Source organism: Undibacterium sp. KW1, assembly GCF_009937955.1.
Classification (GTDB): domain Bacteria; phylum Pseudomonadota; class Gammaproteobacteria; order Burkholderiales; family Burkholderiaceae_D; genus Undibacterium.
Genome location: NZ_AP018439.1, coordinates 5706731 through 5822073 on the forward strand (window position 1 = coordinate 5706731; position 115343 = coordinate 5822073).

The 115343-nt window shown below is 51.8% G+C and carries 114 protein-coding genes and 1 pseudogene (2 of these 115 running past the window's edge); 48 read left to right on the forward strand and 67 right to left on the reverse strand.

The window, feature by feature from the left end:
- Positions 1-745 carry the 5' portion of a CoA transferase gene (locus tag UNDKW_RS25745; RefSeq protein ID WP_162061080.1) on the reverse strand. It extends 647 nt beyond the left edge of the window, so 745 of the gene's 1392 nt are visible here — the first part of the coding sequence; it begins with the start codon at positions 743-745; its stop codon lies beyond the left edge, outside the window.
- A gap of 119 nt (positions 746-864) precedes the next feature.
- Between UNDKW_RS25745 and UNDKW_RS25750 the strand changes: the two genes are divergently transcribed.
- On the forward strand, positions 865-2082 hold the full coding sequence (locus UNDKW_RS25750; RefSeq protein ID WP_162061081.1) for a citrate synthase family protein: 1218 nt from the start codon (positions 865-867) through the stop codon (positions 2080-2082).
- Position 2083: 1 nt separating this feature from the next.
- Here UNDKW_RS25750 and UNDKW_RS25755 read toward each other — a convergent pair whose 3' ends face one another.
- The 9 genes from UNDKW_RS25755 to UNDKW_RS25795 all read right to left on the reverse strand — a co-directional run bounded on the left by UNDKW_RS25755 (position 2084) and on the right by UNDKW_RS25795 (position 11461).
- Positions 2084-2317, reverse strand: coding sequence for a helix-turn-helix transcriptional regulator (locus UNDKW_RS25755; protein ID WP_162043682.1), 234 nt, complete (start codon positions 2315-2317; stop codon positions 2084-2086).
- A gap of 7 nt (positions 2318-2324) precedes the next feature.
- Entirely contained in the window at positions 2325-2912 is a 588-nt protein-coding gene (locus UNDKW_RS25760) for a hypothetical protein (RefSeq protein ID WP_162061082.1), read from the reverse strand.
- 181 nt (positions 2913-3093) lie between these two features.
- On the reverse strand, positions 3094-5484 hold the full coding sequence (locus UNDKW_RS25765; RefSeq protein ID WP_162061083.1) for a TonB-dependent siderophore receptor: 2391 nt from the start codon (positions 5482-5484) through the stop codon (positions 3094-3096).
- 148 nt (positions 5485-5632) lie between these two features.
- Entirely contained in the window at positions 5633-6493 is an 861-nt protein-coding gene (locus tag UNDKW_RS25770; RefSeq protein WP_162061084.1) for an STM4011 family radical SAM protein, read from the reverse strand.
- Positions 6490-7830 carry an STM4012 family radical SAM protein gene (locus UNDKW_RS25775; protein WP_162061085.1) on the reverse strand — a complete coding sequence of 447 codons (1341 nt, stop codon included), beginning with the start codon at positions 7828-7830 and terminating at the stop codon, positions 6490-6492. Before UNDKW_RS25775 ends, UNDKW_RS25770 begins: the two co-directional genes overlap by 4 nt.
- Positions 7827-8633: an STM4013/SEN3800 family hydrolase gene (locus UNDKW_RS25780; protein WP_162061086.1), complete on the reverse strand. Its 807-nt coding sequence runs from the start codon at positions 8631-8633 to the stop codon at positions 7827-7829. The genes UNDKW_RS25775 and UNDKW_RS25780 overlap by 4 nt, the downstream gene beginning before the upstream one ends.
- Positions 8621-9286, reverse strand: a complete 666-nt coding sequence (locus tag UNDKW_RS25785; protein WP_162061087.1) for an HAD family hydrolase — start codon at positions 9284-9286, stop codon at positions 8621-8623. Before UNDKW_RS25785 ends, UNDKW_RS25780 begins: the two co-directional genes overlap by 13 nt.
- Positions 9279-10388 (reverse strand): STM4014 family protein, encoded by a 1110-nt coding sequence (locus UNDKW_RS25790; RefSeq protein WP_162061088.1) that lies wholly within the window; start codon positions 10386-10388, stop codon positions 9279-9281. The genes UNDKW_RS25785 and UNDKW_RS25790 overlap by 8 nt, the downstream gene beginning before the upstream one ends.
- A 5-nt stretch (positions 10389-10393) precedes the next feature.
- The gene (locus UNDKW_RS25795) at positions 10394-11461 is read right to left on the reverse strand and encodes an STM4015 family protein (RefSeq protein ID WP_162061089.1); all 1068 of its coding nucleotides are present in this window, start codon (positions 11459-11461) and stop codon (positions 10394-10396) included.
- A gap of 485 nt (positions 11462-11946) precedes the next feature.
- On the opposite strand from UNDKW_RS25795, the gene UNDKW_RS25800 reads away from it, so the two are divergent.
- A complete protein-coding gene (locus UNDKW_RS25800) occupies positions 11947-12159 on the forward strand; it encodes a cold-shock protein (protein WP_162043691.1) in 213 nt (70 codons plus the stop codon).
- 774 nt (positions 12160-12933) lie between these two features.
- Here the strand turns inward: UNDKW_RS25800 and UNDKW_RS25805 are convergent.
- From UNDKW_RS25805 to UNDKW_RS25850, 10 genes are all read right to left on the reverse strand, one after another.
- Positions 12934-13383 (reverse strand): TerB family tellurite resistance protein, encoded by a 450-nt coding sequence (locus UNDKW_RS25805; protein WP_162061090.1) that lies wholly within the window; start codon positions 13381-13383, stop codon positions 12934-12936.
- Positions 13384-13409: 26 nt separating this feature from the next.
- On the reverse strand, positions 13410-15239 hold the full coding sequence (locus UNDKW_RS25810; protein ID WP_162061091.1) for an ATP-binding protein: 1830 nt from the start codon (positions 15237-15239) through the stop codon (positions 13410-13412).
- Between the two features lie 73 nt (positions 15240-15312).
- Entirely contained in the window at positions 15313-16029 is a 717-nt protein-coding gene (locus UNDKW_RS25815) for a PspA/IM30 family protein (RefSeq protein ID WP_162061092.1), read from the reverse strand.
- Positions 16030-16095: 66 nt separating this feature from the next.
- Entirely contained in the window at positions 16096-16953 is an 858-nt protein-coding gene (locus UNDKW_RS25820; RefSeq protein ID WP_162061093.1) for a hypothetical protein, read from the reverse strand.
- A 20-nt stretch (positions 16954-16973) separates the two neighbouring features.
- A complete protein-coding gene (locus UNDKW_RS25825) occupies positions 16974-17864 on the reverse strand; it encodes a hypothetical protein (RefSeq protein ID WP_162061094.1) in 891 nt (296 codons plus the stop codon).
- A gap of 35 nt (positions 17865-17899) precedes the next feature.
- A complete protein-coding gene (locus UNDKW_RS25830) occupies positions 17900-18814 on the reverse strand; it encodes an ABC transporter ATP-binding protein (RefSeq protein ID WP_232063115.1) in 915 nt (304 codons plus the stop codon).
- Complete coding sequence (locus UNDKW_RS25835; protein ID WP_162061095.1) at positions 18796-19593, reverse strand: ABC transporter permease; 798 nt, start codon at positions 19591-19593, stop codon at positions 18796-18798. Before UNDKW_RS25835 ends, UNDKW_RS25830 begins: the two co-directional genes overlap by 19 nt.
- Positions 19594-19598: 5 nt before the next feature.
- Complete coding sequence (locus UNDKW_RS25840; protein WP_162061096.1) at positions 19599-21296, reverse strand: phosphate ABC transporter substrate-binding/OmpA family protein; 1698 nt, start codon at positions 21294-21296, stop codon at positions 19599-19601.
- Between the two features lie 70 nt (positions 21297-21366).
- A complete protein-coding gene (locus tag UNDKW_RS25845) occupies positions 21367-22101 on the reverse strand; it encodes a hypothetical protein (protein ID WP_162061097.1) in 735 nt (244 codons plus the stop codon).
- A gap of 239 nt (positions 22102-22340) precedes the next feature.
- Complete coding sequence (locus UNDKW_RS25850) at positions 22341-22883, reverse strand: GNAT family N-acetyltransferase (RefSeq protein ID WP_162061098.1); 543 nt, start codon at positions 22881-22883, stop codon at positions 22341-22343.
- Between the two features lie 99 nt (positions 22884-22982).
- Here UNDKW_RS25850 and UNDKW_RS25855 point away from each other — a divergent pair, with 99 nt between their 5' ends.
- From UNDKW_RS25855 to UNDKW_RS25865, 3 genes are read left to right on the forward strand one after another with little or no spacing between them, the layout of a single operon-like run.
- Positions 22983-23594 carry a GyrI-like domain-containing protein gene (locus tag UNDKW_RS25855; protein WP_162061099.1) on the forward strand — a complete coding sequence of 204 codons (612 nt, stop codon included), beginning with the start codon at positions 22983-22985 and terminating at the stop codon, positions 23592-23594.
- Positions 23595-23622: 28 nt separating this feature from the next.
- Entirely contained in the window at positions 23623-24105 is a 483-nt protein-coding gene (locus tag UNDKW_RS25860) for a GyrI-like domain-containing protein (protein ID WP_162061100.1), read from the forward strand.
- Positions 24106-24131: 26 nt separating this feature from the next.
- On the forward strand, positions 24132-25004 hold the full coding sequence (locus UNDKW_RS25865; protein WP_162061101.1) for a GyrI-like domain-containing protein: 873 nt from the start codon (positions 24132-24134) through the stop codon (positions 25002-25004).
- Here the strand turns inward: UNDKW_RS25865 and UNDKW_RS30700 are convergent.
- Both UNDKW_RS30700 and UNDKW_RS30705 read right to left on the reverse strand, forming a co-directional pair.
- Complete coding sequence (locus UNDKW_RS30700; protein WP_232063116.1) at positions 25001-25579, reverse strand: substrate binding domain-containing protein; 579 nt, start codon at positions 25577-25579, stop codon at positions 25001-25003. The genes UNDKW_RS25865 and UNDKW_RS30700 overlap by 4 nt on opposite strands.
- Positions 25576-25908 (reverse strand): LysR family transcriptional regulator, encoded by a 333-nt coding sequence (locus UNDKW_RS30705; RefSeq protein WP_232063117.1) that lies wholly within the window; start codon positions 25906-25908, stop codon positions 25576-25578. The genes UNDKW_RS30700 and UNDKW_RS30705 overlap by 4 nt, the downstream gene beginning before the upstream one ends.
- Before the next feature lie 120 nt (positions 25909-26028).
- On the opposite strand from UNDKW_RS30705, the gene UNDKW_RS25875 reads away from it, so the two are divergent.
- The 4 genes and pseudogenes from UNDKW_RS25875 (at position 26029) to UNDKW_RS25890 (ending at position 29773) form a co-directional block, all read left to right on the forward strand.
- Positions 26029-26685 (forward strand): hydrolase, encoded by a 657-nt coding sequence (locus tag UNDKW_RS25875; protein WP_162061102.1) that lies wholly within the window; start codon positions 26029-26031, stop codon positions 26683-26685.
- A 59-nt stretch (positions 26686-26744) separates the two neighbouring features.
- Positions 26745-28622, forward strand: a pseudogene (locus UNDKW_RS25880) (amidohydrolase).
- Complete coding sequence (locus tag UNDKW_RS25885) at positions 28619-29029, forward strand: hypothetical protein (RefSeq protein WP_162061103.1); 411 nt, start codon at positions 28619-28621, stop codon at positions 29027-29029. The pseudogene UNDKW_RS25880 and the gene UNDKW_RS25885 overlap by 4 nt, the downstream one beginning before the upstream one ends.
- 33 nt (positions 29030-29062) lie before the next feature.
- A complete protein-coding gene (locus UNDKW_RS25890; RefSeq protein WP_232063118.1) occupies positions 29063-29773 on the forward strand; it encodes a YoaK family protein in 711 nt (236 codons plus the stop codon).
- 50 nt (positions 29774-29823) lie between these two features.
- Here the strand turns inward: UNDKW_RS25890 and UNDKW_RS25895 are convergent, their stop codons facing one another.
- Both UNDKW_RS25895 and UNDKW_RS25900 read right to left on the reverse strand, forming a co-directional pair.
- Entirely contained in the window at positions 29824-30585 is a 762-nt protein-coding gene (locus tag UNDKW_RS25895) for a head GIN domain-containing protein (RefSeq protein ID WP_162061104.1), read from the reverse strand.
- Positions 30586-30651: 66 nt separating this feature from the next.
- The gene (locus UNDKW_RS25900) at positions 30652-30855 is read right to left on the reverse strand and encodes a DUF4124 domain-containing protein (protein ID WP_162061105.1); all 204 of its coding nucleotides are present in this window, start codon (positions 30853-30855) and stop codon (positions 30652-30654) included.
- Positions 30856-31041: 186 nt separating this feature from the next.
- On the opposite strand from UNDKW_RS25900, the gene UNDKW_RS25905 reads away from it, so the two are divergent.
- Together UNDKW_RS25905 and UNDKW_RS25910 are read left to right on the forward strand one after the other, a co-directional pair.
- The gene (locus UNDKW_RS25905; RefSeq protein ID WP_162061106.1) at positions 31042-31836 is read left to right on the forward strand and encodes a class I SAM-dependent methyltransferase; all 795 of its coding nucleotides are present in this window, start codon (positions 31042-31044) and stop codon (positions 31834-31836) included.
- Positions 31837-31916: 80 nt separating this feature from the next.
- The gene (locus tag UNDKW_RS25910) at positions 31917-32480 is read left to right on the forward strand and encodes a YceI family protein (protein ID WP_162061107.1); all 564 of its coding nucleotides are present in this window, start codon (positions 31917-31919) and stop codon (positions 32478-32480) included.
- 5 nt (positions 32481-32485) lie between these two features.
- Here UNDKW_RS25910 and UNDKW_RS25915 read toward each other — a convergent pair whose 3' ends face one another.
- Complete coding sequence (locus UNDKW_RS25915; RefSeq protein WP_162061108.1) at positions 32486-33337, reverse strand: DMT family transporter; 852 nt, start codon at positions 33335-33337, stop codon at positions 32486-32488.
- Between the two features lie 138 nt (positions 33338-33475).
- Positions 33476-34936 carry a hypothetical protein gene (locus tag UNDKW_RS25920; RefSeq protein WP_162061109.1) on the reverse strand — a complete coding sequence of 487 codons (1461 nt, stop codon included), beginning with the start codon at positions 34934-34936 and terminating at the stop codon, positions 33476-33478.
- Between the two features lie 217 nt (positions 34937-35153).
- Here UNDKW_RS25920 and UNDKW_RS25925 point away from each other — a divergent pair, with 217 nt between their 5' ends.
- The gene (locus tag UNDKW_RS25925; RefSeq protein WP_162061110.1) at positions 35154-35615 is read left to right on the forward strand and encodes a GNAT family N-acetyltransferase; all 462 of its coding nucleotides are present in this window, start codon (positions 35154-35156) and stop codon (positions 35613-35615) included.
- Positions 35616-35665: 50 nt separating this feature from the next.
- Here UNDKW_RS25925 and UNDKW_RS25930 read toward each other — a convergent pair whose 3' ends face one another.
- Positions 35666-37381 (reverse strand): alkaline phosphatase, encoded by a 1716-nt coding sequence (locus UNDKW_RS25930; RefSeq protein ID WP_162061111.1) that lies wholly within the window; start codon positions 37379-37381, stop codon positions 35666-35668.
- A gap of 181 nt (positions 37382-37562) precedes the next feature.
- On the opposite strand from UNDKW_RS25930, the gene UNDKW_RS25935 reads away from it, so the two are divergent.
- Positions 37563-38174 carry a glutathione S-transferase family protein gene (locus UNDKW_RS25935; protein WP_162061112.1) on the forward strand — a complete coding sequence of 204 codons (612 nt, stop codon included), beginning with the start codon at positions 37563-37565 and terminating at the stop codon, positions 38172-38174.
- Positions 38175-38428: 254 nt separating this feature from the next.
- Positions 38429-39772 (forward strand): reverse transcriptase family protein, encoded by a 1344-nt coding sequence (locus tag UNDKW_RS25940; protein WP_162061113.1) that lies wholly within the window; start codon positions 38429-38431, stop codon positions 39770-39772.
- A 7-nt stretch (positions 39773-39779) separates the two neighbouring features.
- Here UNDKW_RS25940 and UNDKW_RS25945 read toward each other — a convergent pair whose 3' ends face one another.
- The gene (locus UNDKW_RS25945; protein ID WP_162061114.1) at positions 39780-40151 is read right to left on the reverse strand and encodes a DUF423 domain-containing protein; all 372 of its coding nucleotides are present in this window, start codon (positions 40149-40151) and stop codon (positions 39780-39782) included.
- A 155-nt stretch (positions 40152-40306) separates the two neighbouring features.
- On the opposite strand from UNDKW_RS25945, the gene UNDKW_RS25950 reads away from it, so the two are divergent.
- A complete protein-coding gene (locus UNDKW_RS25950) occupies positions 40307-41677 on the forward strand; it encodes a hypothetical protein (RefSeq protein WP_162061115.1) in 1371 nt (456 codons plus the stop codon).
- A 4-nt stretch (positions 41678-41681) separates the two neighbouring features.
- Positions 41682-42329, forward strand: coding sequence for a peptidylprolyl isomerase (locus UNDKW_RS25955; RefSeq protein ID WP_162061116.1), 648 nt, complete (start codon positions 41682-41684; stop codon positions 42327-42329).
- A 122-nt stretch (positions 42330-42451) separates the two neighbouring features.
- Here UNDKW_RS25955 and UNDKW_RS25960 read toward each other — a convergent pair whose 3' ends face one another.
- Complete coding sequence (locus tag UNDKW_RS25960) at positions 42452-46036, reverse strand: indolepyruvate ferredoxin oxidoreductase family protein (RefSeq protein WP_162061117.1); 3585 nt, start codon at positions 46034-46036, stop codon at positions 42452-42454.
- A gap of 391 nt (positions 46037-46427) precedes the next feature.
- On the opposite strand from UNDKW_RS25960, the gene UNDKW_RS25965 reads away from it, so the two are divergent.
- The 4 genes from UNDKW_RS25965 to xerC are packed head-to-tail and all read left to right on the forward strand — an operon-like array spanning position 46428 to position 51271.
- A complete protein-coding gene (locus tag UNDKW_RS25965; RefSeq protein WP_162061118.1) occupies positions 46428-48758 on the forward strand; it encodes a methyl-accepting chemotaxis protein in 2331 nt (776 codons plus the stop codon).
- Positions 48759-48804: 46 nt separating this feature from the next.
- Entirely contained in the window at positions 48805-49665 is an 861-nt protein-coding gene (dapF, locus tag UNDKW_RS25970; protein WP_162061119.1) for a diaminopimelate epimerase, read from the forward strand.
- The gene (locus UNDKW_RS25975) at positions 49665-50324 is read left to right on the forward strand and encodes a DUF484 family protein (protein ID WP_162061120.1); all 660 of its coding nucleotides are present in this window, start codon (positions 49665-49667) and stop codon (positions 50322-50324) included. Before dapF ends, UNDKW_RS25975 begins: the two co-directional genes overlap by 1 nt.
- Positions 50325-50341: 17 nt before the next feature.
- A complete protein-coding gene (xerC, locus tag UNDKW_RS25980; RefSeq protein WP_162061121.1) occupies positions 50342-51271 on the forward strand; it encodes a tyrosine recombinase XerC in 930 nt (309 codons plus the stop codon).
- 12 nt (positions 51272-51283) lie between these two features.
- Here xerC and UNDKW_RS25985 read toward each other — a convergent pair whose 3' ends face one another.
- Both UNDKW_RS25985 and UNDKW_RS25990 read right to left on the reverse strand, forming a co-directional pair.
- Complete coding sequence (locus UNDKW_RS25985; RefSeq protein ID WP_162061122.1) at positions 51284-52345, reverse strand: OmpA family protein; 1062 nt, start codon at positions 52343-52345, stop codon at positions 51284-51286.
- A 176-nt stretch (positions 52346-52521) separates the two neighbouring features.
- Positions 52522-54498 (reverse strand): PhoX family phosphatase, encoded by a 1977-nt coding sequence (locus UNDKW_RS25990; RefSeq protein ID WP_162061123.1) that lies wholly within the window; start codon positions 54496-54498, stop codon positions 52522-52524.
- 420 nt (positions 54499-54918) lie between these two features.
- On the opposite strand from UNDKW_RS25990, the gene UNDKW_RS25995 reads away from it, so the two are divergent.
- The 12 genes from UNDKW_RS25995 to UNDKW_RS26050 all read left to right on the forward strand — a co-directional run bounded on the left by UNDKW_RS25995 (position 54919) and on the right by UNDKW_RS26050 (position 65013).
- A complete protein-coding gene (locus UNDKW_RS25995; RefSeq protein ID WP_370529056.1) occupies positions 54919-55419 on the forward strand; it encodes a Fur family transcriptional regulator in 501 nt (166 codons plus the stop codon).
- Positions 55420-55595: 176 nt separating this feature from the next.
- Positions 55596-56699 (forward strand): GTP-binding protein, encoded by a 1104-nt coding sequence (locus UNDKW_RS26000; RefSeq protein ID WP_162061125.1) that lies wholly within the window; start codon positions 55596-55598, stop codon positions 56697-56699.
- Between the two features lie 205 nt (positions 56700-56904).
- A complete protein-coding gene (gene dksA, locus UNDKW_RS26005; protein WP_110256573.1) occupies positions 56905-57309 on the forward strand; it encodes an RNA polymerase-binding protein DksA in 405 nt (134 codons plus the stop codon).
- A gap of 249 nt (positions 57310-57558) precedes the next feature.
- Positions 57559-57957: a hypothetical protein gene (locus UNDKW_RS26010; protein WP_162061126.1), complete on the forward strand. Its 399-nt coding sequence runs from the start codon at positions 57559-57561 to the stop codon at positions 57955-57957.
- A 110-nt stretch (positions 57958-58067) separates the two neighbouring features.
- Positions 58068-60107, forward strand: a complete 2040-nt coding sequence (locus UNDKW_RS26015) for a TonB-dependent receptor (RefSeq protein ID WP_162061127.1) — start codon at positions 58068-58070, stop codon at positions 60105-60107.
- Between the two features lie 296 nt (positions 60108-60403).
- Positions 60404-60706 (forward strand): hypothetical protein, encoded by a 303-nt coding sequence (locus UNDKW_RS26020; protein ID WP_162061128.1) that lies wholly within the window; start codon positions 60404-60406, stop codon positions 60704-60706.
- 26 nt (positions 60707-60732) lie between these two features.
- Entirely contained in the window at positions 60733-61794 is a 1062-nt protein-coding gene (locus UNDKW_RS26025) for an STAS domain-containing protein (RefSeq protein WP_162061129.1), read from the forward strand.
- A gap of 177 nt (positions 61795-61971) precedes the next feature.
- Entirely contained in the window at positions 61972-62508 is a 537-nt protein-coding gene (gene hslV / locus UNDKW_RS26030; protein ID WP_162043733.1) for an ATP-dependent protease subunit HslV, read from the forward strand.
- 13 nt (positions 62509-62521) lie between these two features.
- Entirely contained in the window at positions 62522-63859 is a 1338-nt protein-coding gene (gene hslU / locus UNDKW_RS26035) for an ATP-dependent protease ATPase subunit HslU (protein WP_162061130.1), read from the forward strand.
- A gap of 32 nt (positions 63860-63891) precedes the next feature.
- Positions 63892-64083, forward strand: a complete 192-nt coding sequence (locus UNDKW_RS26040; RefSeq protein ID WP_162057056.1) for a hypothetical protein — start codon at positions 63892-63894, stop codon at positions 64081-64083.
- Positions 64084-64102: 19 nt separating this feature from the next.
- On the forward strand, positions 64103-64612 hold the full coding sequence (locus UNDKW_RS26045; protein WP_162061131.1) for a GAF domain-containing protein: 510 nt from the start codon (positions 64103-64105) through the stop codon (positions 64610-64612).
- 221 nt (positions 64613-64833) lie between these two features.
- Complete coding sequence (locus tag UNDKW_RS26050; protein WP_162061132.1) at positions 64834-65013, forward strand: hypothetical protein; 180 nt, start codon at positions 64834-64836, stop codon at positions 65011-65013.
- Between the two features lie 30 nt (positions 65014-65043).
- Here the strand turns inward: UNDKW_RS26050 and UNDKW_RS26055 are convergent, their stop codons facing one another.
- The 5 genes from UNDKW_RS26055 to UNDKW_RS26075 form a co-directional block, all read right to left on the reverse strand.
- Positions 65044-66042 carry an NAD(P)H-dependent glycerol-3-phosphate dehydrogenase gene (locus tag UNDKW_RS26055; RefSeq protein ID WP_162061133.1) on the reverse strand — a complete coding sequence of 333 codons (999 nt, stop codon included), beginning with the start codon at positions 66040-66042 and terminating at the stop codon, positions 65044-65046.
- Between the two features lie 117 nt (positions 66043-66159).
- Positions 66160-66609: an SH3 domain-containing protein gene (locus UNDKW_RS26060; protein ID WP_162043738.1), complete on the reverse strand. Its 450-nt coding sequence runs from the start codon at positions 66607-66609 to the stop codon at positions 66160-66162.
- Between the two features lie 61 nt (positions 66610-66670).
- The gene (gene secB / locus UNDKW_RS26065; RefSeq protein ID WP_162043739.1) at positions 66671-67147 is read right to left on the reverse strand and encodes a protein-export chaperone SecB; all 477 of its coding nucleotides are present in this window, start codon (positions 67145-67147) and stop codon (positions 66671-66673) included.
- A 163-nt stretch (positions 67148-67310) separates the two neighbouring features.
- A complete protein-coding gene (gene grxC / locus UNDKW_RS26070) occupies positions 67311-67577 on the reverse strand; it encodes a glutaredoxin 3 (protein WP_162061134.1) in 267 nt (88 codons plus the stop codon).
- A 14-nt stretch (positions 67578-67591) separates the two neighbouring features.
- On the reverse strand, positions 67592-67999 hold the full coding sequence (locus UNDKW_RS26075) for a rhodanese-like domain-containing protein (RefSeq protein WP_162043741.1): 408 nt from the start codon (positions 67997-67999) through the stop codon (positions 67592-67594).
- 97 nt (positions 68000-68096) lie between these two features.
- Here UNDKW_RS26075 and gpmA point away from each other — a divergent pair, with 97 nt between their 5' ends.
- The 6 genes from gpmA to UNDKW_RS26105 all read left to right on the forward strand — a co-directional run bounded on the left by gpmA (position 68097) and on the right by UNDKW_RS26105 (position 74069).
- Complete coding sequence (gene gpmA / locus UNDKW_RS26080) at positions 68097-68843, forward strand: 2,3-diphosphoglycerate-dependent phosphoglycerate mutase (protein WP_162061135.1); 747 nt, start codon at positions 68097-68099, stop codon at positions 68841-68843.
- A gap of 10 nt (positions 68844-68853) precedes the next feature.
- Positions 68854-70197, forward strand: coding sequence for a murein hydrolase activator EnvC (locus UNDKW_RS26085; RefSeq protein WP_232063119.1), 1344 nt, complete (start codon positions 68854-68856; stop codon positions 70195-70197).
- Between the two features lie 14 nt (positions 70198-70211).
- The gene (locus UNDKW_RS26090) at positions 70212-71732 is read left to right on the forward strand and encodes a S41 family peptidase (protein ID WP_162043744.1); all 1521 of its coding nucleotides are present in this window, start codon (positions 70212-70214) and stop codon (positions 71730-71732) included.
- Positions 71733-71792: 60 nt separating this feature from the next.
- Positions 71793-72551: a HesA/MoeB/ThiF family protein gene (locus tag UNDKW_RS26095; protein ID WP_162061136.1), complete on the forward strand. Its 759-nt coding sequence runs from the start codon at positions 71793-71795 to the stop codon at positions 72549-72551.
- Between the two features lie 69 nt (positions 72552-72620).
- On the forward strand, positions 72621-73265 hold the full coding sequence (locus tag UNDKW_RS26100) for a glutathione S-transferase family protein (protein WP_162061137.1): 645 nt from the start codon (positions 72621-72623) through the stop codon (positions 73263-73265).
- Between the two features lie 9 nt (positions 73266-73274).
- The gene (locus tag UNDKW_RS26105) at positions 73275-74069 is read left to right on the forward strand and encodes a spermidine synthase (protein WP_370529057.1); all 795 of its coding nucleotides are present in this window, start codon (positions 73275-73277) and stop codon (positions 74067-74069) included.
- Here UNDKW_RS26105 and UNDKW_RS26110 read toward each other — a convergent pair.
- The 12 genes from UNDKW_RS26110 to pabB form a co-directional block, all read right to left on the reverse strand.
- On the reverse strand, positions 74066-75259 hold the full coding sequence (locus UNDKW_RS26110; RefSeq protein WP_162061138.1) for a VWA domain-containing protein: 1194 nt from the start codon (positions 75257-75259) through the stop codon (positions 74066-74068). The genes UNDKW_RS26105 and UNDKW_RS26110 overlap by 4 nt on opposite strands.
- Positions 75256-77535 carry a DUF5682 family protein gene (locus tag UNDKW_RS26115; protein WP_162061139.1) on the reverse strand — a complete coding sequence of 760 codons (2280 nt, stop codon included), beginning with the start codon at positions 77533-77535 and terminating at the stop codon, positions 75256-75258. The genes UNDKW_RS26110 and UNDKW_RS26115 overlap by 4 nt, the downstream gene beginning before the upstream one ends.
- A 54-nt stretch (positions 77536-77589) precedes the next feature.
- The gene (locus UNDKW_RS26120; RefSeq protein WP_162061140.1) at positions 77590-78681 is read right to left on the reverse strand and encodes an AAA family ATPase; all 1092 of its coding nucleotides are present in this window, start codon (positions 78679-78681) and stop codon (positions 77590-77592) included.
- Positions 78678-80285 carry a DUF5691 domain-containing protein gene (locus tag UNDKW_RS26125; RefSeq protein WP_162061141.1) on the reverse strand — a complete coding sequence of 536 codons (1608 nt, stop codon included), beginning with the start codon at positions 80283-80285 and terminating at the stop codon, positions 78678-78680. The genes UNDKW_RS26120 and UNDKW_RS26125 overlap by 4 nt, the downstream gene beginning before the upstream one ends.
- Positions 80282-81640 (reverse strand): SWIM zinc finger family protein, encoded by a 1359-nt coding sequence (locus UNDKW_RS26130; protein WP_162061142.1) that lies wholly within the window; start codon positions 81638-81640, stop codon positions 80282-80284. Before UNDKW_RS26130 ends, UNDKW_RS26125 begins: the two co-directional genes overlap by 4 nt.
- Positions 81641-81849: 209 nt before the next feature.
- Positions 81850-82254 carry a VOC family protein gene (locus tag UNDKW_RS26135; protein WP_162061143.1) on the reverse strand — a complete coding sequence of 135 codons (405 nt, stop codon included), beginning with the start codon at positions 82252-82254 and terminating at the stop codon, positions 81850-81852.
- A gap of 63 nt (positions 82255-82317) precedes the next feature.
- Positions 82318-82683 (reverse strand): SLOG family protein, encoded by a 366-nt coding sequence (locus UNDKW_RS26140; protein WP_162061144.1) that lies wholly within the window; start codon positions 82681-82683, stop codon positions 82318-82320.
- Between the two features lie 24 nt (positions 82684-82707).
- On the reverse strand, positions 82708-83511 hold the full coding sequence (locus UNDKW_RS26145) for an ABC transporter ATP-binding protein (RefSeq protein ID WP_162061145.1): 804 nt from the start codon (positions 83509-83511) through the stop codon (positions 82708-82710).
- Positions 83511-85340, reverse strand: a complete 1830-nt coding sequence (locus tag UNDKW_RS26150; protein WP_162061146.1) for an ATP-binding cassette domain-containing protein — start codon at positions 85338-85340, stop codon at positions 83511-83513. Before UNDKW_RS26150 ends, UNDKW_RS26145 begins: the two co-directional genes overlap by 1 nt.
- Positions 85340-86389 (reverse strand): branched-chain amino acid ABC transporter permease, encoded by a 1050-nt coding sequence (locus UNDKW_RS26155; RefSeq protein WP_162061147.1) that lies wholly within the window; start codon positions 86387-86389, stop codon positions 85340-85342. The genes UNDKW_RS26150 and UNDKW_RS26155 overlap by 1 nt, the downstream gene beginning before the upstream one ends.
- 264 nt (positions 86390-86653) lie before the next feature.
- Positions 86654-87817, reverse strand: a complete 1164-nt coding sequence (locus tag UNDKW_RS26160; RefSeq protein ID WP_162061148.1) for an ABC transporter substrate-binding protein — start codon at positions 87815-87817, stop codon at positions 86654-86656.
- A 247-nt stretch (positions 87818-88064) separates the two neighbouring features.
- Positions 88065-89945 (reverse strand): aminodeoxychorismate synthase component I, encoded by a 1881-nt coding sequence (gene pabB / locus UNDKW_RS26165; protein WP_232063120.1) that lies wholly within the window; start codon positions 89943-89945, stop codon positions 88065-88067.
- A 448-nt stretch (positions 89946-90393) separates the two neighbouring features.
- Here pabB and UNDKW_RS26170 point away from each other — a divergent pair, with 448 nt between their 5' ends.
- The gene (locus UNDKW_RS26170) at positions 90394-91677 is read left to right on the forward strand and encodes a sensor domain-containing diguanylate cyclase (RefSeq protein WP_162061149.1); all 1284 of its coding nucleotides are present in this window, start codon (positions 90394-90396) and stop codon (positions 91675-91677) included.
- A gap of 36 nt (positions 91678-91713) precedes the next feature.
- Here the strand turns inward: UNDKW_RS26170 and UNDKW_RS26175 are convergent, their stop codons facing one another.
- From UNDKW_RS26175 to argB, 5 genes are all read right to left on the reverse strand, one after another.
- Positions 91714-92157 (reverse strand): DUF962 domain-containing protein, encoded by a 444-nt coding sequence (locus tag UNDKW_RS26175; protein WP_162061150.1) that lies wholly within the window; start codon positions 92155-92157, stop codon positions 91714-91716.
- Positions 92158-92196: 39 nt separating this feature from the next.
- Positions 92197-92970 (reverse strand): helix-turn-helix transcriptional regulator, encoded by a 774-nt coding sequence (locus UNDKW_RS26180; protein WP_162061151.1) that lies wholly within the window; start codon positions 92968-92970, stop codon positions 92197-92199.
- Positions 92971-93051: 81 nt separating this feature from the next.
- Complete coding sequence (gene slmA, locus UNDKW_RS26185) at positions 93052-93627, reverse strand: nucleoid occlusion factor SlmA (RefSeq protein WP_162043761.1); 576 nt, start codon at positions 93625-93627, stop codon at positions 93052-93054.
- Between the two features lie 121 nt (positions 93628-93748).
- Entirely contained in the window at positions 93749-94447 is a 699-nt protein-coding gene (locus tag UNDKW_RS26190; RefSeq protein ID WP_162061152.1) for a pyrimidine 5'-nucleotidase, read from the reverse strand.
- 33 nt (positions 94448-94480) lie between these two features.
- Positions 94481-95413: an acetylglutamate kinase gene (gene argB / locus UNDKW_RS26195; protein WP_232063121.1), complete on the reverse strand. Its 933-nt coding sequence runs from the start codon at positions 95411-95413 to the stop codon at positions 94481-94483.
- Positions 95414-95513: 100 nt separating this feature from the next.
- Here argB and UNDKW_RS26200 point away from each other — a divergent pair, with 100 nt between their 5' ends.
- The 5 genes from UNDKW_RS26200 (at position 95514) to UNDKW_RS26220 (ending at position 97770) form a co-directional block, all read left to right on the forward strand.
- Positions 95514-96098, forward strand: a complete 585-nt coding sequence (locus UNDKW_RS26200; RefSeq protein ID WP_162061153.1) for a sigma-70 family RNA polymerase sigma factor — start codon at positions 95514-95516, stop codon at positions 96096-96098.
- Positions 96095-96325 (forward strand): zf-HC2 domain-containing protein, encoded by a 231-nt coding sequence (locus UNDKW_RS26205; protein WP_162061154.1) that lies wholly within the window; start codon positions 96095-96097, stop codon positions 96323-96325. The genes UNDKW_RS26200 and UNDKW_RS26205 overlap by 4 nt, the downstream gene beginning before the upstream one ends.
- Positions 96322-96543 (forward strand): cysteine-rich CWC family protein, encoded by a 222-nt coding sequence (locus tag UNDKW_RS26210; protein ID WP_162061155.1) that lies wholly within the window; start codon positions 96322-96324, stop codon positions 96541-96543. Before UNDKW_RS26205 ends, UNDKW_RS26210 begins: the two co-directional genes overlap by 4 nt.
- 81 nt (positions 96544-96624) lie before the next feature.
- On the forward strand, positions 96625-97332 hold the full coding sequence (gene folE / locus UNDKW_RS26215) for a GTP cyclohydrolase I (protein ID WP_162061156.1): 708 nt from the start codon (positions 96625-96627) through the stop codon (positions 97330-97332).
- 12 nt (positions 97333-97344) lie between these two features.
- Positions 97345-97770 (forward strand): BLUF domain-containing protein, encoded by a 426-nt coding sequence (locus UNDKW_RS26220; RefSeq protein WP_162061157.1) that lies wholly within the window; start codon positions 97345-97347, stop codon positions 97768-97770.
- 23 nt (positions 97771-97793) lie between these two features.
- Here UNDKW_RS26220 and UNDKW_RS30710 read toward each other — a convergent pair whose 3' ends face one another.
- The 6 genes from UNDKW_RS30710 to UNDKW_RS26245 all read right to left on the reverse strand — a co-directional run bounded on the left by UNDKW_RS30710 (position 97794) and on the right by UNDKW_RS26245 (position 100768).
- Complete coding sequence (locus UNDKW_RS30710; protein ID WP_232063123.1) at positions 97794-98072, reverse strand: DinB family protein; 279 nt, start codon at positions 98070-98072, stop codon at positions 97794-97796.
- 28 nt (positions 98073-98100) lie between these two features.
- Positions 98101-98310 carry a hypothetical protein gene (locus UNDKW_RS30715; protein WP_232063124.1) on the reverse strand — a complete coding sequence of 70 codons (210 nt, stop codon included), beginning with the start codon at positions 98308-98310 and terminating at the stop codon, positions 98101-98103.
- Between the two features lie 28 nt (positions 98311-98338).
- Positions 98339-98935, reverse strand: a complete 597-nt coding sequence (locus tag UNDKW_RS26230) for a LemA family protein (protein ID WP_162061158.1) — start codon at positions 98933-98935, stop codon at positions 98339-98341.
- Positions 98936-98987: 52 nt separating this feature from the next.
- Positions 98988-99647 (reverse strand): BON domain-containing protein, encoded by a 660-nt coding sequence (locus tag UNDKW_RS26235; RefSeq protein ID WP_370529058.1) that lies wholly within the window; start codon positions 99645-99647, stop codon positions 98988-98990.
- Entirely contained in the window at positions 99634-100230 is a 597-nt protein-coding gene (locus UNDKW_RS26240; RefSeq protein ID WP_162043771.1) for a phosphoheptose isomerase, read from the reverse strand. Before UNDKW_RS26240 ends, UNDKW_RS26235 begins: the two co-directional genes overlap by 14 nt.
- Positions 100231-100369: 139 nt before the next feature.
- Complete coding sequence (locus UNDKW_RS26245) at positions 100370-100768, reverse strand: YraN family protein (protein ID WP_162061160.1); 399 nt, start codon at positions 100766-100768, stop codon at positions 100370-100372.
- Between the two features lie 59 nt (positions 100769-100827).
- Between UNDKW_RS26245 and rsmI the strand changes: the two genes are divergently transcribed.
- Complete coding sequence (gene rsmI, locus UNDKW_RS26250) at positions 100828-101742, forward strand: 16S rRNA (cytidine(1402)-2'-O)-methyltransferase (RefSeq protein WP_162061161.1); 915 nt, start codon at positions 100828-100830, stop codon at positions 101740-101742.
- Positions 101743-101765: 23 nt separating this feature from the next.
- On the opposite strand, the gene UNDKW_RS26255 is transcribed toward rsmI, so the two are convergent.
- The 6 genes from UNDKW_RS26255 to UNDKW_RS26280 all read right to left on the reverse strand — a co-directional run bounded on the left by UNDKW_RS26255 (position 101766) and on the right by UNDKW_RS26280 (position 108916).
- Positions 101766-102938 carry a septal ring lytic transglycosylase RlpA family protein gene (locus tag UNDKW_RS26255; protein WP_232063125.1) on the reverse strand — a complete coding sequence of 391 codons (1173 nt, stop codon included), beginning with the start codon at positions 102936-102938 and terminating at the stop codon, positions 101766-101768.
- Positions 102935-104053 (reverse strand): rod shape-determining protein RodA, encoded by a 1119-nt coding sequence (rodA, locus tag UNDKW_RS26260; protein ID WP_162061162.1) that lies wholly within the window; start codon positions 104051-104053, stop codon positions 102935-102937. The genes UNDKW_RS26255 and rodA overlap by 4 nt, the downstream gene beginning before the upstream one ends.
- Positions 104050-106053 carry a penicillin-binding protein 2 gene (gene mrdA, locus UNDKW_RS26265; RefSeq protein ID WP_162061163.1) on the reverse strand — a complete coding sequence of 668 codons (2004 nt, stop codon included), beginning with the start codon at positions 106051-106053 and terminating at the stop codon, positions 104050-104052. Before mrdA ends, rodA begins: the two co-directional genes overlap by 4 nt.
- A 91-nt stretch (positions 106054-106144) precedes the next feature.
- Positions 106145-106663 (reverse strand): rod shape-determining protein MreD, encoded by a 519-nt coding sequence (gene mreD / locus UNDKW_RS26270; RefSeq protein WP_162061164.1) that lies wholly within the window; start codon positions 106661-106663, stop codon positions 106145-106147.
- Positions 106660-107706, reverse strand: a complete 1047-nt coding sequence (mreC, locus tag UNDKW_RS26275) for a rod shape-determining protein MreC (protein WP_162061165.1) — start codon at positions 107704-107706, stop codon at positions 106660-106662. Before mreC ends, mreD begins: the two co-directional genes overlap by 4 nt.
- A 166-nt stretch (positions 107707-107872) precedes the next feature.
- A complete protein-coding gene (locus tag UNDKW_RS26280) occupies positions 107873-108916 on the reverse strand; it encodes a rod shape-determining protein (RefSeq protein ID WP_162061166.1) in 1044 nt (347 codons plus the stop codon).
- A 280-nt stretch (positions 108917-109196) separates the two neighbouring features.
- Between UNDKW_RS26280 and gatC the strand changes: the two genes are divergently transcribed.
- The 3 genes from gatC (at position 109197) to gatB (ending at position 112533) form a co-directional block, all read left to right on the forward strand.
- The gene (gatC, locus tag UNDKW_RS26285; RefSeq protein WP_162061167.1) at positions 109197-109499 is read left to right on the forward strand and encodes an Asp-tRNA(Asn)/Glu-tRNA(Gln) amidotransferase subunit GatC; all 303 of its coding nucleotides are present in this window, start codon (positions 109197-109199) and stop codon (positions 109497-109499) included.
- Positions 109500-109513: 14 nt separating this feature from the next.
- Entirely contained in the window at positions 109514-110968 is a 1455-nt protein-coding gene (gene gatA, locus UNDKW_RS26290; protein ID WP_162061168.1) for an Asp-tRNA(Asn)/Glu-tRNA(Gln) amidotransferase subunit GatA, read from the forward strand.
- Between the two features lie 89 nt (positions 110969-111057).
- Positions 111058-112533, forward strand: a complete 1476-nt coding sequence (gene gatB / locus UNDKW_RS26295; RefSeq protein WP_255431557.1) for an Asp-tRNA(Asn)/Glu-tRNA(Gln) amidotransferase subunit GatB — start codon at positions 111058-111060, stop codon at positions 112531-112533.
- Positions 112534-112665: 132 nt separating this feature from the next.
- Here gatB and UNDKW_RS26300 read toward each other — a convergent pair whose 3' ends face one another.
- The gene (locus UNDKW_RS26300; RefSeq protein WP_162061170.1) at positions 112666-114033 is read right to left on the reverse strand and encodes a TolC family outer membrane protein; all 1368 of its coding nucleotides are present in this window, start codon (positions 114031-114033) and stop codon (positions 112666-112668) included.
- 2 nt (positions 114034-114035) lie between these two features.
- A protein-coding gene (locus UNDKW_RS26305; protein WP_162061171.1) for an HlyD family type I secretion periplasmic adaptor subunit crosses the window boundary here: on the reverse strand, positions 114036-115343 show its 3' portion. 48 nt of this gene lie beyond the right edge of the window; 1308 of the gene's 1356 nt are visible here — the last part of the coding sequence; the start codon falls outside the window, past its right edge — the gene reads right to left on this strand; the stop codon is at positions 114036-114038.

Sequence of the window (115343 nt, forward strand, 5' to 3'; positions counted from 1 at the left end):
CCAGCGGCATGATATTGGGCAGATGTGCGGCACTGATCGCCAATACATCAGCACCATGTTGTGCCAGTGTACGCGCACCTACGGGTGCTGCAATCACTCTCGACAAGTCCAGCACACGCACACCACCCAGAGGGCGCTGCCCGCCTTGCTGACCTATAGGTACGACGGGGCCATCAGCTATCTTCCTGACTTCAAATAACGGCAGTTCAGCGATAGCCTGCGCCTGCGGATGTGCCTGCCATGCCTGCTCTGTACGTATCATGGCGGCACACATGTCTGCATCAGCAAGTACCTGTTCCAGCTCAGCCGCTTTCCAGCCTGCAATGGCTTTGGCGACTGCGGCGCGGTCTTCGGCACATTCCAGGATCGCCAGTACACCATCACGATGATGCGGAAAATTGGTATGCAATTGTATCCAGTGGCCATCTCCGGCCTGGTAATAACCAGCAATCTTGCTCCATGGGTCATCAGCAGGTTTGCCATTGATGCTGAGATAACGGTCGCTCTTGAACATGGCCAGAGCGTGGCGTCTGTCAATCTCGATTTTCTGTGTAGCGCCACCGCGTGCCTGCCATAGTTGCGCAGCCATTAGCGCTTGTACGGCTATGCTGGCAGCGGACACATCACCGACCGGAAAAGTTGATGGCAGTTGCGCGCCATCACCGCTGAATGTTACCTGCTGCAAAGCCTCAGACTCACCACCGCCCATTTCCCACAAGGATGCCAATAATGCTGCTGCCGACATGATGCTCTCCCCAATAAATTCAAATTAGCGCACAATGCGATAAACCGTCCATGCAGGCAGTCTAGGATCTGTGTGTGGACATGGTCAATCTTGATTCTGCCTATCAATATAAATTAATCGTGGATAACACCCTCACTGCCAGACAAGCTGCCGAGTTGCTCGGCATCAGCCTGCCGACCTTGTATTCCTATGTCAGCCGCGGCTTGCTGCAATCGCACCAATCCCAGGGACAAAGAGCGAAACGTTATCTGAAGGAAGAAGTATTGCGTCTGCTGGCCCGCACCAGTGATAGCAAGCGCGCAGGCGGTGCAGCAGAATCAGCGATAGACTGGGGGGTGCCCGTCCTTGAATCCAAAATCACGCAGGTGACTCATGGCAAGCTGTATTACCGTGGTCACGCAGTTGATGCCCTGGCAAGCACACATACGCTGGAACAAGTCGCACTGATTTTGTGGGACAGCAACATCCGCCCCGATCTTCCTCAAACTTGTTTAAATGACCTGACTACGCTATGGCCAAAACTGCTGGACTTGACGTCGCACCTTCCCCCCTACGAAAGAGCCATCTGCATCTTACCCCTGCTGACTAAAACAGTAGAGGACATACCAGACATGCATACTCACCAAAAGGCCATGTTATGGATGCACCTGACCGCAGCAGCACTATTGGGTATCGCACCTGACTATCAGGCATTTCATCAAAAACTTGCGGCAGCATGGCAGTTGAATGAGGATCAAACAGAACTGGTACGCACAGCCCTGGTTGTCAGTGCTGATCATGAATTGAATGTATCGACGTTTACCGTGCGTTGCGTTGCCTCTGCGGGTGCAAACATGGGCATGGCATTAGTGGCAGGGCTGGCGGCGCTCTCGGGCCCAAAACACGGTGGTGAAAGCCTGCACGTCAGCCGCATGTTGCGTGCTGCACTGGCGACATCGCCAAGTGACATAAGCAGCTTCTTGTCAAAACGCCTGATTAAGCATGATGCGCATGAGCATTTCTCACCCAGGCTGCCGGGTTTTTCTCATCCGCTTTACCCTGATGGCGACCCGCGCGCTGCGCTGCTGATGAACATGCTGGACAGGACCAGGCATGCAGGCTTGTTTGCAGTTACAGACATGGCAGAAGACCTGACAGGGCAACAACTGAATATAGACTTTGGCCTGGTTGCAGTTGAAATTGCCTGCCAGTTACCACCAGGTACAGCGCAAATCCTGTTTGCGCTGGGTCGCACAGCGGGCTGGATAGCCCACGCGATGGAACAGGTAGAAACTGGCCAACTGATACGCCCGCGTGCCAGGTATGTGGGCAAGTTTCCTGACACTGGTGCCGTATAGATCAGGGTTCTGTAGCAGGTAGATTGGGCTCATCTGGCGTATAAGCCAGGATATCGCCAGGCTGGCATGCCAGCACTTCGCAAATTTTTTCCAGGGTATCAAAACGTATCGCCTTGGCCTTGCCGGTTTTTAAGACGGACAGATTTTGTGGCGTAATATCGACGAGTTCAGCCAGGGTATTCAAACGCATCTTGCGCTGGGCGAGGACGACATCCAGATTAACGGTAATAGGCATGGCGTCCTCAGATGGTCAGTTCAGCTTCTTCATTGAGATCGACACCTATTTCGAGTGACCAGAGCAAGAGCAGAAAAAATCCTATCCAAGTCAGTTGATCTAATATGCGACCAAGAAAATGGCCTATATCACCAGTACCACCAGCACTTGGATAGATATAACTAAAAATGATGGAGAGAAAATCTATGCCTAGTGCTGAAGCTACAAGTATCAAGTTGATATTGAACGCTCTTTTTGCATGAAAGATGGCCTTCTTGTTAAAAATTTCTCCGTCATGAAAGCAAGTCAGCAATTGATTGATATGGACGAGTACTCTCCCCACCACAGCGCACCAGGCGAGCCAGACAAGTCCTGCAACCACCTTTAACTGCAAGCTCAGGCCGTCTTTCAGCAGCGAGAAAAAGCCATCATCCACTGTTGCAGCTCGTGCCAGGTATCCGACCACAGTTAAATCGCCGGAAGATACCGTCATCAAGAAAATAGGGAAGCCAATGGCACCAATAGCAATGATGGCCATTAGAGCAACCGTCAGGAAAAGAAAATACCTGCTCAACTTGCGAATATTGGCAATCCTGGCATGTTTCTGAACTTGCATTTTGAACTCCCGATTGAATTGATGATGTGAATTTTACGCCATAAATTTCGAAATGCAATATTTATTTATCGTTTATCGGTAAATAAATGCCGAAATATAATAAACCACAAGAATCAGAGAGAAAAAAGAAAAAGGGCTGCATGAAGCAGCCCTTAACAAAAAACCAGTTCAAATCACATCATTACCAGGCGTAAGCAGCCTTCGCATAGTAGTAACGGCCATTGAAGCCATAAGGCGAGAACGTGGAGTAAGGCAGCGTTCCGCCAGAATTCAAATTACCTGCCGATGTCACCTGGTCTGGATATTTGTCAGTCAGGTTATCGACACCGGCACTGATAGTCCATTTACCCAGTTTGACGCTGGCAGCCAGGTCCAGCACAGTATTGGCACTGTAAGTCTGGTCCAGGCTCACATTGTTTTGCGGCGAGACAAAGCTGCCATAGCGGGTGGCCAGTCCATGGATATTCCAGTTGGCAAAGGCATAGTCAGCAGAGATGCTGAATTTGTCTTTTGGTGTTGCCTCGGTTGCGCGGTTGATGGTTTGCCTATCTATCAGCAAGAGATTGTTTTGCGTCAAAATTGCAGGGTTGGCGGCGACATTTTTGACTGTCGTGTCATTGTGATTGTAGGCCACGGTAAAGCCCAGCTTGTCCGTGCCAGACAGCGGGATCTGATAAGAACCAACCACATCAACACCACGGGTTTGGGTATCCAGCGCGTTGGTGAAATAACGTGCCGCACCAACCAATACGCCTTGCTGCGCCAGTACACTTTGTAAAGCTGCAGGCAAGACCAGATTACCTGAGTACAGGATGCGATTATCAATATCGATCTGGTAAGCATCTACGCTCAGGGTCGCATTCTTGCTTGGCTGCACGACTGCACCCAGGCTGTAATTGCGTGATTTTTCTGCTTGCAACGGTACAGCACCCAGGGCTTTGGCAGCAGCCGTGGCAACACCAAATGTACCGGTATCCACCAATTGCGATGTACCGTTGATGGTGATCAGGTTGGTCGTGGATATCGTGTAATTCTGTTGCGCCAGCGAAGGCGCACGGAAGCCATTTGACGCCGCAGCACGCAAGGCAAATTCTTTGGTGAATTCAAAACGACCAGACAATTTTCCAGAAGTGACACTGCCAAAATCGCTGTAGTTTTCATGACGCAAGGCCAGCGAAGCACTCAGTTGCTTGCTCAGTTCAGCTTCGATATTGGCATAGATGGATGCACTGTGGCGGCTAAAGCTGCCTGCATTCGAAGGCTGGAAACCAGAGAAACCCTGGGCACCACTACCGAAATAAGAATTCGCTTCACCCGCACCAATTTCATATTGGTCGCGACGGTATTCTGCACCAACGGCCAGCGTCAGCGGATTCGCCAGACCGGCAAATTCAAATTCTTTCGCTGCATCAAAGTTTGCCAGGGTCTGAGTATTTTTCAACTTGCCGGCATAAAATTTCGTCGGGCTGGTAGCCCCCAGGCTGAGGTTGACAGTATTGTTGACGTCAAGGCTAAATTCGCTGGAACCATAATTGACACTGGCATCCCAGCGCCAGCCATCGTTACGGCCCTTGATACCGCCGACGACAGACACATCAGTATTCGTACCAGCCTCATTCGGCAGGAAGCCATTTGGATACAGCGAGGTGCGCAAAGTCGTGCCTGTGGTATAGGCCGTGCGCCAGGTCGCAGCAGCATCGGTACTGCGGCGGCTGTAGTTGGCAAAGCCATACAATTCCAAGTCTGTCGCCAGTGCCAGCGAGGCATTGGCACCCAGATTGGTTTGTTGCAGTTTGGGGTCACCCTGTACCTGGTTGACCCTGCCATACAAAGGTTCTAGCGGATTACGGAAATCAGCACCGGCGCGGTTGGTTTCATTCTGGTTGCGCTGTTCTGCGGTAAAACGCGTCCAGCCCTTGTCGCCCAATGCCGTGCCAAAGTTGGCACTCAAACTGGCTTGTGTGCCATCTCGTTTGCTGTACTGACCGCCGCCAAACTGCACTTCGCCACCATTCGCCCCTTTTTTGAGGATGATGTTGATGACACCAGCAATCGCGTCTGAACCATATTGCGCCGCTGCACCATCACGCAAGACTTCTATCTTTTCAATCGAACTGATAGGGATAGTATTCAAATCTGCCGGTGAAGAACCTCGCCCCGCCGTGCCATTCACATTTACCACAGCCGAGGTATGCCAGCGCTTGCCATTCACCAGCACCAGAGTCTGGTCAGGCGACAAGCCGCGCAATTGCGCCGGGCGGCTAGCGGATGTACCGTCTGCCACTGCAGGACGAGGGAAATTCAAGGAAGGCAGCAAACGGCTCAATACCGCTGCCAGCTCACCAGAGCCTGTCGATTGCAAATCTTTGGAAGTTAATATATCAACCGGTGCTTCAGAGTCAGACACGGTACGCTTGATGCTGCGCGTGCCAGTCACAATCACAGTATCTGATTGTGGCGGGATAATTTCTTGTGCCTGTGCAGAAAAGGCAGCCAGCAAGGCTGTTACCAGTAAAGCATTACGCCTTTTTGGTAAAAGTGAAGATGGTGTGGAATATGATGCTGTACTCATGCGGTATCTCTTTCTATGCCAATGAACTTTAGGTTGAACCGATATTACTTCCTTGTGCATAGACGACAAACGATTGTTTTCAGCTTAAAACATGAAAAAATCATATAAGAGAAAAACCACTTATTTCTTTTCTTTCTCCTAAATGCCTTCAGGCAAAACGCACAGGTATCCTTTCCAGCAAACCATTGCCATATACTTCATGCGATTGCATGGCATCAAGATGAATATAGCCTATGTGGCAGTGGCAAGTCGCTTTGCTGCAAGCTTCTCGCTTGAGCATGCTGGCCAGCGGGTCTGTAAAGATATTGCCTTTGCGGGTTTTGATAAAGTGGCAGCGGAACAGGTCACCATTGCCTTCTATGGACACCACCTCACTGCCAGCCTTGCAGTCTTTGCCCATGCTTTCATACCAGGGCAGGTTCGATCTGAACAGGTAATCGATGTCTTCCAGGAAAGCGATTTCTTCTTCCGAGTAGTAATCCACTTCACGCTTATAGGCATTGATCCACATATACACATCGTGTGGCAGGCGCTGGCGCAGAGAAGTAATTTTCGGGAAGTGTTGCTTTAGTCCCACTACGCCTACGCTATGGCGTATCTGCAAGGCAGCCAGTTCATTACATTTCCCGATGAATTTTTCTTCGGTCACAAAATCAGGGTGATAGGTAGTCCATAAAGCCGTGGTCTTGGTATTGCAGCGCGACAGCCATTGCGTATTCCAAGCCAGATTGGTTTGCGCCGCCACCTTGTTCACATGCGGCAGATGCGACAGACGTATCACCGCTTCCTGATACCATTTGCGCACCAGTGCTTCACCGTAAGGCGTAATAAACACTTCCATGGCCTGGTCGGCGCTACTGTTTTGTTCTACCCAATCGACAAACCTGTCCAGGTCTTTTTTATCGAGAGCCTGCAATTCACGACTGTTTTTTTCTTTGGCAAAGGGGCAGTATTCGCAACTGTAATTGCAATCTGTCAGGTGGCCGCGATAAATAATTTTCAGGCTCATTTGCTGACATACTCCTGCATCTTTTGTTTGACTGCTGGCGAAATAAACCAGTGACCGATAAGATCAGAATAAGCCATGCCCTCACCATGCAACTGCATGCGCCCTGCACTCTCTTGCGCCAGCTTCATTTCCAGCAGGGTCTGTAGTTCAGGAAAATCCGCATACACATCCGTACCATAAATACCTTGGTAATGCGCAGCATCCAGCCCTTGCGCCTTCAATAAAGACTTGATCAGATAACGCCGTTTCCTGTCATCTTCTGAAAGACGTATACCATAATTTGCCGTCGTGAAGTCGGCACGTTCTTTGGCGACATAGTCATCGATGATCGCTGCAACATTGGGTTTGGATACGGCATATTCTGTCGAGTAATGCACATCTGTCGTGTAAGACCTCGCATTCGTACCCAAGCCTATCATGCCATCTTCCTGACATGAATATTCTGAACTCTCACGCAAACCGGCTACCTGCTTGCGGAACAGGCGCATAGAATCCTGCGCGTAACCGTTGGTCTGCAAAAAGTCACGCCCTATGCGATAAAGCATGCTGCGTATGTCTTCGTTTTGTATGCTGATATGCTTCTTGAATAGTGAAGTCAGCGGGCGCACATACAAGGGGTACAGGAAAATTTCAGTTGGTTGAAACTGTATTGCTTTTTGCAGCGATGCCAGCCAGGTTTCCGCCGTTTGCCCTGGTATGCCATAAATCAAATCCAGATTAAACACCGGGAATTGATAACTGCTTATTTTTTCGAGCAGCGGTTCCATCACAGTCTCTGGCTGCACCCGCCCTACTGAACGCGCTTCAGCTTCGATAAAACTTTGTATGCCTATGCTGAGTCTTTGCACACCATGTTGCGACAGAAAAGTCAGCTTTTCATCATTGATGGTATCAGGTGAAACCTCAAAGGAACCCGGCGTATTTTTCAAATCTACACCCAGGGTATTGGTATATATCGAGAATAATTGCTCAAGTTGGGTGATATCCAGATGACTGGGTGTACCACCACCGATGGCATAACCGGCAAAGTTGAAATCACCCAGGCTATCCCTTACGACTTCAGCTTCCAGCTGTATCTTTTTAAGGTATAGATTAACCAGATCTTCCTTGGGATGCGACACCGTAAACAAATTACAGAATGAGCATTTCATGCGGCAAAAAGGAATGTGCGTGTAGAGATACAGCGCATGTTTTTTCTCTGTTGCCCACAATTCTTTCAAATCCAGTTTTTCTTCAAACGTCCTGTACGCTGTCTTGTGCGGGTATGAATACAGATAACTTTGAAAACGATTGGTTTCTTCCAGATAACGACGAAATGTATGAGCTATCTCTGTCATGCCAGGCTCCCTCGCATCAAATGAAAATCTGCATAGGGGATAGTCCAGACCTTATCATGCCCCAGTCTATGGCCTGTATAACCATCTTCACCATAGGTAGTGCCGTGATCAGAACTGATAATCACGAAGGTATCACCCATAAGATTGAGCGCCTGGAACAAGGGAGGCAACTGGCTGTCTATATAACGCAATGCCGCAGCATGACTGGCCAGGCTATCGCCAACTGAACCGGGCAGGTAATGACAATTGGGTTGGTGTAGTGCAGATAAATTCATAAATAAAAAAACTTTTTGATCAGGTTTTTGTTCCAGCAACTCTATGGCAAATTCAACTTGATGCCTGGTTGATTCAGGATCGCTCACACCAAACTCTGGCTGCCAGTAACTTTCCTGGAACAGATTGGGCAGGACACAGGACAAGGGATTTTGCTTCTTGAAAAAGCCAACTCCGCCTATGCAGATAGTGCGGTAACCGATGCCCGCAAATCCACTGACAATGTCTGGCGTATCAAAACAATAACTGGATGTACCCGTGGTTTCACTGCCAGCGAACTTCAATGAAAATAAACGCTCATGCACGCCCGGCCTGGCAGGTGTGGGGAGAAAACCAGCAAAAAAAGCACAGTGCGATGCGTAGGTAAAAGAGCCGGGTGCATGGCGCTCTTCCCAGCCTGCAGGCAATACACTCGCAAGAAAAGGGGTGCGACCTGTCGCAAGCTCTTGTTCGGCAACGTCATAGCGCAGGGTATCAAGCGTAATGAAGAGGACATTGCTCTTGCCTACGATCTGGTTCATATCATGCATGCCAGGGCCTCCTCAAGGGCATGGATATTGGATAACTCATGATCTGGCCTGATAGCGAAGTTTTCATTTTCAGGGTTGATGAAAACCGTTGTTAATTTCATGGCCATGGCTGGCTGCATATCATTGATGTAGTCGTCCCCTATCATGACTATACTGGCATGGTCACAATGGTTTAAGGCATGTGAAAACAAGCGAGTATCAGGTTTGGCATAACCCACTTCAGCAGAAATGAAGATATGTTCAAAGTAAGCGGTAAGGCCAGCCTGATGCAGTTTTCGCCTTTGCATACTTGCTGAACCGTTGGAAATAATCATGAGCTGGTAATCGGCAGATAAACGCTCCAGCATCGCATTGAGCACGCTATCTGGCTTCACAAATTCTGGCAGTGACATGTGATCTTCCCACAAGCTTTCTGTGCTGTAAGGAAGGCCAGAGAAACGCTGCAATAATTCCTGACAAAAGAGTTTACGGTCTTTTCTGCCATGGCAGTCCAGTACCATCATTTCTGCATGCACCTGCGACATATCTTCTTCAGCTAATGCTGCCTGATTCCTGCTGATGAAATCCAGTAAGTAAGCGTGAAAAGCGGCATCCCTGTCTAGCAGAGTATTGTCGATATCAAAAAGCAGGCTGGCTTTTTTTGTCTTAAGCATGAGTCAGCCTCTGCCTTTCCAGCACTGCATTGATTTCTGCCAGATAAGTATTCTCACCTTTGTGCAACAAGTTAGGCAGCAAATCACCAAAGGCATTAGCTTCCAGCAGCACGGGTGATTTGTCATTTCTGGGCAAGAGGATATCCAGTCCCGCATACAGCGAGCGCGGAAAAGCCTGCATGGCTTTTTCTACCAGGATATCGATCTCTTGCCAGGTCGATGATGACAATTCCAGCTCATCAACCGCACAGCGCTGATTTCCCAGATGCAGATTGGTCATGGGGCCACGACTGAGTCTGGCAATTGCATGCCGCCGCTGACCGGCGATACCTACTACCCGCAAATCATAAGAGCTGTCTTCATGCCTGGCCTTGGGTATCCAGCTTTCTATCATGGCACCCTGTGCGAACAAGAAATCAAGAATGTTCTGTATCTTGTCTCGCGTAGTATATTTTTTTATTTTCAGTGAATTGTAATAACGGTTGCCATCAATACTGTGCACGATCTCTACGGTAGAGTAGGCTTGTTCTTTACCGTTTCTCTTATTGTATTCATAAGCGACGATGCCCGATGCAGAAGAGCTGGAATTGAGTTTGATAAAAAAGCGGCTGTATGCCTGCTTTTCTGCATAGGCAAAGAATTCATCGTAGCTGGAAAAAACCGGCAGGCCGGGTAGCGTATGGTCAGCCAATATTTGCTTGCATAAGGGCTTGTTAAACATGCTGACGATGTCGTCAGGGTGATTGAACCAGTTCAGCTTAGTCGTTTGCTGTGCTATTGACGCCATCAATTGAGAAAATCCCCGGAACCATAGTCGGGGATGATAAATCCTGCCGCGTTCATCTTCCAGTCCGTTGGCATTTTCCAGGCCACCAAGGGCGAGTATTTTCTTTTCCACGGAAAAATTCTCACCGGGAGACTCTATTCTTACCGTGTCACCGTCCCTGAGTAAATCAGACAGTTCGTACTCCCCGTTCAGGAGATTCAGGTAGGGGATGACCAGGGCAGCATCCTGCCCTGCTTGCTGCAATGCTTCCTGAAAAAAATGCACGCGGCGGTTTTCAGGATTGCCTATCAGTACAAAACGGGATTTCTGTTGCATCTGTCTTATTCTGTGACCGCTGGATAACGCCATTCATCTTCAGTGTCTTGCTGGTCAGTGACATCCACCAGAATAGACAATTTTTTGAATTCCTTGATCATGTCATTCGACAAATAATGGTAGTGCAAGTCCAGCTTTTTAAGCCCGGCTATCTTGCTGCTGTCCAGCAAGGCGCGACCACCGTCGTCGCTGAGTGTGCCCATGGAGAGGTCCAGGGTCTCCAGTTGCTCCAGCACGGATGCCTGGGCAATTTCAATCGCGATCTCATTGGCGATTTCACTATCCACCAGGCCTAGGTGTTTCAGTTTGGGGAACAGGCCTTTTTGCATGAAAGGACGCAGGTCATCTATCTTGCCATCAAAGCCGTATTCGTCGACACCGATATACAGTTGCAGGTATTCAAGATTGGGCAAGTGGGCAGTCGCAATTTTTTCTATGACCTCTTTGGGCAGGCCACCACATTCTATGGTCAGCGCTTTGAGATGCTCATGCTTTAACGGCTGGGAAGACAAAATCAGGTCTTTGGAACCCTTGATGTGCAAGCGTTCCAGTGCGGGGAAGGCTGCAAACAGTTGGGTGTAATCGGCCTGGGTGATCCAGGATATTTCGCACTCTTCAGAATCCATGTCACCAACGAACAATTCTTTCAATTGCGGTAGTTTGCCTGGATTGGCGATCAACAGGTCCAGGGATGCTTGCGGCCCTTCTTCATAAGCTTCTTCCCAGGCGGCGATCACCAGTGACTCAACTTCTGTTGCCTGACTACTGTCCAGAAAAACGGTGACTTTTTCCAGCAAGGTCTTGCCTTCTTCTGCCTCATCGTAACTGACGCCTATGCGCCGTGCGATTTTCTTGGCGCTGGCACCGGTTTTTTCTACATAGCCTTTCTTGGTTTTTTCACTGATCAGCTTTTCCATTTCTTTTTGTGCTTTTTCTGGTGTATCAAAGCTGCTGATTTTTTCCTGGCCTGCGGTGCCTATCTTGCCGTACTTCACATTCAAGGTATTCGCTTCAATTTCTATCTGCCAAAACTTGTAAGACTTGGAATCCTGGTATTCAAAATAATGCTTCATTGTCTGACGCCTTTAAAATGTGCGGTTGGTCTCACGAAAGAATGATCAGCAGCTCATTTTTTCGTTGGGGGAAACTGCAAAATATCTTGTCTTTCACACCAGATAATCGGGTTCACATTGCGCCTTGTCAAGCAAGAAAATCAATTGTTACATTGCATTTCTTGAGCATTTGTTTTCCTGTGAAGATGAGTCAATTTCTGAGACACAAGCGCCTGCAGAGCGCTGCTTTATTCAAGCTGTAGTGGCAAAGCAATTAGTTGCCGCTGTCCACTGCCCATCAAAAATATTTTTAAAAAAAATTAGGCACTTTTAAAGTAAACGTGTATATTCCGTCCTGTACTTGCATCAAGTCCTTAATTTGTTGGTCCCAATTCCGCATAGCTTTATCTCTCTGGCTGTTCTGTCTTTTTTCCACTGGTTTTATCACTTGCTTACAAGTCCATATCGGGCAATTTTGCCTATGGTTTTATCAAAAGGAAAAAAACATGAGTACTCAAACAGGTATAGTTAAATGGTTCAACGATGCCAAGGGCTTCGGCTTTATCGCTCCTGATGCAGGTGGTGCGGATTTGTTCGCCCACTTCCAGGACATACAGTCCAGCGGCTTCAAAAGCCTGAGCGAAAACCAGCGTGTGTCTTTCGAGCGCACAGCCGGTCCTAAAGGCGACAAAGCCAGCAACATCCAGGTTCTGTCCTAATATCAGACCAAGGTCTTTATTGACCTTGTCGGGTGAATTCAATTTGCCCGGTCGCAGCGCTTTTGACTAATTTAGTAATACCGGCCAGTGACACCACGCAGATAGCATGGGTTGCTGGGAATTAGTCAATCGCATGGCGACACCCTTCATCTGTCAGTGTTTATGTCTCGTACAAAATGCTGATGCGCAGAATGATACTTACCGGCTCTTGGTACCACGCAGATAGCATGGATTAAGAGAAAATGGTATTGTCGTTAAAGGATGCATAGTGCATCCTGTGAACAAGACCGCAGAGTAAGCTCAGCCTACTCCAAAGCGCCTTCATTCTCACCGGCTGGATTTGCATGTATATGTGTATATATATGCGAACCGGGAAATGGTGTAGTGAAGTGTTGAAGGATCTCATTCGTGGTACCTCCTGTCGTGGACCGAACTATAGCGGACCAGCAGGAACAGGCAAACACCCACACATTACACCGCGCAGATAGCACGGGTGATGCACCAAGCAATGACACCACGCAGATAGCATGGGTTGTTGTCAGTTTGCCGGAATGAATGGAATGCCCACCTTTGGTGGGCTTTTTGCGTTTACGTCTATGCGCTTACTTCGGAGATGAGCTCATACATCCAGCCCTCAGTTTTGTGCATCGAGATGGGCTTCGATCAATTGAAGGCAATGAAATTGCTACGAATATACCCATCACCATTCCTAGCTTTCACTGGAGGGACTTTAAGCGCAGAATGCAACAGCAGGCATGCGATATAGAAAAATAATCAGCCCAATTCTTTTGCCACTACAGCCACTGATCCGGCATCCGGCAAATGGGACAATTGTGCCAGCATGTGGTCTTTGATGGTTTCATTGATTTCATCAAAACGAGCGGGTGCAACATTCAAACTGGCAGCAATGGCTCGCACTGTCGCTGTTTCAGCATCACTGAATGTACCATCGGCGAAGCCTGTCATGACACTCAATGCCACGACCATTTCACGTTCTTGCTCATTGGAAAAATCTGTAGCTGCCAGTGTGTAATCTGCAGATGCAGCCAATACTTCATCGAAAGAAGGGTGGCTTGCCGCACTGATGCTGCCTTCATAAAAACTCTTGATCAGGGCAACTTCTGCTGGATGGATGCCATCTGTTTTTGCTACCTGCAACATGATTTTGCTGGCAGCAATAATGGCGCTATCACTCAGGGATTGCGGTGCGAAAAATGGAAACATGGTTTTCTCCTGGATATGGATAAAATTTAAATAGCGTTGCGCAGGACTTGCAATTGCTGCTGCACTTCTTGCGGTGTCATATTCTTGAAGCGGTCAGGCAACATGGAGCGGCGTGAAGTTTCAAACACGGCCAGCATTTCCATGAAGGCGATCATTTGTGTTTCTTGCGGTGGCATGAAGTCAGCCACGGCCATCTCGAAAATTGCTGACGTAATTTCACCGTCACCACGCTTGGCAAATTCCAGCGCCAGCAAGGCTACTGCTTCCAGATCGGCATTCGAATAACCGCGCAAGACATCAAATACTGGTAGCGTGTTGGCCCAGTCTATCGAACACTTGACGTCATAACGGCTGAGTATGGCCTTGACGATGTCAGCGCGTTCAGTGGCAGTGTCGGCATAAAAAAAAGGGATTTTCCTGTCGAGGCGGCCAGGGCGTTTGATGTCAGTATCGAGCTTGTCCGGTCGGTTGGTCATGAGGATGAACAAGACCTTGCCACGGTTCTCGGTATCAGACATGAACTCCTTGAGGCGGGCAATCACGCGTGAACTAGTACCGCCGTCAGAATCATCGCCCTGCTTGCCAAAGCTGCGGTCACCTTCATCGATCACCACGGCGATAGGCCCCATGGCTTTGACCGCAGTCAATACCCGCTCCAGATTTGCCTCGGTGGAGCCTACCCATTTCGAGCGGAAATTTTTCAGGCTCACACCAGATAATCCTGCCTCTTTCAAGAAAGCCTTGATGACAAAGGTTTTACCTGCACCCATTGCCCCAACTGCCAGCAAACCCATGGGTGATCTTGCCTTGTCGCCGGATTTGATGGCCTTGGCAATTTCCATCAATTCAGTCTTGATATGTTCGTTGCCACCGACCGCACTGAGATCATGCTTGGGTTCAATAAACTCGATGAGGCCAGCGCACTCTTTTTCTATCAGTTCGCGCTTGCGCTTGCGTACTATTTCCATCATTTCGGAATAGGGGTCGGCATTGACATCTACAGCCAGTGTCTTGCCCGGGTCTATCAGGTGGGCGATTTCTTCCGGTGTCATGCCAGCCGTGATGGCTGATAATTTTGCTGCGCGGTCTTCTGCATTGGCCTGGCCTTGCAAAAGGCTGGCGATAAGCTTGGTACGTTCTGCTTCACGCAAGCCTTGCGGGCCTTCTGCCGCGACGATGCTGCTCAGCTGTATCACGCGCAGGCCAGCAGTTTGCTTGGCCAGCAATTTGACTTGCTGCTCTTCCATCCTGGGGGCGTAATGCATGACTGCCGTTTCACGCTCAGTTTCTTGCGGTATCGGCACTTCTACTGCTGCCACCTTGGGATTGGACATGATGGCCTGATTGATCTCGGCCAGTGATTCACACAGCAGGATGACGACATTGTCTTTTTGCGCCAGCGCATCATCGAGTGACCAGCGATGCAGGGTGGTGAAGGCGATGCGGTCTTCCAGCGACATCATTTGCGGGTCGCCATTCGGGAAGATGGTGCCTGCATAAGGGAAGATCACGGCATTCGAAGCATGTTCACGCATGCGGCGTTCTACCGATTCAAAGATGCCCGGCAAACCCTTGTCAGCCAAATAGCCGTACAAGACTTCTTTCTCTTCTGTCGTTGCGCCTTGCAGGAAACGTACGCCGCGGTCAAGGCTGATTTCCATGATGCGGTTTTTGTTTTCCTTCAGCAGTACCTGGGACAGGAACTCAGTCATGCCATGGGCGACGCCATCGACGAGGTAGCGGTCAAATACATTGCCATACAAGACGAAGACCGAGGCTTCGCCTGCCAGATATTTCTGTCTAAGCTGTTCTGCCCAGACGGGCAGCGTGCGCTTGCTAGTGCCAGTTTCGCTCATGGATGTCGCTCTGTCTCTTCGCTTTAATGATTCACTGGTGATGCCGGATGTGGACAAGCCTTGCCAAAACCAATTACATGGTCTTGCCACCGCTGTTGGCTTCTGCCTGGCCAGCACGGGCTTTTTTCATGTCTTCCAGTTGCTGCTTGGCTGTTACTGCACCACTGCTCTGGCGGAGTTTGGCCAAACGTACGTCGAGGTCAGAGCTGCGCAATTCCTGACCCAGATTGGCTTCAGCCACGGTGTTCTTGATATGGTCACGCACATTGCTGAGCGCCTTGACTTCAGCATCCACAGACAGGCCTTCGAGCTGGTTCTGTATCGACACCCGTGCTTGTGCGCTGTGCATCTGCGCCAGCATGCGGTCTTTTTCTGCCTTCAGTTTGTCAATCTCACCTTTGACTTGCAACAGCGAATCTTTGGCATCGTCTGCATCGGTCTGGGCGATTTTCATGTCGTCCTGCAGGGCTGCCACGCTGGCATCCAGGGCATTTTTCTTTTGTATCAGCACGACTGCGAGATCATCCTGATTGGTGGCGATTGCACCTTCCAGATCGGCAGTGATGGATGCCAGTTCTGCCTGCTCCGCCTTCAGGCGCGCTTCTACATCCTGCCTGCGGCGTATGATGGCGGCAGTCGCTGCCTTGAGTTTGGTGTACTTGCTGATCATGGAATCGATGGAATTCTGGTAGGCGATTTCCGGGTGGCGTTTTTCCACATCGGTAATCCACAATGAAACGAAGCCTGACCAAAGATTGGATAAGCGGGCGATGAAATTACTGTCAGACATGTTGTTCCTCTTTTAGGTAAATAACTAACCGCGAATTGAGCGTGAATTGATCATGAGTTGATCGTGTTATCGAACTATCGCTTCGAAAAAAGTCTTATGATGCTTGGCAAAAGTCTGGAAGCCATGATCCAGGCTGGCACGCATGGCTGCATGTTCTTTTTTGGGGCTATAAGTAAATGCCAGTTCTGCACCCTTGGTAGCCCATTCAAAATGGTCAGCCTCGGCTGCGCCGCCATGACCACTATGTATCTGCAACCATTGATAACATGGATGGCTTTGACCGGCGATTTCCTGCTTGGCCTTTTTCAGGAATCGTGTCACTTCTTTTTGTTCCTTGCGCAGGTATTCATCTATCATCGAGAACTCGCGGTCCGCCAGAATTTCTGAACCCAGATGGTAGCCTATCGCTGCCATGATGGCGTCCCTGCTGTCTTCACTGCCGTTGCCATAACCCTGCGCAACCTTGGCATTCAGGGTCTTTAACCAGGCGGGCTCGTTGAGCATTTTATTCAGCTCTGCAGTGGAAGCGGCATAGCCTTGCTGACGTGCGTAACGCAGTAAACCAGCCAGGGTTGCCTGCGCGAGGCAGCGGTGGGTATCGCGATATTCGGTATCGCGGTCATCGAATTCATCACGGGCAGCATCAAAGAAAAAACTCGCCACAAAAACACTGCGGTCATTCAGCAGGCGTTCTGCGATGGTCTGGTCAACAAAAGTCGTGCGCGAACGGCCTATCTTGCCTGACAGCGAAGCCACGCCAGAACCAAAAAAACCATTCCAGCTGGTATAGCGGGCGAAGAAACGCAGCAAGCCCACCGCACCATCCTTGCCTGCATGGTTCAGCGCGTTTTTTACACGCAACTGTGCCAGCTCAAAGTCGGCCAATTTTTTCAAGTCGTCCTGCGTAATGATGCTGTATTCCATGTTGTTCGCTTTCCAGTTTACTATGTATTTTTCTGCGCCTGCGCTTGTACTCTTGCCCCGCTGGCGACGCGGCTTTGCCTACGATTTTCCAGCTCTTGCGAGATGACTGGTACGGTATCGCGCAATGCCCCTTCCAGCTCCGCTTCCAGATCTTCTTCCAGCCCCAGTTTGGCGATTGATTCTGCCAGCTTGGAATCAACATCAGAAGAAGTTGGCGCAGTCATGATGGTCTGGTAAATTTCATCCATCTGGTCTGGCATGGAAATGATCGCAGCTTCTATCGCTGCCTTGCGACTCAGCATGCGGCGCTGCCTGGTGATGAGGGACAAGTAATCATTGCGCGCCTTTTGCAATTGCAACTGATCCATGCCCGGTTTGATATCTGCCAGATCATGATCGATGCGCTCCAGACGCATTTCCACTTCTTTCATATTGACTGAATTTGCGCGCTCTTCTATGACCGTCAGGGCCAGCCACATGCTCAGATAATCTAACGTAGCATCATCCAGTTTTTCGACATCGTTCATGGACAGACTGGTGCGGCTGTCACTGGCATACTGGTAAAGGGAAGCGACATGCTGCAGCATGCGTTGATAGGCATCCATGGAACCAAATACCTTGAAGGCGATGCCTTCACGCTTGTGTATCTCTTCCAGGAAGTGTTGTCTGGAAGCGGCCCTCTCCTGCTCGCGGTATTTCTTATCGACAGTGGCACGGAAATTTTCTGAATACGGGATAAACATGGCGGCAATGGTTTCCCCGGCCACCAGGCCTATCAGGGGTATCAGCGCGGCATTGAAGCCGTAAGGTATGGATATCAAGACGCTGGCGGCGACCGTGCCCAGCACGGCAAAGATATTGCCCTGGCTGTACAGCATTTCCTTCACGTATGAAACTTGTTTGATCTGCACGTTTTTATTTCAATTCTTTATTTCAATTCGTTATTTCAAATGGTGACTCTGAGCGTTCCGCGTCCGGCGCTTAATTTGTGGAGTTGTGAGAGTACCCGTTCCTGCATAGTGACTGCCTCGGTAGAACGCTGCCATACGGCTGAACGCGGCCGAGTCTCGGTAATTTCAAAGTCGTCAGCTATCTTGGCAGGCTGGGTAGAAAGCACGATGACGCGATCACCCAGCAGCAAAGCCTCGGTCACGTCATGCGTGACAAATACGATGAGGCAGGGACTGGTTTTATGCAAGGTGATCAGCAAGCGCTGCATTTCTTCACGGGTTTGTGCATCCAGCGCGCCAAAGGGTTCATCCATGAGCAGGATACGGGGGCGCAATACCAGCGCCCGCGCCAGTGCCACACGCTGGTTTTGCCCGCCTGACAATTGCGCAGACGACAGATTTTTCTTATCTGCCAGCCCTACTGCTTCGAGCATGTCATCTACGCGTTTTTTCCACTCAGCTTCGGGGAATTTTTTCTTCCACAAACCCAGGCGAAATGGAAATGCCACGTTTTCATAGACGGTCAGATCAGGGCGGTTAGCATAGCGCTGAAATACCATGACAGCATCATCATGAGGACCATCACATGCTTCGCCATTGATGTGCACAGAACCGGAGGTGGGTGACTGCACGCCAAAAGGACGCACCCCACCCATCATGTGCAGCAAAGTACTTTTGCCACAGCCTGAGGGGCCCAGCAGCATATTGATGGTGGGCTTGTCAAAAGACAGGCTGATGCCATCAATCACGCGGGTCACAGGGCCATCTGCATTGGCATATTCCTGCACGATTTCATTGAGTTGCAGGCTGATGTCGGTGCTGGTCGTCATTGTGCTTGCCGGGCTGGTGTCTGCCATAGTATCCGTATTGGTATCCGTCTTGGTATCCATATTCACTGCGAGGTTTCCCATGGATAGAGTTTTCTTTTCAACAGGCGCATCAACTGGTAAGTCACCAGCGCCAGGGCAATGATGACGATGATTCCAGCAAATACCTGGTCCATGGCGCTGAAGCGGCGCGCATTCTGTATCAGTTGCCCCAGGCCTTCGCGGGCATTGACGTATTCAGCCACCGTAATATAAGTCCACATGACCGAGATACTGACCACCACCGCATCTGCAATACGCGGCATGGCCATGGGCAATACGGCTTTTGTGATGCATTCCCAAGGCGTGGCACCCAGGTCACGGGCGCTGATGTAATAGCTTTGCGGCACGGCCTGTATGGCATCGCGCACCATGGGCACCAGATACACCACCGCACCGATGAACAGGAAGGCGATCTTCATGACCTCACCTATACCCAGCCACATGACGAGAATAGGCAGCAAGGCAACCACTGGTGCAGAACGGAAAGGGTCAATCAGTGGCGATAGCAAGGCATTCAAACGCGGAGCCGCACCCATCATGACACCCACAGGGATGCCGATGGCGATGACCAGCAGGCCGGCGGCAAATACCCGGCCAGCCGACCACAGGGTGGCATTGAACAACATGCTGTTACCCTCATTCCATGACAGGTAGAGCATGGCCTGTGCCACTGCCCACGGCGATGGCAATCTTGTCGGACTAACCGCGCCTGATGCTGCGAGCACAGCCCACAACACCAGTACCGTGGCCACAGATGCGATGCCCAATTGGCGTCGCAAGCCAGGCGACATGACGGCGTAGGGATTCCAGAATGTCGTCATGATGCTTAACGTGCAAAAACGCCGATACGGGTAGTGCGGTTCAGGGCGCGGCAATCTTCCAGCGCCAGGCCATCCGCTGCCGGATTAGCTTCATTACACAAAGGTTTGTCAGGGCCATTACCAACGATTTTGAAACGTGCTTTAGGGAATTCCCATTGCTCATTCAGATACTTCACCACGGCCGCAGCACGGGCTTGCGACAGACGCAGGTTGGAATCACGTGCACCAACGCCATCGCTATTACCACTGACTTCAAAATAGGCGCTGCCATTGTTTTCTATGAAGGGCACCATCTCGGTATCAACGATGCGCTGGGCTTTCTTCGTCAGTTCAGCACTACCGGTAGCAAAACCGACGGTGACTGGCTTGGTGACGCTGGCTGCCTGTTGAGTAGCCACTTTTTGCGCAGTCTCTGTAAACTGGTATTGCGGTTTGGCTGCCGCTGTTTCCACTGCCGTGTTCTTGGCCAGCATGGCCTTGATGAAACGGTAGTCAAAGCTTTCTTGCGGATTGACGACTGGCGATTTTGGATTAGCCAATGCACCCGCCGCACGGTAGATCGCATCAAAACGGCGATATACGCGGTCATAGTGATTGGTGCCACCGACCAGACCAAGGATGCGGGCGTTGTCTTCAAGACCTGTCCATACCAGGTTATTGAACAGGGATTTGATGAAGGGCTTGCCTTCCTGCTTGGCCAGCAGTTTGAAGAATTCTTCTGTATTCACCAGGGCATCAACCGCATTGTCAGGTTTTGCTCTTGCCTGTGTCACGCCTTCCATCCAGCCTTCCACAAATTTCTGGATGACCGGGATGTTTTCTTCTTTGGCCAGTACGCGGCTGTCACACACCATGATGTCAAAAATCAGGTTGGTGGCGGTCTTGGTGGAATACACGACGTGGCCGCCTTTGACATTGCGCAGGGCCAGTGACAAATCAGGGTCCCACAGCGCGGCGGCATCGACGTTGCCGGATTCCAGTGCAGCGCGCACGCCAGCCGTACCTTCATCAGCATTGATGAAGACAAACTTGACGCTTTCTTTCTTGCGCGCAGTCATCGAAGAATTTTCTATCGCGTCAATCAGCATGCCATGCGAAGGGGTGAACTGCAGTACGGCGACCGAATGGCCAGCGAGGTCTTCCACTGTGCGTATGCTACCGTCTTTGGCGATGACAGCATCGGCACCCTGGGTATTATCAACCACCATCACGGCACGCGCATCCAGACCCGCATTGCGCAGATTAGGTTGTTCCTGCGCCCAGGAGTCAGACGTACGCCATGCACATTGCGCAGCGCCAGACTCAAACACGGTTGCCAGCGCCGGGATGTCATCCTGGATGACGAATTGCATATTCACGCCCTTTGCTGCATATACAGAATTGGGCTGGGTAGTCAGGCTATTGCCATTCGCAACCAGCGCAGGTGCATAGCCATGGAAGCTGACGATACTGACTTTCAATGGGTTACCGCTAGAACCGAGTGGCCCGCTGCCCGATACTGGCGCAGGAGCAGGCTTGCCAGAAGGCGACACACCATTTGCTTTGCCGTTTGCAGGTGCACTGGCGGAAATTGTCGCCCCGGATTTTGCATCAGCCCGGTTGGCCCACCAGTCCTTGAGTGCCAGATTCCAGGCAGCAGAGCCTGCGGCTCCGAGGATAATCACTGCAATAAGTCCTTTAGCAAGAGGGCTAGCTGTAGCCATGGTCATTCCTTGATGATGTGTTGTTAGTCAGTATGAGGTCGGTGTAAGTTCGGTCTGGATTGTTCAGAACTCAGTGTGAAAATTGCGCCGGGATTTCGCGCAATCTTTCTACTTCTGTCTGCAGGCGCTTCACTTCGCGCTCACAGTTTTCCTGCGCAGATTTTTGACCGCCTTCCAGATTGGTGATTTGTTCTGCGGTTTTTTGTATCTCGCGGGCCAGCAGTCTTTCCATTTCAGCGATCTGCTTGCGTATTTCTGTCACTGCTCTTTCTTCTGCCGCTTTCAAATCAGCGACTTCGGCAATCACTTGCTGTTGATTGGCGGTAAGCTGCGATTCCAGTGCTTTTTGATAGCCTTCCAGTGCGGCGATTTTTCTTTGGGCATCAATGATGGAATCGTCGATAGTCCAGTTATCGTCAGCCGCATCCATGGCATGCACTGCTGCCTTGCGGGTGGCTTCATCCATGGCGCGCAGGCCGTCAAGCAGCCTGAGCAGGCGTTCAGCCGGGAAAGGGGAATCGGGTATCTGGGCGCTTTTGAAGATATCTTCAAACGACTTGCCACCGGCGACATCAACTGCCGCGTAGGCGATGGGTGAATTGATGGGCGGAGCCAAGGAAGTGCCGGCATCACTGGTGTCTGGCAGGGGCGGCGGATTGGTGCCCGCAGTTTCATCGGCAAATTCGCTGGCAGCCTGGTTGATCAGGAGTTCGTCGCCCGGCGCCACACCATGCAATTTCAGTTTTTCTTCATCAGATAACTCGACCAGCTTGGCAGCAGCCAGAAACTTAAGGATACCTTTCACGCGAATTACCTCTTCAGAAAAATCTATGTGTGCAACAAGATACAACAGGCTGGCATAAATTGCCACTTTGATTGCATGTGCCGGACGCTTGAAAACCAGCTAATTGTCTCTGGGAGAACACAGTATTATCTGTCCATTGTGCGTGTAGTGCACCATGTATGGGATTGCACCGGAAATTCAATAGCTATTTCACAATATACTTTTCTACAGGCCATTTTCATTTCCCAATGGCAAGTAAGCTAAAACAGTTGCTTGCGCATGCGACTTAATGGTGCAACTACGCCACCTGGCAAACCCAGATCGAAGCGCTCAAATACCGTAAAACCACAAGCCAGGTAAAGCGGTTCACCCGGCATGGTGGCGGCAAGCTCCAATACCCTGAATCCCGCCGCCTGTGCCTGGGTGCTGCAATGTTCGAGCAAAAGGCTGCCCAGGCCACGGCGCGCGGCCTTGGGCTCGACAAAAAAAGCCCGTATGCGTGCCGCATCGATAGCCGGATCAAGCAAGTTATCCACACCCTGCTTGGCCTGGTCACCACCAAACAGGGTCTTGCGCTTGCTCCAGCCACCGCAAGCCAGCATGCTGCCCTGCTCTTCGATGACAAAATAAGTCTGGTCATCGATGAGCTGGGTATCGACACCAAACACGTGCGTCAACAAGGCCTGCGCCTGCTCAGGCGTATAAAAGGATGCGCTAAGCTGTATTGCCGACCTGGCGATCAGGGCCTGCATGGCGGTGATGTCGGCTTCCGTAGCACAGCGTATCTTCACATTGTCATTCATCACTCTTCCTTTTCCAGACCTGACAATGCAAGTCCGCAAGATTTGTCAAATCCCTTCATGTTAAGGTGAGCACCTCGCTGACTAGTGCATTTCTTAATCATGGATAAGCTGGATTTGAAGAAGCAATTTAAATCTGTATATCAGGCATCTGCCAATGCGGTGGCTGAAGTGGATGTGCCTGACTTTCATTTTCTCATGATAGATGGCCAGGGTGATCCAAATTCATCCAGTCATTATGCGGCAGCCGTGGAAGCCCTGTTCACGGTAGCTTACACCCTGAAGTTCATGGTCAGGAAGAGCAGCGCGGCAATTGATTATGCCGTCATGCCGCTGGAAGGCCTGTGGTGGGCCGAGGACATGGCAGCATTTGTTGCGGACCGCAAAAGCGAATGGCACTGGACCATGATGATCATGCAGCCCGAATTTATCAGCGCAGAGATGGTGGCAGCCGCCATCGTTGCAGCAGAAAAGAAAAAAACTCTGCCAGCATTGCAGGATTTACGTTTTGAAAGTTTCAATGAAGGGCATTGCGCACAAATCCTGCACAAAGGCCCTTTTAGCGAAGAAGGGCCGACTATAGACCGCCTGCATCAGTACATCAATACCCACGGCAAGCTGACAGGCAAGCATCATGAGATTTACCTGAGTGACATACGCAAGGCCGCACCGGCAAACTGGAAGACCATCATACGTCAACCGCTCAACAAATAAGACTCACTAACAAGGAACAGGAAAAGCCATGCAAAATAAAATCACCGACAAAGCTGTAGAAAAAGTTGTGGAAATAAGCGGCTTCCAGATCAGTGGCCTGCAAGTACGCACCCGCAATGCCGATGAAGCTGATAATGCCACCGGCAAGATAGCTCCTCTGTGGGGGCAATTCTTTGCCAGAAATTTGCCAGAGACCTTGCCAGCCAAAACTGGCGATGGAAAAATCTATGGCGTGTATTCAAATTATGAAAACGATGCGAATGGCTTGTTTAACGTGACTGCCGGTGTCGGCGTCATGGCAGCTTCGGCAGAACTGGCCAATGTCAGCATTGCTGCCGGGCGCTATATGGTGTTTGAATGTGAAGGAGAAATGCCTGCTGCCATCATAGAGGGCTGGGGCAAGGTCTGGTCATATTTTTCGGGTCAGACAGAATACCAGCGCAGCTATCTGACTGACTTTGAAGAGTATCAGGGGCCAACTCAAGCGGCGATCTACATCGGTATAAAATAAGCGCCACTTTATTACATGAGGCCAGCATGTCCGCATTGTCCACCAATCCAGCCCTGCAAGTCAGTTATGAACGCCGTCTTTCCCGCGTCACCAATTACCTGCATGCGCATCTGGATGAAGACCTGGATTTGAACAAGCTGGCCGACATCGCCTGCATGTCGCCCTACCACTGGCACCGCATCTACCGTGCCATCCATGGCGAGAGCGTGGTGGCAACGGTCAAGCGCCTGCGGCTGCAAAGAGCCGCCACCCTGCTGGCGCGCAGCGACATGGCGATAGACAAGATTGCCGAATTTTCTGGCTACCCCAACCTGCAATCTTTCACCCGTATTTTTGCGTCTGTGTATGGGCAACCACCGGCGCGTTACCGCAAGGAGGGCAGCCACCAGCAGTTCCCGCTGCCGGATGAACTCAGTGCTGACCTGCATTTCCCCGTCAGCATCACCAGCATAGCCCCGGTGCAAGTACTAAGCATAGACAATACCGGCAGCTATATGAGCATCAGCAAGACCTTTGATATCCTGAATGGCTGCGCAGCCTCACGACAACTGTTCAGGGAGGATACCCGCTGGATAGGCATTTACTACGATGATGCAATGACGGTGGATGAGGACAAGCTGCGCTCAAAAGCCTGCATCAGCGCGCCTCAGCCCTTACCAGAACAGGCATTGCAAGAACCCCTGTCTTTGACGGAGCTGCGCGGTGGCAAATATGCCGTGCTGACTTACAAAGGCCCCTACTCGGACATGCAACCAGTATATCGCTGGTTCTTTGGCGTCTGGCTACCTGCATCCGGTGAAGAGATAGACGATGCGCCGCCGTTTGAAGAATACCTGAACAACCCGCGCGATACTGCACCGGCAGATCTACTGACAAATATCTACATGCCCTTGCGTTAAGCGAATGGAGCCAGCGCTTCATCATTGAATTCCCTTACCAGGAAATCAATGAAAGCCCTGGCCGCCATGGGCAACCTGCTGGACGGCACGTACAGGGCATACAGGCTGATCAATGGAGCCTCTTGCCACTCACCGAGTATCTGGACCACCTCACCCCGCGCTACCCATTGTTGGGTGATGAAATCCGGCTGCAAGACGATGCCCAGACCATCGGCGGCAGCTTGCGCCAGCATCTCGCCATTATTCGAACACAGGACACCGCCTACGCGTACGCGTTTTTCACTACGGCCATCACTGAGCAGCCATTCAGCCCCGGTCAGGTTGTGTCCATAATTCAGGCACCTGTGCTGGGCCAGGTGTGCTGGCTCTTCGGGTATGCCATGCTGCTCCAGATAAGCTGGGCTGGCATAAAGCGAACGCTTGACGGCACAGATGCGGCGGGCTGCCAGGTTGGAATCACTCACATGCGCGATGCGCAGGCTCAGGTCAAAACCCATTTCTATGGGATTGAGCATGCGGTCGTTCAGGTCCATGCGTAACTCAACACGCGGATGCTGTTTCAAAAACTGACTCATGCGCGGTGCAGCATGATGGTGCCAAAACTCATGGGCGCATTCACCACCAGCTTGCCAACAGCCTGAGTACGTCTTTCAGTCAGGGCCAGGCTTACTTCATCTGACAGTGCCAGGATAGAGCGCACGTATTCATGCAGTTCGGCACCTGCGCTGGTCAATGACAAAGCGCGGCTGGTACGGTTCAGGAGCTTGACGTTATAAGTTGCCTCAAGCGAGGCCACCAGCTTGCTGGCCTGTGAGCGCGTCACATCCATTTCACGCGTAGCCGCAGCAAAACTGCCATGCTGCCAGGAGAGGGCAAAAGCGCGAAAGGCATCGAGTCTGTCCATGCAATGTTTCCAATATGGATGCTTAATGAAGACTATGGAAACAATCTACAGTACTCATGCCTGGACACAAACCACCAAGCCCCTAAAAACCCTGCATTTCAAATTAACGAAGTACACATCATGAGCAACCCAAAACTGGATTTACTGACAGCCTCCAACCACAGCCTGATCCTGATTGATCATCAGCCGCAAATGACCTTCGGCGTTGCCAGCGGCATAGACCGCCAGTCACTGAAAAACAATGTGATAGGCCTGGCCAAGTCTGCCAAGGTATTCCAGGTACCGACCGTGCTGACTTCAGTAGAGACTGCCGGTTTCTCCGGTGAAATCTGGCCTGAGCCGCTGGCCGAGCTGCCAGACAACAAGATTTTTGAACGTACCTCGATGAATACCTGGGATGATGAAGCCGTCAAAGTCAAGTTGAAAAAGTTTGGCCGCAAAAAACTGGTGTTTGCGGCATTGTGGACTGAAGTCTGCCTGACCTTCCCGGTACTGGAAGCCATGCGCGATGGCTATGAAGTGTATTTCGTTGAAGACGCCTCTGGCGGTACCTCAGCCGCTGCCCATAACATGGCCTTGCAACGCATGATACAGGCTGGTGCCGTGCCCATGACCTGGCAGCAGTACCTGCTGGAACTGCAACGCGACTGGGCCAGGAAAGATACCTACAAAGGCACTACAGGCGTGGTGGTTGAACATAGCGGCGCCTATGGTTCTGGCATAGATTATGCGATCACACATGTACGCAAAATGGCTGCACGCAAAGTTGCACATTGAGTGACAATGAGTAGCACCCGAAATGCAGCCTATGATCAATCTTAACGACAACTGACATCATGATCGCTATCGCCGACACACTGTACCTGAATGGCCGTTTCACTACCCTAGACAAGCAAAACCCACAGGCAAATGCGGTAGCGAATGCTGATGGCTAATTCATCGCCGTCGGCGATGCAGCAGAAGTGCGCCGTCACATGGGCGCACACACCAAAGTCATTGACCTCAAAGGCCGCGCCGCCATCCCCGGCTTGCATGACAGCCATACACATCTGATACGGGCAGGCTTGAACTACACCATGGAATTGCGCTGGGATGGCGTACCCTCCCTGGCAGACGCCATGCGTATGCTGAAAGAGCAGGTTGCCCGTACCCCGGCCCCACAATGGGTGCGGGTGGTTGGTGGCTTCACTGAGCATCAGTTCGCAGAAAAAAGGCTGCCAACGCTGGCAGAAATCAATGCTGCCGCACCTGACACACCGGTGTTCATCCTGCAACTGTATGACTGTGCGCTACTCAATGGCGCAGCCCTGCGTGCAGTTGGCTATACCAAGGACACACCGAACCCGCCAGGTGGTGAAATCGAGCGCGACAAACAGGGCAACCTGACCGGGCTGCTGCTGGCCAAACCAAACGCCATGATCCTGTATGCAACCCTTTCAAAGGGCCCCAAACTGGACGCGGATGCGCAAGAGATTTCTACCCGGCTGTTCATGCGCGAGTTGATCCGGCTCGGCATTACCTCAGTCATTGATGCGGGTGGCGGTTTTCAAAATTACCCGGATGACTAGCGCATCATAGAGAAACTGCAGAAGGCAGACGAGCTGACAGTGCGCATCGCCTACAACCTGTTTACCCAGAGACCGAAGCAGGAAGTAGAAGATTTCCAGACCTGGAGTGATTTGCTGCCGCCCCTTTCCGGCGATGCGATGTACCGCCATAATGGTGCGGGTGAAATGCTGGTATTTTCTGCGGCTGATTTTGAAGATTTTCGTGAGCCACGCCCAACGCCTGTCGATAGCATGGAAGATGAGCTGGAGCGCGTGGTGCGCCTGCTGGTAGAAAAACGCTGGCCTTTCCGCCTGCATGCGACCTATGACGAAAACATCAGCCGGGCACTGGATACCATTGAGCGTGTGAACCGCGATATTCCATTCAATAATCTGCACTGGTTTTTTGACCATGCAGAAACCATCAGCCCGCAAAACATTGACCGTGTCAGGGCTTTGGGCGGCGGTATCGCGATACAGCACCGCATGGCCTATCAGGGTGAATATTTCATAGAACGCTACGGCAGGCAGAAAGCTGCACATTCACCGCCGGTGCGGCGCATGCTTGATGCCGGTATTCCAGTCGGCGGTGGTACTGATGCCACCCGCGTCGCCAGCTACAACCCCTGGGTCAGCCTGGCATGGATGATCACTGGCAGGACCGTCGGTGGTACTAAGCTGTATCAGTCAGATAATCTGCTGGAGCGGGAAACCGCCTTGCGCCTGTGGACCACAGGCAGTGCCTGGTTTGCCAATGCAGATGGCAGACAGGGGCAGATCAAGGCCGGACAACTGGCGGACTTCATCGTGCCCTCAGCCGATCTGTTTGCCATTCCTGAAATGGACATCGCCAGCCTGGTGTCGCACCTGACCGTCGTGGGCGGCAAGGTAGTGCATGGTGACGACGTGTTTTCTGATCTCGCACCACCAATGCCGCGGGCAGCCAATGACTGGGCACCGACCAATGTCTTTGGTGGCTACTGGCGCGAACCGCTGGTGCAAAAAAACAAAACCGGTCATCTGCAAAAACCTGTACAGCATGCCAACTGCTGCGCGAAACCCTGCCAGGTTCATGGGCATGGCCATACGTCCAGCTGGCTCAATCCCGTGCCGGTATCGGATGAAAAAAGTTTTTGGGGCGCACTAGGTTGCGGGTGCTGGCTATGACACTGCCCTCTTCCATGCACACGCTGGCCCTGGCTATGCTGGCGAGTGTGTTCGCCTGGAGTGCCGCTGACAAACTGTTGCACTGGCAAGACGGGCTTGCTGAAGTCCGTGCACAACTGCCTTTTGCTCCTGTGATTTTATTATGCGGCACCGTGTTCCTGCAGGCTGCTGGCAGCTTGTGCTTGCTGGCAGCAGCCTTCTTTCCCGAGCAACCCTTGCTGCGTTATCTGGGCGGCTGGGCAGCGCTTGCCCTGGCTGGTTTCACCTGCATGGCAACGCTGCTGTTTCATGCTTTCTGGCGAGAAGCAAATGCCCGGGATAAGCGACGCACGCTGACCGTATTTCTGGAACACCTTGCTTTGGCCGGCGGCCTGTTGCTGGCAGTCACGCTTTTACTGACTACCTGATTCACTTACATTCACTGGATACGGACAGCCAATATGCCCGCCGACATTTCTTCTGCTACACCAGCAAGCAGCCCTGTACCGGTCTTTCATGCCTGGATGGCACCACTGCTGGCTCTGGTCGCCGCGTATATAGATACCCTGGGTTTCATTGCCCTGTTCGGGCTATTCACCGCCCATGTCACTGGCAACTTTGTCCTGATAGGTGCCGCCTTCGTACACGGTGGCAGTGGCATGACTTTAAAGTTCCTGGCTTTCCCGGCTTTCATCGCTGGTGTCTTGGCGGCCAAATGGACACACGGCTTTTTGAGCGCACGTGGCAGCACGAGGGTATTAAAAATCTTACTGGCGCTGGAAGCCCTGTTCCTGTTTGCCTTTGCCATGACAGGTATTTTGCTGCGGCCTGACCTGGATGCCAACCCCGGATACACTGCCATCGCCACCGGCATGCTGGGTGCGCTGGCGATGGGCTTGCAGAATGGCACCAGCCGCCTGAGTCTGTCCAGCCTGGTACCCACGACGGTCATGACCGGTAATGTGACACAGATCGTGATTGACCTCGTCGATGCCGCATCAGGTAACATTATTGCGCGCGAACGCATACGCCGCTTCATACCTGCGGTTGCAGGTTTTGTAGTAGGTGCGGTCGGCGGTGCCTTCGCTTACATCGGTCTGGGTTTTATGGCCGTCTTGCCCGTCATTGCAGTGTTGCTGGTGTTGATACGCCTTGCGGACCCGCGCCAGTAATCTGCGAGGATGATTTCCGGATGCTGATTGCAGACTACGGGCCACATTGCCTAGCCAGGCACGTCACCCTTGCGCGTCACTCTGCCAGAACCACCTATGGATTTGCTGATTTTTGGATCGCCGTAATAGCTGACATCACCAGAGCCGCCTATGCTGACATCCAGCCTGTCCCTGGCCCATACCTGGGCTGTGCCTGAACCACCTATCTTGATTTTGACGTTGCGCGCTTCCAGCCTGCCGGCTTTTATATCACCAGACCCACCAATCGTGCCAGCCACGTCATTAACATTGCCAGCAGCCACGAAATTGCCGCTGCCGCCTATGACCACACTCAGGCTGTCTGCCTGCAAGAGCTTGATCTGCACATCGCCTGAACCACCTATTTTGGTTTGCAATTCTTTGCTGGCCAATTTGTCAGTCCAGATCTTGCCTGAACCACTGACGGCGATCTTGTCCAGATTCTTGCAATACACCACGATATTCATGGTCCTGGTTTTAGGATAGGTGTTTTTGTCGGCATTGCGGATTTTCAGATGACCGCTTTCAACCACGGTTTCTACCAGCGACTGCAGATTGTCGTCAGTCTCTACCTGCACGCCTTCTTTATCGCCCTGGCGCAATTCCAGTCTGGCGGGCAAAGCCAGGTCTATGCCCGAGAAACCAGTGACGGCACGGTCTTGTTTCTGGATGTTGCCTGAACCTTCTACAGCCTTTCCTTTGAACCAGCCATCTGACCAGTCAGCGGCAGCAGGCAGGCTGGCCAATGCCAGCAAGGCGCCCAGGATGTAGCGGCGGGAAATCGGATTTTTCATCATAGTCTCCTTAATAATTGTTGCCTTGAGACTATCACTAATGAGCGAAGTTCCTGAAAAGGAAACTTATTTAGGCTGTGGCTTGGGTGCGCTATCGTTTTTTGCTGGCTGGGTTTTCAAGGGTTTGATGGTCACTACCTTGCCCTTGCTTTTGCATGGATTGTCTGACCAGACCACACGGCCATCAACTTCACAACGAAATACGGGTGTTTGTGCTAAAGCCAGGACAGGAAACAACAGGGGTAATACAAGGAGGAGAGATTTTTTCATGAACCGCTTAGTGAGGAAATACGACCATGATTATACCCTGCATTCTGTTTTCTTTTTTACATCTCCATGACATTTACCGCAGCTTCTTGAAAACCGCTTATGATGCGCTGCACGATGAACAATTACTCCGCCATGGAACGTTTGTCCGGCCTGGCGGTCTCAACTCTTTTTCTCAGGAGACTTTGTATGAAACAATTTCTGCTCGCCATGAGCCTGATCACAGGTTTGGCATCCAGCCAGGCAGTGCTGGCCGATGATGCCTTGAAGGCTGCCATTGCCGGACAACAACGCACGCCAGCCAATGCCGTACGCGACAGTGCGCGTCATCCGTATGAAACTCTGACTTTCTTTGGCATCAAACCAAATATGACAGTGGTTGAACTGTCGCCTGGCGGTGGCTGGTACACAGAAATTTTGGCGCCGTATCTGCGCGACAATGGCAAGATGATTGCTGCGCTGGGCGACCCCGCTGTCAGCAAAGGTGCTGCCAGCTTCAAGCAAAAACTGGATGCCAACCCGGCCATCTATGGCAAAGTACAGATGGGTGTGTTTGCCCCCCCTGCCAAACTGGAATACGCGGCCAAGGGCAGCGTCGATATGATACTGACTTTCAGGAATATCCATAACTGGATAGGCAATGGTGAACCAGCGATGAAAGCCCTGTTCCAGAATGCCTATGACAGCCTGAAACCAGGCGGTGTATTTGGTGTAGTTGAGCATCGTCTGCCAAGCAGCAAGACGCAGGATGAGAAAGCCAGCACTGGCTATGTGCATGAAAGCTATGTCATCAAACTGGCTGAGAGCGTGGGCTTCAAACTCGCGGGGAAATCTGAAGTCAATGCCAACCCTAAAGACAATGCCGAGCATGAAAATGGTGTCTGGGCTTTGCCACCAACCTTTGCCAACAAGGACAAGGACAAAGCCAAGTACGAAGCCATAGGCGAGAGTGACAGGATGACACTGAAGTTCGTCAAGTCTTAAATCTTAAATAAGCGCCAAGCTGGCAAGTCTGGCGGTAACAGTTTATGATGGCTGTTACCGCCTTTTTTCTGGGAACCGCCATGTTCAGAAAATGCCTGCTGCTGATATTGTGCTGTACTGGCATGAGCGGATATGCCGCAGACAAATACATCGTTGATCAGGAACACACATACAGCAATTTTGAATACAAGCACTGGGGCTTGTCCTTGCAGCGCGGCCGTTTCGACAGGAATAGCGGCAGCATAGAACTGGATATGGAGAACAAGACCGGTAGCCTGCAGATTGCCATAGAGGCAGACTCCATCAATAGCGGTTCAGATACATTCAATAATATCCTGCGCTCGGCCAGTTTTTTCAATGCAGAGAAATACCCAAAAATCTTTTTTCAATCGAACAAGCTGGTCTTTAATGAAGACAAACTGGTGCAGGTGGAGGGTGACCTGACCATCAAGGATGTCACCCGCAAGGTAACGGTAGATATCACCCAGTTTGAATGCCGTTTCATGATCCTGTATCTGAAGCGTGCCTGCGGCGCGAATGGCAATACCAAGATACTGCGCAGCGATTATGGTGTGGGCCGCTATGTACCGTTTGTCAGCGATGAAGTGACTTTGTCGTTCAGTGTTGAGGCGATCAAAGAGTAGGTCTGTCAGGTATAGCGGATGACGATGGCACCCGCTACCGCCAGCAAAATAGCCGTCAGCCGCCGGGCTGAGATTTTTTCATGCAGTACCCAGGCCGCAATCGCGGTGGCAAACAGTATCGAGGTTTCACGCAGGGCAGCAATGGCGGCCACAGGTGCCAGGGTCATGGCCCACAATGCCAGCCCATATGAAGCGACTGAAGCAGTACCACCAGCCACACCAAGAAAATATTTACCCCTGATGTAAGCAAAAAATACCTGCCTGTCCCTGAGCATGACGATGGCCAACAACACCAGTGCAGTCAGCAAAAAAATCCACATGGTATAGGCAGCAGGTGCACCAGACTTACGCACACCTATGCCATCAACAACGGTATATCCGGCAATGAAACAGGCATTCAGCAAGGCAAAACCACGGCTTGCCAATGCCTGGGATTTGTCACTTGCGCTGGTCTGACCAGACAGGCTTAAACCCAGTATGCCCAGCACCAGCATACCCAGTCCCAGCCAGCGCAAGGTGGGTACAGCTTCACCAATCACACTGCCACTGACCAGGGCCACCAGCAAAGGCGCGGTGCCACGCATCAGAGGATAAGCCTGGCTCATGTCACCATGCCGGTAGGCTGCTGCCAGCAAATAGAAATACACCACTTGCAAGGCTACCGAAGCCAGCATGAACATCCAGCTGTCCTCATCTGGCTGGCTTACAAAAGGCAACACTAACGCACAAACCAGGCCGGCACCAGAGGTCACCAATACTGTATTAAAGTATTTGTTTGTGCCAACCTTGATCGCTGCATTCCAGGCGGCATGCAGGAAGGCGGCGAACAAGACAATAGCGACAACTAGGCTTGACATGAAAATTCAAGCAAGCTGAGTAGTCGATAGCTTGGGTCAAAACACATACGCAAACATTTCATCTATATGGGATGAGGGGCATTGTAAACCAACATCGTTTGCGGTGAATTACTGAAGATGCGCTCTGCATTTAGAACTCTAACGCAGAACGACGATATTCAACTTGCCCCCGTCCAGATTACTATTGGCATTTTCATGACCAGTAAATTTCAATTGTCCGGCCTTTTCGTCCCACTCCATGGCAGAGCCATCATAAGGGTTACGCAATGCAGCTGGTGCACTGGCAAGGTATGCTGGTATGTCGGCATCAGGAATTTTTTTGCGCAAGATATCGGCTTGCAAACTGACCATGCGTAAATAGGCGTCGGTATCTCTGCTTCTATCAATATAGGTTCCAGCATAATCTGGCACACCTATTTGCATCAGCATTTTTCCTGCAGGGTTATAGGCATGATTGAGGTAATAAGTAATACCGCTACCGCTTAACTCTTGATTCAAGCTGATTAAACGATTTTTTGTGTTGCTCGCATCAGAAGATGGATTTTTTGCCGCAGCGATGATCAATGCCCAGTTCCTGGCAACCATATTGGATGTTGCATTGGGCTGGAAAGTGAGTTCACCCGGCAAATTCAAAGGCCAGGGAGGATTATCTGATTTATCTTTCGTCAACGCCAGGCTGGCACGCAAATGCTGGGAAAAATTCACCTGCACTCCAGCCTCATACAAGTACGGGCGCTCGAGACTTTTCTCCTCCTCAGTCATGGGTCGCACCAGACTGGTGATACGTTCTGCATATTGTTCCAGCAGCGCCGGATACAGCACCAACAGTTCACTTACTGTACGCGCCTGCTTGCGTATCGCCGCCTGCAGCACCATTTTAGAAATCAGGCTGGAACTGTTTTTCAACATCAACCTGAGATAAGAGTCATTGCTTTCCAGCAGTTGCAAACCGGCATCCAGTTTGCCGTCTGCGACATCAAAACTGGCTTGCGTCAATAACAAATCTATTGCATGGCTTAAGTTGATGTAGGCTGGTAATTTTGCATTGAAAGACGGTATGAGATGTTCTTCATAATTCCCCATTTTTCGCATCAATGCATAACGCTGTGCCAGCAACAGATTATTGGTTATTTGCGTAGTTAGTTCAGCGCGTTTCTCCAAATCCAGCTTGACGCAGTTTTGTATGGTTTTCCTGCAGCGATTATTGTTCCAGCTAAACTTTACATATTCCCCCCTGTGCTCGGGGTGGTGCTGGCTTTCATAAGCGGCTTTATCTTTTTGGTATAAGGCCTGTTCAGCCTTGATACTCTCTATGCCAGTTTTTAGTAGATCGCTACCCAAAGGAGCATTCATTGCCTCCATGATATAAAAACCATTCTGCGCATCGGGCACACGGTATTGCTGGTCATGCAGAAAAGCTTGCGCTTCTGGATTCAAGGCTTCGTCTTTCCAGTTGATGACGGCAAGTGCCGCCACCAACAATACAATAATCAATAGGATAGCCAGGAAAATTCTCAGCGCCCAGCGTCCCACCGTTTTCAGTTTTTGGAAATGAGCCGGATTGAATTGTCCGTTATTACCAGCAAGCGCGTTTGACATAGATGATTTTCGAGTGGGTTAATCAAGGCGCTTATCAAGACATTTATCAAGACATTTAGACGAATACCAGATTCTGAACAGAGCTAAGCATATACAAACCACGTGCGGATTATCTTTATCTCATTGCACTTCGTCCACGGTTAAATTGTAAAATAAATACCGTTTAATTGAGCATAGCTGTTTTTTTAAAAAAACATACCCCCAATCCTCTATGAGCATGTCGCCACTTTTACGCAGCGCCCTCCCGGATGATTATGCAGTCATCGCCACCTGGATAAACAATATACAGGCCTGTGCCCGCTGGGCGGGCCCGCAGTTACCCTTTCCATTTGCCAGTGCTGACTTGCCGGCCTTGCTGGCAAAGCCACAGGCGCAAGACCTGGTTCTGATTGATGTGAACAAGGATGTGGTCGGATTTGCCCAATTCTGGCAACGGGACGAGCGCCGCACGCACCTGGGCCGTATCATCGTTTCCCCTGCAGCACGCGGTTTGGGTTATGGCAGGGTATTGTGTGAGCAATTGATGCGACGTGCCATAGCCGAGACTGGTTCATCAGTGCTCAGTTTGCGGGTATATCGTGATAATGAAGGGGCGCTGCATTTGTACTGCCAACTGGGATTTGTGGCTGTCGAGAATGATTCAAATGAAGAAGTGCTGGCCATGGAATACCAGGTTTGAAGAGTAAGAGGCCAGCAATCGCTGGCTCTCTTGCTCCTGCCTGACCTGTCTTAGCCAGCGTAAGTGAAAGTATCCACACTGGTGGTATAACTGGAACTGGTGACGGTACTGACATACACATATTCACCCTTGGCCTGCGCCGGTGTCACGGTAATGAGCATGTAGCCGCGACGGTAGGTGTCGATGTAAGTGATGTCATCGACCAGCGCCTTGATGGTACCTGCGAGTGTCGCAGGCGGCACTACTGAGGGAGGGAATACACCTTCAAAACCGGACGAAGTAACCGACATGCCGGCAAATTCTGCACCCACCTGCGTACCATCCGCCAGGGTCAGTTTATTGAACCAGGCATTGTGGCTATCGCCTGACAAAACCAGGAATTTTTTGCCTGCCGTTTTCAGTTTCGCGGCGGAGTTAAAGACGGTATCACGGGCATTCGGATAACCTTCCCAGTTATCGAAGTTGTAGGAAATTTTTGGGTTTTTCAAAGGATCCAGCAAATCTTTTTGCGCCTGTGTCTGTGCCGCTGCCGGCGTTGCCTTGGCAGTCAGGTAAGCAGTCACTGAATCTGCGCTCAGATTGGAAACCAGTGTCGATGCCGGCAACTGCACACGGCCCATGACAGTCTGGTTACCCAGTACCTGCCAGGTTGCCTTGGACGATGTCATTTGTGTATCCAGCCAGGCTTGCTGCGTGGTGCCCAATAATTGCTTGTTCTTGTTGAAGGCGTAGGGCAAGAACTTGGGATCAGCCACATCACGGCCTTGCGCATCCAGCATGCGGTCTGGTGCCTGTTCACGGCCTATTATGCGGGTATCGAGCATGTGCAGCGACAACAGATTGCCAAAGTCAAACGAGCGGTAGATTTTCAGCAAATTGGCAGAATCTGGCGAGCGTATCGGCATCCATTCATGATAAACCTGGCTGGCCGCTGCCTTGCGTGCTGCCCAGGTGCCCTGCGTAGCAGGATTATGATTTTCTGCACTATCCATCCAGGCATTGTTGGCAAACTCATGATCATCCCAGATGGCGATCATAGGCATGCGTGCATGCAGGGCTTTCAGGTAAGGATCAGCCTTGTGCAGGGCATGACGTGCGCGGTAATCAGCGACGGTGACAATCTCACTGGCGGGTGCAGAAACACGGCCTGCAACTTGCGACGCAGCTGGTGGATAAACACCATCCTTGTATTCATAAATATAATCACCCAGATGCAGGGCGAACTGCGCACCGGAAGAGATTGCACTGTCATAGGCATTGAAGTAACCGGCAGGATAATCACTGCAAGAGAACACCGCCAGCTTGACCTGATCGACATTGCCAACTGGCAGGGTACGGGTGCGGCCTACGGCCGAAACGCTATTATTTGGTGCGACGAAGCGATAGTAGTATTCTGTATTTGCAGCCAGGCCAGTCGCATCAACCTTGGCAGTAAAGCCTGTCGCTGCACTTGCTGTCGTCCTGCCCGAGAACAGCACGCTGGAAAAACTGGCATCTGCTGCCATTTGCCAGGTCAGATCAACACTGGCATCGGTCGATATCTTTGCATGCGTCCACAAGATCACGCGGTCTGCCAGAGGATCGCCGCTGGCAACGCCATAATTAAAGGCAGCCATCTCGCCATTCAGCTCTGGAGAGGAGCCACCACAGGCAGTCAAAACACCGCCAGATGCCATAACAGCTGCAACGGAAGACATCTTGATGACAAAGCCGCGTCTGGCGATATTTGCTGGCGCTTTTGAATTTTTCTTCTGATCGTTTTGCATCTGGCTACTCCCCTGGAAAATGAGAGATAGTAGGGCCGCCTTGTGTCAGGGATATGACGCTGGCCGGACTTGTTCAAGGAAAGTCTAGAGGGTAGCCTCTAGCGAGACAACAAGTGCCAGCGCACACTTGCAGAAAACTGGGCATAATGGGTTTCCCAATTTCCTACACTGCGAGGCTGCCATGATAGAAGTCCACCACTTAAAAGAATCACGCTCACGCCGTATTACCTGGTTGCTGGAAGAACTGGGGCTGGATTACACCGTCATCTCTTACGACCGTGATCCCAAGACCCGTCTGGCACCGCCGGAACTGCAAAAGATACACCCGCTGGGCAAGGCGCCTGTCGTGCGTGACAAGGATCAGACCCTGATCGAATCAGGTGCCATCATCGACTACCTGATACGCACCTATGGCAATGGCCGCCTGGCACCTGCCATGGGCACGACTGACTACAACCGCTATGTGCAGTTCCTGCACTATGCTGAAGGTTCAGCCATGTTGCCGCTACTGTTGAAGTTGTATGTAGGTCGCCTGGGTGACGCCGGTGCACCATTGCATCCACGTATCAACGGCGAAATCGCCAACCATTTCAGCTACCTGAATGCTGAGCTGGAAGACCGTGATTACTTCGTTGGCGACAGCCTGACGGGTGCCGACATACAATTGTCTTTCGCCGTACAGTCAGCCGTGCGCGGTGCTGGCTGTGAAGCCTTCCCCAACCTGACCCGCTTTGTCGATATGGTAGCGGCTCGTCCTGCCTATCAAAAAGCAGTAGAGAAATATAGCGAGTAATCGCTTTAGATGCAGTTCGTGGATTGACAGCTACGATTGCATGCTCTATCTTCGCAATGCGGCGGACCCTGCAAGCTGGCGCTCAGACGCAAGTCCATAGTGCCTCTGCGGGGTTACCCCGTGGGATAAATTTACCTGGTATTTCATCGCGTGAGCCGCCCTGCATTCCATGCAGACTGGCTCACACTACACGAGACTGGTTGCAGGCTCTCCGCCGCCCCGCTGCCGACGATCATACACCACTGCCTTCACTCATGGACAATCCCAAACAGGTCGCCTTAGCCATTGCCGATGCCTTATTGGCAGGTGAATGCAGCCATATCGCCCTGATGAAAAACATGAGCTGGGTATTGGGCAGGAAATGGCCGTGGATACCATCGCTGTGTCAAAAAATTGAACAGCATGCTGGCCCGCATTTTTATCATTACAGCCGCCATGAAATGGCAGCCTTGATACTGGACGATCATGGCTACTCCAGTGCCTGGCGCGACGGGGAAAAACCGCAAATCAAACAGTATTGCCTGCAGCCAGCGATCGCCCCTGAAAAACCGGCATGGCTGCAAGCCCTGGCTTTACCTGAATTTAATAACTCCGCTGATTTGGCCAAACACCTGAACCTGACTGTCAATGAACTGGCCTGGTTTGCGGATCAATGGCGACAGGATGCGCAGGCAGCACCACAACTCGGACACTATCATTACCGCTGGCTGGAAAAAGCAAGCGGCGGCTGGCGCTTGCTGGAAATACCCAAGTCGCGCCTGCGCCATATACAAAGAAAAATCCTGCAACAGATATTGAACAAGGTGCCGCCACATGCGGCAGCGCAGGCATTTCAACATGGCCGCTCGAGCATCAGCCATGCGACACAACACACGGGGAAACGTGTCGTGGTCAGGCTGGATTTGAAGGATTTTTTTACGAGCATCCCAGGTTCACGCCTGCATGCCCTGTTCACCAAACTGGGCTATCCAGAAAAAGTGGCGGGTACGCTGGCACGTCTGTGCAGCAACCGCACACCCACTGCTATCGTCAAAGACAAAACCCGCTGTCCATTTGCTCAAGTCAGCTCTGCTCATCTATTGCGCAGCCCACATCTGCCACAGGGTGCAGCGACCTCCCCTGCCCTCGCCAATCTATGTGCTTACCGTCTCGATATACGCCTGCAAGCTTTGGCGGATAGCATGCAGGCCAGTTATAGTCGCTATGCAGATGACCTGACATTTTCTGGTGATGAAGAATTTGAGCAAAGCCTGCAGCGTTTTATCCCACAGGTGGCGACCATCGTGCTGGAAGAAGGTTTTGTATTGAATTACAAAAAGACCCGCATCATGCGGGCCTCAACCAGACAGCAAGTCACCGGCATCGTCGTCAACAACCACTGCAATATCAAACGCAGCGATTTTGATACCCTGAAAGCCATACTGACCAACTGCCTGCGCCACAATCCAGCGTCGCAAAACCGTGAAGGACATGCCAATTTTCGCGCTCATCTGGCAGGCAAGCTTGCCTATATGCGCATGATCAATCCGGCGCGCACGGCAAAGCTACAAACCCTGTTTGAGCAGATTAACTGGTCAGACACACCAGTTATGACTTGACTTTGGCTTAACGACGGATTGCCGCCCAAGCCAGCATCGTCCATCCCGCCAGAAAAGCCACCCCACCTATGGGTGTAATCGCCCCCAGTATGCGTATGCCAGTCAATGCCAGCGCATACAGGCTGCCACTGAAAATAATAATCCCGGCCAGCATGGCCCAGGCCGCCTTGCGCAACAGGGCATTATCCTGCTGCTGCAACATGATGCCCAGCGCCAGCATGCCCAGGCCATGCACCATCTGGTAAGTCACTGCCGTTTGCCAGATAGCCAGCATGTCGGCACTCAGCATTTGCTTCAAGCCATGTGCACCAAAGGCACCGGCAGCCACGCCTATGAACATGAGGATGGCGGCAGTAGCGATGAAAGAACGTGCTTGCATATCGGCGGCAGGAAATTGGATGAAAACAGCATTGTAAGGCAAGGCGCAAAAAAAGAAATTTTTGCGCGCATGGTACTTCTCACAGAATGCATGGATAATTGTATTCCACTCACATCAGCGATTCGTCCATATTTTCATTTTATGCAGGTAAGAGCATGACAAGTTTTTCTGGTATTTTGATTTTCAGCCTATTGTTTGGCAGCTTGCACCAGACTGTATCTGCGCAAACCATAGAAAGCATCCCTTTAGGTGTGCAAGAAGTAGAAAATACTACGGTGGAAGAGTATGGCAAAACTTATTTTGGTGCTGAAAAAGGCAGTATCAAATCCTGGCAAGTTTTATTGTGGGATGGTGAAAAATTATCCTGCAGCCCTTTCCAGGGTTTCCGCAAGAAGGCGTTGCCATTTAACTGGGACAGACAAGATGCAAAAAACTTTCTCATAGAACCTGTCGTTCCTGAATCAGCCTTATTCATACTCAAAGGCTTAGGTACTACACCAATCCAGAAAACAAGCGCGTTTTGCCAAAATGGGACAACGATAAAAGAAACCATCCGGGAGGGCTGGAAAAAAGCCGTCAGCCTCGACGCAAAAAAACTGGAGCTGCGTGCAGTTTACCAAAAGAGCGCCGATGCAAAAATCTTGCCAGGGTCAATGCAACTACTGATGAGTGTTCCCGGCAAACCCGATAGCATCATACTGGATCGTGCATTTGGCATGATTTTTAGTGAGCAGAAACTCATGTGGTATGGCGATCTCAATGGCGACGGACTACCAGACTTTTTGATACAGAGAACTTTAATCACGGGAGAAACCGACTACATTCTTTCTGTCAGCAACACCAACTGGCAATACACCGTGCTTGGCATCACTATTGATAGCGACAAGCCTGATATGGGATTCTCTTCCGGTGTCGGTGAGGCAGATTATCAGGAATCACAATTACTGAATTCACCACGGCCTTATCCGGTTTATACGCTGCCACAAACAACGGTCACTGCGTCTGGGCAAGAGAAGGCGCGCAAAATGGCGAAATCTGGTGCCATGACTGTCTCTGATTTATTGCTGGTTAACCGCACGGTAAGTGAAAATGCCAATGCAGACAGTGAGGAAGCACCCAAGATCTCGCTGCAACCAGCAAAAGCAGAAATCAAACGCGATCTGGTATTCAGCTTTGATGAAGAAAAATATCGCCTGCTAGTAGAAGAACTACCTGTATTCTGCGAACAAGTCCATGGCCCCGCCTACATTTCACAATTATATTATGGTGCCTACGGAGGCTGCCCACGCAGTCTGGTAATCAGTCTCTATCACAAAGGAAAACGTCAGGTCTTGTTGGTAGCCAAACCTTATCAGGAAGACCCCATGTCCGTGACGGCCGGAGACCTCGATGGCAGCGGCATCTTGTCCATCGCCCTGAGCTGGCAGCCTCACTATAATAACGGCATGTACAATCAGTGGAAAAAGACCAATGATGGGACGAGAATCATGAAACGCGTTTCGGTATTTCAATCACAGGGATGTTGAAATCATGATCAAAAAATTCTTGTGCCTGACTTTTTTCCTCTTTACAGCAACAAGTGCAGTTGCCCAGTCGCGTTACGCCATTATCGAAACGTCGGAAGGAAACATCAAAATAGAATTGAATGCCAGACAGTCGCCAAAAACAGTTGCTGCTTTTATTAAATATGTAAAGGCGGGAGTATACAAAAACAGCATCATTCATCGTGCCGTAAAAGATTTTTTGATACAAGGTGGTGAATTGGCAAAAGCAACTGAAAGTGGAGGGAATATATCCCTGCGAGCAGATTTTGCTCTGCCAATTTTTGCTCCAGAAGTAAAGAATGGCCTCAAAAATCAACGCGGCACAATAGCGATGTCCACAACCAAAGTAGGCAATAGAGTATCTGTGCCCACAGGTTTCTTTATTAACCTCAAGGACAATCAATTTCTTGACTATTACCTTTATGAGAAAGAGACCATGGTGCCTACCCTGGCGGGCCCACAGCTAGCTCCTGCGGGCACTGAGATCAGCGGCTATGCCGTATTTGGTCGTGTAGTTGAAGGTATGGCTGTCGCAGATCAGATCGCTCAAACTGCAGTTGAAGTACGTAACTCATACGAGCATATGCCCGTGCAGGAAATTGTGATCAAACAGATTCGCCTTAGCGATAAATAATGTTGACTACTAGCGAGTAGAAGCAAGAATTTTCTAATACGATTTTTAAAACCAGGCTAACAAACAAAACAGGTCGCCCGTGAGCGACCTGTTTTTTTGCGACTATCTTAGATCAAGCAATATCAGGCAGCTTTTTGCGCAGACTGTGCTGTATTGAATTCAGCAATCAGTGTTGCTTCCTTGGCCTTCGCGGCTTTGAAATGCCTTTCCTTGACATGACCATAACCGCGTATGTCTTCAGGGATGCTGGCAATCGCTACTGCCTTGGACAAATTATCTGCATTCAATAAAGGAAGCAACTTGTTCAAAGTTTGTTTGTACTCGACTGGCAAGGCACGTTCCATCCTGCGTTCTTCGGTGTAACCGAAAATATCAAAGGTACCGCCACGCAGGGACTTGAACTTGGCCATCAAACCGAATGCCTTCATCATCCATGGGCCAAACTGTTGCTTGATCAAATGACCCTTGTCATCACGCTTGGCCAGCAATGGCGGCGCGAGGTGGAAGTTGATGGCGTAGTCACCTTCAAACATGTCGGCAATTTTCTTTTGGAACTTGCCGTCAGTGTACAGACGTGCGACTTCATATTCGTCTTTGTAGGCCATCAGTTTGAACAGATATTTCGCGACCGCTTCAGTCAGGCGCAAAGGCTTGTTGCCATCGACGAGTTTGCTTTCTGCTGCTTTGACTTGCGCAACAAACTCCCTGTACTGGCTGGCATAAGCTGCATCCTGATAATCGGTCAGGAAAGCCACGCGCTTGTTGATGGTGTCATCCAGTGTCGGAGCGCGTTTCAGTTCTATGACTTGTGCCGGTGTCACCAGACGTTGTACAGCTGCCAGATCATGTGCAGCAAGGCGACCCCAGTTGAATGCCTGCTTGTTGAAGTCGATAGATACACCATTGAGTTCTATCGCACGCATCAAGGCGACTTCTTCCAGCGGTACCCAGCCTTTTTGCCAGGAATAGCCTAGGATGAACATATTGGTCGCAATGTTGTCACCCATCAGCGCAGTAGCAATTGACGCAGCATCGATCAGATCGACACGGTCAGCGCCACAGGCTTTGCGGATATCATTCTCTGCCGATTCAGCCGGGAATTGCCAGTTAGGATTCTTGATGAAGGTAGAAGTTGGCGAACCATTGGCATTGATGGCGGCGTGGGTACGGCCCTCCCCCATGCGTGACAAGGCATCCTTGCCAGCCGTCACGATCAGGTCACAGCCTATGACCAGATCAGCCATGCCTGTACCTACGCGTGTCGATTGTATATCGTCGGCCTTGTCAGCCAGGCGCACGTGTGACATCACCGCGCCGCCTTTTTGCGCCAAGCCTGTCATGTCCAGCACGGAACAGGCTTTGCCCTGCAAATGCGCCGCCATGGCCATGATCTGGCCTATGGTGATGACGCCAGTACCACCAACGCCAGTGACCAGTACGCCGAAAGGTGTTTTGGTATCAGGCAGGGCTGGATAAGGCAGGGCATTCACGTCGAGTGCATTGCCGGGTTCTATCTTGGTTTTTGCCGGTTTCTTGAGTTTGCCACCTTCTACGGTGACAAAGCTGGGGCAGAAACCTGTGACGCAGGAAAAATCCTTGTTGCAGGAAGACTGGTTGATCTGGCGCTTGCGGCCGAATTCGGTTTCCAGTGGCTCGACTGACAGGCAGTTCGATTGCACTGAGCAATCGCCACAACCTTCACACACAGCTTCATTGATGACTGCACGTTTGGCAGGGTCAGGGAAACCAGGTTTGCCATCCTTGTCGATTTTTTTCCTGCGGCGGCGTTTTTCAGAGGCGCAGGTCTGATCATAAATCATCGCAGAGACGCCCTTGGCCACGCGCAGTTCACGTTGCACGGCATCAAGCTCGCTACGGTGGCGCACGGTGACACCAGCAGCCCATGGATAATTCGCACCATATTTTTCTGGCTCGTCAGTGACGACGATGATAGGGCCTACGCCTTCAGCAGCGATCTGGCGCGAGATCATGCCTGGGTCCAGCGGGCCATCGAATTCCTGTCCACCTGTCATGGCGACAGCGTCATTGAACAGTATCTTGTAAGTGATATTGACTTCACCGGATACCGCAGCGCGTATCGCCAGCAAACCCGAGTGATAATAAGTACCATCACCCAGATTACAGAACACATGGTTCTCAGTCGTGAATGGTGCCTGGCCTACCCAGGTCACGCCTTCAGCGCCCATGTGGGTAAATGTAGAGGTTTCGCGGTCCATCCAGGTCACCATGTAATGGCAACCGATACCGGCCAGGGCACGGCTGCCCTCGGGTACTTTGGTGGAGGTGTTATGCGGGCAGCCGGAACAGAAATGCGGTACACGGTCTTTGTTAGGGTCAGGCTTGGAAACGGTATTGAGCATCGCTTCCTTGGCTTCCAGATAAGCCACGCGTTCTTTCACGCGTTGCTCTACCGGGTGACCGGCGAAGTAGCGGCTGATACGCGAGGCAATCGCACGGGCGATCTGTGCCGGGCTCAGTTCATAAGTCGCGGGCAGCAGCCATTCACCATGGCCAGAACCATGCAGGTTGCTCCACTCGCCACTGTCATCGAACTTGCCAACCACGCGTGGGCGGACTTTGTCTTCCCAGTTGTACAGCTCTTCTTTCAAAGCGTATTCAAGGATCTGGCGTTTTTCTTCAACCACCAGGATTTCTTCCAGGCCGGTAGCGAATTCGCGTACGCCTTCAGATTCCAGCGGCCAGGTCAGGCCTATCTTGTACAGGCGTATGCCTATGTCCTTGGCAACCTGTTCATCGATGCCCAGGTCGGCCAGTGACTGACGGGTGTCGAGGTAGGATTTACCGGCAGTGATGATGCCTATCCTGGCATGTGGGCTGTCCCAGATGATTTTATTGAGCTTGTTGGCACGCGCATAGGCCAGCGCCGCATACCATTTGTAGTTATTCATGCGGATTTCTTGCGCCAGCACCGGGTCTGGTGTGCGGATGTTCACACCATCGGCAGGCAAGACAAAATCTGCTGGAATGATAGGTCGCACGCGGTCTGGATCGATATCAACGACAGCACCGGATTCAACAATGTCAGTCACGCATTTCATCGATACCCACAGGCCGGTATAGCGCGACATGGCGATGCCGTGCAGGCCATAATCCAGATACTCTTGTACGGTAGATGGATACAACACCGGGATACCGCAGGCTTTGAGGATATGTTCACTCTGATGCGCTGCTGTGGAAGACTTGGCAGCATGGTCATCACCAGCCACGACCAGTACACCACCGTGTTTTGAAGTACCTGCCAGATTCGCATGCTTGAACACGTCACCACAACGATCTACACCCGGGCCCTTGCCGTACCACATGGCAAACACACCATCATATTTAGCGCCAGGGAACATATTCACCTGTTGCGTACCCCAGACTGTTGTAGCCGCCAGATCTTCATTCACGCCCGGGTGAAATTTGACGTGGTGTTTGGCCAGATGTTTTTTCGCCTTGGCAGCAGTCAGATCGACGTTACCCAGAGGTGAGCCACGATAACCGCTGATATAGCCGCCGGTATTGAGACCCGCTTTTTCATCGGCCTGGCGCTGCAACATCATCAGGCGTATCAGGGCCTGGGTGCCGGTCATGAAAGCGCGGCCGCGCTCCAGCGTGAATTTATCGTCGAGGGAAATATTGTTGTCGATCAGCGCCTGCTGCTCGGCTTTGTGGGGTGCATTCATGGGGTCTCCGTGCTTTTTTATCGTTTGGCAATGGTGTGCGCAACAAAACAGAATCACCTTGTGAGTGAATCATATACTTATTAGTGTAGCTTGGTATCGTAATGGGTATGCGATCTCAAGCTACCATGATACGGGTCGCACATTAACATGCTGTATTGCCAGTCCCAATGGACAGTACCTCACAAAAAGACCAGTACAGTATGACTGACACTTTCCCAAAGTGTACTGGCCGGTCTGGATACAATCAAAATTTTGCTTTTTATGTATTTGATTTCTATCGTATCAATGACTGGAATCTGGGAAAATAGGTTTTATTAAAAGCAGCCACAAGATAGACAGGGACTGCGCCGCAGGGGCAATTTTGCATCAGACCACAAAGGCAAGGAAAATCATGTCCGGGAACAAAGCAACACTGATAGATAAGATCATGTATCCCTGCACAGTCTTGATGAGCAAACTCAGTTTGCGCACCAAGTTACTGGGTATATTTATTATTTTGCTACTGCCTTTGTTGTTTTTTGCCAGCCTTTCCCTGAACCAGATACGAACTGATGCCATCAATGCCCACAGCGGCCTGGACGGTGTGGAGGCAAATGGCCTGATCATGAACGTAGTCATCCAGACCCAAAAGCACCGTGGCCAGGTCAATCTCAAGCTTGCCGGAGATAAGCTGGATGATGATCTGGCAAAAACCCGGACTGAGCTGAAAAACAGCCTGGCCCAGCTCGACCAGTTCTTGCTTAATCATGCAGACCTGGGCCTGCAAGGGCCGTGGAAAGCCAGTGCTGATGAACTGCAGCAACTGGCTGCAGGCCAGACTGCCACCAATGTCAAAGACAACGTCGCCCAGCACAGCCGCCTGATCAGGCAAAGCCTGCAATTCTCTGCCCTGCTCAGTGAAAAGACCGGCTTGCTGACGGATACCCAGAGCGCCAACTTTCTGTTGCTGGATATCTCCCTGCGCAAGTTACCTGTATGGATAGAACATGTGGCGCTGTTGCGCGGCCTGGGTGCCAGTTATATCAAGACAGGGTCTATGGAGTTCCCGGAAAAAGCGGGATTGATCTCGCGCCTTGATGCCTTGCAGGCAGCGATGAATGGGGTGACTGATCTCGATGAGGCGATGAAACGGGCTGGTGTTGATGTCAGCACTGCAGAACAGGCAGCCATCGAAGCAGCCCAGACCTTTGCCGCACTCGCCAGGAAAAACCTGCTGGCAGAAAGCATCAGTGGTGATGCCAGTGCCTATTTTGCCCAAGGCACGCAAGCCATAGAGAAAACCCTGGCATTACAGACCCAGATGCTGGCCAAACTGACAGGCATGTTAAGAGACCGCAGCAGCCAGATGGAGTTGTATCAAAACCTGGTCAGCCTGGGCACGGGGGTAATCGTCATCCTCAGTTGCTATCTGGCGCTGGGGTTTTACCGTGGCTTCATGTCTGCCCTGAACCAGGTCGGGCGCTCTGCCCATGCAGTAGCCGCTGGTGACCTGACCAATCATATACGCATCACCGGCAAGGATGAACTGGCAAAAACCGGTAACTTGCTCGATAGCATGAATGGCAACTTGTCCAGACTGGTGGCGAATGTGCGCAGCAATGCCAGCATGGTGGCGCAACTCGGTGAGGGCCTGGCGACCAATATCAATGACCTGACCGTCAGGACTGAGCAACAGGCATCAAGCCTGGAAGAAACATCGGCCAGCGTCGATGACCTCGCAGATACCGTCAAAAAGAATGCAGACAGTGCCAGGGCAGTCGATAACCTGGCAGCAAATCTGCGCCTGATCACAGAATCGACAGGTGACGACATGCGTGCTGCCGTCGATTCCATGAATGGCATACACCAGAGCGCCCGCAAGGTGCAGGAAATTGTCAGCCTTATCGATGGCATTTCTTTCCAGACCGATATCCTGGCCCTGAATGCGGCGGTGGAAGCCTCGCGCGCGGGTGAGCATGGCCGTGGCTTCGCCGTCGTTGCCAGCGAAGTGCGCAGTCTGGCGCAGCGTAGCGCTGATTCTGCCCGCCAGATCAGGCGCCTGATTGATGATTCTGTGCACAGGGTGGATCAGGGTGTGAACCAGATCAGCAATGTCAACCAGACCCTGAGCGAGATAGTCACCGGCATCCGTGACCTGGCAAATAACATCAATGCCATCTCTGTGGCATCAAGCGAGCAAAGCAATGGCCTGTCACAAATCTCAGAAGCCTTGCGCCATCTGGATGATATTACACAAAGCAATGCGCAGATGGCGGAGCAGGCCAAACATGCTTCCATCAGTCTTGACGAGCGTGCCCACGCATTAACCAGGTCAGTCTCGGCCTTCAAACTGCTGCAAGGAACGGCAGATGAAGCCTATGCCCTGGTCAAAAAAGCTGTGCCTCTTTACCATTCCAGGGGCAGGTCTGCCCTGCAAATCATCACAGCCGATGCTGAAAAGCAGTATGCAGACCGCGACATGTATGTGTTTGCCTTTGACCGTCATGGTCAATATCTGGCTTTTGCAGGTAATGCCGCCAAACTCAAGGTCAACCTGTTTCATGTCGATGGCCTGGATGGCCGCAAGCTTGTCAGTGATGCATTTTCCCTCCCCGCAACTGGCGGCTGGGTCAGTTACACCATTGTCAATCCCGTCTCCAAAAAGACGGAAGCAAAGATCTCTTATATAGAGGCAGTAGAGGATAATCTGGTGCTTGGCTGTGGCGTGTATCAGGTTGAGTAAGGCATGGAATGCCATGACCTGTGCTGTCTGAGGCTATAATCGCAGCATGAAACTCAAATTCACCAAAATGCATGGCGCTGGTAATGATTTTGTCGTTATCGATGCGATTAACCAGCACATCAATTTCACTCCTGCCCAGTGGCGGCTGATTGCTGACCGCCGCTTTGGCATAGGGGCAGACCAGATCCTGGTGGTAGAACGACCAGAAAGCCAGGACGTCGATTTTCGCTACCGTATCTATAACGCCGATGGTGGCGAAGTCGAACAATGTGGCAATGGCTCGCGCGCTTTCGTGCAGTTTGTCATCGAAAAAGGCCTGACCGACAAATCGACCATACGTGTGCAGACCATGTCCGGCATCATAGAGCCGCGCATGGGGGCAGATGGCAAAATCACGGTCAATATGGGCGCACCCATACTGGAAGCAGCGCAGGTACCATTCAATGCCGAAGGTCTGGAGTCCAGGCCTGAAGGACATGACAGCTTGTGGCCACTGGACATCAATGGCAAACAGGTCTGGATTTCTGCCATTTCCATGGGTAATCCGCATGCAGTGCAGGTGGTAGCCTCGGTCGATGACTTCCCGGTCGCTGCTGATGGCCCGCTGATAGAGCATCACCCTCGCTTCCCGCGCCGCGTCAATGCTGGCTTCATGGAGGTTGTGGATCGCCAGCACATACGCCTGCGCGTGTTTGAACGCGGTGCCGGAGAAACCCTGGCCTGTGGTACCGGTGCCTGTGCCGCTGCTGTAGCTGGCCTGCGCCGGGGCTTGCTGGATAGCCCGGTACGTGTCAGCATGCGCGGTGGTGAACTTTCGATCGCCTGGGAGGGTGAAGGCCAGCCAGTATTCCTCAGCGGTCCGGCAGTGACCGTCTTTGAAGGCGAAATTAATTTAACAGAAACATAATGAATTCCACTGATATCGCCACCTACCTGATACAGCATCCGCATTTTTTTGAAGAACATGCAGAATTGCTGGGTTCCATCAAACTGACCAGCCCTGTCATGGGGCGTGCCATTTCCTTGCAGGAAAGGCAAATGGAAGTCGTACGCGAAAAATATCGCAGCCTGGAATTGCGCATGGCAGACTTGCTGCGCATCGCCGAAGAAAACCATGACATCAGCCAAAAGTTCCAGAGCTGGACGCGCGCGCTGCTGCTGGCCCGCAATGACGTCGATTTACCCCATGTACTGACCCAGGGTTTGCAGGATATCTTCGACCTGCCGCATGCGACCCTGCGCCTGTGGGGTGTGGCTGAGGATTTTGCCCATACCTGGTTTGCCAGCAGCACCAGCGATGATGCACAGTTGTTTGCCAAGGGCCTGACCACGCCTTATTGTGGCAAGAACCATGATTTTGAAGCGGCAGGCTGGATAGAGACAGAGCAGCCGGTTGAATCACTGGCCATGCTGCCTTTGCGTTTGTCTGGTAATGGTCCGACTTTTGGTTTGCTGGTACTGGGTTCACCCGACCCCAACCGCTATACCAAGGACATGGCAACAGATTTCCTCAGCAAGATTGCAGATACCAGCAGTGCTGCACTGAGCTGCCTGGTGGATATTTAGCCCAGATTAAGCATGACATGAATACGCAAGACGATTATCTGAGTCTTTATCTGGAAGTCTTGCGTAGTCAAAGACAATTATCGCAACACACGCTGGACAGTTACCTGCTGGATTTACGCGAGCTCATCAAGCTCGCAGAACAGGCCGGGAAAACCGACCTGGCCAGCCTGACTACCCATCACATACGCCGCTTCGCTGCCCAAATGCATGCTGATGGACAAAACGCCCGCAGCATTGCCCGCAAACTGTCGAGCTGGCGTGGCTTTTACCGCTGGCTGACAGAAGAACGCGATCTGGCCGCTAATCCGGTTGAAGGCGTGCGCGCTCCCAAGAAAAGCAAACCTCTGCCCAAAGCCCTGGGGGCAGATGATGCGGTGCGCCTGGTAGCCCACAAGGGCGGTGACCAGCCTACTGCGCGCGCCAACCGTGCGATGTTCGAGCTCCTGTATTCCAGTGGTTTACGGGTATCTGAGCTTGCAAGCCTGGATGTCGCGGCTGTCACAGAATCAGGCTATAGCTCGGCGGGCTGGGTAGATATGCAGGAAGCCGAAGTCCGCGTCACCGGCAAAGGCGGCAAGCAACGCATAGTCCCGGTAGGCAAACCCGCGCTGGATGCCTTGCATGACTGGCTGGCGATAAGGGCAACCCTGGTCAAGGCTGACCCGCACCCGCTGTTTTTAACAGAACGCGGCACCCGCATTTCCACTCGCCTGATACAACTGCGCCTGAAAGCACATGCGCAAAGCCTGGATATCCCGGCTAATGTGCATCCACACATGTTGCGGCACTCATTTGCCTCACATGTCTTGCAATCTTCCGGTGATTTGCGCGCCGTCCAGGAAATGCTGGGCCACAGCTCTATCGCAGCAACCCAGGTGTATACTTCTCTCGATTTCCAGCATCTGGCCAAGGTCTATGACCAGACGCATCCACGTGCCAAGAAATAAGCGGTAATTAGCTTAACGTAACACCATTTCTACACGCCTGTTTTTGGCACGGCCAGCATCTGCAGCATTGGAAGCACGCGGTGCCAGTGGGCCTACGCCTTTGGCGATCAGACGCGCATCGGCAATGCCATAACCCTTGAGTGCGTCAACCACAGCCTGGGCCCGCTTGCCAGATAAAGTCATATTGTAGTCAAGCACGCCCTGGGTGTCGGTATGGCCGACGATATACACTGCTGCGGTATTGGCTTTCAGGTATTTGGCCATCTCATCAAGCTGAGGTTTGGATTCTGGCTTGATGACGGCTTTGTCAGTATCAAAATACAGACCATAGAAACTGACTGCACCATTCGCTGCCAGTTCCTTGCTGATGGCGTCGGCATCAACGGTGACTATATTCTGTTCCATGGCTTTTGGTTCCAGCACTTCTACCAGCACAGTAACCCTGTCATTGAGGCTTTCACTCAGGTCCCCCATGCTGCCACCAGAATTGAGTGCAGCATACACCCCTACATAAGTCGTCGCTGCACCAGTTCCCTTTTGCAGCAGTGCATAACGGATGTCCTTGGCGCCATCGAAAACTCCCTGAACATAGCGATTCCGATTTACATCATAACCCTCGCCCTGCACATGGGTACGTTTCTCATTCCAGTTGTATTTCAGGCTCTTGAAGGATGGGCCGCAGCTATCGTTATCACATTGGAATATGGGTTTGAAGCCTTTGCTGCCGAGGCTATCACTAAAATTACGGAACACTTCCAGCGAAGACCGTCCTTTGGGAGAAACATAGACAGTACGCGTCAGCGCCCCCTCAGCTTTTTGTACCTTGGAAAATTTCTTGTTGCTGCTGTAATCTGGCTCAGTCGCCGAGCCAGCCGCAAAGGCAATTTCATCATAGGCTTTTTGCGTCTGCAGCAAAATACTGGAGCCCTGGTAACGCCCGGTCATGGGATGGTCCTTGGCATTCGGTGCATCCGTCGTCAATACTTTTTCATAGGCAGGGTTGACGGCGGCCAACACCATGGAACTGGCAAACAAGGAAAGGACCAGCAAGGATGACTTCAGCGTATCGTGCATGATATTCCAGGCTCCTGAGAAATGACATTTTCTACAATAGCTTGTTAATGTAGCACAGGACTTTTCTGGAAAGTGGGTAGTGATACCTGCCAGCAAACTTAGTTACAAATTCAGCGCCAGAAAAAGAAAAAGCAGCGAATCCGCTGCTTTTCCTGATTCAACAACAAGGCTCTTTTTTATGCTTTAGCCAGCTTGACACTGCTGACATCCGCTGTCAGGTAACCAACTGCAGATGCGAAACGGTCTTTGTAGTTGGCGCGTACCAATGGGTCCAGCGTCGGCTTGACGATGGAGTGAATCGCCAGCCAGTCACCTGCGTGCTGGAAGTTGCTGGTGATGTAAGTCCAGCCATTCAGGTCATCGACGACTGACAAGCCAGTAGCTTCAGCGCCCGAAGGCATGGAGGCAATACGTGACAACTTCTTGGTATCGACGTTATAAGCCCACAAGAAGTTATTCACGTGGTAGCTGCTGTCTTCACCAATGAACAGGGTACGCAGTTTTTCTGAGAACTTCAGATTGTCAGGTGCACCGATCTTGTCTGGATTAGCCAGGTTACCCAAGGCATCGGCAGCGATATCCTCACCGATCAGCAGGGTCTTGGTGACTGTTGGTACCCAGTCGCTGTTGATGGCGGCACCAGCGGTATCTTTCTGGCCGCCAGCCAGTGTGTGTGCCAATACTGCACCGGCATTCACTGCTTTTTCCAGCGTCACGCCAAAAGCTTCATTCCAGGCGGCATTGCCACGCACCATGGAGCTTTGCATGTTTTGCAAAGCGGAGTAAGCGATCTTGTCCTTGGCATTGACTGTCGTGCCTTCAAGCTTGGTCAGGGCCATGCTGCCACCCATGTAAGCTGCGTAGCGGTGGGTTTCCAGGAAGGCTGCTGCTTTTTCCATGCCTGGTTTGATCTTGATCCACTGCACTTTACCACTGTAGTAAATCTTGGTGAAGCTCGCATCTTTAGGATCGGCTGTTGCCACTTCCATGATGTCGGCAGGCTTGAGAGTATTTGCCATGGCTTCGATTTCTGCACTGGTGGCAGAGCCGAGCTTGATCCAGGTCAGAGCAGCACCGGCAGCAGCTGGGTCGATAGAGAAACCGGCACCGATTTTGGCAACATACAGTGAACCGGAAGACAGGTCTTTTTCTTTGTCGGCCACGAAAATGAAGATAGCACCGTTAGTGGCATCATCACCCATCAGTGCAGTACGGTTGTCAGGCATGACTTGTACCAGCTCATGTGACAGGCGGCCCATGCAGTAATGTTTTTTCGCTGTACCAGTACCGTCAGGATTGACAGTGATTTCTGGCATGTGGCCATAGTGGTAAGGGTTAGCCTTATTCTCGTCACCAAACAAGTTCGTGCTATAGGCCTTGAACTGGGTGTTAGTGGAGATAGTGAATGCATCAGGCTCGTATTCTTCACTGGACAGATGAGTGCCCCAAGGGGACAAGCTCGCACCGCAAGTGATCCACAGACCATTGACCTTGGACATATCAACATTGTGATATTTCACCAGGCTCAGTTTGCCGGTAGCCTGGTCTTGATCCAGTGTCAGTACGGCGATAGGGGAAGGCAGTTTGCCATACATATCGGTCGTGCCATCCTGCGCCCAGGTCGTGTATTCAAACTGCACAACAGCGAATACTGCCTTGCCTTTGATACCTGTGACTGTCGGGTTTGCTACTGACAGCAGGGATGTACCGTCAGGAGAATCAGAGAAGAACTGGCGTTCTTTGCCTGGCACTGTTTTGTCGATGATAGGTTTGTTATTGATATCGTAGTAGCCGCCCGCCAGGATAGTACCGCCGCTGCCATTTGGCACCAGGTCACCAGTCAGGAAGAAAGGCTGGTAAGCCAGCTTGAAAGTTTGCGAACTGTTGTCGCTGAAGTTGACGCTCAGTGTCGAACCCACAGTCGTGGTCGCCATTGCTGCTGCGTTTGCCAGAGATGGTGCTGGCATCGCAGTAAATTCTGCGCCAACAAAATTCGCTGCGACTGGCGTTACCGTCGCAGGAGTCGCTGCTGTCGAGCTACCGCCACATGCACTCAGCAATGAGGCCGTGGAAAATGCGCCCAGCGGCAGCAAAGGAGCGCCTGCGAGGAATTTAAGTGCCTGACGGCGACCGGCTTGAGGTTGATCTGACATGATTCGAATTCCAAAAGTTGATTGCGACAAAATGAGCCAACCGGAGACTACTGGTCACCAATTGCGCGCCTGAATTTGCGATTAAAACCTTGCTATGAGTATGGGCAAGTTCGGGCAGGAGTATAAGAAGTGAATATGACAGGCAAGTGAAACGCGAGATTTTTTCTTTACAACACTTGCGCCAGGCACCCAAATCGCTTGCTACTCCTGTCCGGAAAATTCTTTGCACAAATGCTGCTCTGCTCTCCTCCGGCATCGCTGGCCAATACTTTTGCAACTGAATTGCATTTTTGAGGCATAATAGGCATATATAGAAGGCAGACGAGAGACGGTGCATGGACTGTACTTAGACCGTAATTAGACCGTACTCAAACCGTAAGCAGCACGCTCTTGTCCCTGCCAGCAAACGATGGAATGACTATGAAATCACCCTCTACCAGAGCCAAACCTCCCACAACTGCCCATCATCATGGCGCAGCCTCGACACTGTTGTCGGGGGCTGGCGTGCGCGTAACCGATGCGCGCCTGAATGTCTTGTCTGAACTCTTGTCCAGCCAGCGCGCACTGTCGCATCTGGAAGTGCAGGATGCCTTGCCCGACATGGACAGGGTCACCCTGTACCGCGCACTGGATTGCCTGACCGATGCCGGGCTGGCGCATAAAATTTCTGGCGATGACAGGGTATTCCGCTACAGCACGGGTAGTGAGACTGCGGGCAACAAGGACCATCCAGCCCAGCATCAGCACGGGCATTTCAAATGCACCCGTTGCGCCAGGGTGTTTTGTCTGGATGATGCCAAACAGCCGCCAGGCTTGCGTGAGCAATTGCAGGCAACCTTGCAGACGACCTTGGGGCGAGGCTTTCAAAGTCACGATATAGAGCTGACCATCAAAGGCTGGTGCGCCGACTGCGCCAAATAGAAGGAACTACGAAAAACCGCCCCAGCTGCGGTGAAGTCGGGATTTCGGACAACATGTTGCCTGCCGACGTAACGAACATCCCTTGCAAGGGATGTTTCTTGAAGCAACGGCCTTGCTGGGACAATTTTTCGTAATTCCTAAACAGTACAAGAACTTGTTAAGTATTAGAGAAAATCATGGCATTAATCCCTACCACTATCCTGACCGGCTTTCTGGGTGCAGGTAAAACCACGCTGTTAAACCGTATCCTGCAGGAAGATCACGGTCACAAGATTGCCGTCATCGAGAATGAATTTGGCCAGGAAAACATAGACAATGAAATCCTGGTGCAGGACAGCAATGAACAGATTGTGGAAATGAATAATGGTTGCGTCTGTTGCACGGTGCGCGGTGACCTGATCGTTGCGCTGAGCAAGCTGATACAGCAAAAGAATGAAGGCAAACTGAGTTTTGACCGCGTCATCATAGAGACCACAGGCCTGGCCAACCCTGGCCCGGTAGCACAGACTTTTTTTGTGGATGAAGAAGTCGGCACATATTACATGCTCGATGCGGTGGTCACGGTGGTTGATGCCCGCCATGGCATGCAGCAACTCGATGAACATGAAGAAGCCCAGCGCCAGGTTGGCTTTGCCGACAAGATCCTGTTATCGAAAACCGATCTGGTTGATGCCGAAGCAGTAGCCGCATTGCGCGCCCGTCTGACCCGCATGAACCCGCGTGCGCCCATCGCGGCAGTCGATTTTGGCAAGGTTGCCATCAGCGAAGTGCTGGACCTGAAAGGCTTCAACCTGAATGCCAAGCTTGATCTCGACCCCGACTTCCTGCGTGCTGAAGAAGCAGAACATGAGCACGATCACGAACATGAAGCTTGCGATGCAGATTGCAAGCATGAACACCATCATCATAATGAACATACAGAACATGCTGAGCACGGTGACCATGCCCCGCAGGTACATAACCACCATCACGCCCATCATTCTGACGATATCGCCGCCTTTGTGTTCAAGAGCACGCGCCCCTTCAATACCGGGCAGCTTGATGAATTCCTCGGTGGCCTGGTGCAAGTCTTTGGCCCACGCATGTTGCGCTATAAAGGTGTATTACTGATGGAAGGCGCAGACCGCAAGGTCATTTTCCAGGGGGTACATCAAATCATGGGGACTGATGTGGGTGCCAAGTGGGGAGAAAACGAATTGCGCGAAAGCAAGATTGTATTTATTGGCAAAAATCTACCTAAAGACATATTTATTCAAGGTTTGGAGCATTGTTTGGTATAAACTAGCGGGCTATTGAAGTCAGACCTTGTCTGTCGTGCAAGTGGCATTCATGCAAATGTCATTTACTTTATCAATAAGGGGAGGATAATTGTCTGGGGCAAACTTGTTTCAGATTTGTTCTATGTATTAACCCGTCGTATCGAAAGTTAGCGAAGTGGCAACTAAATCATCTAAATCGACTGCTACAGTCAGCGCACCCGAAGCTCTGCTCACCGAGGAAGAAATCCTCAAGATGGGCGAGAAGGACTATATGAACGCTGCACAACTGGCATTTTTCAAGGCCCGTTTGCAGCAGCTTGAGAAGGATTTATTGAAGAACGCCGACGAAACCACCGAGCATCTTCGTGAAACCGTATTAGTACCAGACCCGGCAGACCGTGCCACGATAGAGGAAGAACATGCGCTGGAATTGCGCACCCGTGATCGTGAACGCAAGCTGCTGAAAAAAGTACAGCAATCCATCAATAGTATTGATGAAGGCGATTACGGCTGGTGCGAAGAAACCGGTGAACCAATTGGCGTACCACGCTTGCTGGCGCGTCCAACAGCGACCCTGTCGCTGGAAGCACAGCAAAGACGTGAAATGAAACAAAAGCTGTACGGTGACTGAGCTTTAGCATCAATCTCCAGCGCTTCTGATTCGCAAAAGCGTGCGGTGGCAACTGCGCGCTTTTTTATTGAAATTGAATGCAACCATGTTGCATGCGATTGAACTTTTATCAGATAATTGTTTCCAAGCGATGCAAGACCATGCCATCCGGCTGTCATAATGCTGGTGTATTGTCGGTTTTTTGCTACAGATATTGATTAATTTTTGACCTGAATTTGACCCGGTATTCACTGGAAATGTAATCCCAAGATGTTACGCCCCACCCAGACCAGTATAAAAAACAGCAAACGATGGTTGCTGTGTGTTCTGCTGCCTGCGCTGTTATTTACGCAATGGCTGGGGCTGGCACATCGTATCTCGCATGCGGGCGGTGCCAGCAGCCAGGTATTTACTGGTGTCTTGCCACAAACTGCACAACTGGGGACCTTCCTTTTCCAGTCCGGCAGCCAGGATGAGAATGGTAATACCCTGCACTCCTGCACCTTGTACGATGCCGTCAGTGCCGCTGAATTCCTGCAACATATACCAGATACCATAGAACTGCTGGCTGGTAAGGCTATCGTTGGCCCCAGCCCTGCGATGCTGAGCTGGCATGCCCTGCTGCAAGTCTCTTTTTCTTCGCGCGCCCCGCCTTTCCTGTTTGCCTGACCAGCGCCAGAACGCACTGAACTGTGCATCTGGCTATCCGGTTTTCCAGATGCTTTTGGCGTCTGGAATATCGCTGCTCTTTGTCTTTTATATCGCAAACAGGAAATAACATGGTTTTTCAACGCACTCTGATCACCAGCGCAGTGCTGGCACTTTTGACGCCTGTACTGACACCCGCCTCTCAGGCATATGCCCAGACAAGCTCCACCAGCGACTCCGCATCTGGCACCATCAATACAGTGACCGTCACTTCCAACCCGATCAGCTCTGACGAGAATATGCAAGTGCTCACTCCAGCCAAGATATTGTCAGGCCCAGAGCTCAGGGCCAAGGTTGGCACTTCACTAGGAGACACCCTGGGAGCCGAGCTAGGCGTTTCTGCATCCGGGTTTGGTGCCGGTGCCTCGCGCCCCATCATCCGCGGCCTCGAAGGCCCGCGTGTCAAGATCCTGCAAAACGGCATGGGTGTGGCTGACGTATCGAGCCTGTCGAATGATCACGCCGTTGCCAGTGAAAGTGCGACTGCCCAACAGATAGAGGTCTTGCGCGGCCCTGCTGCCTTGCTGTATGGCAGCGGCGCGATTGGTGGCCTGGTGAATGTCATCGACAACCGCATACCAACTATCCTGAACAAGAAAATGACGGGTGAAGGCGAAGTTCGCTTCGGCAGTGTCAATTCAGAAAAGAGCCTGTCATTCTCGCTCGATGGTTCCAGCGGCGTGATCGGACTGCATGCAGACGGTGCCAGCCGCGAAACGGGCAATTATAAAATACCAGGTAATATCTCTTTGAGCGACCCAGGCTCAGGCAGTGGCCGTGTGCCATCCAGCTTTACCCGTGAATCTTCACTGGCTTTGGGTGCGTCTGTCATCCAATCCTGGGGTTATGTCGGTGCCGCAGTCCAAACCCTGAATGACCATTACGGCATACCAACGGCAGAACGTTCCTTCATCGACTTGAAGCAAAACCGCCTCGACATTGATGGTTTGCTCAATTCGCCATTGAGCGGTTTCGATACACTGAAATATAAATTCAGTGCCACCGACTATAAGCACACTGAAAAAGCTGAGGACGGTACGCCCGTCACCGACTTCAAGAACCAGATGCTGGAAAGCCGCATTTTGTTGTCTCACCCATCCTGGGCTGGCTGGCAAGGTAGCTGGGGCCTGCAGACTGAGCAGGTGAAATTCTCTGCCTTGTCTGCCACGACTGGCCGCGCCGATACGGTGCCAAGTACCAAGTCCAATTCAGTTGCGCTGTTCTTTGTCGAGCAAAAGCAGATTGCCGATGTCATGGCCAGCACTGGTATGCGCTTTGAAAATGTGAAGCGCACGCCGGAAGCCAGCACTGGCCTGAAGGCGCGTGAATTCAATTTATTCTCGGCTTCTGTCGGTGGCTTGTGGCAATTCGACAAATCTTATGGCGCAGGCCTGAGCCTGTCATGGGCGCAACGTGCCCCGGCGACAGAAGAATTGTATTCCGCCGGGCCACATGAATCGACTGCCACTTTTGATATCGGCAATACCGACATGAAAAAAGAAGCCTCGCGCAATCTGGAATTCAGCATACAAAAAACCCATGGTCTGCTGCGCTGGAAGATCAATGCCTTCCTGAACAAGGTCAATAATTACATCTACGGCCATACCAATGGCATCAAGGTAGATGAAGCAGGTATCCCTGATGCTGATGCAGAATTTACGCTGCGCAACTGGTCGCAGGCATCTGCCACCATACGTGGCGGTGAAGCCGAGATCAGTTACAACCTGCTGGGCGAAGGCTGGTCGGGCCGCGCTTTTGCCGATTACTCTCGTGGCAGTCTTGATAATATGGGCAACCTGCCATTACAACCAGCCACACGTGCCGGTTTTGACATTGGCTACCGCACTGGTGCATGGCGTGCTGGCGTGGATGTCTTGCATGCTTTGCGTCAGGACAGGCTGGCCAGTTTTGAAGGTTTTGTTACACCGGCGTATACCAAGGTCGATGCCAGTCTGACTTATACCCATCCTTACCAGAATATGCAGCTGACCTGGTTCCTGATGGCAAAGAATTTGCTGAACCAGGATATCCGTCTTTCTACTTCAGTTTTGAAAGAAACCCTGCCTCAGCCCGGCAGAAATGTGCTGGCGGGACTGCGTGTCAGCTTTTAATGTTAAAAAATCAGCTAAGAATTGCAAGAAAAATGTAAGCAGATGTAATTGACGTTTAGGTTATTAATTCATAAGCTGTAGGTATGGGAGGCGGCATCCGCCCCCATTTCCTGCAAAAAAGCAGCTTTTTTGCAAGGTTTTCACCGATCTTGCGTAGCAATTAAAAGAACATTTGAAGAAAAACTGTCTGGAGTAGTTGAGCCCAGTCAACCATTGGAACGGAAATCAGAATATACTAAGCACTCGTCAAATTCGCTACCGGGTGGTCAGCGCTTCTATTCTTATTTGGGAACAAAGTGGGGATTTTTTCTCTTTTCGGTAAAAAAGGTGTCAAGCAAGAAGATCGCTCCACCGAGAAATCTTCTTCGAGAAAGACGCGCTCCAAGAATGGTAATACCGTCATTGGCGGTTTCCAGGACAGTGAGGTTTTTAGCAATTCGATTATTGCTCAGCGCCATATCGCCCGTGCTACCGAGAGAAAAATTGACGCCATAGAATTTGAAATGTCGCGTGACATCGTCAAGACCCGTCCGCCGACCATCACCAAAACCGATTTGGGTGCCCCACCCAGCCGCTGGAAAGAAAAGCGCCGCCGGTAGAATTCCAGACCACGTTGCCGATGATGATGCCTACAGATTATCTGTTAGGGCAGAACTCGGAAATGTCGGCCTCTGCCCTCGCCTACAGCGAAACCGTCCCTGTACTTGAAGAAGCAGCCATACTGTTTGCCAGTGGCCAGAATGAAGTTGCTGAACAGATGCTGGCGTCTGCCGTGCATAACCATGAACTCGGTGGTGCCACCGAAATCGGCTGGCAAATGCTGTTTGATCTGTACCGCATCACGAACGACCAGCACAAGTTTGAAAGCCTGTCGCTCGATTACGCCAACAAGTTTGAGACCTCGCCCCCCTTGTGGCCCGAAAACCAGGCTGGCAATGACAATGATGCCGAGTCGCAGGGCGATACCACGGTCGCAAATGTCAGCTTCCCGGCCAAGCTCGATAGCAGCACCATCAAATCACTGGAAAAACTGCAGGTAGCGGCAGGCAAGAGCAAAAGCCTGCGCCTGGACTTTTCCCGCGTCAAGGAAGTCGATCCCATAGGTTGCGGCCTGTTATTGCGCGCACTCAAGGGTTTGAAAAAATCCGGCCATGATTTGTTGCTGGTGGGTGCCAAAGACCTGGCAGATAAAATCCGCAGCATCTTGCTGGTAGGCCGCCGCGACGAGACCGAAGCGCCATGGCTGTTATTGCTGGAAATTTTGCAATTGCTGCATTTCGAGCAAGCCTTCGAAGAAGTCAGTATGGATTACTGTATTACTTTCGAAGTGTCGCCGCCATCGTTTGAAGCGCCAAAGAATAATATCACCAGCGCCCTGCCTGAAGCCCCGGCACAGGAAGAAGCATCCGACCGCTACATGATGCCAAAAGTGGTTGAAGGCAAAACAGAATTCCTGATATCCAATATTGCCATGCAGGCAGAACAGCACAACCCGCTGATCCTTGATTGCACCCGTCTGGAACGTGTGGAATTTGGTGCCTCTGCGCAATTATTGAATGGCCTGGCACCTATCGCCAGCAAAGCCGGCATGAATATACGCTTTGAAGGCGTCAATTACCTGGTCATGATGTTGTTCAATGCCATGGGCCTGAAAAACATCGCCAGCATTATCCCACGCAAGCACTAAACTATAGCAAGGTGGTCTTTTGTCATCACTCTGATGGTGATATGTACCCGCTTTGTTCACGCTTGCAATTCAGAAAAAACACCCCATTTTCTACGAATCAGGCAATCTGGCCTGCTTATACTGCCCGTTCATGACCCATGTTCGCGTGCAGGAATGGCACTATTTTTTGAGGTTCATATGGAACAATTTCACGGCACCACGATTTTGACGGTGCGACGCGGCAATCTGGTTGCCCTGGGCGGCGACGGTCAGGTAACGCTGGGCAATATCGTCATGAAGGGCACCGCCCGCAAGGTGCGCAAGCTGTATCACAACAAGGTGTTGGCTGGTTTTGCTGGCGGCACGGCAGACGCGTTCACCCTGATAGAACGTTTTGAATCCAAGCTGGAAAAACACCAGGGCCACCTGATGCGCGCTTCGGTAGAACTGGCAAAGGACTGGCGTACTGACCGCATGCTGCGCCGCCTGGAAGCCATGTTGCTGGTAGCTGACAAGGATACGACACTGGTGATTACCGGTAATGGTGATGTGCTGGAACCCAATCAGGGTATAGGTGCGATAGGCTCTGGCGGTACCTTCGCCCAGTCCGCTGCGATTGCCCTGTTTGAAAATACTGACTTGTCGCCTGTTGATATCGTCAAAAAATCCCTGACTATTGCTGGTGAGTTGTGCATTTATACCAACTTGTCGCACACCATAGAAACACTGGAATGAATTGGAATATGCAATGAACATGACACCGCAAGAGATCGTCTCTGAACTTGACAAGCATGTGGTTGGCCAGTCCAAGGCCAAGCGCGCCGTTGCGATTGCCCTGCGTAACCGCTGGCGCCGTCAGCAGGTGCAAGAGCCACTGCGCCATGAAATCACACCTAAGAATATCCTGATGATAGGCCCGACAGGCGTAGGTAAAACCGAGATCGCCCGTCGCCTGGCCAAACTGGCAGATGCACCCTTTATCAAAATCGAAGCGACCAAATTCACTGAAGTTGGTTATGTAGGCCGCGATGTCGATACCATCATCCGTGACCTCGTCGATATCGGCATCAAGCAAACCCGCGAAACCGCCACCCGCAAGGTACGTGCCCGTGCGGAGGATGCGGCTGAAGACCGCGTACTCGACATCCTTTTGCCACCAGCGCGCGACTTTGGTTTCCATTCTAGTGAAACCGAGGCTGCACCGGCTGACAATACAACGCGCCAGACGTTCCGCAAGCGCCTGCGTGAAGGTGCACTCGATGACAAGGAAATTGAAATCGAAGTGGCCGAAGGCGTCACCCACATGGAAATCATGGCTCCGCCGGGCATGGAAGAAATGACCGAGCAGATCAAGACCATGTTCTCCGGCATGGGTAATGGCCGCAAGAAGTCACGCAAACTCAAAATCAAGGAAGCGATGAAGCTGCTGATAGAAGAAGAAGCAGGCAAACTCGTCAATGAAGAAGAACTGAAGCAGGATGCGATACGCAATGTAGAGCAAAACGGCATCGTCTTCCTCGATGAAATTGACAAGATCGCTTCACGCTCAGAAACTGGCGGCGCCGAAGTCTCGCGCGCTGGCGTGCAGCGCGACTTGCTGCCACTGGTAGAAGGTACGACCGTCAATACCAAGTATGGCATGGTCAAGACTGACCATATCCTGTTCATTGCGTCTGGTGCCTTCCATCTGGCCAAGCCGTCTGATCTGATACCTGAGTTGCAGGGCCGTTTCCCTATCCGCGTGGAACTGGAATCTTTGTCCATCGCTGATTTTGAACGTATTTTGACAGGTACCGATGCCTGCCTGACACGTCAATACCAGGCCTTGCTGGCAACCGAAGATGTGCAGATAGACTTCACGCCTGAAGGCGTGGAAAGACTGGCTGGCATCGCTTATTCAGTCAATGAAACGACAGAAAATATCGGTGCCCGCCGCCTGTATACCGTCATGGAAAAGCTGCTGGAAGAAATTTCTTTCGATGCTCAACAGAACAGTGGCAAGACGGTCACCATCGATGCTGCCTACGTCAATGAACGTCTGGAGGCCTTGTCGGTGAATGAAGATCTGTCACGCTACGTGCTGTAATTTGAATTTAAATTTGCAATCCGGGATTCAAGATGGCTAACAAAGCGCTGGCGACAAGACAACGCATGCAGTTTCGTGTTGAGCCATCACAAACACCGGCCAAAGGCAGGGCTAATCAGGCAAGGAAAGTCTTGCCTGATTACCTGATTGCGAAAAGAAAATCCCAGCCCCTATCCTCACCTGCTACTGCCGCCAAAAAAACGGACAGTCAGGAAGAAAATTAAACACTCTTCAGGAACGCCCATGTTTGATACCCCTGCTGCCAGCGATAAACCCGATTACCTCATGCTGGCGCGCCAGTTGGCCAGCGTACTCGAAGGTGAACGCAATCTGATCACCAATGCAGCCCAGTTTTCTGCCTTCATTTACAGCAGCATCACAGATTTGAACTGGGCTGGATTTTACCTGTGCGCACCGGCCAGCAAGCCAGATGCAGAATTCCCGAATGACCTGCTATTGGGCCCATTCCAGGGTAAGGTCGCCTGCACCCGCATTCCATTCAAACGCGGGGTATGCGGTACGGCCGCAGCAGAACGACGTACCGTGCTGGTAGAAGACGTACATGCATTCCCGGGACACATCGCCTGTGATTCAGCATCCAACTCTGAAATAGTCATCCCTTTGATCAAGGACGGCGAGATTTATGGTGTGTTTGATATCGACAGCCCGCGCCTGAAACGCTTCGATGCAGAAGACCAGTTGGGTCTTGAGAACTTGCTCGCCATCTTTACGGCAGCGACAGATTTTAAATAATAGCAATACCAGTGCCCTGTGAAATCAGCCAGAATGTGGCGAGGGGCAGACAAAGACCATGGCTACCATGGTCTTTTTTGTTAAGCTATGTCAAAACTGCCTAATTTCTGTCTTTGCCCGGTCTTTGTCGCTCTACACTGAGTTTATTGAAACTGAGCAAAACTCAGAAGACCCAGGGAGATGGCATCATGGCAGGATGCAGACGCCGGAAAATGCTACACATGCACAAGCAGCCTTTGCGCAGGCGTGATGTGATGACGCGCTTCATGGTCGATCTCGGCATCCACTATCTTGAAGTACTGGGGCAGACCAAGGCCATGCACTTCTTGCGCAGACACCATGTGCCTGAAACTGTCATCACCCGCGTCCTGCATTCGCCCGCGTACCGGCGGCGCTATTGAACCCTTTTTATGGTGTTTGCCTGGAGTGTCTTAATGAGTTTCCTGCTTGGCATCCCTGGCAAGCAAACGACCTATCATCTCTTGCAATGAAATCCCGTCAAACAGTACGCCAGCTACGGCATCGGTAATTGGCATCTGTATGCCCAGACCTTGTGCCAGCGAACGTACTGCCTGTGCACAACGCACGCCTTCAGCGACATGACCCAGTTCCTGTACGATGATATCCAGGGATTTACCCTGTGCCAGCGCCAGACCTACCTTGCGGTTACGGGATAAATCACCGGTACAGGTCAAGATCAGATCACCTACGCCAGTCAGACCCATCAGGGTTTCTGAACGGCCACCAAGGGCAACACCAAGGCGGCTGATTTCTGCCAGGCCACGGGTTATCAGGGCGGCCCGCGCATTCAGGCCCAGGCCCAGGCCATCGGCCACACCAGTCGCAATCGCCAGGATGTTTTTGACTGCACCACCGACTTCAACACCTACCACGTCGTCACTGGAATACACCCGCATGGCATTCACATGCAGGGCCTGTACCACCAGGCTGCTGAGTTCATTGGACTTTGAGGCAATCGTCAATGCACAAGGCAAGCCTTTGGCTACTTCCTGTGCAAACGAGGGGCCAGACAAGGCACCGAAGGTAGTGTCCTGTCCAAGCACCTGCTCTGCCACCTGGTGTGGCAAAAGCTGCGTGGATTCTTCAAAGCCCTTGCATAGCCAGATGATGTTCCTGGGTTGGTAAGCCCGGCAAGCTTCCAGCGTAGGACGCAAGCCTGAGACTGAGGTGGCAATCACCAGCAAGCCATCAGCGCCAGCGGCATGTGCCATGGCAGCGGCAAAATCTGCGGTCACCTGCAAGCTATCAGGAAAAGGGAAACCACTTAAATAATCACTATTTTGCCTGTCTGCCTGCATGGCAGACATCGCAGCCTGATTACGCCCCCACAGCAAAACATTGTTTTTTGCAGCAAAGGCAATTGCCATGGCAGTGCCCCAGGCACCTGCGCCCAATACGCTGATATTCATGCTTGTCCCTGACTCCTGCTTATTTTAATAACCGGGGCAGATGTAAAAAAAGGACAGCAGGCTGTCCTTTTTTGCAAACTGTCATCTGCCTATATATTCAGCCCGGGCACTATAGCACTATAGGCCCCAGACTTCATTGATTTTGACAAAGCCTAACTGGCCGTCACGGTGTTTCACCTTGACCCAGCCACCAGCAGCAGGCTCGGCCATTTCCAGCAAGACATGCTTGTCGGCACTAAAGACCAGCGGGGCAGATTCGTCTGCCGCTGCCCTGATCTTGGCATTTGCGGCCCGCACTACCAGGCTGCGGCGGGTGATCAAATCCTTGGATTCAACCCAGCTCATTTCACCGCTGACATCTCTTACCTTGCTCCATGCGCCAGAAGTAAATACCACTTCCAGCGGCATGCCACGCGGGGCCACTGCCAGTTTCGCACCTTTGGCAGATGGGGCATCGTACAGGATGACTGGCGAAGCGCCGACGGAACGGAATTCCAAAGCCTGCGCCGCACTACTCGCAAGCAGTGTCAATAACAGCAAAGGCAAAGGCGTCAGCAGGCGTCGCATGGATATCTTTCATCAGGCCGACCTGGCTATAACCAGATCAGGCCCGTAATAATGAAGCAAATTACTGAATAGTCGTAGGCGCTTCAGTATTGGCATTTGCCTGTTCAGCTGCCAGAGTCAGACGTTGCGCGTAGAACGCTTCGAAATTGATTTCTGACAGATGGATAGGAGGGAAGCCAGCACGTGTGATCGCATCTGCTACGTTGGAACGCAGGTATGGATAAACGATATTAGGGCAGCCAATACCCAGCAGAGGATCGAGTTGATCTTCAGGGATATTGCGTGCTTCGAAAATACCAGCTTGCTTGCCTTCAACCAGGAAAGCGACTTTTTCGCCGACTTTTGCAGTAACAGTCACTGTGACTGTGGCTTCATAGATGCCATCAGCCAGTTTTTCAGAGCCTACGTCGACAGAAACTTCGATGCCTGGGGCTTCTTGTTCCAGGAAAATAGCTGGGGAATTTGGCTGTTCAAGCGACAAATCTTTCAGATAAACGCGTTGAATTTGGAATACGGGCTGCAGATTTTCGTCAGACATGTGAAACTTTCTAAAATTCTAAAAGATTAATAATGAACAGCGAGTCTGGCAGATAGGGCCGTTTCCAGCCATTTCAAGATCGCAGCGCTCTATTGTAGCAAGTAGTCTGCAAAAACAGCAATTTTGCTGTAAAACCCGTAGAAAATCCGGCAAAAACCTGCTTTTAATCAACCGGATTCAGCAAAGGATCAAGTTTACCCGCCCTGTCGAGGGCAGACAGGTCATCAAAACCGCCTACGTGAGTGTCATCTACATAGATTTGTGGCACGGTGCGGCGACCGGTCTTTTTCATCATCGCTTCGCGCACACCGGGCTCAAGATCGACACGGATTTTTTCTATCTCTTCGACACCCTTGGATTTCAACAGGCGTTCTGCCATCGTGCAATAGGGGCACACGGCGGTGGTATACATGACTACATGGGCTTTCATGATGCTCTCCTGCTTTACTTTACTGTTGGCAAGCCTTGCGACTTCCAGGAATCTATACCACCGTCAAGGCTGAACACCTGGGTAAAACCGGCTTTGCTGAGCAAACCGGCGGCGCTGGAAGAACGAACACCGGAAGCACACACAGTAATAACCACATTGCTTTTTGATTTTTCTATCTCTTTCAGACGGTCATTCAGCTCTGGCAGCGGGATATGTTTGGCATTTGGCAAATGTCCGGCGGCAAATTCCTCGGCGCTGCGCACATCCAGCACCAGGGTCTTGCCCTGATTCATGTATTGTGTGGCTTGAAAATGCGATACCTTGGCACCACGTCTTTGTAAGGCAGGTATTAACAATGCGCCGCCGCTGATCAGGGCAAGGGCTAACCACACATAATTGTAGTTGGTAAGAATGAAATTCACAGGATTCCAGTAGTAAAAATGGTTATCAGAAGCGCGTCATTATAAAATAGATGCCGCAATCGCATACTAAATCACTCATCCCTACTTCTCGCACACTATGTACAAAATCGTTTTAATGCGCCACGGCGAATCTACCTGGAATCTGGACAACCGTTTTACGGGCTGGACTGATGTCGATCTGACAGCAAAAGGCGTGGCAGAAGCCACCCAGGCTGGCAAGTTATTGAAAGAAGCCGGTTTTACTTTTGACCTGGCCTATACCTCGGTACTCAAGCGCGCAGTTCGTACACTGTGGGGCACACTCGATGAAATGGACTTGATGTGGTTGCCAGTGATCCATGACTGGCGTCTGAATGAACGTCATTACGGCGCGCTGCAAGGCTTGAACAAGGCAGAAACCGCAGCCAAATATGGCGACGAGCAAGTGCTGGTATGGCGCCGCAGCTACGACACGCCACCTATGCCGCTGGCAGAAGATGATGACCGCACTTCCTTCAACGACCCGCGCTATGCAGGTCTGGACCGCAGCCAGATACCGCTGACAGAATGCCTGAAAGACACGGTTGCCCGCGTCATGCCAGCCTGGGACGACAGCATTGCACCAGCCATACGCGCCGGCAAACGCATCCTGATCTCTGCCCATGGCAACAGCCTGCGCGCCCTGATCAAGATGCTAGACGGTATCAGCGATGACGACATCGTCAACCTGAATATCCCGAATGGCCAGCCACTGGTGTATGAGCTTGATGCCGACCTGAAACCAATTAAACATTATTATCTGGGTGACCAGGAAGCCATCGCCGCAGCCTTGCAAGCTGTGGCCAGCCAGGGCAAGTCCAAATAATAAGTATTGAATGCCATTTAACAACAAGTCTTCACCGTTTTTAATTGCAAGTTTGCTGTGCCTGACTCTGGCAGGCACAGTAACGTCTGCCATGGCCGCCAGCAATGCGCGCGCCCAGCAAAAAAACAAGGCAGAAGCAGACCGGGCTGAGTTGCAAAACCGCCTGAAGTCCTTGAAAAACGATATAAATAAAACTGAAACTGCCAAGGACAATGCCAGCGATGCCCTGGCTGAATCAGAAAAATCCATTTCTGAAGCCAACCGTTCGCTGCGCGACTTGCAGGCAGAACAAGCCCAGACTGAGGCCAAAGTCAAACAACTGACAGAGCAGCAGCAAGCCCTGGCTGATAAAGTTGAAAAACAAAAAACACAACTCTCGAATTTTTTACGCCGCCAGTACATGCGCGGCGACAGTGACCGCATCAAATTGCTGCTGTCGGGCGACAACCCCAACCGTATCAACCGCGAACTGCAGTACATGAGTTATGTCTCGCAAACACAGGCCAAACTGATAGATGGTTTGCGCATCAGCCTGCTGGCTGTGGAAAAAAATGCCGAAGAAGCGAAAGAAGCCAAGGCAGAACTTGATGAAATAGCAGACGAAGAAAAAAGTCACAAGCTGGCGCTGGAAAAAGAGAAAAAACGACATGCCACATTGGTAAGTCAGTTGGCAGAAAAATTATATGTACAAAAAAAACAGGCTGATAGTCTCGAAAAAGATGAACAAAGGCTCTCCAATCTGGTCTCACAATTGAATAAACTGATTGAAGAGCAAGCCAAGGCAGATGCAGCCCGGGCAGCATTAGAAGAAAAACAACGGCAGGAAAGAATTGCAGCAGCACAGAAAGAAAGAGCAAGACAGGCGGCACAGGGCAAGAAACCAGCAAAAATCACCAATCCTAACGCGATTGATGATGACGAACCGTCCAAGCAGGCCAAGGTGGCGACCCCATCTGCAGGTGAATTTGACAAGCTGAAAGGGCAATTACGCTTGCCGGTGAAAGGTGAAATTCTTGCCCGGTTTGGTAGCAAACGTGCTGATGGTCCCAGCTGGAAAGGCATGTTCATCAAGGCGAATGAAGGTGCAGAAATCAAGACCATCGCCCCCGGCAAAGTGATTTTTGCTGACTGGTGGAAGGGCTATGGAAATATGGTGATTGTTGATCATGGCGGCAGTTACTGGAGCCTGTATGGCAATAATCAGGCAGTATTGAAGCATGTCGGCGATGTGGTAAAAACAGGGGATGTCATTGCCAGTGCCGGAAACAGCGGCGGTAATGAAGAATCAGGTTTATACTTTGAAGTACGTCATCAAGGACGTGTATTTGATCCTCTCAACTGGATCTCTAAATAGGCATTAGGTGAATCATGGGCAGCAAATTCAAGAATTTCGGTTTAATTGGACTCGGCATGATTGCGGGCGTGGCAGTTTCCATGCAGTTTTCTGCGGTGGCACAAAAAGGCACTGCGGAGACACTCCCTTTCGACGAGCTAAAAGACCTGACTAACGTATTCGGATTGATCAAATCTGCCTATGTCGAGCCAGTCGAAGACAAAAAACTGATCAAGGATGCCATCTCCGGCATGGTCGGTTCCCTTGACCCGCATTCAGTCTATCTGGACAAGAAAGCCTACAAGGAACTGAATGAAAGCACACAGGGCAAATTTGTCGGCCTGGGCATAGAAGTCGGCATGGAAGACGGCTATGTGAAAATCATTTCTCCTATTGAAGATTCCCCTGCCTACCGCGCGAATCTGAAATCCGGCGACTTGATTACCAAGCTTGATTCCGAGCCGGTCAAAGGCCTGACACTGGATGAAGCCGTCAAGAAAATGCGCGGCGAACCGCATACCAAGATTACGCTGACGATTTACCGCAAGAGCGAAGAAAAACCCATCGTCGTCACGATTACCCGTGAACTGATCAAACAGCAAAGCGTCAAGGCAAAAATTGTAGAGCCTGGCTATGCATGGATCAGGGTTTCCCAGTTCCAGGTACCCACCACCGATGACATGTCCAAGAAAATCCAGGGCCTGTATGCACAAGACCCGAATTTGAAGGGACTGGTACTGGATTTGCGTAATGACCCGGGTGGTGTGCTTGATAGCGCCATAGGCGTGTCAGCCGCCTTCCTGCCCAAGGAAGTACCGGTGGTCTCCACCAATGGTCAGATGGCAGATCAAAAAGTGACTTATTTTGCCCGCCGTCAGGACTACGACAGGGCGACGCTGAGCGACCCTCTGAGCAAATTGCCGGAAGCCGTCAAAAAAGTGCCTATGGTCGTGCTGATCAACACCGGCTCTGCATCTGCCTCAGAAATCGTGGCGGGTGCCTTGCAAGACTATAAACGTGCAACCATCCTGGGCACGCAAAGTTTTGGCAAGGGATCGGTACAGTCCATCATCCGCTTCCCGTTCAATAGCAGCAATCCAGACTTTGCCGTCAAATTGACCACGGCGCGTTACTACACACCGAATGGCCGCTCTATCCAGGCCAAAGGCATAGTCCCTGACCTGAACGTCGAAGAAACTGCAGATGGCGATGGTTTCAATGGCTTGCGTGCGCGTGAAGCTGACTTGCAAAAACATCTGACGAATGACAAGGAAAAAGAAGTCGCCCGTCCTAAAGTCGATGAGGCCGAAGAAGAGCAACGCCTGATCGCGCTGGCGAAAAAGAGCAAGCCTCTGGAATACGGTGGTGCCGAAGACTTCCAGCTGGCCCAGGCCCTGAATCACCTCAAAGGTTTGCCAGTCAAGGTCACTGAAGCCAAGGTCATCGATAAAGAAGGCAAGGAAGGCAAAGACAGCAGCAAGGAAGCTGACAAGCCAGCCAAAACTGACAAAGCCGACCACAAGACCGAGCACAAAACAGATAGCAAGAAAAAATAAACCCTAAAATTAACCTTCATAAAAAGGCCGCTTACTCCAACAGCGGCCTTTTTTACGACGATGAACGATCAGCAACTCTTACGCTATTCCCGTCACATCTTGCTGGACCAGATAGGTATAGAGGGTCAGCAAAAAATCACGGAAGCACATGCACTCATCATCGGTGCTGGTGGTCTGGGTTCACCTGCGGCCATGTACCTGGCCAGCGCCGGTGTGGGTACGATCACCCTGGTCGATAATGACAGCGTCGATCTGACCAATCTGCAAAGACAGATCATGCACACCACGGCAGCCGTGGGCATGGCCAAGGTCAGTTCAGGCAAGCACACGCTGGAAGCGATCAACCCCGAAATACGCATCATTGCCTTGCAGGAGCGGGCTGCCGATGCGCGACTGGAAGAACTGGTCAGCCAGGCCAGCATCGTGCTCGACTGTTGCGACAATTTCGCTACCCGCCATGCCGTGAATGCCGCCTGTGTCAAATTTGGAGTACCGCTGGTATCTGGTGCAGCGATCAGTTTTGATGGCCAGATCAGCGTGTTTGACAGCCGCGATGAAGAATCTCCTTGCTATGCCTGCCTGTTCCCACCCGACCAGCCTTTTGAAGAAGTGCTGTGTTCCAGTATGGGCGTGTTTTCACCGCTGGTGGGCATCATAGGCAGCATGCAGGCTGCCGAAGCCCTGAAAGTCATCATGGGCATAGGCCGGGCACTGTCAGGCCGCCTGCTGTTGCTGGATGCCCTGCGCATGGAATGGAATAGCATAGGCATCAGCAAAAATATGCAATGCTCAGTTTGCGGGCAAGCTCATCCGGATTAAACCTGTGCTTTACAACTGCAGCTTAAAACTACACCTCATAACTACACTTCAAAATTCATCAAGGACTGTATGTATTCTCTTTACTATTGCCCTGGTACCGCCAGCATGGTCGTTCATCTGGCACTATTGGAAATTGGCGCTGCCCATGAATTGAAACTCGTCGATGTAGAAAAAAACCAGCAAAAAGATCCCGATTATCTGCGCCTGAATCCAAATGGTGTCGTGCCTACCCTGGTCATCGATAACCGCCCGTATCTGGAATCCGCCGCCTTGCTGATGTTGCTGGCAGAACGCCACCCGCAAGCTGGCCTCGCACCTGCCGCTGGCACCGTTGAACGCGATCTGTGGCGGCAATGGATCATCTTCATCAGTGGCAGCCTGCAATCGGCCTTCCGTGCCTGGTTTTATCCCGCCGAACTGGGTATTGCAGAACATAGTGAAGCCAGCAAAGCGGCCTTGCAAAAACGTATCGCTGCCATCTGGGATCAGCTTGACCTGCACCTGAGCAAGAATGGCCCCTATCTGCTCGGCGAGACTTTTTCCGGCGCAGATTTGCAATTGACCATGCTGATGCGCTGGTCACGCAATATGCCACGTCCGGCAACGCAATGGCCAGCCTTGAACAAACTCGCGCAACTGATTATCGCCCGCCCGAGCTGGCAAAAGATGGTAGAAATCGAAGGCCTGGAAACCTGGCCTAAAACCAGTACATAATTCGCCAGCATGCAAAAGACTGCTCTTAATCTGTACAAGGCGACTCAGGCAGCGACCATGGACTTGCCCGAGGTCACCATCGCCGAGCACCTTGGTGTACGCACCCTGCATCTGTCTTCTGATGCGATACAGGGTGCCATGCGCATGGCCATGCCTGACCAGATAGAACTGGAATATGTGCAGCAAATGATGATGTGGATGCTGTTCAAATATAAACCGCAACACGTTGTACAACTGGGCCTGGGTGCAGCCGCGCTGACCAAGTTTTGCTACCGCAATTTCCCACAGGCCAGAGTCACTGCGATAGAACTGAACCCCAAGGTCATCGCCACCTGCCACCAGCATTTCAAACTACCGGTCAACGATGAACGCCTGCAAGTGCTGTGCATGAATGCGCTGGACTATGTCAACGACAGCGCCAACCATGGTCAGGCAGATGTCTTGCAAATTGATTTGTATGACGCCGCCGCCGAAGCCCCGGCACTCGGCAGCGCCGCGTTCTACCAGGCCTGTGCCAATTGTCTCAGCGAAGATGGCATGCTGACCGTGAACCTGTTTGGCAATCCACAAAATTACCACGCCAATTGCAATGCCAATATCGCTGCCTTGCAAGAGGCTTTTGATGCCGTCGTCTGGCTACCATTGGTACACGATGCCAACACCGTTGCCATCGCCTTCAAACAAGCACCCTCAGTTGATTTTGAAGACTTGTATGAACGCGCAACGGCAATACGCCTGGCCTGTAAATTACCGGCGGCAAAATGGGTGAATGGTCTGAAGTCCTGGATGGCGGAACACACCTAAGCCGCTCGTGTAGTCACTATACCCGCCTCTGCCGCCCATTGCTCCAGGTTCTGGCGTTTGATGGCAGCAGCCATCAGGTCAGGGAATAAATCCGGCGTGCATGCAAAGCAATGCGCTCCCATGGCCGTCAGTGTGGCGGCGTTGTGGTGGTCATAGGATGGTGCGCCATTATCATCCAGCGCCAGCAGACAAATCACGCTGACGCCATTGCGTATCATGCTGGCTGCTCTTTGCAGCATTTCCTTGTTATTACCACCTTCATACAAATCACTGATGAGAACGAAGATGGTTTCCCTCGGTCTTTGCACCAGCCCCTGGCAATAAGCCAGTGCCCGGTTGATATCCGTACCGCCACCGAGTTGCGTGCCAAATAAAACCTCTACCGGGTCACTCAGCAAATGGCTTAAATCCATGACCACGGTATCGAATACCACCACAGAGGTGCTGACTGATTTGATACTGGCCAGCACCGCACCAAATACACTGGCATATACCACCGAGGGTGCCATGGAGCCACTCTGGTCTATGCACAGGACGATATCGCGCAAGGACTGGCCCTTGCGGCCAAAACCTATGCGCGTCTCAGGGATGATGGTTTGGTAGTCATGCTGGTAATGCCTGAGATTGGCCTTGATGGTACGCATCCAGTCTATCTCGTTATGACGTGGCCTCAAATTACGTACCGCACGCTGCAAGCTGCCAGCCACGGCCTGGCGCAATGGCGTGCCCAGTTTTTTCTCCAGTTCCTGCACCACCTTGGCAACCACCTGGCGAGCAGTAGCCTTGGTCTTGTTGGGCATGACACGGTTCAGGCTCAGCAGGGTGGCGACCAGATGCACGTCAGCTTCTACGGCCTGCAACATTTCCGGTTCCAGCAGCATTTGCTGCAAACCCAGACGATCCAATGCATCTCTCTGCATGACTTGCACGACAGAGGAAGGGAAATAATCACGGATATCCCCGAGCCAGCGCGCTACGCTGGGTGCGGATGAACCCAGGCCAGCACGCTTGCCTGACTGTTGCTCACCCGGCTCGTACAGAGCGCTTAAAGCACGGTCTATGGCCAGGTCTTGCTGCGACAGGGTTGAGCCTGCTTGCTCAGCCTCGCTGCCCAGTACCAGGCGCCAGCGACGCAGGTTTTCTGCTGAATTTCCTGCTGAATTTTCTGTTAACTTCGGCTCATTACTCATGCATTTGCTCCCGGCTGACCATCATGCAAAGTCTTGCCTAACATAGCCTGTAATACCGGTATCACCAGTCTTGCCCTGCTCTCGTCAAGCGCAGTATCGGTATGTAGCGTCACTGCTGCACCCTTGCTGGCGACAGCGCGCTCACCCAGTTGATAGCGCTCGGGCCCAGCAAAACTGGAGAAGGTACGACGCAGCAGGGGCAAGAGTTCAATAAACGTCTCCGCATTCAAACCGGACATCCAGGAATTGATCAACTGCCATAGCATGTCATTGTGTATCAGCAAGGCACCGCTGCCTTGCAAGAAGCCTTCTATCCAGTGCGCAGTCAGCAGAGGCGTCTGCGCATGGGAACAATGTACCGCCAGTTGCTGGCCAGCCTGCTCTTCGCTCCACTGCCCCTGCTCGGTTAGTATGCGGGCACAGCGTCCGGCGATCAGGCCATGTGAACTCTCTTGCTTTGCAGTCTGTACCAGCGAGGCAAACCAGTTATTCAGATAATCCTCATTCTGCAACATGCGCACAGCCTGGTCGGCGGCGATGAGGTCCTTGACCATTTGTGCCGCAGGTTCGTCAGCCAGGCCTCTGGCACCAACTGGCAGGGCAATACAGATGCGGCTCAGCAGCTTGCTGACCACCAGTTCCATTGCTGCTGTGTCGGTATTACGTACATTGCCATAGCGCATGGCATTCGCCAGTGCTGGCAATGCTGCCAGCATGTAGCCAAGGTCAGGCGTGAGGGCACTGACCTCCTCTACCCTGCGCATGACTTCATGCAGAGCCGTACCAAGATTAGCCAGCAATACCCGTTCTACCAGTTTGGTCAGTTCCGGCAAGGTCTGTGCCCGTCTTGCCATGTCGATGACATAGGAACTGGCTGCAGTTTCCAGCGTGCTGCCCCAGATATTCGCTTCTATAAGCTTGATCGCAAAATCAGGCTGCCACTCCAGCCGCCATGCTTCATGAAAGGTACCGGTCTTGCCACGCACATGCTGGCGCTTGCCCCAGTCTATGCCCAACAGGGACAAACGGTAGAGCAGGCTGCTTTTTTCCAGATGCGCCGCTTCGCGCAAATCCAGTTCAAGATCAGTGCTGTCTGCACGCACTGCCATGCGGAATTTTTTTTGCAGCAAAGCGACGTTTTGCGGCAAGGGCAAGTTCGGTGCATCTGCAGGCACGGCACCGAGCCTGTCATTGAGCAGCAATTCCCTGCGTATCAGGCGCAACGGGGCATCACTGTCATAACAAAACACGGCACGCGTGGCTTCCATGATTTCATCGAGGCCAGGATGATGACGGTCACGCAGTGCTGCAAGCGTATCTGCCAGGCGTGTGGCCTCAATAATATGGGCCGATGAGGCATCAAGATCATGCTTGCGCAGCAAATTCGCCACGTCACTCAACCAGTACAAAACTGCCTGCTCTGGCTGATGCCATAAATGATGATACCAGCCAGGTGCCTCGACACCTGCACCATAGCCACTGGCAAATGCCAGCCTGCCATAGCTCCAAGGTGTCCAGGTGGCTGCAACTTTTACCTTGTCCAGCCCCTTGAGGATGTCAGCATCGTGTTTCGCGGTCGGCATCCTGGCCAGTGCAGGCACATGATACGCGCCACAAACAACGGCAATTTTTTGATAACCAGCTTTTTCCGCCTGACGCAGCATTTGCCGCATATAGGCTTCACGACGCACTTCAAGTTGATCCTGAAGTTGATCAGATGCCTGCGTGATTTCTGTACGCACGACTGTCATCATCTCAGCAATTGCGGCAAACAAATCCAGGCTGTCTTTGCGCTGCTCTACCAGATGATCCCACCAGGTTTCTGTATCGGCAAAGCCAGCAGCCTGTGCCAGCGCCAATAAAGGATCGGCCCGCATCAGACGTGTCTGCAAATCCACAGGCTTTACGTCTTCGTCTTCTTCATTCTCATCTTCCGTCGAGTCTTCGTTTTTTTCTGCAGATAGCAGACGGAATGCCTGCGGCAAGTCACAGAACTGCACAGGGATATTCCCGGCCACGGCAAATTGCAATGCCTGCCATTCCGGTGAAAATGCGGCAAAAGGGTAATACACGGCATTTTGCGGTGCATCCGGCACATACAGTAAGAGCGCAACTGGCGGCTGCATTTCTGCACTGGAAACAAAGGGAATCAGATCATTCGCCTCCGGCGGGCCTTCTATCAGGATGCAATCCGGCTGCAGGGCGTGCAAAGCCTCTTTCAGGCTGCGTGCGCAACCCGGGCCATGATGGCGGATACCAAACAGGTGTGTGCTCATCGTTAAGCACTACCCATGCTGATATTGCTATACGTATTCTTGATACTCATTTTCTTAATGCATGACATCGCGGCAGGCACGATACAGGTCTTTCCAGCCTTCGCGCTCTTTGACCACGGTTTCCAGATATTCCAGCATGACGATCTTGTCCTGCACCGGGTCTTTGACTATCGCGCCTACCATACTGGCCGCGATATCTGCGCCGCGCAAAGTGCCGTCACCAAAATGTGCTGCCAGTGACATGCCATTGGCGATTACGGATATTGCCTCTGCGGCACTCAAGCTGCCGCTGGAATTTTTGAGCTTGGTCTTGCCATCTGCAGTGACGCCATCACGCAGTTCACGGAAGATGGTAACTACCCGGCGTATCTCTTCCAGCGCAGGAATTTCGCCTGGCAATTCCAGTGCACGGCCAAGGCTGGCAACACGGGTGGCAACGATATTGACTTCTTCATCTGCCGTGCGTGGCAAGGGCAAGACCACGGTATTGAAGCGGCGCTTGAGCGCGCTCGACAATTCATTGACGCCACGATCCCTGTCATTGGCGGTGGCAATAATATTGAAACCTTTTTGCGCCTGCACTTCTTCATTCAATTCAGAAATCGGCAAGGATTTTTCTGAGAGTATGGTGATCAGGCTATCCTGTACTTCAGTCGGGATACGCGTTAATTCTTCTACCCTGCCTATCTTGCCATCACGCATGGCACGCATGATGGGGCTAGGCACCACAGCGTCCAGCGATGGCCCTTTCGATAGCAGGTGGGCGTAATTCCAGCCATAGCGGACAGTCTCTTCACTGGTACCTGCCGTACCCTGCACGATCAGGGTAGAGTCACCGCTGATCGCAGCGGACAAATGCTCTGCCACCCAGGATTTTGCCGTACCGGGTACACCCAGCAATAGCAGCGCTCTGTCGGTTGCGAGTGTGGCTACCGCAATTTCTATGACCCTGGCATTACCTATGTACTTGGGAGAAATGACGACACCATTATCCAGCGTGCCGCCAAGCAGATAAGTGGCAACAGCCCATGGTGACAGTTTCCAGCGTGGCGGCCTCTGGCGCGTATCGACGGCGGCCAGGGCTTCCAGTTCATTCGCGTATTGTTCTTCAGCGTGTTGACGAAGTATGCTGTCATGAGTACTCATTGCTGCTCCAGAAAAGTGTGCATCATTTCGCTACGGAAGCGAAGCAATGCGAGAAAATCGTCTATTGTGGTTTGCCATTTATCCCAGTGGAGATCTGCCCTTGGCCAGTCACGTTCATATTCAAGCAATTGCGCTGGATCGATGACCAGAGCCAGAGTATTCAGCACTTGTTTCAGCGACCAGAATTCTGCTGTCAACTCATTCAGCTTATTGCGTACATGCGCCACAATCGCAATCGACAGGGCAGCAGGCAATCGCCTCTTTTGTGCTGCCACCTGCTGGAATAATTCCAGTACGGTCCACACAGAAAAATTCGATGAGGCCTGAACTGGTGCCAGCAATTCCATGAAGAAGTCATACACAAAGCCGGATTGCACATTAGCCAGTATCTTATGGACAAAGGGCGACAGATTCGCTTTGTGCTTGCTGTCAGTGTGCATGCTCAGGCGGCTTAGTTCCAGACACCAGCCTTCAAACTGCGCTGAGGTATTATCCTGCATGCCTGATCTGGCAGACAGGGTTTGCAGTGCTGTCGCCCAGCCAGTCAACAAGACTTGCTGGTAATCTGTCTTTGCTGCCAATGCGAATAATTGTACCGGGCTGAGCTGCCATTTTTCTGACCAGTACAAGGGCGAGACTGCTGCGAGCATGTCCAGCAACCAGCCAGCTTTTTCACCTGTGCCGTGATAAGTGGCGCTGCCCACACCATCACGCTGCATGGCTTTATCGCGTTCCAGTGGCAGGCTGACTACCAGTTCAGTATCACCGATGATGTCCGGTCTGATGCTCAGCAAAGTATCCAGTCTGGCGCGCATGCGCAGTTCAAGCAAAGAATCTGGCAGGCTCAATAACAAAGTTTGCGCGGTTGTGCGCACTTCCTTGCGTTTATCGTCGAGTGCGCGCTCCAGGAATTCCTGATCGGCTGCGCTCAGATTTTCTTTCAAACACTGTATCAGGCGTATGCGATGCTCAGGTGGCTCGGTACTCCAGACTTCCTGCAGCATGGTGAGGCCCAGCTCAGGGTCTTTGCTGCGGCTGAGTCGCAACACTTCCAGCCTTTGCTCCAGCGTGCCGGTTTCCCATAGCCCATCCTCAACCAGCTCTGTCTCTGCTTGCCAGCTCCAGGATGGGTTCTGCCTTGCCAGCCATTTGCCACGCTCGCCCATGACTGCGGCGACATAGGGCCGCAAGACAGGCTGGGTGCGCCCCAGTTCCAGCATGGCAGGTAAAAATTTGTACGGTAAATGACAGCCATGCTGCTTTGCCAGGCTCAGCCATTCAAAGCGCAATTCAGGATATGTGCCCTGCAATAATAAAGATAATTTTGTTTCCGCCCGTTGCGTACAAGGCTGGAGTTTTTCATCTGCGGCTATTTTAGTGGCGCGGCTGGTGATTGCCAAAGCCTGTGCCCCGGCACGCGTCCATAAGTCCAGTGCCGAGATGCGTTCCCAGAGATCCGATTCGGGCATATCAGTGTGCTTTGTTGCATCAGCAAAAACGCTATCCTGCAAGGCGGCAGGCAAGTCATTCTGCGCTTGCGCTCCGGCGCGTGAAGTGCCCAGCAATAGAGATTTTTTTATGCTGGCGGTAAGCATCGACGTCATAGGAGACAATCACTTTCAAGACTCAAGAATTGCCGGTCTGTCTGTACCGAGAGTGGGGTAAAACAATAGCCATCCCATTCACCTACCAATGTCATGGGCTGACCACCACTGACGGCCAGCAATTGCCATCCATAGGCAAAGTTTTCTGGCAAGTGCAGGGCTTGCTGGTCAGGCAAAATGGCAAGCCAGCGTTCACCATCCAGTTGCAGGCGTAGCCCGGACAAACTCAGTGGCAGGCGTTCGATAAAGGGATTGGCGGCAATTGCCCTGGCATAGCTTTGCATACCTGCGTCAAATTGCGTGGCCGGGAATTGATATTCTTTAATGACGCTGACATTGCGCTGATCCTTGATCAAGGCACGCAGAGGAGCTGCCCCCGGATAGAACACCAGTTCTCCTTCAAATTCACTACCGACGGCGATAGGCCGGTCAAAGCCCTGGGTACCAACGGCATATTGCAAAAACATTGCCCACAGCCCGCTGCTCTTACCGCATAAATAGGTGATGCGTGTACGCACACGCTCGTCATCACGGGTTTTCTGCGCCACTACCTGCCAGCAATCGACTTGCCCGGCTTGCGCCAGCAAACTATCCTGACTCTGGTTCCAGCCCAGCATGCTGCGCACATCTTCCTGCAAATCGGGTGTCAGGCTATCTATCTTTTGATAAGCCCTGATCAGCAGATAAATGGCGGCTATTTCGCGTGCCAGTTGCTCTTCCCAATCGCTGATACTGGTTTGAAAAGCCAGCCTGCCTGCGCGTGACAGACGCCCGGCCAGCGGTGCCATCTGCGCATCAACCATGCGGGCGGCGATGGCATCCCACTGGGCAGTACCGGCATTGCGCAAGCTGGAAAAACCTTCCCTGGCGAGATCTTCCAGCCAGGTCTGCAATTCCTGCAAGCCACGGGCGACTTTGGCCTCGCGTTTTTCTTCACGCTTTTGCGCCTGCTCTGCCTGTTGCGCGATTTTTTCCGGCGTCAGGTTTTGCAGTTTCTCTTCTGCTGTTTCCTGCTTTTTCGTGGCGCGGGCTTCGCGGCTTTGCAACCAGTCCAGATTCCATTGCGGTGCCGGTGTCGCAGCAAATAATTCTGTTTTTCCTGAGTAAAGCAAGAACAGGCCCAGCCCATGCTTGCAAGGGAATTTACGGCTGGGGCAACTACATTTGAAAGCAGGCTCACGCAAATCTATCTGGGCGCGATAAGGGGTGGAGCCGCTACCCTGGCATTCGCCCCAGACAGCAATGTCGGAATTGCCGAGATTACTCCATTTGGAGGCTGTTGCCAGTGCACTGCCAGCTTTTGCTGAACTGGCATCAGGCGCGAGTGCAAGAATTTGATCGGTACTTAAAGTCACTTGTTTGAGCGTAACGTTTTACTGTGTAGATTGCTGTCTTAGTTTCTGACATTCATGATCAAGTCTAAGTGCTTGCAAGGCCCTGACAGGTTCCCGCATCAACAGCACTTTTCTTGGCTCAGCATTTAATCATACTTTTATGACAAGCGGAAAATTTCAGCTTCTTCTTGCCACTTTTTCTTCACAGTAGAACCGCAATGCACGGAAACTTACCCGGCTTCTGCTTCTTCATGATGACAGCAAACACAAAGCTTGTTGCCATCTGGATCGCGGAAATAAGCGCCGTAGTAATTAGGATGATAATGCGGACGCAAACCTGGCGCTCCCTCACAAGTGCCACCATGCGCCAGTGCCGCTGCATGGGCACGCTGCACCGCTGCACGTGATGAAGCCAGCAATGCCACCATCTGGCCATTGCCATGCTGTGCGGCTTCGCCGTTAAAAGGTTTGCCGATGACAAACAAAGGACGTGGCTGGTCTGCTGACATCCAGCCTGCCCAAGGCTTGCCTGCATCCTTGAATTTCAAGACCAGGCCCAACTCAGTCATGAGGGCAGAGTAAAACGAAAAAGATTTATCAAAATCCTGTATGCCTGTGAATACATGGGAAATCATGCTTTTCCTTCGCGCTGATTGTAGTATTTATTTGGTCGTGACGTTTATTTGGGTGTGGGATTTTTACTGCGTGAAAATCCTGACCGGTATCTGTGCCTGCTCAGAAAGTGTCACGGCATGTAGTGTACAGCGAGCGCAACCAGGTTTGCCATAGTCGGCATGAAAAGCCAGCACCAGGTCTATGCCTGTCGCCAGCATTCTGACATTCAGGCCCTTCCATCCTTCACCAGGAAATGCGCGGTAGTCAGCATTGGTTTTTTTCATCGCTTCGACTACAAAACCAAATTCCAGTGCAACTGCTTTGGCGTGCGCATCTATGCCAGGCGTATCACCTGTGACGATGATGGTCGCTGGCGGCAACTGAGCCAGTTCGCGGCGAATAGCTGCCTGGCTTTCCCACTGGGTGGCACCTGTAATCAATACTCTCATACCGCAAAGTCTAGCACGGCTAGCTCAATGATTCTTTTTGGCCAGACCCAGGTAGGTATCGATCACGCGCTGGTCATTGGCCAGTTCTGCGGCATCACCTTCAAGTGCGATCTGCCCGGTTTCCAGTACATAGGCATAGTCGGCCACTTGCAAGGCGGCGCGGGCATTTTGCTCTACCAGTAGAATCGCGACGCCGGTTTGCTTGAGACGCTGGATGATATGGAAAATCTCCTTGACGATCAGCGGTGCCAGGCCGAGGCTGGGTTCATCGAGCATCAGCAATTGCGGCTTGGCCATGAGGGCACGGCCTACTGCCAGCATCTGGCGTTCACCGCCTGACAAGGTCCCTGCTTCCTGGGTGCGTCTTTCTTTGAGTCGTGGGAACAGATCGAAGACGACATCGAGCTGGTCAGCATAATTTTTTTCACCGGCCTGGTAGCGGCGATAACTGCCCAGCAAAAGATTGTCTTCGACCTTCATGCTGGCGAACAGCTCGCGTTTTTCTGGCACCAGTGACATGCCCTGGGCAACACGGTTTTCTATACTGACGCTGGCGAGGTTTTTATCCGACAAAAGTATCTGGCCGCGCATGCTGCCACTGGCAGGCAGGGCACCGGCGATGGCATTAAGCATCGTCGATTTTCCCGCACCATTCGGGCCGATGACGGTAACGATTTGCCCGACACCGACACGTATATTGGCAGGCTGTAAAGCCTCGACCTTGCCATAGAATACTTGCAGGTCCTTGGTTTGCAATAAGGCCGGTTCAGACAAGGATGCCGTCGCCAGAATGACTGGCGTGGTGTCTGCAGAATTTGTAGTCGTCATCAATCTATCCCACCCAGATAAGCTTCCAGCACAGCCGGATGTTGTTGTACGTCTTGCGGCAAGCCTTCGGCAATCTTGGTGCCGAATTCCATGACCACCAGTTGATCCGTCAAATTCATGACGAAATCCATGTCATGTTCAACCAGCAGGATACTCATGCCTTCTGCCCGCAGTTTGCGCAAGAGCTCGGCCAGCTCCTGTTTTTCCTTATAACGCAAACCGGCGGCGGGTTCATCCAGCAACAGTAAACTAGGATCACAACACAAGGCTCTGGCGATTTCCAGTATGCGTTGCTGGCCCAGTGCCAGGCTGCCTGCTTCTTCATTGATCAGATGTGCCAAGCCTACCCGCTCAAGCTGATTTTTTGCCTCGGCCAACAGGGAATTTTCTACCTTGCTGTCACGGCGCAAGATGCTGGCGATGACTTCCATGACGTCACCACCCTTGGCGCGCAGATGCGCACCTATCGCGACGTTTTCGAGTACCGTCATGCTGGCCAGCAGGCGTACATGCTGGAAGCTGCGGCCTATGCCCAGCTTGACGATTTCACGCGAAGGCAGGTTGGCGATATCCTGCAATTTGCCATCACGGTAAAAACGCACGGCACCACTGGTCAAAGGCAAGACACCGGTGACCAGGTTGAACATCGTCGATTTGCCCGCACCATTCGGGCCTATCAGGCCGACGATCTGGCCTGCGCTGACAGTAAACTGCATGTCATTGACAGCAACCAGACCACCAAATTGCTTGCGCGCCTTGTCGATTTCCAGGATGACGGTATCGACTGGCGGTTTGGCACGTACTGGCAATACCGCTGCATCTGCTGCGACCTGTATGCCCTTATCTTCTGGCAACCATTTGGCAAACAGGCGCTTGCTCCAGCTGGCCAAATATGGCCAGACACCATCACGTGCGCGTTGCAGCAACAAGACCAGCAAGACACCGAACACGATGACTTCAAAATTACCATTCGCGCCCAGCAATGCAGGCAAGATGCTTTGCAGTTTGTCTTTCAGCAGCGTCAGCAGGGCTGAGCCCAACAAGGCACCCCAGACATGACCAGCACCGCCAACCACGGCCATGAACAGGTATTCAATACCGGCATTCAAGCCAAATGGTGTGGGATTAACGGCGCGTTGCAAATGCGCATACAGCCAGCCGGAAACGCTCGCCAGCATGGCAGCGATGACGAAGATGATGACCTTCATGCGTGCAGTATTGACACCCATGGCTTCTGCCATGACGCCACCACCTTTGAGTGCGCGTATGGCACGGCCAGGACGTGATTGCAGCAGATTTTGTACCGCAACTATCGCCAGCAACAATATCACCCAGATCAGGCCAAACATGCTGCGGCCTGTATCGAGTTTAAGTCCCACGATTTGTATCGGAGGTATGCCATTCAGGCCATCATATTTGCCGAGGAATTCCAGGTTACCAAACAGGAAAAACAGCGACAGACCCCAGGCAATAGTCCCCAGTGGCAGATAGTGGCCGGACAGGCGCATGGTAATCAGGCCTATCGCCAGTGCTGCCACCATGGTCAGCACCAGGCCTGCCAGCAAACCCAGCCACGGTGAATAACCGAGGGCCGTACTCAGATAAGCTGTCGAGTAAGCGCCGAGGCCAACAAAAGCTGCCTGGCCAAAAGAGGTCATGCCGCCTACCCCGGTCAGCAAGACCAGGCCCAGCGCGACGATCGCATACAGGCCTATATAGTTGGCAAGAGTGATCCAGAATTCAGGTACCGGCACCAGGGGGAACAGCAAGACCAGCGCAAGCAATATCCATTTACCGTGTCTGATGCCGTTGGTGAGGAGTGCTTTCATTATTCTTCATCCTCATCAGTATGTTTGCTGGAGAGTGAACGCCATAGCAAGACCGGGATAATCAGGGTAAATACGATAACCTCCTTATAGGCACTGGCCCAGAAAGATGAATACGATTCCAGCAAGCCCACCAGCAAGGCACCTGCTGCTGCCACCGGATAAGACACCAGACCACCGACGATGGCGCCAACGAAACCTTTGAGGCCGATCAAAAAGCCGCCGTCGTAATACACCGTGGTCATCGGGGCGATCAAGACACCGCACAATGCACCCATGGCCGCGGCAAGAGTAAATGCCAAGCGACCCGCCTGCGTGGTACCTATACCAACCAGTTGCGCACCGAGGCGATTGACAGCAGTAGCCCGCAAGGCCTTGCCGGACAGGCTGCGTTCAAAATAGAAATACAACGCAGCGATCAACAGAGCAGAAACAGCAATCACCACCAGACTCTGGCCAGATATCTGCATGGCACCAAGTTCAAAGCGGGCGTCACTGAAAGCGGTGGTGCGTGAACCCTCGGCACCGAACATGACCAGGCCCATGCCAGTCAACGCAAAGTGCACACCAACAGAAACGATGAGCAAGACCAGAGTACTGGCTTCTGCCAGAGGTTGGTAAGCCAGCCGGTAAATCATGGGCCCCATCGGCACGACTATCGTCAGTGCCAATAGGACCTGGGCGAACAAGGGCCATTCCTGCGCGTTGACATTGCGTGCCAGCAGCCAGACAGCCAGTGGAAACAGCAACAGCTTGCCAGCCGATAAAGCCAGGGCCTTGGCATTCACAGCTTGCTTGCTGCGCAGTTGCGCATAAATTTCCTTGCCCAGGCATAGCAAGCCAAAAGCGAGTAACAGGCTGGCAGAATGCGGGAACTTGCCAGACTGTATGGCAGCCAGACTGAGCGCACCAAAGGCGACAAATTCACCTTGCGGTATGAAGATAATCCGCGTGACGGAAAACACCAGCACCAGCGCCAATGCCAGCAAGGCATAGATGGCGCCACTGGTAATACCATCCTGAGCGAGGATGGCGGCAATTGAAAAATCCATGTAAACCTGACTTTCTTGCTTAGAACCTGTTTACGATCTGTAGCGAGCGGGCGTCAGCGAGGTCAGGGTAACAAAAGTGCAGCGCAAAAAGCGGAATGTACTTAAGTACATGAGCATTTTGAGCAACACATGATCCTCGCATAAACTCCTCTTGCGCACGCGCTAAAGATCGCAAACAGGTACTTACTAGTTCAAGCATGGCCCTCAGTACTTTGGGCCGAACAAAAAGGGAGCCGTAGCTCCCTTGATTACTTCATCAATACATCAGTTAGCCTGACCGATCAATTTCCATTTGCCATTGACGATTTGCACCATGACGCGGGAACGCTGGTCAAAACCAAGATGGTCAGTATCAGTCATATTGACGATGCCATGCGAGACTGGCAAGTTGACAGTATTTTCCAGAGCAGTACGCAAGGCAGCGCGGAATTCCTTGCTACCTGGCTGGGCTTTTTTCAAAGCGACCGTCGCGGCAGATTCCAGCAACAGACTAGCATCCCAGGCATGGCCACCAAAGGTGGAGACAGAACCTGCGCCATATTCTTTTTCATACGCTTTGACATAGCGCATGGCAGATTTTTTGACTGGATTATCATTGGACAATTGTTCAGCCACCAGCAGTGGGCCTGCTGGCAACCAGGTGCCTTCGCAATCCTTGCCGCAGACGCGCAGGAAGTCGTTATTGGCAACACCGTGGGTCTGGTAAATCTTGCCCTTGTAGCCGCGTTCTTTCAAGGTCTTTTGTGGCAGGGCTGCTGGTGTACCGGCACCGGCAATCAAGACTGCATCAGGATTGGTCGCCAGGATTTTGAGGATCTGGCCAGTGACTGAAGTATCACTGCGGGCAAAGCGCTCGTTAGCAACCACTTTGAGCTTGCGCAATTCAGCAATCTTGGAAAATTCTTTGTACCAGCCTTCGCCATAGGCATCGGCAAAGCCAATAAATGCAACAGTCTTGACGCCGGCATCGTTCATGTGACCGGTGATCGCCGTGGACATATGTGAATCATTTTGCGGCGTTTTGAATACCCAGTAACGCTTGGAATCAATAGGCGAAATAATCGCCGAAGATGCCGCCATCGAAATCATTGGCGTTTCATTTTCTGCTACCACATCGACCATGGCCAGGGAGTTAGGCGTGATGGTAGAACCGATGAGGATATCAACCTTGTCTTCGGCTATCAGCTTGCGGGCATTCTTGACAGCGGTCGTGGTATCAGAGGCGTCATCCAGTACGATGTATTCCACTTTCTTGCCGGCGATTTCCTTGGGCAGCAGGGCGAAGGTATTTTTTTCAGGGATGCCCAAAGAAGCTGCGGGGCCGGTGGCCGACACATTGACGCCAACCTTGATCTGCGCATAAGCATTTGTTGCCAGTACCAGCGATAACATGGCGGGCAAGGCCGCCAGTAAAAACCGTTTCTTCATGGGTAGTCTCCTGTTTTGCGATTATCTGCAATATTAATCATTACCAAACAATATGAATAAGAATGCAATTTGCCGACCGCTTGGTCGGTTAATTTTTTTCCAGTGTAACCTTTCCTTCGTGCAGGCACAATATTTAAGCTGGATCAATTTTCCAGACCAAATTTGTGAGCGGAATTTATCTTTATACTTCAGATAGGCAAGTCATGTCAGCTTTCTTGCCAGCAAAACAAGTCTTGCATGCACTTAGTTAATCCATTTTAATCAAATCAACAACAAAAGCACCACGCAGGGAATTGCACAACATGATTTGCTCTGCGGCCTGCAGGTCTGGCAGCGTCAGGACTTGCTCAGTCAGTTGATAACGCCTGTCTTCCAGCAATATCGCCCGCATGATGCCGGGCAAGACACCATCTTCGAGTGGCGGTGTCAGCCATTTGCCATTGAGTTTCAGCAAGACTGTACTGCGCCCGCCTTCGGTCAAATGCCCTTTTTCGTTAAAAAACAACATATCAAATGCGCCCTGTTGCTCTGCTGCCTGCCAGGCCTGGTCATATTGCTGGCGCAAACTGCTCTTATGGCGCAGGAACAGATTGCGGCTATCACTGGCAGTTGTCGCCAGCATGACCTTGGGCTGTTCTGGCATGCTGGTCAGTAGCGCTGTTCGCACCTCAAGTTTGCCATCCGGCTTCAGTGCCAGGCGCAACCTGTGTGGCAGGCTGGCAGGCAGGGCATCGCATGTTTGCTGCAATGCCAGTCTGATCTGCTGCTGGTCCCAGACAAAGCCAAAATACTGTGCCGATGCCTGCAGGCGCTGCAGATGCCGTGATTGATGGCGACAACCTTCTTCCTGTGTTGCGTACATGGTTTCAAACAGTTCAAACTGAGGTGGCAGTCCGGTCAGGAAACGTGCCTTTAAATGGCATTCTGCATATTCGTCCTGAGCCACACTGTCATATACGATGCCAGCGCCTACTCCCAGTACACCACGGCGCAAGACTGGCTCGGCATTATTAACAGGGGCTTGCAGTTGCAGAGTGCGTATAGGTACAGACAGGCAAAAATCGCCCATTTCGCCTGGCTGTGCCGGTGGATCGAACCAGCCTATGGCACCGGTATACAAGCCACGCGGCTCTGTCTCCAGTTCACGGATGATCTGCATGGTGCGGTGCTTGGGTGCGCCGGTAATCGAGCCACAGGGAAACAAGGCCGTCAGTATCTGTTCCAGATTCAGGTCTTGCTGCAAATCGGCTTCAACAGTAGAAGTCATTTGCAGCACGCTGGAAAAGCGCTTGACCTCAAATAATTTGGGTACCCTGACCGTGCCGGTTTTGGCGATGCGCCCGAGGTCGTTACGCAGCAAATCAACGATCATGAGATTTTCTGCGCGGTTCTTGCTGTCGGCAGCAAGTTCTGCCGCCAGACGCTGGTCTTGCTCTGCATCGCCAGTTGCCGCTGCCGTGCCCTTCATGGGGCGGGCAAGCAATTTACCCTGTTGCTGGCGCACGAATAATTCTGGTGACAACGAAACGACTGCCTCGCCATCAGGCAAGCAGATCAGCGCACCGTAAGGCACGGGCTGGCGCTGGCGCAAGCGGCTGTAGAGTGCGGCGGGTGGGCCGTAGCTGTCAAAATGCAGACGGTATGTGTAGTTGACCTGGTAAGTATCACCCGCAGCGATATATTCCCTGACCCTGGCTATGCCACCTTCAAACTGACTGGCATCGACACTGGGCTGTATACCTGCGATTCCGGCAATGGTGTTCGGTGCTTCTTGTGCCTGTAAAAAACCAGTGACTTGCTGGCTATCCAGAATATGGCATTGCCGGAACAGGAGTATGCGTGACACAGCCGCTGTAGGGTGTTCAACATGTTCACTAATGCCTTGCAATTGCGCGCCGCTTTCATACGACAGCAATGCCAGCGCAAAACTGCCCTGTTGCAAAGCCTGCTCTGCATCACGCCATAAGGCTGGCCACTGTTGCGCCGTGTTGCATGTCAATACGGCCTGCAGGTCATGGTAGTAGCGCGATTGTGCCTGCTCTGCGTGAGCATCATCAAGCAGGGCAAAGCATTCCCAGGCCCGGGGCAGAGGAAATGGCAGGACAGGATTGTTGGAAAAATCTGACACGCGGATTCAAGCTAACATAAAGATGTGCCGCAGTTTACCCGCAGATGCCTGCTTCTGCATAAAGCGATGCAAAAAGACGCCAATCAATAGAGAAGTATAGAACTCATTTCATCAATAAGGATGAGATGCGTTTGCCTTATAACGCAGTCCAGCGCGCGTTATGAGGCCAACCCTCCGGAAACTGACGATTTGGGCGCATTGCAGCGTTGCGCCCTTTGCTAAGGCAGGAGCCTTAGCTGCACAGGGTACACACCTTACGCCTTGCACTGCATCCCAAATCGTCTTGTTCGCACTCCCCCTTATTGATGAAATGAGTTCTGGTGCCATGGCACTTTTTTATGACATGATTCTGGCACATAGGTATAGTCGCTGGTATTCACTACAGCCAGTATTTTCCACGGGGCAATTCGCAATTTTTCTCATGCATAACACTTATTTCAGGTTACCAATGGCAAAACGCATCTTTCGCAAGAATTTGCAGGCAATCGCGCTGGCGATGCTGGCTGCCTTGATCCTGGGATTGATACTGTCTGCTTATCTGTTGCAAAGAAACTTGCGTGCAGAAGCCCTGTATAAATCTGACACTCTTGCCAGCAATATGGCAGACGCGATGATCGCCAATGATATGCGGCAATTGCAAAGCCTGTTGCTGAATGCCACCAATACGCCAGACATGCAGACTGCGAATGTCTATGACAGCCATGGCCAGCCCATACTGGCCTGGAACCCGCAGGGCCAGTTGATCAAGACCAGTGGCGTAGAAGCCACAACCTTGCTGCGGCGGCATGTGGTGGAATATCACCCGGGCAATTTCAGTGCCATTAGCCCGGTGCTGAGTGGCACCACGGTGATAGGTCAGGTGCAGTTGCAAATCAGTACCTGGCCGCTGTACCAGCACATCCTGTTGTTCTTGCTGATCGCCAGTTTCCTGTTTGTGTTTACCACTGCACTTGCAGCTTACTGGCTAACGAATAAGCAATTGCGCTCCGTGCAACCCATCATGGAATTAAGCGTGATAGCTGAAAAAGTGGCAACGCTGGGTGATTACAGCCTGCGCGCACCACAAGACCCTGAGCATGAACTGGGCAGCCTGAACATGCATTTCAATCTCATGCTGGCAAGGATGGAAGCCTGGGAAAACGATATGCAAAGCGAGGCCAAGGAAAGGCGCGAAGCAGACAGCCGCCTGGCCATTTTGAACAACCATGACAGCCTGACCAAGCTGCCGAACCGCCACTATTTCCACCGGCTGCTCAGCAACTGCCTCGAAGATGCAGTTGCCAATGAAGAAATGGCAGCCCTGATGTTTATCGACCTCGACCACTTCAAGGGTCTCAGCGAAAGTTTTGGCTATGATGCCGGTGACCTGATTCTGGCGACCATGGCCAACCGCCTGTGTGGTGTCTTGCGCAGTACCGATACGCTATGCCGTGTCGATGGCGATGAATTTGCCGCCATCATGCCCAATGTGGGCAGTCTGGAAGTGGTAGAACAACTGGCAGACCGGCTGGTCAAGGCCATCAACCAGCCCATGACCTTGCGCGGCCAGCAAATATTGCTGAGCGCCAGTGTGGGCGTAGCCTGCTGTCCCCTGCATGCCAAAGAGCAGCGGCTATTTTTGCATCATGCTGATATTGCACTGAAAGCCGCCAAGGCCGCTGGCCGCAATACCTGGCGTCTGTATAGCAAAGACTTGCCCAAGACTTCTCAGGCAGTGCAACTCAGCATCTGATGCTCATCCGATGCTGCATTGATGCTGATCGGATGCTCAATACGCGATATGCAGGCGACGGTATAAAAAACTGAGTACAAACAAGGGGCCTATCAGCAAATAGCGCAGGTCATCAAAGAAAGATGGTTTCTTGCCCTCTATCTTGTGGCCGATGAACTGGCCTATCCAGGCGACAACAAAAATACCGAGTGAAATTTGCCACATCAGGTGTTGTGGCAATTGCGAGAGTATCCACAGCATAGTGCCCGACATTCCCAGCATGCCCACAGCAAACGGCACCGAGAGTGTGGTGTAATAAATCAGCGAGATGACAGTAACAGCAAGTGCTGCCATAGGATGCACAGCCCAGATCAGGCCAAGGAAGGACAACACGATCACGGGTACACAGACAAAGTGGATCAGTTCATTGGTCGGGTGCAGATGGCTTTCACTGTATTTCGCCAGCAGTTGCTCTATCTGTCTTTGGTTTGTTTGTTGCATGAGGGTCTCCCGGATATTGTTATACCCCAGAGTAATCCATCAAATGACATCCTGCTTGAACGCAATCGCCATCCTGTGCAATTCTGAAGGTGCCACCCCCATCATGCTGCGAAAGGTACGACTCATGTGTGCCAGGTCGGCAAAGCCGGACGCATGGGCAGCCGCTGTCATGTTATTGCCCTGCGCAACTGCCGCTACCGCATCCACCATGCGCGACCATAGCAGATAGCGTGACAAGGACATGCCGGTTTGCTGGCGGAACAGATGGGTAAAGCGGCTTTCTGAGAGATGCACGAGTCTGGCCAGGCTCTCACCACTACAATCTGCGCCGTGGCTGGCGGCTATTGCATCCAGCGCAGCCAGGATGCGGCTATCGAGCGAGGTACTAACCTGGCTTTGCGGCAAGGCACAGGCTTGCCAGACTTGGCGTATCTGCAGGGCTGCTGCGATGTCCAGTGATTGATGACGGTTGTCGGCCAGACTGGCGGCCAGTGCCTTAAATTCCGGTGCAGACCCGAATCCCGCCTGCAAATCCGTCCCACCCCACTTCACGGCCTCCGGCATTTCCAGGAACAGATGCGCCAGCACGCCGCCGTCACTATCTATCTGATGGGCATCATGCGGCGCAAAACTGGCGCTGCGGGTTTCTGTCCAGTCATGCTCTGCCTGCAGGCGGGCACGGAATGGCCGCTCCAGACCATAAGTCAGTTGCAGTGCAAAATGAGTATGCAGGGACGAGTCTATGCCGGGTGACACCACCAGGGCGGCGCCACGCCATAAAAATAAACGTCCGGGTTGCTGGGGCAGCTTCATCAGTGGCTGTCAAAATCCTGTGTGAACAAAACTCGGACTATGATGCGTCAGCTAGCGATGAAGTGCAATCGGGTCTGAAGATTAGCGCAACAGCAAGGCTACATGCATGGCAGCCTGCTCGGTTGGCAGCAATTTGAAACCGGTCTTGGCAAAACGCAGCCAGCGGCCCATGACAAAGCTGCACAAGAGGCTGGCACGTGCCTGCGCCTCTTCTTCGGCAAAATGACCCTGGCTGGCTGCCAGGCGCAAAGACTGGCGGAAAGCCATTTCCAGTCTTTCTGCCAGTTGGTTCATGCGCAATTGCAGGCGTTCATCTTCATTCACCAGGGCGTCACCAATCAGCACGCGGGTCATGCCAGGATTGCGCTCGGCAAAATTGAGCAGCATCATGATGATGGACTGGGCTTGGACCATGCCATCTTCCTGGCTTTCATTGATCTGGTTGATGAGGCCAAAGATGGAAGACTCGATGAATTCAATCAGACCCTCAAACATCTGCGCCTTGCTGGCGAAATGACGGTACAGCGCGGCCTCAGACACGGCTACTTTGGCAGCCAAGGCAGCGGTCGTGACCTTTTCACCTTTGGGATGCTCAAGCATCGCCGCCAGCGTCTGGAGTATCTGTAATTTACGTTCGCCGGGTTTGGTGCTGGCCATAGGTGTCAAATAAGTGAATTCAAAAAAGGAGAGCAGACAATTCAGCCGCGCCGGGGCGAGATTCTAAAGACCAGCCGCCCAGTACGCAATCCCCCTTCACATTTTGCTACACTGCCTGAGCTCAGGCGCGCAGACGATGGATGTGGCGGGCGAGTTGTATGACGGATTTTACTTTGACGTCGGCACAGGCAGCAGCTCTTTTACGGTGATGGACAGGAGTATAGCCTGTGACCCAGGCGGTGCGCAGACCTTCTTGCTTTGCAGCAAGCAAATTCTCTACACTATCTTCCACCAGGATACAGTCTCTTGCCTGTTTGCCATAAGTCGCCAGTAACTTGCGCAAATAGGAACGCGAAGGCTTGGGTTGCAATTGCCCATGCACGCGCATGGCCTCAACCGGGATATGCGCATCAAAATGCTTGTGCAAACCCATGTGCCTGAGTACTCGCCCCGAGTACACGCGCGGCGCATTGGTCAGCAAAATCTTTTTACCCGGCAAGCGGCGCAGCAGCTTCTTCAAACCACGCTCGTACCTGATCATGCTAATGAGGTCATCGAAATGATGCACCTCGTGCAAAAATTCATCTGCCCTGACGCCGTGGTGCCTGACCATGCCGAGCATGGTGACGCCATAGCGCGCATAGTATTGCTGACGGATGGCATTCACCCGCTCGGCATCTGCCGGCTTGCCATCTTCCCCCAGCACCCGCGCCAGGAAGGCATTCATGTTCTGGCTGATGACAGGGAAAATCGCATGTGAAGCATTGTGCAGCGTATTGTCCAGGTCAAACAGCCACAAGGGCTCGGGGCGCCTACGCATGAGGCAGGCGCTCCACCAGCTGATATTGATTCATCAATGGCTGCGTATCATGGTACCGAAGGCTTGTTCGGTCAACACTTCCAGCAACAAGGAATGTTCGATACGGCCATCAATGATATGTACGGTATTCACACCGGACTTGGCAGCATCGAGTGCGGATGAAATTTTTGGCAACATGCCGCCAGAGATGGTGCCGTCAGCGAACATTTCATCAATCTCGCGTGCCGACAAATCAGTCACCAGATTGCCCTGTTTGTCGAGCACACCCGGGATATTCGTCATCATGATGAGCTTTTCAGCCTTCAGAATTTCAGCAATCTTGCCTGCCACCAGATCGGCATTGATGTTGTAAGCCTGACCATCTTCACCAAAGCCTATAGGGGAAATGATAGGGATGAAGGCATCATCCTGCAGGGCTTTAACAACCGCAGGGTTGATGGCATCAATTTCACCCACATAACCGATGTCGAGCATGGCACCCGGATTTTCACGGTCAGGCATCATCATCTTGCGGGCGCGGATCAGGCCGCCGTCTTTACCGGTCAGACCTACCGCCTGACCACCGTAGTGGTTGATCAGCATGACGATATCCTGCTGGACTTCACCACCGAGTACCCATTCAACGACTTCCATGGTTTCTTCGTCGGTGATGCGCATGCCCTGGATGAAAGTACCCTGCTTGCCCATTTTCTTGAGCGCATTATCAATTTGCGGGCCGCCGCCATGCACCACGACCGGGTTCATGCCTACCAGTTTGAGCAAAATGACATCACGGGCAAAACCGTGCTTCAGGCGTTCTTCTGTCATGGCATTGCCGCCGTATTTGACGACGATGGTTTTGCCATGGAACTTACGGATATAAGGCAGGGCCTCCGCGAGAATTTCCGCCTTGATGGCTGGTTCCACGCCTGCCAACCGGTCTTCCGGTGCAAGTTCTTCTGTCGTGTTTGCGTTCAAATCGCTCATAATGACGGTATATCCTGAAGGTATGATAGTGGGTTATTTCATCAAGCCTGAATTTTACAGGATTTGAGCCCAAAGCTTTTCCAATTCAGTCAGCAGATTTATGACATCGATTACAGATTTACATCAACAACTGGAAAACCTGCGCCCTGGCCTGTATCGCTTTGCACAATTGCAACTGCGCAATGAGTGTGCGGCGGAAGATGCCGTGCAGGAAACCTTACTGGCGGTACTGGAAAAACCGGACAGTTTTGCCGGTAATTCTTCGCTGCGCACCTATGTGACAGGCATTTTGAAATTCAAGATCATCGACCACCTGCGCGCCCTGAAAAAAGAAAAGCCGCTGGAAATCAAGGATGATGAATCAGAAGACGATTTGATAGACAGTTTATTTAATGCCAACGGCCACGTGATAGGTATGCCTACTGCCTGGGGTGCGCCTGAAGCAACATTGCAACAAAAAGATTTTTTTCGCGTGCTCGAAGTCTGCCTGGAAAACCTGCCTGCCAAAACTGCCCGAGTATTCATGATGCGTGAGTGGCTGGAACTGGAAACCGAAGAAATTTGTAAGGAATTGGAGTTGAGTACGTCTAATCTATGGGTGGTGCTCTATCGTGCGAGATTACGCCTGCGTGAATGCCTGGACCTGAACTGGTTTGGCAGGGTGTCATCAGGAGAAAAAATATGAGTGTCTTTATTGTTTGCAAACAAGCACATCAGCTTATTTCTGAGGGTTTGGACCGCCCGCTCAGCCTGTCTGAGCGCAGCCAGTTAAAAATGCACCTGGCAATTTGCCGCGCCTGTACCGGCTTTAATGGGCAAATGTCATTCTTGCGCAAGGCCATGAAAAAGACTGCCAGTGAAGGCTTGCCAGCAGAAACCGATAATGCGGATGGCAAAGGTAGCACGACATGAGTGTGTGTCCTCAATGTCAGGCTGTGTTTACATGCGCAATGGCAGATAATACTGGCCAGGCCTGCTGGTGCACTGCCCTGCCACCGATTGCCTTTAAAAAACTGCCAGATGGTGTATTGAAGATGGATGCGAGTTGCTTTTGCCCGCATTGCCTGCCGCATTGGAAGGCAGAACGCGAAGCCGAATACCAGCGTGACAATGTACAGCCTGAGGCTTAGGCAACAATGCATGGACAAGCCACCCGCAACACCAATTTGACAATTCAGTTACCATAGACTTTTTACATCCCGGTTTTCAGCATGTCTAACGATACGCCCTTAGCTTATAAAGCTGTCAATATCCCTGTCTCGCAGCGCATACGTGAACGCATCACGGCCAGCAAGACGCGTTTTCACGCGAATGACAACATCGCCCGTTTCATCGAAGCTGGCGAGTTGGATGAACTGCAGGCAGAAGTCGAGGAAAAACTGCGTGCCGTGCTGGAAAGCCTGGTCATCGATACCGAGAGTGACCATAACACCCAGGATACAGGCCGCCGCGTCGCCAAGATGTTCATACAGGAAGTCTTCAAGGGCCGTTATGTCCCTATGCCTGCGGTCACCGAATTCCCGAATGCCTCGCACCTGAACGAGTTGATGATCATAGGCCCTATCACGGTACGTAGCGCCTGCTCACATCATCTGTGCCCGATTATTGGCAAGGTCTGGATAGGTGTCATGCCGAATGAACATTCGAACCTGATCGGCCTGTCGAAATATGCGCGCATTGCTGAATGGGTCATGAGCCGTCCGCAGATACAGGAAGAAGCGGTCGTACAACTGGCCGATACCCTGCAAGAAAAAATGCAACCAGATGGCCTGGCAGTCGTCATGGAAGCCGACCACTTTTGCATGCATTGGCGTGGCGTGAAAGACATGGATACTGCCATGATTAATAGTGTGATGCACGGCTCCTTTTTGAAGGATGCAAACCTGCGCCGTGAATTCTTATCCCTGATCAAACGCTAACCAGGACTTGCCATGCTAGTACGCTTACTTTACGCCAGCCGCGTCGTCGATGAAAAAATGTGCGACATCGTGCAATCCATCGTCAGCCAGTCCCGTCAGCATAATCCGCAGCACGGTATCACCGGTGTGCTCTGCCACAGCGACCAGGTCTTCATGCAGGTGCTGGAAGGTGGCCGCGAAGCTGTCAATACCCTGTACAGCCACATTTTGCGTGACGAGCGTCATACTGACGTGATTCTGCTCGATTATGAAGAAATACTGGAACGCCGCTATGCAGGCTGGACCATGGGTCAGGCGAACATGGGCAAGATCAATCCTTCAATTTTGCTGAAATATTCACCCTTGCCGGTACTGGATCCTCACCGCATGTCAGGCAAGATATTGCTGGCCCTGATCGATGAACTAATGGCGACTGCGTCTATCGTTGGACGCACCTGATCCAGATGTGCCCCAGCCCCGGTTTATAAATGATGAAGGCGCCGCTCAGGTTCATGCCTGTGCAAGAACTTTGTGAGGGAATCGGGCGGAGAACTGATGCCCATATCTTCCAGAATCTGCCCCACGCAACCACGGTGATAACCACCGTGGGTAATCACATGCAGCAACATCTCTTCGCATGACATGGTGCCCTTGTCGCCGTCAGTAAAGCTAAATTGCAGGCGCTGTTTCAGACGCTCGGTGCTGAGCCCGGATACAAAATCGAGGTACCAGTTATCGGTCGCACTGACGATCTCGCGCAATGCAGATAAGTCCGGTATTGTTTCGGAATTAGTCGCTGTAAAACCAGCAGCCCCCCGTTCCGCTCAGATGCCCCTTGAATATCCTGTCCACGACGTTGACATGATCCAGCGTGTGCAACATGGCCTGGAATTGATCAGGGTGTCGCTGGACATCAAATCTGGCAAGGGCGGCGTGCATTTCCACATTGGCATTGGCCCAGGCCTTGTAACTGAAGAGTGAAACAAGAATACTATCCACAGTCGCGGATCTCCTTTGTTACTGGTCACTACACAGATGCAACAGCAAGCTGCGCTACCAGCCCGCCATCGGATTCTGTCACCTGCATTAATTCTGCCGCATGAAAACCGAAGATATTGGCAATGGCAGGGCCGGGGAAATGCTCCATGCTCTGGTTATATTGCACCACGCAATCGTTGTAGGCCTGACGGGCGAAGATGAGCTTGTTTTCAGCATCATTCAATGCCGTGCTCAGTCTCTGCATGTTTTCATTGGCTTGTAAATCGGGGCAGGTTTCGGCAATCGCGAACATCCTGCCTAATGTCACGGTCAGTCTATCTTCCGTCGCGGCCAAATGCAGTATCGCAATGCCAACCAGGGGATGAATACAAGCCATGGCATTGGCCGATACAGCCTCATTGAGCGCGGTGATGATGGCCTCTAGCGCTTCGCGCTCATGCTTCATATAGCCTTTGGCAATCTCCACCAGGTTGGGTATCAGTTCATAGCGGCGCTTGAACTGTATATCCATTTGTGAAAATGCATATTTAATGCGCCTGCGTGAATTCAGCAGGCGTTTTTGTATGCCCAGCACCCAGAATGCCAGTATTGCGAAGATGACCGCCAACACGATCATTGCAATCATGATGTCTCCAGAAAAAACAAGACCGGCAAAATATCAAGCCGGTCATGCTGGTTTAATTGTCGCTGGGAGGATTTTTACTCGGCGTAGCCTGGTAAGTCTTCAATTCTTCTTCTGTAATATATTCAAATACCTTGACGACCTTGCGCACGCCACTGATGCTGCTGGCCAGGTCAGCGGCATGGTTGCCTTCACGCTGGGTGACGCGTCCCATCAAAAAGACGACACCGGCTTCGGTCACGACTTTGAAGGCATTCGCTGAAACTTCCTTGGCATCGACAAAGGTCGCCTTGACCTTGGTCGTAATCAGCGTGTCATTTGACCGTGCCGTGTAATTGGAGACTGGCCCTATGATCAGTTCATTGGTGACCGCAGTTACACCTTCAACGGCACGCATTTCACGCTCGGCGGCTGATTTGGCATTTTCATCGATCACTTCGCCAGTCAAGAGGACGCGGCGGTTAAATGAATTGACATTCACATGACCATTCTTATCCAGCAAGCGGGAGATACGGGTTTCGCCTTTAATGACGATGGCCTTGTCCTCGGTCTGCGCACCAAAGGTACGGCGGTCAGTTGCTGCGAAAGTACCAACTACAGCACTCCCTACGACCATTTCCACGCAGCCTTGCAGACTCATGGCGCTTGCGCAGCACAAACTGATCAAAGCTACGGGTCTGGCCAGCTTGCTCCAGGATTTCTTAATCATCAGCATCACCTCCGAATAATGCGGCATCAATGCCGTCACACAAACAATGTATGGTTAATAAGTGAACTTCCTGTATGCGCGCTGTCCTGTCATGCGGTACGCAGATATGGACATCGGCCTCAGTCAGGATATTCGTAATTTCTCCGCCGCCCTTGCCAGTCAGCGCCACCACACGCATATCCCGTTCAAGTGCAGCATTGATGGCATTCACCACACTCAGCGAATTGCCTGAAGTGGACAGAGCCAGCAAGATATCGCCAGACTGCCCAAATGCCTGCACCTGCTTGGAAAATACTTCATTAAAACTGTAGTCATTTGCTACTGCAGTCAGGATAGAGGTATCTGTCGTCAGGGCCATGGCCGGTAAAGGCAGACGCTCGCGCTCAAAGCGCCCTACCAGCTCGGCGGCAAAGTGCTGGCAGTCGGCCGCAGAACCGCCATTCCCGCAGGCGAGTATCTTGTTACCATTAGACAGCGCCGAGAACATGAGTTCCACCGCTTCTGAAATAGGCTGGGCCAGCTCTGTACCGGCCCGCATTTTTAATTCTGCACTTTCCTGGAAGTGCGCCAATATGCGTTGATTTGTCATAATGCTTACTTAGTATGATTGCGTCAGATTATACGGCAGGCAAGGCATTAGTGGACTGTAACAGTGGAAGCAGAGTGCCTGTCACGTGCGCGTCCACACTTCAACTTTCACTATTCCAGTCTCGTATCCTGTCATATTCTCAAGCGACGATAATATTCTTTAGCCAGTTGATCTGCTCACCATCTATGGCCACCAGATCAAAACGACAAGCGGGTTGAGTCTTTTTTGCTAACAAATAGACCTGCGCAGCATGCACCATGCGCCTTTGTTTGGCTGGTGTGACGCTAGCAATGGCACCGCCAAATTGCATGGAATTGCGTTTCCTGACTTCCACAAAGACGAGCACAGCACCATCCTGCATGATGAGGTCTATTTCGCCACCTTTGCATAAAAAGTTCTGTTGTATCAGTTTCAAGCCAGCTTTTTGCAAATACAGCAGTGCCAGGCTTTCTGCCTCGTCACCGGTACGGCGGCGGCTGGTACGCTGGTCAGCTCCCGATTTGCTATCTGGCGTTTCTACAGTCTTTGCGAGTCTCATTGGCGTACAATCTCGGCTAATTCATTTGCTTAATTTGCATACTACATAAAGGAACAGGCATGAGCACCACCGACAAGGCACTGTTCACGAGTGCGACTGTGATCGAGGCAGTCACCCGGCAAAATTATCCGGCAGCGACCTTATATGTAGTCGCCACCCCCATAGGAAATGTCGCTGATATCTCCCTGCGCGCCTTGCACCTGCTGTCGCTGGCAGATGCGATTGCCTGCGAAGATACCCGCAATACTGCCCAATTACTATCGCGCTATGGTATCAGCAAACCCCTGATCGCAGCTCACCAGCATAATGAGCGCGAAGTGGCAGAGAAAATACTGGCACGCCTGCAGGCAGGCGAGCGTATTGCGCTGGTGTCTGACGCTGGTACACCTGGTGTATCCGACCCCGGTGCCAAGATCGTTGATGCCGTCAAACTGGCAGGTTTGCCAGTTACACCTTTGCCGGGTGCCTCGGCGGCCATTAGCGCCCTGTCAGCCAGCGGCCTTATCCATGACCGTTTTTATTTTGTCGGCTTCTTACCAGCCAAGGCCGGGCAACGCGACAGTATCTTGCGAGAAGTACAAGCCATACCAGCCAGTTTGATTTTTTATGAGGCACCACACCGTATCATCGAAGCGGTCGCCGCCATGCGGACAGTATTTGGTGACGCTCGCCGCATCGTGCTGGCGCGTGAAGTCAGCAAACTGTTTGAAGAAATCCACCGTTGCAGCCTGGCAGAAGCAGAAAGCTGGCTGGCGGCGGACAGCCACAGGGAAAAAGGCGAATACGTGATACTCATCGAAGCCGCACCTGCCGCCGCCGATGATCAGGAACTGGAAGCACGTCGGGTCTTGCAAATCTTGCTGGAAGAATGCTCAGTCAAGCAGGCTGCCGGTCTGGCAGCGCAACTGACAGGGCAAAAGAAAAATGCCCTCTACCAAATGGCGCTGGAAATGAAACAGGCAGAAGCAGAATAAACCTTGGTGATTGCAACAATTCACTAGCGTTGCACGACCAGGGGTTTGCCTACACCAAGATCACCAGCCTGGGCGATTGCTGCGGCAGCCTCTGTACGATTGGCAAAGGGGCCACTGACCAGGCGGTACAGGCTGCCTTGCTGGACAATATCAAAACCTGGCAACTGACTGGTCGCCCTGCCTTTGAGATGGTTCATGATGGCTTCTGCATTCGCGCGTATCGCATAAGCGCCAAATTGTATGTAGTAGCCAGGAGTTGCCGACGCTGTGGTATTGCCTGCTGAATTAGCTGATGCATTAGCTGATGTACTGACCGTGCCGGTAGCAGCCACAGTCGGGGTAAATTTTTCTACTGGCTTGCTGTCCTGGGATGCCAGCAATTCTTCCATACTCATGGTCGCAGCAGGATTGGTCCGGACGACGGGCAAATCCCTGGCCGGCACGGGTGTGGTAACCGCGACTGCTGCGTCCTGCCTCGCGACTTGCACAGGCTGGGCAGCTGGAGGAGCTTGATTTTTGCGGTTCTCGGCCATTCTCTCTATGTCAGCAGGTAGCAGGCGCTCAACTTCGATCTGGCTGCTGCCCTTGCCTAAGACATCAAGCTTCAGTGCTGCGGTGTAAGACAGGTCAATAATACGGCTGGCATGGAAGGGCCCGCGGTCATTGATGCGGACGATGATTTGCTTGCCGTTGCTGATATTCGTGACCCGCGCATAAGAAGGTATAGGCAGGATGGGGTGGGCAGCAGTGATCTTGTACATGTCATACAGTTCACCGGATGAAGTCTTTTGCCCGTGGAATTTTTTGCCATACCAGCTGCCAACACCACGCTGCACAAATGGTGTGGTGCTGTCTGCTATCGGGGTATAGGTTTTGCCAAATACTACATAGGGCTTGTTACCTGAGCGCGAATAATTCTCCAGTGTAGGGATGGGATCCACTGTATTTTCCAGGCCCTCGGGTATGTTGTCACCGGGGCCGTCATCCTTGTAATAAGCACCCTTGCCAGAATTTGCCTTGGGCAAGGCCGCTGTCTGGGACGGGCTGGTTTTTGTACCACCTGCAGGACGCGGGTTATCAGCAGTAACAACGTTACTCTTCGGTGCACTGCCGCATGCCACCAGTAATACTGCGCTGGCTGCCAGTAGAGGCAGGCGACAGTCGCGGAGAGGCATGGCAGACATGCGCAATGTCATGTCTGCACCAGTTTTCGGTTACGCTGCACGCTCATCATTATCCCTAATCCCATCCCCAGCGTCACCAGTGCGGTGCCGCCATAACTCATGAAAGGCAAAGGTACCCCGACGACGGGGACTATGCCTATGACCATGCCCATGTTCACAAAGGCATAGGTAAAGAATATCATAGTCACGGCACCGGCCATCAAACGTGAGAATAGCGTGGGCGCATTGGCAGCAATCACCAGACAGCGCAGTATCAATAAAAAGTACAGGGTAACCAGGATCACATTGCCGACAAAACCAAATTCTTCAGAGAACACGGCAAAGATAAAATCCGTCGTATGTTCGGGGATGAATTCCAGATGTGCCTGCGTCCCTTTCATATAACCCTTGCCATGCAAGCCACCGGAGCCAACCGCGATAGTCGATTGTATGATGTGGAAGCCCTTGCCCAGAGGGTCGCGGTTAGGGTCCAGCATGGTCAGTACCCTGTCACGCTGGTAGTCATGCAACATGTATGGCCAGACTACAGTAGGGATAATAATCGCCGCCGCTGTGATCAATGAAATCAGAAACTTCCAGGACAAGCCAGCCAGGAAAACCACGGTAAAACCTGCCGCAGTAACCAGCATGGCCGTACCCAGATCAGGCTGCTTGGCGATCAGTGCTGCGGGTATGCCAAGAATCACGGCACCAATCACAAAATCACGCCAGCGCAAGGCACCTTCGCGCTTCTGGAAATACCAGGCCAGCATGAGCGGCGTGGCAATTTTCATCATCTCTGAAGGCTGCATGTCGATACCCACATGCAGCCAGCGGCGTGAACCTTTTTTTACCAGGCCAAACAGGGCAACGGCAATCAGCAAAGCAACACCAAAGGTGTAAATCGGTATGGCAAAGCGCATCAGGGTCTGCGGCGGGATATTCGCCATGACCCACATGATGAAGAAAGACACCATGATATTCCTGATCTGGCCTTCAACCCGACCAGGAAAGTCCATGCCCGCAGAATACAGGGTCATGATACCTATCGACATGATCAGGAATACCAGTATTGCCAGGGTCGCATCAAAGACAAAGATGTGCGAGCGGATAAAATGCCAGTTAATACTATTCTTTTGCATTTTCAATCCTTATTGCCTGTAGTTTCGCCACCAGGCTTGGGACCTGGATCAGGCTCAGCCGGTGCCTTGACTTCAGCATCAGAGCGGTACAGGGTCATGTCGCTTTGCGGCTTGGGTTGTGGTGGTACCTGATCCTTGCTGCCCTTGTCTTGCGGACGCTTACCCAGCAAGTAATAGTCAAGTGCCTTGCGCACGATGGGCGCAGCCGCCTCGGCACCAAAGCCGCCGTTCTCTACAATAATGGCGATCGCTATTTTGGGATGGTCAGCCGGGGCGAAGGCAGTATACAGGGAGTGATCAAGATGGCGCGCAGCCATGTTCTTGGCATTATATTTTTCGCCTTTTTTAATACCCACCACCTGCGCTGTACCTGTCTTGCCACCAGAAACATATTCAGTTCCCTGGAACACCCTGGCAGAAGTACCCTCTTTGGTGACGCCGACCATGGCATTTTTGATGAAATCTATATTTTCCTGTTTAAGGGGAATGCGGGCCGTCTCTTTGGGAACAGTCAACACCCTTTGCCTGGTTTGTGGGTCTTCTGTCATCTTGACCAGATGCGGTTTCATGATGATGCCGTTATTTGCCAGTGTCGCCATGGCATGCGCCATTTGCAAAGGAGTGAAAGTATTTTGTCCCTGACCAATCCCCAGAGAAATGGTGTCACCCAGTACCCAGCGCTGTTGTGCCGGTTTTTTCTTGAAGGCTTCGCGCTTCCAGGCAGTCGAGGGTAACAAGCCGGATCGTTCATGCTCCAGGTCGATACCGGTGATTTGGCCAAAGCCGAAAGGTTTCATGAAATCATGCATGACATCTACTGTCAGGTCATTGGCCAGCATGTAGTAATAGGTATCGCAGGACTGCACGATGGAACGGTACATATCGACCATGCCATGACCGCCCGCTTTATCGTCCTTGAAGGTATGGTTACCAAAAGTAAAATAACCAGGATCAGCAATTGCCTGCGAGGTGGTGCGCTTGCCCAGCTCCAGTGCGGCCAGTGCCATGAATGGTTTGTAGGTAGAGCCTGGCGGATAGGCTCCTGTCAATGGCCGGTTCAACAAGGGTTTGTCTTCGGACGTATTGAGTTCATTCCAGCTTTGCTGGTCTATGCCCTCGACAAACAGGTTGGGATCATAGGTAGGTTTGGATACAAAGGCCAGCACGTCACCCGTCTCAGGTTCGATGGCGACCAGCGCACCGCGCCTGTCGCCAAAGGCTTCTTCTATGACTTTTTGCAGTTCTATATCGACCGACAGGATCAGGTTCTTGCCTGAAGTTGGTGGCGTACGGGACAGCACACGCACAGCCCTGCCACCTGCGGCGACTTCCACCTCTTCAAAGCCTGTGCTGCCGTGCAAGATTTTTTCGTAGCTTTTTTCCAGGCCTTCCTTGCCTATGTAGTCGGTGCCATTGTAGTTGGCGGCATCATCCATTTCATCAATGATCTCGGCATCCTTGGGGCTGATACGACCTATGTAGCCAATCACATGAGAAGCTGAATCGCCCTGCGGATACTGACGGAACAAGCGGGCCTGGATATCGACACCAGGAAAACGGAAACGCTGGGCTGTGAATCTGGCGACCTCATCGTCCGTAAGCCGGGTACGGATAGGCAGACTTTCAAAACTTTTGGAGTCTTCCAGCAACTTGCGAAAACGCTTGCGGTGCTTGGGCTGTATATCCACCAGCACCGCCAGCTCATCAATCAGAACATCCATGTCCTTGCTGATTTTTGAGGGCGTGATTTCCAGCGTATAGGCAGAATAATTACGTGCCAGGACGACGCCATTCCGGTCCGTGATCAGCCCACGATTGGGAACAACCGGGACGATGTCTATGCGGTTTTCATCTGCCAGCAAAGCATAATCATTATGCTTGATGATTTGCAGCCAGACAAAGCGCGTAATCAGTGCAGCAAAACACAGAAATACGAATACGCCGATGAAAATCAGGCGCATGCGGAAATAATGCAGTTCGCGTTCCGTATTTTTAAGTTCTGTCATAGTGAAAAAAGTGAAGCAGGTGGCGCAGATGAAGCAGATGAAACAGACTAATCAGGTCAAACAACCGACAGCAATCAGAAATACAGCGGACTCAGATAGGACGGGTGTGGTCTTTATCTTTGGCGCGTCTTTGTGGCGCCAGCAAGAGCAAAGTTGCAAACGGCCACAACACAGTCGTCACCAGGCTGACGGTAAAATAAGCCCAACCCGGAAAATGCGCATCTGGTGCCACCAGCATGCGTACGGCAAGCTGCACCAGCTGTGCAAACAAAAACAAGGGGAACACATGCAGGGTTTGTGTCAGTGGATGGAACCACAGCACGCGCCTGTGTATCATGATGGCAAAATACGATAACAGGGTATAAGCCAGCGCGTTTTCACCCATGTAGATGGAATCATGCACATCCATCAGCAGCCCCATGGCAAACGCCACACCTATACCGACCTTGCGCGGCTGATGTATGGTCCAGAATACCAAGACCAGGGCAACAAAATCAGGTACACCTATCCAGCCACCCCATGGCAAGAAATTGAGGAAGAAAGCGACGGCGAAACTGATGGCGATAAATAGCGGATTGACCGGCAATAAGATGTAGTGCGGGCTATTCATGTATTGGGCTCCCTTGCAGTTGCAGGTGCATCCTTGGCTGGCGCATCTTTGAGCGGAGTTTCTTTCACAGCACCGTCTTTGACCGGCAAATCTTTCATGGGCTGATCGACAGGTTTGGTATCAGATGTAGGTGCTGCCGCATCACGGGTCACCTTGCGATTGATTTTTTCTTTCTTGGCACGCACATCTTCGGTATCCGGGCGCGACAAATTATCTGCAGATACCAGCAAGACCAGTAACTGCTTGTTGCGGTCTATGCCCGCAGTCGGCACGCACAAAATGCTTTCAAAGGTGGTATTGGCCTTATTTTCTACCTGTACTACCTTGGCAACTGCCAGACCTGGCGGATAGATACCATCGATACCTGAAGTCACCAGTTGGTCGCCATTCTGTATATCGGCATTGGTGGTCAGGCGCATGTCCAGATAGCTGGACTGGCCGCGGCCATAAGCTACGCTGCGCAAGCCATTCCGCAGGATTTGCACGGGGATGGCCTGGTTTTTATCGGTCAGCAAGGTCACTTCTGCCGTCAGCGGGAATACCCGGGTCACCTGGCCGACCACACCCTTGTCATCAATCACTGGCTGGGACAAGGTCAGGCCATGCTTGATACCACGGTCTATGATGACCTTGCGGCTGGCAGGGTCACGGGCATCGTAGATGATCTCTGCCATGACAGACTTGACTTGCAGACGCTCACGCGCGTCCAGCAATTTGCGCAGATGGGTGTTTTCTGCCATCAAGTGCCCGGTTTGCTGCAGGGTATCGGCATTCTGGGTTTGCTGGCGCTTGAGTTGCGTATTTTCTTTTTCCAGCGTCGTGACTGACACAAAATAATCAGAAACACGCTTGACAGTATCACGCGGCATGACGGCGACCATCTGTACCGGATACAGCACACTGCCGAGGATTTGCCTGACCAGGGTCAGGGACTTCAGACGGGAATCAACAACTAACAGAAAGATCGCCAGTACGGCAAAGAAAACCACTCTGACGCGCGCAGAGGCGCCTTGCTTGAAGAGTGGTGGCGGGCTGTAATCCATACTTTACCGGTGTTTCTCAATGAACAGCGCAACAAGCATTTTAATGTGCAATCAAATCAGCTGTGCTTCCTGTGCATCAGTAGCCAGGAAGATGCAGCTTCATCAAATACGGGAGGTACAGCCAACATCGGCGCTGACTGTTATCCCACGATGGTACCCGGTCTTATTATTCGTAAGAGAAAATCGAACCCAGCTTATCCATACGCTCCAGCGCCATGCCAGAGCCACGGACTACGCAAGTCAGCGGGTCTTCTGCAACGATGACAGGCAAACCGGTTTCTTCCATCAACAAACGGTCAAGGTCGCGCAGGAGCGCGCCACCACCGGTCAGCATCATGCCTTTTTCAGCAATGTCGGCACCCAGCTCTGGTGGCGTTTGTTCCAGCGCGTTTTTGACGGCAGAAACGATATTGTTCAGCGGATCTGTCAGCGCTTCCAGAATTTCATTGCTGGAGATCGTGAATGAACGTGGTATGCCTTCGGACAGGTTGCGTCCCTTGACTTCCATTTCCTTGACTTCAGAACCCGGGAAAGCAGAGCCGATGGCTTTTTTGATGGCTTCAGCAGTTTGCTCGCCGATCAGCATGCCGTAGTTGCGACGGATGTAGTTGACAATCGCTTCGTCAAACTTGTCACCACCGACGCGGACAGAACCTTTATAGACCATGCCACCAAGGGAAATGATACCGACTTCTGTCGTACCACCACCGATATCGACGACCATGGAACCGGTTGCCTCGGATACTGGCAAACCAGCGCCTATCGCAGCAGCCATCGGTTCTTCAATCAGGTAAACCTGGGAAGCACCGGCACCCAGGGCAGATTCACGAATCGCACGGCGTTCTACCTGAGTAGAACCGCAAGGGACGCAAATGATGATGCGCGGGGATGGTTTGAAGAACTTGGTGTCATGCACCATGCGGATGAATTGCTTGAGCATTTGCTCGGTGACGGTAAAGTCGGCAATGACACCATCTTTCATTGGGCGGATGGCTTCAATATTACCGGGTACCTTGCCCAGCATCTGCTTGGCTTCTTTACCTACTGCCTGGATAGTTTTCTTGCCGTTAGGGCCGCCTTCCTGGCGGATCGCTACTACGGATGGTTCATCAAGCACGATACCCTGCCCACGTACATAAATCAGCGTATTGGCTGTTCCCAGATCGATCGCCAGATCATTTGAAAAATAACTACGTAAAAAACCAAACATGTATATTGTCCTGTATTTAACTGATTGTGGGCTCAACCCGCTCTGCCGGGTTGCGCTACCGAATTTTTAACCCTGACTGATTCCAGTAAAAACTGAGCAGTCATCTCGCAATCCAAGCATGTTAGGGGATTTAGCAAGCCATTTAGGGCATTAACCCGCCATTCTACCTTATAATCTGTTTAAATTTATTCGATACCAACACCTAAATTATGCTTTTGGTGGCATGTCGAATTATGTATTTTTTGACACTCTTTTTCGCGCAAAAATGCGCCCCTGAACTATGTCGCTGACACTTGAAGATGTGAAAAGAATTGCCAATTTGGCAAAATTAGAAACCTCTGCCGAGGAGGAAGTCTCTACCCTGGAGAAGCTGAACGGTATTTTCTCTCTGGTAGAGCAGTTGAAAGCCGTCGATACCACGGGTGTGGCGCCTCTGAGTCACCCTATCGCCGCCCTATTGCCAGAAATGGCTTTGCGCCTGCGCGAAGACGTTGTTACTGAAAGCAATCATCGCGAAGATTATCAAAAGCCAGCGCCAGCGACACAAGATGGCCTTTACCTCGTACCTCAGGTTATTGATTAAGCAATAGAGTCCTCATGCATACCAAGACAATTTCTCAATTATCCGCCCTGCTGCAAAGCAAGCAGGTTTCCGCCACCGAACTTGCCCAGCATTATCTGAACCGGATTGCTGCCAGTGACCTGAATGCCTTCCTGCATGTGAATCCTGAATGGACTTTGCAACAGGCTGCCGCAGCCGATGCACGTCTGGCCACTGGTGATGCCAGTGTATTGACGGGCGTACCTATCGCCCATAAAGATATTTTCGTGACACGCGACTGGCGCTCTACAGCAGGCTCACGCATGCTGGAAAATTATGTCAGCCCTTTCGACGCCACCGTGGTTGAGCTATTCAACAAGGCTGGTACCGTCACCCTGGGCAAATTGAATTGCGATGAATTCGCCATGGGTTCATCGAATGAAAATTCTTATTTTGGCGCAGTGAAAAACCCCTGGGACAAGACTGCCGTACCAGGTGGTTCTTCTGGTGGTTCGGCAGCGGCGATTGCAGCGCGACTGGCACCGGCAGTGACTGCTACTGACACTGGTGGCTCTATTCGCCAACCGGCATCATTTTGCGGCGTTACCGGTATCAAGCCAACTTATGGCAGTGTATCGCGCTACGGCATGATCGCATTTGCCTCTTCACTGGACCAGGGCGGCCCTATCGCCCAGACAGCAGAAGACTGCGGCATTTTGCTGAATGCGATGACAGGTTTTGATGAGAAAGATTCGACTTCTCTCGAACGCAAAAAAGAAGATTTCAACAGTGACCTGAACAAATCTTTGCAAGGTCTGCGCATAGGCGTACCGAAAGAATTTTTCTCTGATGGCTTGGCCGCAGATGTGGAACAAGCCGTCCGTGCTGCGCTGGCTGAATATGAAAAGCTGGGTGCAACACTGGTAGAAATTTCTTTGCCAAAAACCGAGTTGTCCATCCCTGTGTATTATGTGATTGCGCCAGCAGAAGCGTCTTCGAATCTGAGCCGTTTTGACGGCGTACGTTATGGCCATCGCGCAGCAGACTATACTGACCTTGAAGACATGTACAAGAAGTCGCGCGCTGAAGGTTTTGGTGCAGAAGTCAAACGCCGCATCCTGGTTGGTGCCTATGTACTGTCACACGGTTACTACGATGCCTATTATTTGCAGGCACAAAGAATCCGCCGTCTGATCGCCCAGGACTTTGCAGCAGCTTTCGAGAAATGCGATGTCATCATGGGGCCGGTGGCACCAACCGTGGCATGGGACCTGGGCTCGAAAGCGGATGATCCTGTAGCCAACTATCTGGCGGATATTTTCACACTCTCGACCAGCCTGGCAGGCTTGCCTGGCATGTCCATCCCTTGTGGTTTTGGCCAGGGTGAAAAGAATGCGAAGCGCCCGGTAGGTTTGCAAATCATCGGCAATTATTATGATGAAGCGAAATTGCTGAATGTGGCCCACCAGTTCCAGCAAGCGACAGACTGGCATACACGCGCACCGGCATGAGTCTCTTCCCTCTGGCAGGGAATGAAAGATCATGAACATGGAATTGATGTACTGCTTTCGATAAAAAAGCAGAGGCAATAAACAAAGATATAACGAGGAATATTATGCAATGGGAAGTCGTTATCGGTTTTGAGACGCATGCGCAACTCAAGACCAACTCAAAAATTTTCAGCGGCTCTTCAATACAATTTGGTGCTGAACCCAATACTCAGGCCAGCCCGGTAGATCTGGCCCTGCCTGGCGTGTTGCCGGTCATGAATAAGGGTGCAGTAGAAAAAGCCATACAATTTGGCCTGGCCGTCGGCGCCGTGGTTGCGCCTGAATCCATCTTCGCCCGTAAGAATTATTTCTACCCTGACCTGCCCAAAGGCTATCAGATCAGCCAGTTTGAGATCCCGGTAGTACAGGGCGGTTTCGTGCCTTGCGTGTTTGAAAAAGATGGCAAGACCGAATTCAGGAATATACAACTGACACGCGCCCATCTGGAAGAAGATGCTGGCAAATCCACCCATGGTGCGGCTGACCGTATGACAGGTATAGACCTGAACCGCGCTGGCACGCCCTTGCTCGAGATCGTGACGGAACCTGTCATGCGCAGCGCAGCCGAGGCAGTTGGTTATGCAAAAGCCCTGCACTCGCTGGTAACCTGGCTAGACATCTGTGATGGCAATATGCAGGAAGGCTCTTTCCGTTGCGACGCCAACGTTTCTGTGCGTCCGGTAGGCCAAAAAGAATTTGGCACGCGGTGCGAAATCAAGAACCTGAACTCTTTCCGTTTTTTGGAAGAAGCCATCAATGTCGAAGTGATTCGTCAGATCAATGAAATCGAAGAAGGTCGCCCTATCATCCAGGAAACACGCCTGTATGATCCGGACAAAAAAGAGACTCGCTCCATGCGCAGCAAGGAAGATTCGATGGATTATCGTTACTTCCCCGACCCTGACCTGCCGCCGTTGAAAATCAGCCGTGAATGGGTAGAGCAAGTTCGCGCCACCATGCCTGAGCTGCCATCCGCCATGCGCCAGCGTTTCATCGAGCAACTGGGCTTGCCTGAATATGATGCGACCATCCTGACGCAGTCCAAAGGCATGGCCACTTATTTTGAAGCCGTGGTGACTGCTGCTGGTGCCGCACAAGCCAAACCCGCTGCAAACTGGATGATGGGTGATGTGTCAGCGACACTGAACCGTGAAGGCCTGGATATCAGCGCTATTCCGGTCACCGCTGCTCAGCTCGCCGTATTGTTACAGCGCATTGCTGATGGCACGATTTCCAACAAGATTGCCAAGGAAGTGTTTGCAGCGATGTGGCAGGCACCATCTGCAGATGTAAATCTGGCAGATCAGGTGATTGACGCCAAAGGTCTGAAGCAAATTTCTGACGTTGGCGCGCTGGAAAAAATCATCGACGAAGTCATGGCCGCGAACCAACAGTCTGTTGATGAATACCGCGCTGGTAAAGAGAAGGCATTCAACTCTCTTGTTGGCCAGGCGATGAAGGCAACCAAGGGCAAGGGTAACCCGGCTCAGGTCAATGAATTGCTGAAGAAAAAACTGGCTGGTTAATTTCCCGTCTGAAAATAGAAAACGGCACATCTGTAAAGATGTGCCGTTTTTTTATACCTGCTGATTTAATGTCTGGCTTTTAATGCCTTGCTTGGTGTCCGGCTCAATTCATGACAACAGTCACCATCAATATCAGTTCGGCGCAAAGTAAGCGGCTACTGTCTGTACATCATCCACACTGATATTACCTGCAGTGACGCGCAGCTTGAGGTAGCTGATCAGATAATTGTACTTGGCTTGCGCCAGGTCGCGCTTGGCAGCAACCAGTTGCTGTTCTGCGCCGAGCACATCGAGATTGATGCGCACACCACCTTTGACACTTTGCTTGGTTGCTTCAACCAGCAAAGTCGCGGAGTTGACTGACTTTTGCAAAGCACTGATTTTCGTCAAGCTGGTTTGTATCGCATTAAATTGCTTGCGCAATTCTATCGAAATTCTGTTCTTGGTTGCGTCCAGATCAGCCTTGGCTTTGTCGCGGTTGGCGATTGCCTGATTACTGATTGCGGTGACATAACCACCAGAATAAATCGGTATCACCAATTGTACGCCTATGCTCTTGATCGTCTGATCTTGTGTACGTGTCGTGATACTGTCAGACAAACCACGGTTGTAACCAACGTTCAGATCCAGCCTTGGTGTATGGCCTGCTTTACTCTTGCTGATTTCCAGCTCCGCAGCTTCGACAGAATATTTGGCGGCGGCAATTTCAGGATTGCTTTCTGTTGCGATCGTCATCCATTCTTCAAAACTGGAGAGAGCAACAGGCATCACGGTAAACTCTGGGCGCAAGCCATCAAGCTGATTTACTTCACTGCCAATGATGGCAGAAAGAGCATTCTTTGAATTCAGCAAATTATCTTGCGCTTCTATCACCTGAGCCTCGGCAACATCAAGCTTTGCCTGGGTTTCCAGCATGTCGGTCTTGGTGCCTTCACCTTTTTCAAACATACGCTCATTGATGCGTTTCTGTTCGGCATAAGCATCTCTTTGGGCACGGAACAAATCTACCTGATCTTCAGAGAATTTGACATCTGCATAAGCAGTTGTCAGGCGGATAATCAAGTCTTTGCTACGTGCAGAAAAGATAGCATCGCTATAGTTGGTCTGCGCTATGCCTTGCTTGTAACGCGCTGCCGTATCCAGACTGAACAGTACCTGACGCAAGGAAACAGAATTCGTGATACTGGTGTAATCGTAATTACTGACCGCTACACCGCCAGTTGGCTGACCCAAAAAGTTGGTCGCCGGCGAGGTGATTTCTGCGCGGTTTTTACCGGTTCCATAAGCATACTGTATGGTAGGCAATAAACCGGCACGACCGATATTACGGTATTCCTTACCCGCGACATTTTCTGAAACAGCAGCACGGTAAGTCGGATCATTGATCAATGCAGCTTCATAGGCCTGCAACAGGCCAATTGCCTGAGCCTGGCCTGCCGACATCACCAGGATGCCGCAGGCAGCTGCGATCAGATTAAGGCGCTTCCATGATTTTTTCATCATTAATCCTCAGTCATTGCAGAATGGGCACGGTCGATCACTGGTTTCAACAGGTAGTTCATCATGGTGCGGCCACCGGTGCTGACAAACATTTCAACAGGCATACCAGGACGGATGTTCAGGTTGGCAATCATTTTCTTGCCTTCAGGTGCTACTTCTGCACGGACTTTATAAAAGGCCTGGCCGGTTCTTTCATCGACAGTACGGTCAGCGGATACCTGGGTGATGATGCCCGGGATATGCGGTGTCGTATTGGTATTGAAGGCAGAGAAAATCAATTCTGTTTTCAAACCGGCATGCACTTTATCTACCAGGTTGACTGGCAAACTGGCTTCCACGATCAGCGCATCATCCTGCGGAACCAGTTCCATCAATTTGAAACCGCTAGGCACAACCGCACCTTTGGTGAATACATTCAGGCCTACCACGGTGCCTGACACAGGTGCTTTCACTGCGACATTGTTCAGATCAAAATCCAGTGCAGTCAGGCGGTTTTGCAAGGCTTCTGCTTCTTTCTGGACATCGGACAATTGTGTGCGGATTTCTTTTTGATAGTCTTGCTGACGCTGTGATTTACGCAAGCCCATTTCCATGATCTGGCGTGAGACACGGCCCATATTACCCAGATCTTCAGAGATACTGCCATTTACCTGTGCATAAGTGCGTTCCAGGTCCAGCAGACGATTGCGGGCGATATAGCCTTCCTTGGCCAGGTCACGCATGCCGTCGAGCTGCTCCTTAAGGAATTGCTGTTGTTGCTTTTTGCTGACCATGGATTCTTCCAGGCCTTTGTGTTGCGATTTCAAACCGGCGATGTTTTCATCCACCGCACCCAGCTCACTTTGTATGGAAATCTGACGTGTAGTGAACAGTTGCTGTTGCAGCGAAATGACGTTAGCAACGCGAGGATCGCTTTTTGCCTCGTCCAGTTCCTTGGGAAAACTGATGGACTTTGCACCTACGCGTTCAGCCAGCAATCTTGCTTCTACCGCCTGGGCTGTAAACAATTGTACCCTGGTGATTTCTGCATTTGACTTGGCACTGACAGAATTCATCTTCAACAAGGTTTGGCCTGCTGAGACGACATCGCCATCCTTGACCAGTATCTCATCAACCGTACCACCAGTCTGATGCTGTATGACTTTACGGCTGGAGGCCACGGCCACGTTACCGCTCATGGGTACGCCCTTATCGAGCTTTGCCGTGAATGCCCACAGCAAGAAGCCGACCACGCCGATCAGAATGATGATCCAGCCCAGACGGGAGTAGCCGCGTGCATCTGTATTGACTTCGAGTATTTCTACGTTGTG

Coding starts and splice junctions, on each gene's coding strand:
- UNDKW_RS26230 (WP_162061158.1), bottom strand. CDS start 98,935: ATGATTGCAATGATCGTGTTGGCGGTCATCTTCGCAATACTGGCATTC.
- UNDKW_RS26255 (WP_232063125.1), bottom strand. CDS start 102,938: ATGACATTGCGCATGTCTGCCATGCCTCTCCGCGACTGTCGCCTGCCT.
- UNDKW_RS25780 (WP_162061086.1), bottom strand. CDS start 8,633: ATGCATGATATGAACCAGATCGTAGGCAAGAGCAATGTCCTCTTCATT.
- UNDKW_RS26205 (WP_162061154.1), top strand. CDS start 96,095: ATGAGTGTCTTTATTGTTTGCAAACAAGCACATCAGCTTATTTCTGAG.
- UNDKW_RS25760 (WP_162061082.1), bottom strand. CDS start 2,912: ATGCAAGTTCAGAAACATGCCAGGATTGCCAATATTCGCAAGTTGAGC.
- UNDKW_RS25860 (WP_162061100.1), top strand. CDS start 23,623: ATGCAAAATAAAATCACCGACAAAGCTGTAGAAAAAGTTGTGGAAATA.
- UNDKW_RS25895 (WP_162061104.1), bottom strand. CDS start 30,585: ATGAAAAATCCGATTTCCCGCCGCTACATCCTGGGCGCCTTGCTGGCA.
- mreD (WP_162061164.1), bottom strand. CDS start 106,663: ATGAATAGCCCGCACTACATCTTATTGCCGGTCAATCCGCTATTTATC.
- gatC (WP_162061167.1), top strand. CDS start 109,197: ATGTCGCTGACACTTGAAGATGTGAAAAGAATTGCCAATTTGGCAAAA.
- UNDKW_RS30705 (WP_232063117.1), bottom strand. CDS start 25,908: ATGGACAGACTCGATGCCTTTCGCGCTTTTGCCCTCTCCTGGCAGCAT.
- UNDKW_RS25770 (WP_162061084.1), bottom strand. CDS start 6,493: ATGAGCCTGAAAATTATTTATCGCGGCCACCTGACAGATTGCAATTAC.
- UNDKW_RS25975 (WP_162061120.1), top strand. CDS start 49,665: ATGAATTCCACTGATATCGCCACCTACCTGATACAGCATCCGCATTTT.
- UNDKW_RS25855 (WP_162061099.1), top strand. CDS start 22,983: ATGGATAAGCTGGATTTGAAGAAGCAATTTAAATCTGTATATCAGGCA.
- UNDKW_RS26150 (WP_162061146.1), bottom strand. CDS start 85,340: ATGAAAGCACTCCTCACCAACGGCATCAGACACGGTAAATGGATATTG.
- hslU (WP_162061130.1), top strand. CDS start 62,522: ATGAACATGACACCGCAAGAGATCGTCTCTGAACTTGACAAGCATGTG.
- UNDKW_RS26190 (WP_162061152.1), bottom strand. CDS start 94,447: ATGCGTAGGCGCCCCGAGCCCTTGTGGCTGTTTGACCTGGACAATACG.
- UNDKW_RS26000 (WP_162061125.1), top strand. CDS start 55,596: ATGGCATTAATCCCTACCACTATCCTGACCGGCTTTCTGGGTGCAGGT.
- UNDKW_RS26105 (WP_370529057.1), top strand. CDS start 73,275: ATGCAAAAGACTGCTCTTAATCTGTACAAGGCGACTCAGGCAGCGACC.
- UNDKW_RS26245 (WP_162061160.1), bottom strand. CDS start 100,768: ATGAGACTCGCAAAGACTGTAGAAACGCCAGATAGCAAATCGGGAGCT.
- UNDKW_RS25795 (WP_162061089.1), bottom strand. CDS start 11,461: ATGAAGCATTATTTTGAATACCAGGATTCCAAGTCTTACAAGTTTTGG.
- rsmI (WP_162061161.1), top strand. CDS start 100,828: ATGAGCACCACCGACAAGGCACTGTTCACGAGTGCGACTGTGATCGAG.
- UNDKW_RS25915 (WP_162061108.1), bottom strand. CDS start 33,337: ATGTCAAGCCTAGTTGTCGCTATTGTCTTGTTCGCCGCCTTCCTGCAT.
- UNDKW_RS26300 (WP_162061170.1), bottom strand. CDS start 114,033: ATGAAAAAATCATGGAAGCGCCTTAATCTGATCGCAGCTGCCTGCGGC.
- gpmA (WP_162061135.1), top strand. CDS start 68,097: ATGTACAAAATCGTTTTAATGCGCCACGGCGAATCTACCTGGAATCTG.
- UNDKW_RS25830 (WP_232063115.1), bottom strand. CDS start 18,814: ATGGGAAACCTCGCAGTGAATATGGATACCAAGACGGATACCAATACG.
- UNDKW_RS26090 (WP_162043744.1), top strand. CDS start 70,212: ATGGGCAGCAAATTCAAGAATTTCGGTTTAATTGGACTCGGCATGATT.
- UNDKW_RS26200 (WP_162061153.1), top strand. CDS start 95,514: ATGACATCGATTACAGATTTACATCAACAACTGGAAAACCTGCGCCCT.
- mrdA (WP_162061163.1), bottom strand. CDS start 106,053: ATGACAGAACTTAAAAATACGGAACGCGAACTGCATTATTTCCGCATG.
- UNDKW_RS25925 (WP_162061110.1), top strand. CDS start 35,154: ATGTCGCCACTTTTACGCAGCGCCCTCCCGGATGATTATGCAGTCATC.
- UNDKW_RS25875 (WP_162061102.1), top strand. CDS start 26,029: ATGAGCAACCCAAAACTGGATTTACTGACAGCCTCCAACCACAGCCTG.
- UNDKW_RS26095 (WP_162061136.1), top strand. CDS start 71,793: ATGAACGATCAGCAACTCTTACGCTATTCCCGTCACATCTTGCTGGAC.
- UNDKW_RS25865 (WP_162061101.1), top strand. CDS start 24,132: ATGTCCGCATTGTCCACCAATCCAGCCCTGCAAGTCAGTTATGAACGC.
- folE (WP_162061156.1), top strand. CDS start 96,625: ATGTCTAACGATACGCCCTTAGCTTATAAAGCTGTCAATATCCCTGTC.
- UNDKW_RS25960 (WP_162061117.1), bottom strand. CDS start 46,036: ATGAATGCACCCCACAAAGCCGAGCAGCAGGCGCTGATCGACAACAAT.
- hslV (WP_162043733.1), top strand. CDS start 61,972: ATGGAACAATTTCACGGCACCACGATTTTGACGGTGCGACGCGGCAAT.
- UNDKW_RS26045 (WP_162061131.1), top strand. CDS start 64,103: ATGTTTGATACCCCTGCTGCCAGCGATAAACCCGATTACCTCATGCTG.
- mreC (WP_162061165.1), bottom strand. CDS start 107,706: ATGGATTACAGCCCGCCACCACTCTTCAAGCAAGGCGCCTCTGCGCGC.
- UNDKW_RS26040 (WP_162057056.1), top strand. CDS start 63,892: ATGGCTAACAAAGCGCTGGCGACAAGACAACGCATGCAGTTTCGTGTT.
- UNDKW_RS25920 (WP_162061109.1), bottom strand. CDS start 34,936: ATGTCAAACGCGCTTGCTGGTAATAACGGACAATTCAATCCGGCTCAT.
- UNDKW_RS25965 (WP_162061118.1), top strand. CDS start 46,428: ATGTCCGGGAACAAAGCAACACTGATAGATAAGATCATGTATCCCTGC.
- UNDKW_RS25900 (WP_162061105.1), bottom strand. CDS start 30,855: ATGAAAAAATCTCTCCTCCTTGTATTACCCCTGTTGTTTCCTGTCCTG.
- UNDKW_RS26120 (WP_162061140.1), bottom strand. CDS start 78,681: ATGAGTACTCATGACAGCATACTTCGTCAACACGCTGAAGAACAATAC.
- UNDKW_RS25885 (WP_162061103.1), top strand. CDS start 28,619: ATGACACTGCCCTCTTCCATGCACACGCTGGCCCTGGCTATGCTGGCG.
- UNDKW_RS26110 (WP_162061138.1), bottom strand. CDS start 75,259: ATGAGTAATGAGCCGAAGTTAACAGAAAATTCAGCAGGAAATTCAGCA.
- UNDKW_RS26180 (WP_162061151.1), bottom strand. CDS start 92,970: ATGAAGCTGCCCCAGCAACCCGGACGTTTATTTTTATGGCGTGGCGCC.
- UNDKW_RS25840 (WP_162061096.1), bottom strand. CDS start 21,296: ATGGCTACAGCTAGCCCTCTTGCTAAAGGACTTATTGCAGTGATTATC.
- UNDKW_RS26280 (WP_162061166.1), bottom strand. CDS start 108,916: ATGTTTGGTTTTTTACGTAGTTATTTTTCAAATGATCTGGCGATCGAT.
- UNDKW_RS26145 (WP_162061145.1), bottom strand. CDS start 83,511: ATGACGACTACAAATTCTGCAGACACCACGCCAGTCATTCTGGCGACG.
- UNDKW_RS26055 (WP_162061133.1), bottom strand. CDS start 66,042: ATGAATATCAGCGTATTGGGCGCAGGTGCCTGGGGCACTGCCATGGCA.
- UNDKW_RS30700 (WP_232063116.1), bottom strand. CDS start 25,579: ATGAGTCAGTTTTTGAAACAGCATCCGCGTGTTGAGTTACGCATGGAC.
- UNDKW_RS25990 (WP_162061123.1), bottom strand. CDS start 54,498: ATGTCAGATCAACCTCAAGCCGGTCGCCGTCAGGCACTTAAATTCCTC.
- UNDKW_RS26060 (WP_162043738.1), bottom strand. CDS start 66,609: ATGCGACGCCTGCTGACGCCTTTGCCTTTGCTGTTATTGACACTGCTT.
- argB (WP_232063121.1), bottom strand. CDS start 95,413: ATGAGCGATTTGAACGCAAACACGACAGAAGAACTTGCACCGGAAGAC.
- UNDKW_RS25800 (WP_162043691.1), top strand. CDS start 11,947: ATGAGTACTCAAACAGGTATAGTTAAATGGTTCAACGATGCCAAGGGC.
- UNDKW_RS26155 (WP_162061147.1), bottom strand. CDS start 86,389: ATGGATTTTTCAATTGCCGCCATCCTCGCTCAGGATGGTATTACCAGT.
- UNDKW_RS25835 (WP_162061095.1), bottom strand. CDS start 19,593: ATGACGACATTCTGGAATCCCTACGCCGTCATGTCGCCTGGCTTGCGA.
- UNDKW_RS26125 (WP_162061141.1), bottom strand. CDS start 80,285: ATGACGTCGATGCTTACCGCCAGCATAAAAAAATCTCTATTGCTGGGC.
- UNDKW_RS26235 (WP_370529058.1), bottom strand. CDS start 99,647: ATGCTGATGATTAAGAAATCCTGGAGCAAGCTGGCCAGACCCGTAGCT.
- UNDKW_RS26220 (WP_162061157.1), top strand. CDS start 97,345: ATGCTAGTACGCTTACTTTACGCCAGCCGCGTCGTCGATGAAAAAATG.
- UNDKW_RS26140 (WP_162061144.1), bottom strand. CDS start 82,683: ATGAGAGTATTGATTACAGGTGCCACCCAGTGGGAAAGCCAGGCAGCT.
- UNDKW_RS25765 (WP_162061083.1), bottom strand. CDS start 5,484: ATGAGTACAGCATCATATTCCACACCATCTTCACTTTTACCAAAAAGG.
- grxC (WP_162061134.1), bottom strand. CDS start 67,577: ATGAAAGCCCATGTAGTCATGTATACCACCGCCGTGTGCCCCTATTGC.
- UNDKW_RS25850 (WP_162061098.1), bottom strand. CDS start 22,883: ATGAATGACAATGTGAAGATACGCTGTGCTACGGAAGCCGACATCACC.
- dapF (WP_162061119.1), top strand. CDS start 48,805: ATGAAACTCAAATTCACCAAAATGCATGGCGCTGGTAATGATTTTGTC.
- UNDKW_RS25785 (WP_162061087.1), bottom strand. CDS start 9,286: ATGCTTAAGACAAAAAAAGCCAGCCTGCTTTTTGATATCGACAATACT.
- UNDKW_RS26010 (WP_162061126.1), top strand. CDS start 57,559: ATGTTACGCCCCACCCAGACCAGTATAAAAAACAGCAAACGATGGTTG.
- UNDKW_RS25810 (WP_162061091.1), bottom strand. CDS start 15,239: ATGAGCGAAACTGGCACTAGCAAGCGCACGCTGCCCGTCTGGGCAGAA.
- UNDKW_RS25790 (WP_162061088.1), bottom strand. CDS start 10,388: ATGCAACAGAAATCCCGTTTTGTACTGATAGGCAATCCTGAAAACCGC.
- UNDKW_RS26015 (WP_162061127.1), top strand. CDS start 58,068: ATGGTTTTTCAACGCACTCTGATCACCAGCGCAGTGCTGGCACTTTTG.
- xerC (WP_162061121.1), top strand. CDS start 50,342: ATGAATACGCAAGACGATTATCTGAGTCTTTATCTGGAAGTCTTGCGT.
- UNDKW_RS26100 (WP_162061137.1), top strand. CDS start 72,621: ATGTATTCTCTTTACTATTGCCCTGGTACCGCCAGCATGGTCGTTCAT.
- UNDKW_RS25945 (WP_162061114.1), bottom strand. CDS start 40,151: ATGCAAGCACGTTCTTTCATCGCTACTGCCGCCATCCTCATGTTCATA.
- UNDKW_RS26160 (WP_162061148.1), bottom strand. CDS start 87,817: ATGAAGAAACGGTTTTTACTGGCGGCCTTGCCCGCCATGTTATCGCTG.
- UNDKW_RS25910 (WP_162061107.1), top strand. CDS start 31,917: ATGTTCAGAAAATGCCTGCTGCTGATATTGTGCTGTACTGGCATGAGC.
- UNDKW_RS25905 (WP_162061106.1), top strand. CDS start 31,042: ATGAAACAATTTCTGCTCGCCATGAGCCTGATCACAGGTTTGGCATCC.
- secB (WP_162043739.1), bottom strand. CDS start 67,147: ATGTCTGACGAAAATCTGCAGCCCGTATTCCAAATTCAACGCGTTTAT.
- UNDKW_RS26170 (WP_162061149.1), top strand. CDS start 90,394: ATGGCAAAACGCATCTTTCGCAAGAATTTGCAGGCAATCGCGCTGGCG.
- slmA (WP_162043761.1), bottom strand. CDS start 93,627: ATGGCCAGCACCAAACCCGGCGAACGTAAATTACAGATACTCCAGACG.
- UNDKW_RS25935 (WP_162061112.1), top strand. CDS start 37,563: ATGATAGAAGTCCACCACTTAAAAGAATCACGCTCACGCCGTATTACC.
- UNDKW_RS25805 (WP_162061090.1), bottom strand. CDS start 13,383: ATGTTTCCATTTTTCGCACCGCAATCCCTGAGTGATAGCGCCATTATT.
- UNDKW_RS26210 (WP_162061155.1), top strand. CDS start 96,322: ATGAGTGTGTGTCCTCAATGTCAGGCTGTGTTTACATGCGCAATGGCA.
- UNDKW_RS26175 (WP_162061150.1), bottom strand. CDS start 92,157: ATGCAACAAACAAACCAAAGACAGATAGAGCAACTGCTGGCGAAATAC.
- UNDKW_RS25940 (WP_162061113.1), top strand. CDS start 38,429: ATGGACAATCCCAAACAGGTCGCCTTAGCCATTGCCGATGCCTTATTG.
- UNDKW_RS26240 (WP_162043771.1), bottom strand. CDS start 100,230: ATGACAAATCAACGCATATTGGCGCACTTCCAGGAAAGTGCAGAATTA.
- UNDKW_RS26050 (WP_162061132.1), top strand. CDS start 64,834: ATGCACAAGCAGCCTTTGCGCAGGCGTGATGTGATGACGCGCTTCATG.
- UNDKW_RS25755 (WP_162043682.1), bottom strand. CDS start 2,317: ATGCCTATTACCGTTAATCTGGATGTCGTCCTCGCCCAGCGCAAGATG.
- gatA (WP_162061168.1), top strand. CDS start 109,514: ATGCATACCAAGACAATTTCTCAATTATCCGCCCTGCTGCAAAGCAAG.
- UNDKW_RS26115 (WP_162061139.1), bottom strand. CDS start 77,535: ATGAGCACACACCTGTTTGGTATCCGCCATCATGGCCCGGGTTGCGCA.
- UNDKW_RS26135 (WP_162061143.1), bottom strand. CDS start 82,254: ATGATTTCCCATGTATTCACAGGCATACAGGATTTTGATAAATCTTTT.
- UNDKW_RS25995 (WP_370529056.1), top strand. CDS start 54,919: ATGAAATCACCCTCTACCAGAGCCAAACCTCCCACAACTGCCCATCAT.
- UNDKW_RS25930 (WP_162061111.1), bottom strand. CDS start 37,381: ATGCAAAACGATCAGAAGAAAAATTCAAAAGCGCCAGCAAATATCGCC.
- UNDKW_RS26085 (WP_232063119.1), top strand. CDS start 68,854: ATGCCATTTAACAACAAGTCTTCACCGTTTTTAATTGCAAGTTTGCTG.
- UNDKW_RS25815 (WP_162061092.1), bottom strand. CDS start 16,029: ATGTCTGACAGTAATTTCATCGCCCGCTTATCCAATCTTTGGTCAGGC.
- UNDKW_RS25820 (WP_162061093.1), bottom strand. CDS start 16,953: ATGGAATACAGCATCATTACGCAGGACGACTTGAAAAAATTGGCCGAC.
- UNDKW_RS26025 (WP_162061129.1), top strand. CDS start 60,733: ATGCCTACAGATTATCTGTTAGGGCAGAACTCGGAAATGTCGGCCTCT.
- UNDKW_RS25985 (WP_162061122.1), bottom strand. CDS start 52,345: ATGCACGATACGCTGAAGTCATCCTTGCTGGTCCTTTCCTTGTTTGCC.
- UNDKW_RS25955 (WP_162061116.1), top strand. CDS start 41,682: ATGATCAAAAAATTCTTGTGCCTGACTTTTTTCCTCTTTACAGCAACA.
- UNDKW_RS25775 (WP_162061085.1), bottom strand. CDS start 7,830: ATGACAGAGATAGCTCATACATTTCGTCGTTATCTGGAAGAAACCAAT.
- UNDKW_RS25890 (WP_232063118.1), top strand. CDS start 29,063: ATGCCCGCCGACATTTCTTCTGCTACACCAGCAAGCAGCCCTGTACCG.
- UNDKW_RS25950 (WP_162061115.1), top strand. CDS start 40,307: ATGACAAGTTTTTCTGGTATTTTGATTTTCAGCCTATTGTTTGGCAGC.